Origin of the sequence: Streptomyces melanosporofaciens (assembly GCF_900105695.1) — a bacterium.
Classification (GTDB): domain Bacteria; phylum Actinomycetota; class Actinomycetes; order Streptomycetales; family Streptomycetaceae; genus Streptomyces; species Streptomyces antimycoticus.
The window spans coordinates 9,615,003-9,730,345 of sequence record NZ_FNST01000002.1 but is presented as its reverse complement, the minus strand read 5'-3'; the positions used below and the strand labels follow the sequence as shown (position 1 = coordinate 9,730,345).

The following is a 115,343-nucleotide window of genomic DNA, read 5'->3' as shown; positions in this document are numbered from 1 at the left end:
GTCGTCGTTCCCCGACGCGGTCGGCTTCGATCGGGAGCGGCGGCGTATCGAGGAGGGCTTCGCCGAGGTGGTCCGGCGCGCCAAGGCCGCGGGGCGGTTGCGCGAGGACTTCGACGTGTCCGACCTGAGCCTCGTCTTCATGGCCAACAGAGGTGTCATCGGCGACGCGGCGACCGCACCGGCCGCGTCCCGGCGGCTGGTCGCCCACCTCCTGCGGTCCTTCGAGACGGGGCGGGCCGAACCGGCCCGCCCCCTCCCGCCACCAGCCCCGCTGGGACTGGGCCGGTTGCCCCGGACACCCGAGGGCTGAGCTATCGGGCGGCGCCGAAGTCCTGCGTCCAGTAGTGGCCGGGCTGCGCCACGCCGACGCCGATCTCCTTGAAGTCACAGTTCAGGATGTTGGCCTTGTGGCCGGGGCTGGACATCCAGCCCTCCATGACGCTCTTGGGCGACTCGTAGCCGTAGGCCACGTTCTCGCCGTAGGTGCTCCAGGAGTAGCCCGCACGCTCGATCCGGTCGCCCGGGGAGGATCCGTCGGAGCCGGTGTGCGACATATCGCTGTGGGCCGCCATGTCCTCGCTGTGGTCCTGGGCGGCCTTGGTCAGCTTCTCGTTCACGGTCAGCGGCTCACAACCGGCCTTGCTGCGCTCGCTGTTGACCAGATCCACCACTTCCTGCTGGTCGGTGGCGGCCGCGGAGGTGGCGGAGGGGGAGCCCGCGGTGGCGGACTGTGCCATCGCGGCCGAGGGAATGCCCACGGCGGCCACGGCGAGGGTGGCGATGGCTATCTTGCGGTGCGTCGTGCTGTTGCGGTGCTTGCTCATACGTGACCTCACACTCGGTTGAGGCCCGTCATTCTTGGAGCCGTCGCCACCCAGGGCAACACACGTGTTCGTACGACAAGGGTTCGTAGCGAGGACGGCGCTTGCGATCAGCGGCGAGACATGCTGAGCCGGTTCCGGGGGGTGCTCAGGTGACCCGACGCCCCATCAGAAATCCCGGACAACCAGGCGAGTGGAGGACAGGCCCGGAACACCGAGGAGCAGGAGGGCGCGGAACCCGCTATTTCCGACAGAGAAGATAAAACCACTATGTCGGCTAGTCGCTATGCGCCACTACGCCCCCTTTACGACGGCGCCCGGTGTGAGAGATGTCATGACATGGCGGGGGTGGTCAGCGGCGGTAAATGGTGATCGAGTGGCCGACCTCGTCGATCGGCTCGCTGCCGTCGATCAGCGCCGCCAGCCGGCCGGTGGCCTGGGCGATCGAGGAGTCCGAGACCACCAGCAGCCCGCGCACCTCCTCGGGGCGGGCCCGGCGCGGGTCGGACGCGTGGATGCCGTAGGCGGACGGCACACCGCTGCCCTTGTAGACCAGCCAGATCCGCTCGCCCCGGTATCGCTCCCGGAGGCGATCGGCCAGCCGCCCCAGGTCCTGCCCCCAGTCGACGTTCGAGTCATGCAGCCTCAGATGGGTCCGGGGCGGGCCGCCGAATGCCTCGTTGGAGTACGGCAGATAGTACGGATACGTCCGCAGCGAGCTGACCGCGACAAACAGGACCAGCGCCGGCGTGGCCCCGTACGCCCAGCGCCGCCGCACGGCCATCAGCCCGGCCGCCGCCACGGCCAGGAACATCGGCAGGAAGATGGCGTACCGCACCCCGAGGTTGCGGGCCCCGTCCAGGGCGGCGAGCAGCAGCACGGCCGCGGGGATCAGCACATACGGCGCGGCGGGCCGCAGCCGGGGCACCACCACCATCACGGCGGTCCCGGCCGCCCAGAGCACGAGCATGCCCAGGGGCGTCTTCACCAGCAACGCGACGGGCAGGTAGTACCAGAGCGACCCGAGGTAGCGGCGGCCGAGCAGAAAGCCATGCCAGGTGTCGTACTCGAAGCCGAACTGGAGACGCATGCCGTCGCGGTACGCCTCCGGGAGCGGCAGCAGGTCGACGGCGAGCCCGCGCAGCCCGTGGACGACCGGCACGGGCCCGGTGGGCGTCCAGCGCAGCCGGGGGTCGACCAGGAAGTAGACGGCCCACACCACGGCCACCGCGATCAGCGCCACGGCCACCGCCGCCGCCACCCCGATCCCGAGCGACCGCGCATGGCCGCGCGGTGTGCGGTCGCGCGTACGGCGGGCGTACCGGACCGAGAGCACGGCCAGGAGCAACAGCACCGGAACCGCCGCCAGCATGCTCATCTTCGTGGCCAGGGCCGCACCGAGCGCCACCCCCGCGAGCGGAAGATACCGCCGTGGCCGCCGCCGCGCCCGCCACAGCAGCCAGACCGATGTCAGCAGAAAACCGGCCGCCGGTACGTCGAGCGTGGCGAGGGAACCGTGCGCGATGATGTCCGGCGAGAAGGTGTACAGGGCGAGCGCCATCGCCCCGCCCACAGGTCCGGTCAGCTCACGGGCGAACGCGAACACCACCAGCCCGAACAGCAGCGTCAGCGCGACCATCGGCAGCCGTGCACAGAGCATCAGCCGCCAGGGGTCGTTGCCCGATGCGTAGAGCACCTGCCGTCCGAGCGCCGTCTGGTCACCGGTGAAGGCGGCGTCCAGGTGCGGCCGCGCGAGGGCCACCCCCGCCGCGATGATGAGCTTGCCCAGCGGTGGATGCTCGGGGTTGTACCGCACCCGGTGGTGGTGCAGGGAGTCCACCGCCGTGCCGACGTACACGGGCTCGTCGATGGTCGGCGTCTGCTCCACCGCCGTGGTGACCATCGCGACCGCCATCTGGACCAGGAGTGCCACGACGGCGGCCACCACCAGCCACCGCCGATGCCGGCCCGGCCCCGCCGCCCACCGGCCCTTCGGCCCGCCGACGGTCCTGGTCACGCTGTCGATCACGCCCGCCCACCGCATAGCGACAGACGCTAGTGCCGAGGCGCCACCGCACAGGGCATCCGTCGGGAAACTTGAGCGAACCCCGCAATCCGAACCGTGGCATCCGGGGGGCGTGCTCGCCGTCGGAGTGCATCCGCAGCGTGTGCTCGCGCAGGGCTTCGGGGAATTTTGTCCGGTGTGCTCTTCTGATCGGGGCCCGCCTGAGCACCACCGCGCCGAGCGTGTTGAGAAGGAAGTGATCAGCCATGTCCGTATCCGACGCACCGCCGTCCGGCAGTCCCGCCCCGCCGGAGACCACCCCGAGAAACGTCCGTCTGGCCCTGCTCGGTGTGCTGCTCGCGATGCTGCTGTCGATGCTCGACTCCACGATCGTCGGCACCGCGATGCCGACGGTGGTCGGCGATCTCGGCGGCCTGGAGCACATCTCCTGGGTGGTGACCGCCTACACCCTGGCGACGGCCGCCTCCACACCCGTCTGGGGCAAGTTCGGCGATCTGTACGGCCGCAAGCACATGTATCTGATCGCGGTCGTGGTCTTCGTGCTCGGCTCGGCGCTGACCGGCGCGGCTCACTCGATGACCCAGCTGATCGCCTTCCGGGCGCTGCAGGGCCTGGGCGCGGGCGGGATCGGCGCCGGTGCGTTCGCGCTGATCGCCTCGCTGGCCCCGCCCCGGGAGCGGGGCCGCTACCAGGGCATGACCGCCTCCATCATGGCCATCGGCACCATCGGCGGCCCGCTGCTCGGCGGCTTCGTCACCGGCCATCTCGGCTGGCGCTGGGCCTTCTTCATCAATCTGCCGCTCGGGATCCTCACCCTGGTCTGGTGCCAGCTGATGCTGCGGCTGCCCGCCACCCGCGCCAAGGCCCGTATCGACTGGCCGGGCATCACCATGATGACGACCACCGTCTGCGCCCTCACACTGGCCGCCACCTGGGCCGGTTCCACCTATCCGTGGACCTCATGGCAGATCCTGGGTCTGTTCGCCCTGGCCGCGGCGGGCGTGGCCGCCTTCGTGGGGCGGCAGCGGCGCGCGGCCGAACCGCTCATGCCGCTGCGCATCTTCACCGGACATCGCAACTTCGCCCTGGCGTCCTCGCTGATCCTGGTGGGCGGGGTGGTCATGTTCGGCTGCTCGCTCTATCTGCCGCTGTACCAGCAGACCGTCCAGGGTGTCTCCGCCTCCCGCTCCGGTCTGCTGCTGCTTCCCCTGATGATCCCGGTGGTGATCATGTCGCAGGTCGGTGGCAAGGTCATGTCCGCCACCGGCCGGTACAAGATCTTTCCCATCGTCGGCACCGTCTGTATGGCCGTCGGTCTGTTCCTGCTGGCCACCATGGACACCACGACCTCCCGCACGGCCACCGGGTGCTTCATGGCCCTGGTGGGCACGGGCATGGGCTGCCAGATGCAGATGGTCACCACGATCGCGCAGAACAGTGTGGAGATGCGTGACATGGGGGCTGCCTCCGCGTCGGTGACCCTGTTCCGCACCATCGGCGGCTCGCTGGGCGTCGCGGTCTTCGGTTCGCTCTTCACCAGCGCCGTCCAGGGCCATGCGCCCGCCGGGGCCAAGACGGGTGAGGCCCGGCCCGATCCTGCGGCGCTGGCCCGGCTGCCGCAGTCCGCCCGGGACGGCTATCTCCACGCCGTCGCCACCGGCACCCAGCAGATCTTCCTGACCGCGGCCGTCGTCTGCACCGTGGCCTTCGTCGCCGCCCTGTGTGTCCAGGAGGTCCCGCTGCGGGGCAGGTCCGGGCCGGTGGCGCAGCCGCACAAGGCCGAGGAGGAGGCCGCCAGCCCGGCCGCCCCGTAGCACCGCAGACCCTAGGTCATCTGGCGCCGCACCAGCTCGTGCAGCTTTCCGCCCGGGACGGCCATCAGCTCGGCCGGGGCGCCCTGCTCCACGATCCGGCCGTCCTCCATGACCAGTACGCGATCGGCGTCCATGACGGTCGACAGCCGGTGCGCGATCACCAGCCGGCTGGCGTGGAGACGGCGGGTGCTGTCGATGACGATGCGCTGGGTCTCGTTGTCCAGGGCGCTGGTGGCCTCGTCGAAGAAGAGGATGCGCGGACGGCGGATCAGGGCCTGGGCGATCATCAGCCGCTGCCGCTGGCCGCCGGAGATGGCGCCGCTGCCGGAGATCATGGTCTGGAGCCCCATGGGCATCTGGCGGATGTCCTCGGCCAGACCCGACAGTTCGGCGGCCTCCATGGCCTCCTCGGGGGTGAACGGCTCGGCACCGCGAATGCAGTCGAGCACCGTGCCGCCCAGCGGGTGGGCGTTTTGGAGGACCACCCCGCACTGGCGGCGCACGGCCGCCTGGTCGAGGGCGGCGAGGTCCTGGCCGTCGTAGAGCACACTGCCGGACACCGGCCGTTCGAAGCCGATGAGCAACCGCAGCAGGGTCGACTTGCCGCAGCCGCTCGGGCCGACGACGGCCACGAATTCGCCCGGCCGGATCTCCAGTGAGACATCGTCGAGCACCAGCGGCCCGTCGTCGCCGTAGCGGAAGGTGAGGTTTCTGGCGCGGAGGTCACCGGAGAGCGTCCCCGGCTGTGCGCTGCCGCCGCGGACCTCGGGCGGTTCGTCCAGGATCGGCTTGACCTGCTCGAACATGGGCAGCACCGCGACCACCGAGACCAGGGCGTTGGTGAGCTGCGTCAGGGAGGTGAGCAGCATGGTCACGGAGGTGTTGAAGGTCAGAAAGGCCCCGGCGGACATGCTGCCCCGCGCCGGACCGGCCAGCAGCATGAACACGGCGAGGGAGACCAGCGGAAGGTAGACCGCGTCCAGCACCTGGGTGAGGTTCTTGATGCGCCCGGTTCGCTGGTGCAGATCGCGGGAGTGGGCGAAGCCGCGGGCCCAGGCCGCGTAGGCGAAGTTCTCGGCCGCGGCGACGCGCAGCTTGGGCAGCCCGCGCAGGGTCTGGAACGCCTGGTTGTTGAGCTTGTTCTCGTTCTCCACCAGCCGTCGCTGCCAGCGCACCTGCCACAGCCCCATTCCGAGGAAGACCCCGGAGACCACCAGCAGTACGGCGATCACCGCGAGCCCCAGGGAGGCGCTGTAGTACAGCAGCAGGGCGAGGTTCATCGCGCCCACGGTGCCGGCCTGGAGGACCGTCGGGGCGATCCCGGACAGCACTCGGCGCATGGTGCTGATGCCCATGGCCGCGCTGGCCAGCTCTCCGGTGGAGCGCTGGGCGAAGAAGGTGGTGGGCAGCCGTAGCAGCCGGTCCCACACCGCGGGCTGGAGGGTGGACTCCAGCCGCCCCTCGAGACGCAGCAGGGTCAGGTTCTGCAGCAGCATGAAGGCGGCCGCGACGACGCTGGAGACGATCAGGGCCAGGGAGATCTGGACGATGGGGCTCTTCTCGGCGCGGGGCACGAATCCGCCCAGCACCTGGCCGGTGGCGAGCGGCACCAGCGCGCCGAGCGCCACCGTCACCAGCCCGGCGATCAGGAGGTTGCGGACGTCGCCGGCGGCGCCGCGCACGCTGAAGCGCATCAGCCGCCACATCGTCATCGGCCGGTCGGGCAGCGGACGGTAGAACATCACGGCCCGCGGCTCGAACTCCTCCGCGTTGCCCCCGCCGACACGGATTCGCAGGCCGGAGGCGGGGTTGATCGCCTCGTACCGGCCGCGCCGCCACAGCAGCGCCACCGGGGCCCCGGACTTGGCGCGGTAGCCCACCAGCGGTCCGGCGTCCTCCCGCCACCAGCCGCCCTCCAGCCGGACGGCGCGGGTGCGGATCCGGGCGTGGGCGGCGATGCGCTCCACCGGGTCCGTACGGTCGTCGGTGGCGCGGCCCCGCGGCGGTTCGGGCAGGGTGATCCCGGCGGCCTCGGCCACCCGGCGGCACACCGCGTGCACGGCGTCGTCGGTGCTCTCCTCCGACGGCCGCCGCTCCCGCCGCTGCCCTCCGATGGAGGCGATCAGCGCCTGGTCGGCGCGGGTGCGCACGGCCTCACCGGCCCGGATGCCGGCCGCGGTGCGGTCCGCGTGGGCCCGCTCCATGGTCTCGATCCAGCGGTCCACGGCGGTGCCGAGGCGGTACTGCTGATTGACCATCCGCTGCCACAGCGCGCCGTCGATCAGCAGGTCACCGGCGGCCTGGGCGCTGTACTCGGCGCCGTAGCGGACACTGCCGGGCGGCACCGGCAGCCAGAGCAGGTCCTCGTCGGCCGCCTCCGCCTCGGGCGCGGCCCCGCCGTCCAGCGGGGCCTGGAAGAGGACACCGAGGCTGCGGCTCACCCCGAGCGCCACGGCGTGCTCCAGCGGGGTGGGCGGGGTGTCCTGGAATCCGCCGTCGTAGGTGGCGTACGGGTCGTGGGCCTGACCCGTGCCGTAGGTGTCGTACGCCTCCGGGTGGTAGAGCTCGCGCAGCGGGATGCGGCGCACCAGGCAGTCCTGCGAGGGCCGGCCCAGCAGGGTGTGGCGTGGTCCCTCGACCGGGCCCGGGAGCGCGGCGCCCGTCTCCAGCCGGCCGAGGAAGTGCCACTGCCCCTCCTCGGCGGCGTCGACCGCGAACAGGTCCAGGGCCCCGCCGACGACGAGCCAGAGCACCTGCGGGCCCTCCAGCGGGAGGCTGCGCAGCCCGGCGCAGTCGACGGGCGTGCCGAGGGCGCCCAGCGCCTGGACCACCGCGTCGCCGCCGTCCGCGGCCACCGCCGCGGCCGGGTGAACGGACGCCATGTCAGTGCTCCTTCATCAGCTCGGCGTACGGGCCTCCGGCGGCGGCGAGGTCCTCGTGCCGTCCGCGTTCGACGACCGTGCCGCGGTTCAGGACGAGGATCTCGTCGCTGTCCCGCACGGTGCTGAGCCGGTGGGCGATCACCACACACGCACAGCCGCGGCGGCGCAGATTGTCCATGACGATCTGCTCGGTCCGCGCGTCCAGGGCGCTGGTGACCTCGTCCAGGACCAGCACACTGGGGCGGCGCACCAGGGCGCGGGCGATCTCCAGCCGCTGCCGCTGGCCGCCGGAGAAGTTGCGGCCGTCCTGCTCCACCCGGCAGTGGATCCCCTCGGGGCGCCGGGTGATCACATCGTCGTAGAGCGCGGCGTCCCGCAGGGCCTCGACCACCGCCTCGTCCGGGATCGACGGGTCCCACAGCGCCACGTTGTCCCGCACCGTGCCCTCGAACAGGAAGACGTCCTGGTCGACGAAGGAGACGGAGGCGGCCAGCGCACCGCGGGGGATGTCCTCCAGGCGCTGTCCGTCGATGCGGATGACCCCCTCCCAGGGGGCGTAGAGGCCGGAGACGAGCCGGGAGACGGTGGACTTGCCGCTGCCGGACGCGCCGACCAGCGCCACCTGGCGGCCGGGGCCGACGGAGAGCGAGAAGTCGCGCAGCAGCGGTTCGTCCAGCGGGCTGTAGCCGAAGGTGATGTTCTCCAGTGTCACCTGCCCGGTCAGCCGGCGGGTGTCCTCGCGTGGCTCGTCGCGGGTGTAGAGGGAGTCCACCGGGAAGTTCTCCACGTCCTTGAGCCGGGTCACATCGGCGGAGAAGTCCTGGATGCGTCCGGCCACTCCGTTGAGCCGGGTGATGGGCGCGGTGAAGCGGGTCACCAGTGCCTGGAAGGCCACCAGCAGACCGATGGAGATATGGCCCTCGACGGCCCGCAGTCCGCCGATCCAGAGGATGAGGGCGCTGTTGAGCGTGGCGAGGGTGGGGGCGACCACGGCCAGTACGGCGCTCGGCACGCCGAGGCGCTGCTGCTCCTCCAGGGTGATGGCGTGCTGTCCGGCCCAGCGGCGGAAGTAGCCGGTCTCCCCGCCGGTGGCCTTCACCGTCTCGATGAGCTGGAGACCGGTGTACGAGGTGGTGGTCAGCCGCGCGGTGTCGGCCCGCAGCTTCTGGGTCCTGGTGGCCCGCAGCCGCACCACCACCCGAATCGCCACCACGTTGAGCAGCGCCAACCCGACGCCGACACCGGTGAGTTGGGGGTCGTAGGTCCACAGCAGAAAGGCGTAGAGCACCACGACGATCCCGTCGACTGCCGCGGCGGCCAGATCGCGGGCGAGGGTTTCGGCGACGGTGTCGTTGGAGCGCAGCCGCTGGACCAGGTCGGCCGGGCTGCGCTGGGCGAAGAAGGTGACGGGCAGCCGCAGCAGATGCCGCAGGAACCGGGCGCTGCTGAGGGTGGAGGAGATGATGCGTCCGCGCAGCAGATTCGCCTGCTGGACGCCGGTCAGCACGGCGGTGAGCACCACCGCCACGGCCATGGACGCGAACAGCGGCCCCAGCGTCGAGTCCTGGCCGCCGATCAGGAAGGTGTCGATGAAGGTGCGGCTGAGCGCCGGGACCGCGGCCCCCACCGCCACCAGCAGCAGGCTGGCCAGCAGCGAGGCCAGCAGGGTGCCGGTGGTGCCGCGCATGCGCGGCGGCAGGGCGCCCAGCACCCCGGGGCGGCGCCCGCCCCGGCGGAAGGACTCCTCGGGTTCGAGGACCAGGACCACACCGGTGAAGCTGGTGTCGAACTCCTCGACGGGGACGAAACGGCGCCCCTTGTCGGGGTCGTTGATGTGGACGCCGCGCTTGCCGAACCGCCGTCCCATGCCGTCGTAGACGACGTAGTGGTTGAACTCCCAGAACAGGATCGCCGGGGCCCGGACCTCCGCGAGGGCCTCGGGCTCCATCTGCATGCCCTTGGCGCGCAGACCGTAGCTCCGGGCGGCCTTGAGCAGATTGCTGGCGCGCGATCCGTCCCGGGAGACGCCGCAGGCGATCCGCAGCTCCTCCAGCGGCACATGGCGCCCGTAGTGGGCGAGCACCATGGCGAGCGACGCCGCACCGCACTCCAGGGCCTCCATCTGGAGCACGGTGGGGGTGCGCACGGTCCGGCGCCGGGTCTTTTTCGGCCCGGTTCCACCGCGTGGCGCGCGGCGCCGTCCGCGGGTCGGCTGGGGGCGGCGCGCCCCACTGCTTCCGGCGGGTGCGGGCCGGGGCGGTCCGCCCTGGTTCGTCGCGGTCACGGGAGCAGCCAATCGCTGGGATGTTGGTCGGCCAGGTGGACGGTGCCGCTGGTCAGGGTCATGGAGCCGAGGGCGAACGGCGGGCCCTCGGGGGACGACCAGCGGTAGCCGGAGCGGGTGCCGGAGCTGCGCTCGAGGCGCACCTGGACGGCGACCGGCGGGCCGTGCTTCGAGAACTGCTCGCCGAGTTGCTCACTGCCGAGGTAGGAGCCGATCTGCTGGCTCGACTGGGCGGTCCGGCCGACGGCCCGCACTTCACCGCGGAGCACACCGTAGGTCTGCGTGGGCGCGGACTGCACACTGAGGTCGACCGACGCGCCCGGCCGCACCGAGGCCGCCCGGTCCGCGGGGATGTACAGGGTCGCGACCAGGGGATCGTCGGAGTGGCCGACCCGCTCCACGGAGGCGACGTTGGCGCCGGTGTTCAGCACGGAGCCGATCGAGGCGGTGAGGGTGGTGAGCCGACCGCCCGCGATGGTGCGCACGACCTTGGTGCCACCGGTGGTGCGGACCTTCAGCAGCGGTGCGCCCGCCGGGAGGGTGCTGCCCTCCTGGGCGAGGACGGAGGTCACCTGGCCGGCGATCGGGCTCTGCAGCACGTAGCTGCCCTGGCCGTGGGTGAGGATCCCGGTGGCATCGAGGGTGTTGGACACGGTGCCGGTGACGGCCCATACGGCGGCACCGGCCATGACCGCCATCGTGACCGCCAGTGCCAGCCATCCCTGGGGGCGGGCGTAGCGCACCGGCAGGTCGATGTCCTCTGCCGACTGCAGCTTGGAGAGGGCCTGCTGGCGGAACTGCACGAAAGTCTTTCCTCAGCCGCGAAGGGAGTGATTAAAGGGGGCCGCGGACCGCCGAGTGCCCCGGACCAGGCAGGCCCGGGGCACAGGGGAGCGGTAAATCAGCCTCAGAGGGTGCCGACGACCCCACCGACGATGCCGGTGGTGTTCAGGCCGGTGAGGCCGTCAACCGTGCCGGTCACGGTGCCGAGGGCGCCGGTCACCGGGCCGGTGACGGAGTCGACGGTGCCGAGGACGTCGCCCACGGGGCTGGCGATCCCGCCCGCCACGTTGTCCAGCTCGGCGTCGGAGATCTCCTGGGTCGCGACCTTGGGCGCGTTGTTCATTGTTGCGTCTCCCTTGGGTGAACGTCTCGTTGAGCTTGCAACAGCGCACGGGAACCGAGGGGAATCAGCTCCCGCGGCATGGACACGGGAGGCCCGGAGAACACCGGGCTCCGTGAAATGCCTGAGCGCGGAAGGGATGTAACCACGGGGCCCGCCACGCGGCGAATCACCCACGGTCCGGAACCGGGCATTCCGCCACTTTCAGATCACACCGCGGACACACTCGCGCACCTCATCGACGCCGTTCCCTCACAGAAAGGCCACCGACCTCACGTGGCATCGCATCCTCGGGCGATGTGACGCGCGTCATTTCGGGTCGGACCGCCAGGGCCGGGGCCGAGGTGGCGCATGAGTCGGGTGGTACACATGGCGTCTGTGTAACAGGTGTGCCGATCACTTGAAGACCAGGCGAACAAGGCCGCATGCGAGGGCGGGATGGCGTGGGAAGGCGACATGTGCGACTTCAGACCGCCCGGCCCTCCGCCGGCACCACCTCGCCGTCCGGCACCGGTCCGGGTGCGGTGCCGTCGCCGAACGGGCGCCCGCCCAGCTCCTCACGGTGATGCGGGGTCAGCCAGCCGGAGAGGGCGGGGCCGAGCGGCACGATGCGGGTGGGGTTGATGTTGGTGTGCACCCGGTAGTAGTGGCGCTTGATGTGGTCGAAGTCGACGGTGTCCCCGAAACCCGGTGTCTGGAAGAGGTCACGGACGTAGGCCCACAGCACCGGATCCTCACTGAGCTTGTTGCGGTTGCACTTGAAGTGGCCGTGGTAGACGGCGTCGAAGCGGACCAGCGTGGTGAACAGCCGGATATCGGCCTCGGTGATGGTGTCGCCGACCAGATAGCGGCGCGTGGACAGCCGCTCGGACAGCTCGTCGAGGCGGGCGAAGAGACGTCGGTACGCATCGTCGTAGGTGTCCTGGTGCTCGGCGAAGCCCGCCCGGTACACACCGTTGTTCACATCGCGGTAGATCCCCTCCGCCACGTCGTCGATCTCGGCACGGTGCTCCTCGGGGTACAGATCCGGGGCGCCCTCGCGCTGGAGGGCGGTCCATTCGGTGGCGAGGTCCACGGTGATCCGGTGGAAGTCGTTGGTGACCAGCACGCCACTGGGGACGTCCACGACCGCGGGCACGCTCACCCCGCCCGGATATCCGGTCTCGCGGGCGTCGTACGCCTCACTGAGGAAGGCGATGCCCAGCACCGGGTCCCGGTCCCCCGGGTCCAGGGTGAAGCGCCAGCTGCGCTCGTCCTGGATGGGATCGGTGATGGCCAGCGAGAGGGCCGACTCCAGGCCGAGCAGCCGCCGTGAGATCAGCGCCCGGCTCGCCCACGGGCAGGCCCGGCTGGCCACCAGCCGATAGCGCCCGGCCTCCACCGGCCAGCCGTCCCGGCCGTCGGCGGTGATCCGGTCGGCGAAGTGCGGCCCGGATCGGCGGAATTCCTTGCGTTCGCTGGGTGTCTCCTGGTCAGCGGTGTTCATCGGGACCACCTACCACCTTCCGAAGCGGGAACCGTCGTGAACGGTCCGTGTCACGGTCGTCCTCCGAGGCGTGTGCGCCACAGGTGACACCTACTCGGTTCCACGCCCCGGGAAGGGGTATTCCTCACCGATCGGACAGGGCGGCGCTACGGGGGCGCAGGCGCACCAGCGTTCAAGACCGGAGGCCGGGCCGGGGGCCAGGGTCGGGGCATGCCTGAGAACAAGGGCTGGAAGAGCCCGTATCTCCTGCTCACCATCACCATGCTGCTGTGGGGCAGCGCCTTCTCCAGCTCCAAGTCGGTGGTCGCCCAGATGCCGCACACCGTGGCGGCGCTGCTGCGCTTCGGCGGCGGGGCGGTCGCCCTGCTGGCGGCCGTGGCACTCTTCGGCAGACCGGCCGCCCCGGCTTCCGCGCGCGGCGGCGGGCGGGCCGCGCTCGCGGGCCTGCTGGGGGTGTTCGCCTACAACGGCTTCTTCTTCTGGGGGCTTTCGCTGGCGCCCTCACTCGACGCGGGAATCCTCATCCCCGTTCTGAGCCCGGTACTCACCAGCGCCTTTCTCCTGGTCACCGGCCGTGACCGGCCCTCCGGCGCACGGCTGGCGGGGCTCGCGCTCGGGCTCGCCGGGGCGGTGGTGTTCTTCTTCGGCGCGGGCGGCAGCGCGCACGGCGGCGCCACCCGGCTGTCGGGCGATCTGCTCTATCTGCTCAGCGCGGTGTGCTGGGCCGCGTACACGCTCATCGGGCCCCGGGTGCTGGCCGGTGTCGATCCGCTGCGCGCCACGACCTACGCCACGTGTGCGGGGGCGGTGCTGCTCGGGGTACTCGCCGCACCCGACCTCGGCGAGACGCATTGGAGCGCGCTACCGCCCGGCCTCTGGCTGAACGTGGTGTTCCTCGCCATCGGCCCGGCCGCCGTCGCCAATCTCCTCTACTACCGGGGAGTGGGCGCGGTGGGTCCCGCCTCCGCGTCCTTGATGATGTTCATGGTCCCGGTGATCAATACCGGGTGCGCCATGCTCTTCCTGGGCGAGTCCTTCGGCGGTCTGCAAGCACTGGGCGCGCTGGTGCTGCTCTCGGGCGCGGTGCTCGCCGTCACTCGGGGACGTGGCTCGGCACGCCCCCGAGTCGGCACCGCGCCCACCGCGGAAAAGAAGCCCTCGGAGCTATGAACACCGTACGGCGCCGGTCTGCATCACTCCCCTCGTGGTGATGCAGACCGGCGTCACGCTGGGAGGCGAGGCTTCGTTCCCGCACTGCGCGGCAGGAGTGACGGTAAAGCGGATCACCGGGGCGGGCAACGGTGCACGGTGCGCATCGCGCGCCTGTGATATGTGCACGGTGCGCGATCAGTCCGCCGGGTGGAGCCCGGTGATGTGCAGGGCGTGCACCAGGTCGTGGATCCCGGAACCGGTGGTGAGCAGATCACGGCTGAGCAGGTGTTCGGCGGCCCGCAGATGGGCCCTGACGGTGTTCCGGCTGAGACCGAGATGGCGGGCGGTCCGCTGGGCGTCGGTGTTCGCGTCGATCCAGGCGCACAGGGTGGCGTACAGATCGCGGCCACGGGTGTCCTGGAGCGGGCGGAGGAATTCCCGCGCCCAGGCGTGTGCGGGCTCGGTACGGAACAACTCGTCCAAAGTGGGCTCCGGCCGCCCGCGCACGGCGCCGAAACCGGCGTCCGGCTGCCCTCCGGCCAGGCAGAAGGCCAGGTCGAGGGCGGCCCGGATGCGCACATCGGCCAAGTCCGGGCCGAGGGTCGTCTCCACCCGGCTGAGGTGGTGGGAGACGGTGTTGCGGCTGATGTCCAGCAGCCGGGCCACGGCGGACCGGGGGAAGGTGACGGCGAGCCGGGTGATGTCGAGGGTGGCCCTCGGCGTGGACCCCAGTGAGCGCGATGAGGCTCCCGGCGTGCGAGACCAGCGACGCCGCTTCGCGGCTGGGCGCCGAGGTACCGGCCACCACCAGGACGGGGCGTGGCGCGCGCGGGCCGAGGGCCTCCAGACGCACCTGAAAGGCGCCGCTCTCGGTGACCACCGCGGCCATCTGACCACCGGCCAGCCGGAACAGCGTCGGCTCGAGCGAGGGCAGGATCTGGCGCGGAAAGCGCGCGGTGGCGGTCTCGACCGCGCCCGCGCTCCCGACCAGCGCGACATCGGCGTCGATCTGCCGGCCCAGCCAGTCGAGAACCACCCGCGGATCTCTCTCCCCCCGGTCCCCCGGCTCATCTGCCGCCGCACCTCGTGCAGCAATTCGTCCAGCCGCCCGGTGTGCGCCCGTGTCTCCACAGCAGTGCTCCTCCCCACCCCCCGCGGTGCGCCATACCGCGCGGACCGATCGGCGGTCCGCGCACCCGCCGTACTGTATGACCGGTTCACGGGACCTCGTGAAGTGCCGGGGACATCGGGCCGGTTCCGCGGGGCGGGGCTGCCGGATGAGGAGGTGTCCCCGCAGGCCAGGGCACTGCGTGGGGGGCGCGGCGGGGCTGTTAGGTTGACGTGCCCAATTGAACGGGGAAAAGGAGTTCACGTGCGCAAGGCAGTGCACATGGCGGTCACTTCGGTCATCGTCGGTCTTGTCGTCAGCGGCTGCGGAGACAGTGACGACGGGAAGAAGGAATCGAAGCCGAGCGGCGAAGCCACCCAGACCGCCCAGCGGTCGCCGAGTTCGAGCCCGGCGGCCCAGGGCACGATCATCGAGCGTTCGGCCGGGTCCTGGAAGTCCATCGTGGCGGCGAAGTCCGACGACGCCCTGGCGACCCTCACCATCGCGGACGGCAAGGTCACGGCGAAGGGGCCGAAGCTCGACTGCACCGGCACGCTGAAGTCCGGCCAGAAGGGCGGCGAGGACGAGCCTTCCCTGACCCTGTCGTGCAAGGGCGGCAGCGACGGCGGCCGAGGCGAGGGGGCTGTGGGGATGAAGGGCGACGACGCCCTGGCGATCAACTGGAAGGGACCCGAGGGCGGCTTCGGCGGTCCGGTCGACAGCTTCCGCCGGGCGGGCTGACCTCGGGCTCGCGCAGGCCACCGCGGGCGGGCAACAGCCGCGGTGGCCTCCCCACGGCCGCGGTGGCCGAGCGGAGGACGACGCGCATGACGTGGCCGCGGGCTCAGTCCACCGAGCGGAACAGGCCCTCCAGCGCGCTCGCCACCTGGTCGGCCGAGAGCGGGTCGTCGACACCGCCCATCGCGTAGATGCCCCGGTCCAGTTTGATGCCGCGTGTCATCGCGCCGAGCAGCGTGGCCAGTTCGGTGCCGCGCAGGGCAGGCCGGTGGCCGGCCCGATCGAACAGCCCGTCCAGCATGGTGCCGATGCGGCGGCTGAACCTCTTCTCGTGTTCCACCAGTGCGGCGGCGGCATCGCCGTCCCGGAGCGCCATCAGCCGGAATTCGAGGTGGATGAAGACCCACCGGGTGTCCAGGTGCTCACCGTTGAAGATCTCGGCGAAGGTCCGGGCGAGCTGGGGGGCCAGATCCCGTCCGGTGTCCATCTCGGCGATCCGCTCCTGGATGTAGTCGGCGGTGCGGTCGCTGTGCCGCCGGAAGACATCGAGGAAGAGCTTCAGCTTGCTGTCGTAATTGGAGTAGAAGGCCCCGGTGGTCCTGCCCGCGCACTGGCAGATGTATCCGATCGAGGCCCCGTGGAAGCCGCGTTCGGAGAACGCCCGCTCCGCCCCGACGATCAGCGCTTCCACGGTCTTTGACCGCTGCGGCGGCATCGGTGTGCCCCTCTCCCCCAGTTGTTCGGAAACCTGGCCAGATCCGTACGGTAGCCGATCCGTCCCTCTGTTCAGTAGGGAACCCTATCGGTAGCGTTCCCTACTGAAAGCCGCGGCCGACGGCTCCGGGACGTTCGCCCCCGGAAAGTTCGAGGAATCACGAAGGAGAGCCATCGTGAACGCTCCGATGCCCACGACCCATGACGACCTCCGAGACCTCCACGACCTCCCTTCGTATCCGAACGAGCGGGACGATTACGTCAACCCGGCACGTGCGCTGCTCACCGGGCCCCCGATCAGCCCGCTGAGGTTCGCCGGCGGCAGCGCCGGCTGGCTGGTGACCGGGTATCACGAGGCGCGGGAGGTGCTGCGGGATTCCCGGTTCAGCGCCGAGCGCTGGCGTGGCGACGACACGATGCGGAAGGTCCCCGAGTCGGTCCGCCGGGACCGCAGCAGCGGGGCGGGGTCATTCCTGGCCATGGACGCGCCGGAGCACGGCCGTTACCGGGGGCAGCTCACGCGGTACTTCACGGTGCGGCGGATGCGCGAGCTGGAAGCGCGCGTCGAAGACATCGTTGCCAACCAGCTGGACGCGCTGGAGGCGGCCGGTAAACCGGCCGATCTGGTGCGGCACTTCGCCCTGCCCATCCCCTCACTGGTGATCTGCGAGATGCTCGGTGTGCCGTACGAGGAGCGGGAGTTCTTCCAGACCGTCGCCGCGCGGCTGCTCCGCCAGGACCGCACCGATGAGGAGTTCGTCGCCGGGAAGACCGCACTCGACGACTTCCTGCGCACACTGGTCGAGGCCAAGCGCAAGGAGCCGCAGGACGATCTGATCTCCCTGCTGACCGCCGTCGACGAGCTCAATGACGTGGAGATCGGCGGTATCGCGGGGCTGCTGCTGATCGCCGGCCACGAGACCACCACCAATATGCTCAGCCTCGGCACCTTCGCGCTGCTGCGCCGGCCCGAGCAGTTCGAGCGGCTGCGGGCCGACGAGTCGCTCCTTCCGACGGCCGTCGAGGAGCTGCTGCGCTACCTCAGCATCGTCAACGCCTTCCCCGTCCGCATCGCGCTGGAGGACGTGGTCGTCGGCGGTGTCACCATCAAGGCGGGCCAGTCCGTGGCCGTCTCCGTCCCGGCGGTCAACCGGGACCCGGCACTGGTGGACGACCCGGACACGCTCGACGTCGGGCGTCCCCGCAGCAGCCATCTGGCCTTCGGATACGGCATCCATCAGTGTCTCGGGCAGCATCTGGCCAGGATCGAGCTGGTGTCGGGCTACCGCGGACTGATCCGCCGGTTCCCGGGGCTGCGGCTCGCCGTGCCCCCGGAGGAGGTCCGGATGCGCAGCGACATGATCATCTACGGAGCCCATGAGCTGCCCGTCACCTGGTGACAACGCCGGGCGGGATCCGGTCTCCACACACGGCGCCGGGCACGATCCGGCCTCCACACACGGCACCGGGAGGGCCCGGTCTCCGCACAGCCGAAATCATCACATGACCTCCACGCACACGGAGTTCATGTGATGATTCGGTGACCCCGGTCCGTCCGGGCCGGGGGTGTGGAGGGGAAATACACGTGAAGTCAACGACCTTCAGATCCGCCGTGGGGGCCGTGCTGACGGCGGCCCTGTCCGCCGTGGTCCTGCCCGCCTCCGCCGCGAGCGCGGCGGAGAGCCCGGCGGCGGCCGGCACCGTGGACACCGCGACCGCACAGTCCTTCGGGCGCCTGGCCGACGCGGTGCTGACCCAGCGCACGGCGGCGCTGCTGGACACCGAGCAGTCGGTGCGGCGCGCCGCCCCGCTCGCCGAGCAGAACGTCCGTCTGTCGGCCGGCCAGACCCGGACCGAGGACACCGCGCTGTCCGCGCTGCGCACCCGCAAGGCGCGGCTCGCGTCCCTGGGCGAGGCGTACACATCCGCCGACACCCGGGTGGCGGTGGACCGGGTGCGGGTCGAGGCCGGGCACGCCACCGTCCAGGCCACCGAGACCACGACGCTGGCCTACAAGAAGATACGCGGCGACGAGCCCGCGACGACCGGCTTCCAGGCGCACCACCGGCTGAGCTTCGCCGCCACCGCGGACGGAAAGTGGCAGCTGACCGGCCTCACCTCGACCGACGACGGCCCGCTGGCGGTCAACGAGCCCGCCACGGCGCCGGCGGCGGAGGCCAGGACGACGGCCCTGCCCGATGCGACGCCCGCCGCCATCTCGGTACCGTCCCGGCCGCAGACGAAGCCCGCGGGAAGCTACAACTACGCGGCGATGGCCTCGTACGCCGAGAAGTACTGGCAGAACTACAACCCCGCCTACCGGAAGTTCAACGAGGCCGGTGGCGACTGCACCAACTTCGTCAGCCAGGCCCTGAAGGCGGGCGGCTGGGCCAACAAGTCCGGCGACGCCGACGACTACCGCAGCTGGTGGTACGACACCTCGTACCAGTCGACGTCCTGGGTGGGCGCCAACGAGTGGTCGTGGTTCACGCTGGACTCCAAGCGCGCCACCAACCTGGCGAACGTCTACTACATGGGCGTCGGCGACGTCATGCAGATGGACTTCGACAAGGACGGGTCCAAGGACCACACCATGGTCGTCACCTACCGGAGCTCCAGCGGGGTCCCGTATCTGACCTACCACTCGGTCAACACCTACCGGAAGTCCGTGGCCAGCATCATCGCGTCGTACCCGACCTCGGCCTACTACGCCTACCGCACCTGATCGGACCTCCCCGTGACCGTGGACCCCGCCCCTCCCGGGCGGGGTCCACCGCATTTGCCCCGGCCCGGGACGGTATGTCACAGTGGACCGCCCCTCCCCTTCTCCTCACCCTTCCGAAAGTGATGCAGTCCACGACGTTCCCTCCCCGCACCGCGGATCTGTTCACCCAGGGCCTGGAGGACCGCCCGGGCTCCGCCCTGCTGCGTTTCGGCGCGGCGCGCCGACGCCCGGCCGACCGGCTCAGCTGGTCCGGCCCGGGGCCGTGGCCTGGCTCGACGGCGCCCGGGCCATGTGTGGAGTGTCGGGAAGCCGGTGGCCGCCGCCGGACTGGTGCTGGGCGCGGCACAGCGCCTTCCCAACGATGTGAAGGAGTTCACGGGCCCCCGCGGCACCGACACCCTGGTCGCCCGCCATCTGCCGATCGCCGATGTGGTCGAGTGGGTCTTCCGCTGGACACCGGAGGAGCCGCCCGTCCATCCGGGTGAGGAGCGGGTGGTCGAGCTCGGCGAACGCCACCACGAGGAGCTGCTGGCCTTCCTCCGGGAGCACAGCCCGGGCCATTCGACCGGCCCCGGCTCCTCCGGTATCAGCCTGTGGGCCGGGATCCGGGACGAGGACGGGCGGCTGGTGGCCTGCGGCGCCCTGAGCAGCCTGCGGGACAGCGGCGCCCCGCTGATGGCGTCCGTGGCGACCGACGCCCGGCAGCGCGGCCAGGGCCTCGGCGCCGCGCTGACCTCGTGGCTCACCCGGTACGCCGTACGCCGGCACGGCTTCTGCACACTGTGGCAGCTCGCCGGCAACGCCCCGCCGAACGGCTCTACACCCGCCTCGGCTACCGCAACGAGGACCTCTGCGTGGCCGCGCGGATCGCCGCGCACTGAGCCCGACACCTCGATCCCGAAACCCGGCGCACACCGGCGAGCGGCCGACCCCGTGATGTGATGTCCGCACGGTGTTCACCCGACGGACACCGAAGCAATGTCAGCACGCCTGCGTACACACACGTCTTCGAGCCGCGAGAGATGGAGTGACGCCATGCCGGGCGCCCTGTCACGACGTTCCGCCCTGTCCTTCCTGGGAGGGGCGGTGGCCGTCGCCGCCACCGGTGGAAGCGGCTGGCCGGCGTTCGCGGCCGATCCCGTTTCCGGCCCCCGATCCACGCCCGGTCCCGCACGCGGCCCCGCCTCCCGGGTGGACACACTCATCGGCCGGATGACGCTCGAGGAGAAGGTCTCGCTGCTGCACGGCGCGAAGGATCCCCACAGCCTCGGGCAGGCGGGCTACACCCCGGTGTCCCCCGGCTCGGCATTCCCCCGCTGCGGCTCGCCGACGGACCCGCGGGCGTACGGGTCGCCCGGCGGGCCACCGCGTTGCCCGCGCCGGTGCTGCTCGCCTCCGCGTTCGACCCGGCCCTGGCGCGGGAGTACGGGCGCACCATCGGGCGCGAGGGCCGCGCGCTGGGCCAGGATGTGCTGCTCTCCCCCATGGTCAATCTCATCCGCACCCCGTATGCCGGGCGCAACTTCGAGACCTTCGGCGAGGACCCCTGCTCGCCTCCGAGCTGGTGGCCGAGGAGGTCCGCGGCATCCAGGGCGAGGGCCTGATCGCCACCGTCAAACACTTCGCCCTGAACAACCAGGAGTACGAGCGGGAATCGATCGATGTCGTCGTCGACGAGCGGACGATGCGGGAGACGGAGCTGCCCGGCTTCGAGGCGGCCGTACGGGCGGGCGCGGGGGCGGTCATGGGCGCGTACAACAAGGTCAACGGGGCCTTCGCCGGTGAGAGCGAGCCGCTGCTGACGGGCGTGTTGCGCAAGGACTGGGGCTTCGACGGCTGGGTGATGACCGACTGGCACGCCGCCCACAGCACCGCGGCGGCCCTCGGCGCCGGGCTGGACATGGAGATGCCCGACGGCAAGTACTTCGGCGACGCCCTGCTCAGGGCGGTGGCCGACGGGACCGTACCGGAGGCCGAGGTGGACCGCGCGGTCGGTCGCGTCCTGACCGTCATGGACCGCTTCGGCCTGCTGGACGGCGGCGCCCCGCCGCGGCCAGGCCGGGACCCCGGGGCCGGGGCGCGCACCGCGCTGAAGGTCGCGACGGCGGGCGGCATCCTGCTGCGCAATGAGCACGGAACACTGCCGCTGACCGGGCCCGCCGTCCGGTCGATCGCCGTCGTCGGGCCCGCCGGCTCCATCCCCTTCGTCAGTGGCGGCGGCAGCGCCCATGTGGTCCCCGACCACGCCGCGAGCCCGCTGGAGGCGATGCGCGAGCGCGCCGGGAAGGGGGCCCGGGTGGCGTACGCCCTGGGCGAGGACGTGTTCGGCAAGGAGCTCCCGGCCGCCGCGCTCTCCCCGGCCACCGGGCTGGAGGAGCGGAAGGTGGCGGCGGGGAAGAGCTGGAGCTTCGACGGCACCCTCACCGTCGCCGAGGCCGATGAGTGGACGTTCGTCCTGCACTTCAATGGCCCGCCCGCCGGCCGCCCGAAGGTCCTGCTGGACGGCGCGGAGCTGTTCCCGTTCCGGCCCGGCTTGGGCGAGTACTTCACCGGTGGCTTTCTCAGCGCCGCCCCGGACGGACTCGCCGTGCGCCGGGCGGCCGTCGCGCTGACGGCGGGGAAGCACCGGCTGAAGGTCACCGCCAAGGGCGGTGGAGAGGCGCTGACCTTCCGGCTGCGCCGCACCACCTCCGCCACTCGCGCCGCCGATGTCGCCCAGGCCGTGCGCGCCGCCCGCGCCGCGCACAGCGTGGTGCTCTTCGCCCATGAGGACGCCACCGAGGGCAGGGACCGCACCACCATCGCCCTGCCCGGCCATCAGAACGCGCTGATCACCGCCGTCACCAAGGCCAATCCGCGCACCACCGTGGTCCTCAACACCTCCTCGTGCACCTCGATGCCCTGGCTGGACCACACCGGCGCCGTCCTCCAGATGTACTACCCGGGCCAGGAGGGTGCCACCGCCACCACCGCCCTGCTCTTCGGCGACGCCAACCCCAGCGGGCGGCTCACCCAGACCTTCCCCGTCTCCGACGACCACCATCCGATGGCCGAGGACCCCCGGCGCTATCCCGGGGTGAACGGCCGTGAGGAGTACTCCGAGGGCATCCGGGTCGGCTATCGCTGGTACGACGCCGAGGGCGTGCGGCCGCTCTTCCCCTTCGGCCACGGCCTGTCGTACACCACCTTCGCCTATACCGGGCTGCGGCTGCGAAGACGCGGAAGCGGGCTGGAGGCGGTCTTCACCGTGCGCAACACCGGGCGGCGGGCCGGGGCGGAGGTGGCCCAGGTGTATGTGGGGCCCTCCCCCGAGCTGCCGCTCGACCAGGCCGAGCGCGCCCTGGCCGGATTCCGGCGGGTCCATCTGAGGCCCGGTGAGGCGCGGCAGGTGACCGTGCGGGTGTCCGCCCGGACGCTGTCCTCGTGGGACACCGAACGCCATGGCTGGATGCCGGGCACCGGGCGCCGGACCGTGGAAGTGGGCTCCTCCTCCCGCGATCCGCGGCTGCGGGGACAGATCGAGGTCCGCCACGGGGCCTAGGCCGGTCGTGGCCGGAAGCCCCGTCGGCCGTGGCCGAAGTCTCGTCCACCGTGGCCGAAGTCTCGTCGGCCGTGGCCGCCTTCGCAGAGGATGACTACGCTAGTATGGCGCGTGTGCAACTAATGGCGCACGCAAGCATTAAGGCATCGATGAAGGAGCGCCGTGCAGATCGACCTTTCCGGTAGGACCGCCCTGGTCACCGGCTCCACTCAGGGCATTGGATTCGCCATCGCCGCCGGCCTGGCGCGGGCGGGCGCCCGAGTCGCCGTCAACGGGCGCCGGCAGGAGTCCGTCGAGGCCGCCATCCAGAAGCTGGAGGAGGACACGGAGGGCGGCTCGTTCATCCCCGCCCCCGGCGACATCACGTCCGAGGACGGCGCCCGCGAGGTCACCGGCGCCGTGCCGGACGTCGATGTCCTGGTCAACAACCTCGGCATCTTCGGGGCCACTCCGGCGCTGGAGATCAGCGACGACGAGTGGCGGCGCTATTTCGAGGTGAACGTCCTGGCCTCCGTCCGGATGATCCGGAGCCTGCTGCCCGGGATGAAGGACCGCGCATGGGGCCGGATCCTGAACGTGGCCAGTGACTCCGCCGTCGTCATCCCGGCAGAGATGATCCACTACGGGATGTCGAAGACCGCGCTGCTCGCGGTCACCCGCGGCTTCGCCAAGGAGGCCGCCGGTACGGGCGTCACCGTCAACTCGCTGATCGCCGGGCCGACCCACACCGGCGGCGTCGAGGACTTCGTGTACGAACTGGTGGACCCGGAGCTGCCCTGGGAGGAGGCCCAGCGGGAGTTCATGGCCAAGTACCGGCCGCAGTCGCTGATCCAGCGGCTGATCGAGCCCGAGGAGATCGCCAACATGGCGGTCTACCTCAGCTCGCCGCTCGCCTCGGCCACCACCGGCGGAGCCGTGCGTGCCGACGGCGGCTACGTCGACTCGATCCTCCCCTGACACCCACCCCAGCGCCTTCCTGATGCCTGCTTCGGCGCCCCCGGCCCCCTGCTTCCGCGCGCCCTTCCGGTGGGAACCCTTCCGCGTGGACCGGGGGTCCCTGGGGAGCGAAGAAGCAGACAACCTGGGGGTCTGTTTCGCAATGACGCACTTGCGCATCCCGACCGCATCAGAGCGAGCCACTGGATCACCGTTCTGAGACGGCGATTCCCCGAGCTCCAGGCGGAGTCGACGCCCTCCCCGCACCGTCCCGGCCTCGGCCGACAGCGGGGGAGGCGCCGACCGCCACGGGCCCTCGGAGCCGTTACGCCTGCGGGTCTCCGACACCGCTGCTGGAACGGGTCGAGACCGACCCGTCGCTGATGCGCCATTTGCTGGACGAGGTCAGCGGAATGGCGCGGCGCTGCTCGGGCACCCTCGGGACACCGCGATGTCATCACGTACCGGTTCGTCCTCCGCCGCGGCCAGGTCACCGAGACCGAGGAGCTCCAGCTCACCCGCACCGCCGCGGTCCGGCCCGGGGTCACCTTCACGGCACTGGCCGTGGACAACGACACCCCGCTGGCCACCTGGCTGATGAACGACCCGGCGTTCGCCGGCCCCTGACCCCCACCCCGCCACGTCGATCGCGAAGGAGCCGCCGCCATGGCCGCGTTCGACGTCAACGCCGCCCGCGCCCAGCGCCTGGAAGCGCTGGGCCTGACCTGGGACTTCGAGGTGGACGGGGAGACGTTCTCCCTGCCCACCGAGATCCCCCGCCGCTCAGCGCACACGCTGGCCGAGCTCGAGGACAACGACCTGGACGGGCTGCTCGCCCTCCTCTCGGCGTTCGTACGGACGCGGGAGGGCGAGGCCGCGGAGTGGGGGCTGACGGCCCATCTGCTGGCCGCGGTCGTGGACCACTTGGTGATCGCCAACGGGATGTTCGCGTCGGCCAACCGCGACGAGTACGCGGACCCCCGGAGGCGCCGGTACCGGTGCCTCGTCCGGGGCCGAGGCCGCCGATACCTCCGACGGCCCGCCCGCCGCCGAGCACGCACCGACCGCGGCGGAGCTGGCCCGGTTCTTCGGCTGAGTCATTCCGTTCGAGTCCGCTGGGAGGGACCGTGGGGAACTGTGAAGAGGCGGCGAAGTGCGCCGAGGCCACCGCGTAGAGCTGGCTCGACCGCTTCTGGGCGGGGATCCAGAGACAGTGGCACGGCATCAAGTCGTCCGTCACCGCCGTGAAGCAGCGGGTGGCGGCGACCCGGACCTCACTGGCCCGGACGATCCTCCGCGTCCGCGCGGAGACCACCTCCGTCCGCACGATCGCCGAGAAGGCCGAGCGGGACAGCCGGCAAGCCCTGCGAAGGGGCAAGGACGCGCTGCAGAAGGCGGAGGCCGCCCTCCGGCGGCAGCGCACGGCCGCGAGCTACGCCCGTGGCCCCACACCGGCCGGGCGGGTGTCGAACGTGCGGGACATCAATGAGGCGAGCCAGGCCATCAACGAGCTGGAACGACGCCTGAACGGTCTCGTCCGGGCTCTCGGCTGAGGAGGAGGCCGCCCATGTCACTGGCACAAGCGCTCAACCGATCCGTCTCCGGCTTCCGCGGCCTGCGCAGCACCGTGGGCCAGACCGATACCAGCGTCTCCCGATTCGCCCGTACCGCGACGCAGGCGATCTCCGCCGTCGGCCGCGTCAAGGGCGATGTCGACAAGTCGGCCAACTCGATGCGCACGCCGCGGCCCGACGGCACGGCTACGGGCCCCTCACGTCCGACCCCGACGGGGTGGCCGTCGCGGGCGGCGCTCACCGCGCCGAGCGAGAACGCGCGCCCGAAGGTGCCGGACCGCAGGGCGATGAGCTTCGGGTCCACCATCGGGCCGACCACATAGGTCGCGACCAGCACGATCGGGTTGATGGCCGGGGCCGACAGCAGGAAGGCCAGCGCGGCGGGCGCAGCCCTCCGGCCGCGCGCAGCCTGTGGCCCCCTCGGCCTCCACTTCGCCGTGCATCACCCCTCCCCCGGGCCCCGGAGCGGGACCCGGGGGGCATGTCAGCGGGGGCGCCTCAGCGGGGGCCGGGACGGGCCGGGGCATCGCACCGGGCCACCACCCGATAGGCGTTGGATATCTTTCCCCGCCCCGCCAACGGCTTGAGCAGCACCCGGTCCAGGGTGGTCGCGAGGATCAGCGCGGGGACGGCCGCGAGCAGCAGCGCACAGCGCAACAGCCAGCGCGCCCGGCCGGGCGGTCGCGGCAGCGAAGGGGCGTCATCGGGCGGGATGACCGCGTTCACGGACAGCCATACGGCGCCCAGCAGATCGACCGTGTCGGACGGTTCGCGGTGCTCCTCGGCGATGACGGTGAAGCCGAGCGCGTCAAGTTCCTTCCGGAGGTTCGCCACCGGCAGGAAGTGCAGATGCTGGGGCTGGAGCCAGGGCAGCCAGAAACGGCCGAGCAGCCGGGCGAACCAGCACTCCGGATCGGGCACCTCGATCAGCAGATGGCCACCGGGGCGCAGCGCCCGCCGGGCCGCGCGGAGTTCGTCGCGGGGATCGGTGCTGTGCTCCAGATAGTGGAACATGCTGACCACGTCGTAGCCCCCGGCCAGGCGCTCCTCGGCCAGCTCGGGGAAGCTGCCACGGATGCCCCGGTCTACGCGCCCCGTCCGCTCGGCCAGCTCGACGCCGTCGGTGAAGTCCAGTCCGTCGAAGCGGGTGCCGGGGAAGACGGTACGGGCCACCGCGGGGAAGTGGCCGTGTCCGGTGCCGACATCGAGCCAGGTCTTCGGGGGCTCGGCGGAGGGGTCCTGGAACATCGCGCGCCGCCGGTAGACCTTGTCCCGCCCGGCGAAGAGGTTGCCGAGTTCGATCTCCCCCATCCCGTCGTAGAAGTCGCGGTAGTAGAACTCCAGGCCGTCGCCGTTCAGCCTGGGGTTCTGGAACACGTGGCGGCAGTCCGCACACGCGTCGAGCGCGAAGCGGCCCGGCTTGCTCTGGTAGCGGTCCCTGGTGCGCAGCCGCCGCTTCAGCCGCGTCGAGCCGCACCACGGGCAGTCGGTACGGCGCGGTTCGAAGAACCGCCCGGTGCCCCGCGCCAGATCGGCCTGGTAGCGGGGGCGCAGCGCGGCGACGGTCTCGGCGCGCGACGGCTTCGCGGGCGTACGTGGTGCGTCGGACGTGCGGCTCATCGGTCCCCCTCGGGAGTCGGCGTGGCATGGCCACCGGTCTTCTCGGCCAGCGCTTCGAGGTGTCCGGCCGCCGCGGTGGCGCCGCCCGCCGCTCGGAACGAGGCCCCGACGCGCTCGGCGGCGATGCGGTACCCCGGCTCGTACAGAACGGTGTCCAGCGCCTCGCCGAGCCCGGCCGCCCTCGCCCGGCCGAACCTGACGCGGACGCCCGCGCCCGCGTCGACCACCTGCGCGGCCACCACCGGCTGGTCGTCCCGGATGGGGGCCACGACGAGCGGAACGCCGTGCCACAGGGTTTCGCAGACCGTGTTGTGGCCCGCGTGGCACACCACCGCGCTCATCCGTTCCAGAAGGGGGAGTTGAGGGACGTAGCGGCACACCAGGACGTCCTTGTCGTCCGGGGTGTCGGGGGCGTCCGGGGTATCGGGGGCGTCCGGGGTGCGTACGCCCTCCGGGTCGACGATGACCGTCTGGAAACGACCGGCCCGGGCCCGTACGGCCTCCCGGCACTCGGTGAGGAAGCGCGCCCCGGCATCGGTGTTCGCGGTGCCGAGCGTGACCAGGACGGCCGGGCGCTCGGGGTCCAGCCACTCCCAGGGGAAGTCCGTCGTGGCCGGCCGCTCGGCGATCGACGGGCCCACGTAACGGATGCGATCGCCCGCCCGGGCCGGCCGTCCGGCCAGCTCCTCGGTGGTGAAGGCCAGGACCAGATCCGGTGAGAACCGGGGATCGGCCGTGCTCTCCGGATCGCCGATCCGGCCCCGCACCTCGTCCATCTGCCCGTCCAGCCAGGCATCGATCTTGGGCAGACCGTCCAGCGCGCCCGTGAACTCCGCCGAGGTGGTGGCGGATGTGGCCCAGCGCACCCCGAGCCGTTCGGCCACCAGTCCGCCGGCCACGGTCTGCTGGTCGGCGATCACCACATCGGGGCGGAACTCCTCGATGGCCTTGGCGACGCCCGGGGCCATGGCCTCGGCGAGCGGCACCAGGAACCGCTCCCACAGGAACCTCAGCGCGGCCGGGCCGCGAACGTCCGGTGGCCGGCCCGCCCCGCCCTCGCCCAGCACCGGCCCGGCACAGCGGTAGACCGTCGCGCCCTGCCCGGTCAGCCGCCCGACGACCTCGGGCATCCCGGCCCAGGCCACCTGGTGTCCCCGGGCGGTGAGTTCGGCCGCGACGCCGAGGGTGGGGTTGACGTGGCCGACCAGCGGCGGCACGACGAAGAGAAAGCGGCGGGGTACGTGGGGTGGGGCTGCCTGCGATCTGCTGGGGTCGCTCATGAGGCATCGGCCTCCCGGGCTTCCAGGGCCGCATCCGCCGCCGGGGCGCCGGTGTCCGGCTCGCCCCCGTGGATCCAGGACAGCAGCAGTTCGCGGATGCGCGTGGGCGCCTCGGCGAGGACCGAATGCCCCTGTCCCGGCAGGACGACGGTCCGGGTGCCGGGCAGTACCGACTCCAGCCACCGCCCCTGCCCCGCGAGTTCGGAATCGGCGCCGTAGACGGCCAGCACCGGGCAGCGCACCGCGCCGACCTGCTCCTCGCTCACCACCCGGCTCTCCGGCACGTCCTCGGCGATGGTGGTCGTTCGGACCAGTCGGGCGGCCGACTTGGCCAGCCGTGCGGTGTGGGCGCCCCGGTGGGCGCTGACCCAGGCCAGCGACTCGGCCTCATGGACGACCAGTTCGGCCACGACGCGCCGGAGGATCCCGCTGATCTCGGTCAGCCAGCTCTCGGTGGCGGGCTTCGCCTCGATCACCGCGATCCCCGCCACCCGCTCCGGATGGCGCATGGCGTAGGCGAACGCCACCGTTCCGCCGAAGCAGTTGCCCACCAGGTGGACCGGCCCGGTGATGTCCAGCCGGTCGAGCAGCCGCTCCAGATCGGTGACGAACGTGTCCAACCGGTATCCGGAGCCGGGGCGCTCGCTGCGGCCGTGTCCCCGCTGGTCGTACATCACCACCTCCAGTCCGGCGGCGGCGAGGTCCGGGGCCACCGTGAAGTACCAGCTGGCGAGGGAGTCGGTGAGCAGACCATGGATGAGCACGGCGGTGGCGGCGGGCGGACGGCCATCGGGCGGGGACAGCCGCTGGACATGCAGTCGGACGCCGTCGGGCCCGGTATACGGACCGCCGTGATCCGTGGCGGGGTCCGCGTCGTCGCCCGTACCGCTGCCTGTGCCGCTGCCCGCGCCGTCACAGGTGTCGCGACCGGTGTCGATCATCGCCATGGGTCAGCTCTCCCCGGCCGCCCTGAGGCACCGCACGACATACTCGACGAGCTGCCCCACGGCGAGGTCGATGATTTCGTCGAGCTCCAGGCCCGCCACGAACTCGGCGAAGTTGACCTGTCTGCCGTACCGGGCCTCCAGGCTGCCGGCCAGCGCCACCAGGTCGATGCTCTCCAGCTCCAGATCCTCGGTGAAGCGGGTCTCCATGGTGACCTCGATATCGTCGAGGCCGTATTCGTCGAGCATCGTCCGGAGCATCCCGGATATCTCCGCGAGCACGGCCGGTGCGTCGGCGGGGGGTGCCGGGACGGTCTGATTGACGGTGGTCACTGGTCGCTCTCCTCGTCCTGTTCCTGGTGGTCCGGGCCGGTCGTCCAGGCCACGGCGTAGTCCCTGTCCGGCAGTCCGGGCGGGTTGGCGATGGTGCTGCAGTGGACCTGGTAGCGGCATGGGCGCTGCCCGGGGCGGTGGCCGCCACCTCGACGATGAGCCGGGCCGGTGCCCCGTCGGGCTGATCGGCTCCCGGCAGTACCCCGGCGATGGTGAGGGCGTGTGGCCGGTCGTGCAGGGCGGTGCCCTCCGCCGCTGCGACCGCCTCCTTCGCGGCCCGGTAGGTGGCGGCCCAGCGGGCAAGCGATTCACCGCCCCCGGCCGTCGCGGCCGCGAGGAGTACCCGCTCGGCCCGGCCGAAGGCGGCCGCGAGGGCGTGGTCGTCGCGGTGGGCGACTTCTTCGAGGGCGATACCGGGGCCCGGGGCCCCGTGTGCTCCGCGCGGCACCACGAGGGCGACCCCGGCCTCCGCCCGGTGTGCCAGCGAGAGGGCCAGTTCGGGCAGGGTCCGGCCGTGGACGCCGATGGCGTACGGACGCCCCTGGGCGTCGTCGCGTATCCCGATCTCGGCGGGGAAGACCGGGCCTTCGCCGTGGTCCCAGAGCCATCGCCGTACGGCGTCCTTGGCCGCGATCCTGCCCAGCAGCCACTGTCTGCGGGCGCGTGGCGGCTGGTGCTCATAGGCGGTGCGCTCGTCGCTGCCCAGGTGGTTACGCATGATCAGGTCGCGGGAGGCCAGATCGGGCCATCGCTCATGGAGCAGGAGCCAGCCGCCGGGCTGGGGCCGGGACAGCGTGTTGCGCTGCGGGAAGCGCTCCACGGGGCGGGTGTCGGGGTGGTTGTCGAACCGGCGGTCCTGCCAGCCGGACAGCTCCGCCCACACCTCACCGCCGATCAGCAGCTGGGCATCGGCCTCCAGGGCGGTATCGGTGAGCGAGGTGATCCTGATCAGGCACTCCACCGGTGTGCCGGGGTTCGGATGCGGACCGAAGAAACGCATCAGACGCATGCCGACCGGGAAGACCACGGTCCGTTCGGTGCGGGTCGCCATGATCCAGTAGCCGAGGAGCTGTCCGACGTTGTCCAGCAGCGCTCCGGGCGCGGGGGTGTGGTGAGCGTGCCACGAATATGCGACTCGCCGATCGCGGTGAGCGCGGTGAGCCCCTGGAAGGCCGGGCCGTGGAACATCCAGCGCTCGGCGTAGACGAGCTGTGCGGTGTGGTCGGGCGTGCGCTCGGTGGCGGGGTCGGTGGGCCAGGGGGTGGGACGGGTCGTGGGGTGGTGGGCAGCGACTTCCACGGTGGCGCGGGCGCTGCGGCCGAAGGTGACGGTGTAGTGGCCCGCCGAGGTGGGAATCGCGGTGACGGGGACGGTGCTGGGCGGTGCCGCCGTCACCCACTGGTCGAAGCGGGCGCCGTGGACGGCGACGGCCACGGGGCCTCCGGCCGTGTGCTCCGCCGCTGTGTGTACTGCCACTGTGCGTTCCGCCGCTGTGTGCTCCGCCGCGTCCATGAGGTGCTGGACGATCGTGGTGGCCGGGACCACGGGCCAGCTGTCCGACTCATCGGGCCAGCCGGGGCGTTGGGGGAAGAAGCAGTGGTCATGGAGGTAGGGCATGGTCTCGGTGGAGACCTGCAGACCGTGGGTGCGCGGGGTCGGTGGGCGGCTTGCCGCGATGACCGCTGTCGCGGTGGTGGCGGTCTCGTCGAGCAGGGCGAGTAGTTCGGCCTCCCACAACGGTGGTGGGCAATCGTTCCGCGGGGCGGAACGGGTGGGCACCACTCGACCCGCACCCGGCGACGGCGACCAACCGCCACGGCGCGGCCCCGCTCCCCCGGGCACCACTCGCGATAGCTCATCACGCAATGCGCTCAGCCTCGGTTCGCTGAGCGAGACCAGTGAACCGTTCAGGTCCAGCCGTACCGGAGGAAGCGCTGGTTTCGCCCGCGAGGCTTCAGCCTCGCTTCGCAGTGCCGGATCCACCTCCGCTCCCTCCGTCCACAGGGCCGTGGCCACGCGGCGGAGCTGGGACACGCCGTCGCGGTGGGGGGAGTTGGCTGCCACCACCAGGTGGTCGCGGCCGTGCAGCGTATCGCCGATGAGCGACCCCAGTTGGCCCGTTCCCACCTGGACGAACGCGCGGAAGCCCGCCTCGTACAGGGACTCGGTCAGCAGTCGGAAACGCACCGGCTCCAGCAGGTGGCGGATGAACAGCTCGCGTACCTCCGCCTCGGTCGCCGGATACGGTGCGGCGGTCGTCCCGGACCAGACGGGGATCCTCGGCGGCAGGAGCAGCTCGAAGCGTTCTGTCACGGCCCGGATGGGGTCGAGGTAGGGCGCCAGCATCGGGGTGTGGAAACCGGACTGGAAGGGCAGGAGCTGCGCGATCACCCGCTCCGCGCGCATGGCCCGGACGAACTCCTCGACATCGTCGCGCGGCCCGCACACCATCGACTGACCGGGCGCGTTGTCGTGCGAGAGCACGATCCGGCCGTCCGACCGCGCCGCCAGCTCCGCGAGCACCCGTGGCGCACCGGCGCCGAGGACGGCGAAGGCCAGGCCGGGCACCCGCAGCGCGTCGGGGTCGAACGAATCGAGGAAGGCGTCGACCTCCTCGCCCGCGTAGAGGCCGCCCACGGCCAGCGCGGTCCACTCGCCCACGCTGTGCCCGGCCACCGCGTCCGGTACGACTCCCATCCGCCGCAACGCCGCGTCCAGCAGCCGTCCGACGCCGAAGACACCGACGCCATGGCGGCCGATGTCGCCCACGCGGGCCGCCTCGCCGAAGCGGTCCCCGGCGGGGCGGGAGAGCCCGAAGTACTCGGCGACGCCGTCCACCCGGGGGACGAACTCGGCTTCGAGGCCGGGGAAGACGAAGGCGAGCTTTCCCGTGGCCGCCTTGCCCGTGACAGTCTTCCCCGTGGCCGCCGGGCCCGCGCCGAGCAGTGGCGCGGGGGTGAACCAGATGTCGTTGCGGCCACGCCAGGGGCGGCCCTTGGCCACCATGCGCCGGGCGAGCGCGAGCCGTTTGGCGGTGGGGTCGACGATGCCCAGCCGGGTACGGGCGTCCCGCCCCGTCACCGTCGTCCGTACGGACACGTCGTCCGCCGCCAGCAGCTCGGCCAGCCGCTCCGGGGTGTCCGCGGCCAGCGCCAGCACCCGCTCCGGTTCGACGACGACGGTCGTGGCGCGCGGCGCCACCGGCACCGGCGGCTGCTCCAGCACCACATGGGCGTTGATCCCGCCGAATCCGAAGGCGTTCACGGCGGCGCGCCGTACGGGCGCCTCCCAGGGCTCGGCCGCGCCGAGCACCGAGAAGCGGGTGGCCGCCAGCGCCGGATGGGGGTCGTCGCAGTGCAGCGTGGGCAACAGTCGGCCGTGGTGGACCGCGAGGGCGGCCTTCACCAGACCGGCGACACCGGCGGCGGGCATGGTGTGGCCGATCATCGACTTCACCGAGCCGATGACGGCCGTCTCACCCGGCGCGCCACCGGGGCCGAACACCTCGGCCAGCGTGGACAGTTCGGCCGCGTCCCCGGCGGGCGTCGCGGTGCCGTGCGCCTCCAGCAGTCCGATGGCGCCCGGCTCGCGCGGATCGAGGCCCGCGGCCCGCCACGCCTGTCGTACGGCCCGGGTCTGACCGTCCGGGTCCGGGTTGACCAGACCGGTGGCGCGGCCGTCGGAGGCCACACCGGTGCCGCGGATCACCGCGTAGACGCGGTCGCCGTCGCGGAGTGCGTCGGCGAGCCGCTTGAGGACGACCACACCGGTGCCCTCGCCGATCAGCAGGCCATCGGCCGCGCGGTGGAAGGGCCGGATCCGCTGGCTCGGCGAGAGCGCCCGCAGCTGCGAGAACACGCTCCACAGGGTGATGTCGTGGCAGTGGTGGACCCCGCCCGCGAGCATCACATCGCACCGGCCCGAGGCCAGCTCCCCCACCGCCTGGTCGACGGCGACGAGCGAGGAGGCGCAGGCGGCGTCCACGGTGTACGCGGGGCCGCGCAGATCGAGCCGGTTGGCGATGCGCGAGGCGGCGAGGTTGGGCACCAGGCCGATGGCCGCCTCGGGCCGGTCCGGGCCGAGCCGCTCGGTGAACGCGGCCCGTACGAGGTCGAGTTGGCCGGGTTCGAGGTCGGGCAGCAGCTCGCCGAGGGTCCGTACGAGCTGGTGGGCGGTGCGCACCCGCTGGTCGAGCCGGACCAGCCCGGGGGTGAGATAGCCGCCCCGGCCCAGCACCACGCCCACCCGCTGCCGGTCGGGAAGCCGGTCCTCACCGCCCGCGTCGGCGATGGCCGCCGCCGCGACACCCAGGGCGATCAGCTGGTCGGGTTCGGTGCCGGCCACCGAGTTCGGCATGATCCCGAACCGCGCCGCCTCGATCCGGGCGAACTCGTCCACGAACCCGCCCCGCCGGCAGTACACCCGGTCGGGCGCCGCGGGCGTGTCGCCACCGCCGTCCGGGGCATAGAAACCGGCGTCCCACCGCCCGGCGGGGACGTCGCTGATGGCGTCCACGCCGCCGACCAGGTTGCGCCAGTAGGTGTCCAGGTCCGGGGAGCCGGGCAGCAGCACGGACATGCCGACGATGGCCACCGGCGGCTGCCGGTGCGCCTGCTCGTCCGTCACGCTCACCAGCCCGAGGCGGTGTAGACGACGGACCCCGTGGACTCCTCGCCCCAGGCCAGCTCGCGCAGCAGCGCCAGCGTGCCCTCCTCGGGGTCGATGAGCGAGATGCCGCGCCGGGCGTACTCCCGGCCCAGCTCCGGTGTGACCATCCCGCCATGGGCGCCAGTCGGTGCCCAGGGGCCCCAATGCACGGTCAGCGCCCGGCGGCCGGTGCGGTCCCGCCAGCGCGCGCCGAGAGTCTCCAGCGTGTCGTTGGCCGCCGCGTAATCCACCTGGCCGCGGTTGCCGAGGGCGGCGGCGATGCTGCCGAACGACACGGCGAACGCCGGGGGTTCGGGCAGCTCCGCCAGCGCGTCCAGCAGCGTCCGGGCCCCCTCCACCTTGGTGCCGTACACCCGCTGGAAGGACTCGGCGGACTTCTCCGCGATCAGCCGGTCCTCGATCACACCGGCCCCGTAGACGACACCGTCCAGCCGTCCGTGGTCGGCGTGGATCTGCTTCACCGCCTGGAGCACCGCTTCGGCGTCGCGGAAGTCCACCGAGCGGTAGCGGACCCGGCCGCCCAGGGCGGTCAGCTCCTCGATCGTCGCGGCGACCTCGCGCCGCGCCAGGATCCGGGCGGCCTCCCGCTGGATCTCGACGGGCCCCAGTCCGCCCCGGGCCGCGAGCGCCGCGCGCAGGGCCGTCTCGTCGCGGGCCCCGGCGGTGGCCGGGTCCTCGGGGCCGACGGGCTCCGGCGTACGGCCGAGCAACTCGATCCGGCAGCGGGCGGCGGACGCGAAGGTGGCGGCGCACCGCGCGGTGATGCCCCGCGCCCCGCCGACCAGCACCACCACCGCGTCCCGGTCCAGGCCGAGCGCGGCCGCCTCCGCCGCGCCGTCCCCGGCGGGTCCGGCCCCCGAACCGGCGAGCGCGCCCAGCGGGGTCTCCACGAGGTCCAGCCGATGGCGCCGTCCATCCGCGGTGCGCAGTACGACGGGCGTACGGTCCGGGGCGAGCAGCTCGTCGAGCAGCCCGTCGGCCACGGTGTCGGCGAACCTGGGCGTGTCGATGGATCCGGGCGCGTCGGGGATCCGGGCGCGTCGATGCAACCGGGCGCGTCGGCGGAAATGGGCGCGCCGGTGGATCCGCCTGCGTTGACGAAATCGGCCACCTCGGCGGACCCAGCCACCTCGGCGGACCCGGCCACCTCGGCGGACCCGGCCAAGGCGGCGGACCCGGCCACGTCTGCGGGGAACTCCACCAGCCTGGTGACGATGTCCGGGTACTCCCTCGCCACCGTACGGAAGACCCCGCGCAGCCCGGCCGTGCGCGCGGCGAGCGGGTCGGCGCGGCGGAGTGCCAGCAGCCAGTGCGGGGCGCGCCGCAGGGCCGACTGGAGGGCCGTGAACGCCTCCGGCAGCACCGGTGCGCCCGAGGTGGCCAGCGGGTCGAGCAGCAGCACACCGTCCACCCGGCCGTCCTCCTCGGTGAGCGGATGCCCGGCGGCGAAACAGACCGCCTCGGCACCACGCTCGCCCAGTCGGGCGGCCACCGTCTCGGCCACCCCGTCGCCCTCCCCGCCGAGCAGGGCGAAGCGCCGGCCGGTCAGCTCGGGCGGCGCGGTGGCACCGTCGTCAGGTGGGCCGAGGGGGACGGGCACCAGCCGCAGCCGTTTGGGCGCGACACCGGACACGGCCGCGGGCTCGGGCTCGGGCTCGGGCTCGACCACAGCCACCGCCACGGGCTCGGCCGCCACGTCCTCGGCCACCGCCTCCGGTTCGTCGGGCGGTGTCGCGGAGGCCGCCGGGGCGGGCGGCGCGAGACGGGCGGTGAGCCAGTCGGTGACGGCGGCGGTGGTACGGGCCTTGGCCAGCTCCTCCAGCTCCTCATCGCCCAGGGCACCGGTGCCCGCGCCCGCGACACCGAGGCGCCGTGCCAACTCGCCCGCGATCTCGGCGCGTTTGATGGAGTCAATGCTGAGATCGGCTTCGAGATCGAGGTCGGGTTCGATCATGTCGACCGGATAGCCGGTGCGTTCGCTGATGATCTCGGAGACCGCGCGCAGCACATCGGGTCCGGTGGCGGGTGCGGGCGGGGCTGACGCGGGAGACTCGGCGGCGACCGGAGACGGGGCGCCGGACGCGGCGGCCACCGGCGCGGCGGTCACCGGGCCGAGCTCAACGGGCAACGGCGCGGCCGCGACAACCGGAGCCGGTGGCGACGCGTGCCGTTCGCCCGGCGTCCCGCCGAAGTAGGTGAGGAGCACATCGCGCTGGGCGGCGATCATCTCCCGGCTGGTCCTCAGGAACTCCGAGATCAGGGCGTCCCTGCCCCCGTACTCGCCGCCACCCGTCCGATCGGTCTGGCTCACGGTCGCCTCCATGACACGTCGGGCCGGTGCCAGCGCACCGGGAAGGAGCTCACCGTCCGCGGTGCGGACCAGGTGTCCGTCGACCGTCCAGCCGGGCCGTTTCGGTGGCGGGGCGGAGCCCGCCGCCACCGCGTCCCGGCCGTGGAACAGCCAGGCCGTACGCACCGGAACACCGGCGACGGCCAGCCGGGCGAGGGTGTCGAGAAACCCCCACGGCCCGGCGGGGCCGGTACGCCGTCCCTCGCAGGCGAGGGCGAGGTGCGGACGGCCGTCGAGGATCTCCCCCACCAGCCGGGTGAGCACCGTTCCCGGACCGGCCTCCACGAAAATCCGCGCACCCGCCTCGTACATGGCCTCGATCTGCGCCACGAAGCGGACGGGCGCGCCGATCTGGGCGGCGAGTTCGGCGCGGATGGCGTCCGGCTCCGCACCGTGCGGGGCGGCGGTGCGGTTCGCCCAGACGGGGAACTCGGCCGCCCGCACCGGATGGCGGGCCAGCGCCTCGGCGAACCGCGCACCGGCCCCGGCCACCAGCGGGCTGTGGAAGGCGCAGGCCACCGGGATCCCTTTGGCCGAGTGCCCGGCCGCACGCAGCAGCCGCACCGCCTCCTGGATCTCCCGCTCGGGCCCGGAGATCACGGTCTGCCGTGGCGCGTTGTGGTTGGCGGTCACCACGCGCTCGGCGAGCCCGGCCGCCCGCAGCACCGGCTCGACCTCGAAGGGGGGCGCGGTCACGGCCGCCATGGTGCCGGGCTCCTCCCCGGCGGCCTCGGCGGCGCCGAGGATGGCGGCCGCCCGCTCGGAGCTCAGCCGCGGCAGCGTACGGGGGTCGAGGGCGCCCGCGGCGCACAGTGCGACCAGCTCGCCGTAGCTGTGTCCGGCCGCCATGTCGGGCCGGACCCCGGCGGAGGTGAGCAGGGTGTACGCGGCGAGTCCGACCATGCCCAGTGCGGGCTGGGCCACTCGGGTGTCGGTGATGGCGGTGCGCTGTGCCGCCTGCCCTGCCTCGTCGAAGGCGGCCGGGGGATACAGCGCGTCGGCGTAGGCGCGTCCGTGGCGCAACTGGCGCTGGAGTTCGGGGAAGGTGACGAAGGCGTCGGCGAACATCCCGGGCCGCTGGCTGCCCTGCCCGGGGAAGAGAAAGGCGACCTTGCCGCGCTCCGGCTCGACCCCGGCTTCTTCTGCCGTGTCCGGGGCGATGTGCAGCCCGTCCGTTCCGCGCGGCCCCGGGCCCGGCGGATCGCCCGCGAGCACCTGGCGTAATCGTGCGGCCAGGTCGTCCAGGTCCGCGGCCACCACGGCCACCCGGACCGGTTCGTGGCCGGCGTCGGCGCGCCGGGAGGCGGTCAGCGCGAGGTCGCGCAGCCGCCATGGCCGTCCGGCCGTGTCATTGGCCGTGAGCTGGTCGAGTGTCTCCTGGACCACCCGCAGCGCCGCCGCCCGGTCGGCCCCGCGGAAGAGGAACAGCTCGGCGGGCCAGGCGTCCAGCCCCTGTGCGGGTGGCGCTCCCCGGCCGTGGGCCGCCAGCACCACATGGAAGTTGGTCCCGCCGAAGCCGAACGCGCTCACCCCCGCGACCCGTTCGGCGGGCGCGGTGGCCCATGGCCGGGCCCGGGTGTGGAAGGCGAAGGGGCTGCGGTCCGCGTCCCACGCCGCGTTGGGCCGGGTCAGATGCAGGGTCGGCGGAGTGATGCCGGTGTACAGCGCCATCGCGGCCTTCACCAGCCCGGCCAGCCCCGCGGCGCATTTGGTGTGCCCGATCTGGGACTTCACCGAGCCCAGCGCACACGCCCCCGGTGCGGCCCCGGCGTCGGTGAACACCTCGCCCAGGACGGTGAGTTCGGTGCGGTCGCCGACGACCGTGCCGGTGCCGTGCGCCTCGATCAGGCCGACGTCGGCGGGCGAGAGGTGGGCATTGGCGTACGCGCGCTCCAGGGCGGCCCGCTGTCCCTCGGGACGCGGTGCGGTCAGCCCGAGCGAGCGGCCGTCGCTGGAGGAGCCGACGCCCTTGATGACGCCGTAGACGCGGTCGCCGTCCCGTTCGGCGTCGGCCAGCCGTTTCAGGACGACGCAGGCGACGCCCTCGCCGAGCGCGATTCCGTCGGCCGAGCTGTCGAAGGTGCGGGAGCGGCCCGTCGGGGAGAGGGCGTGCACCGAGGAGAAGAGCACATAGTCGTTGATGCCGTTGTGCAGATCGGCGCCGCCGCACAGTACGAGGTCGCTGGTACCGGCGGTCAGCTCCTTGCAGGCCACGTCCACGGCGGCCAGCGATGACGCGCATGCCGCGTCCACGGTGTAGTTGGCGCCCCCGAGGTCGAGCCGGTTGGCGATCCGCCCGGAGATGACGTTGGCGAGCATGCCGGGGAAGGAGTCCTCGGTGAGCCGGGGTAGCTGGTCCGCCAGGTCCCGCGGCACCTCGCGGACGTAGCGCGGCAGGACGGCGCGCAGCGTCTGGGCGTTGGACAGATCGCTGCCCGCCTCGGCGCCGAACACCACGGAGGTGCGGGAGCGGTCGAAGGTCCGGCCGCCGTCACCGGGGTCGCCGTATCCGGCGTCGTCCAGGGCCCGGCGGGCGGCCTCCAGGGCCAGCAGCTGGACAGGTTCGATGCTGCCCAGCGAGGCCGGGGGGATGCCGTAGCGCAGCGGGTCGAAGGGGATGGGCGGCAGGAAGCCGCCCCATTGGGAGGCGGAGGCGCCGTCCTTGTCGCCCGTGTAGTGGACGGCCGGGTCCCAGCGCTCGGCGGGCACTTCGGTGACGGCGTCCACACCGCCCACGACGTTGGCCCAGAACGAGGCGAGGTCGGGCGCCTGCGGAAACATGCACGCCATGCCGACCACGGCCACATCCAGCGGCGCGGGCGCTTCGGCCGCCGCCGGGCCCGAGGCCACGCCCAGGCGCTCGCACACGGCCTCGGCGCGTGCGGTGAGGAAGTCGGCGGCGCCGGGGCCCACCGCATGGTGCAGGGCGGCGATCGTGGTGGTGGCCGAGCGCAGCACGGCGACCTGCCCGGCCATGAACATCCCGCCGCCGAGCTGGTGTTCCTCGTCCACCGAAGCCAATGCGCCATCGGGCCCGCGGTCCATGCCCTTGCTGGCGATCCTCAGCCGTCCCACGTTCAGCCGCTCCAGCCGCTCCCAGACGTCCCGGTCCGGCAGGCCCTCGTTCCGCAGCCGCTCCTTGACGGTGTCGAAGCTCTCGGTGAAGGGGCTGGGCACGCAGCGTGTGGCATGGCCGGGGGCGGTCTCCAGCAGCACGGTGTGCTCGGCGGCCACCACCTGGCGCTGGAAGAGTGGCTGTACGGCGCCGTGTGCCACGGCTTCCTCGGTGAACAGGTACGCGGTGCCCATCAGCGAGCCGACGGCGACGCCGCGCCGGGTGAGCGGGGCGGCGAGCGCGGCCACCATCGCGGCGGAGCGTTCGTCGTGCACTCCCCCGGCGAAGAAGATCTCGATACCCGCGCCGTCGGTGTCGTCGGCCCCGTCGGTCGCTTCGGTGCCGTCGGTGCCGTGGGAGTTCGCCGTATGGCGCGGGTCGTGCGCGGTGTCGTCGAGGAAGTCCTCGACGACGGCGATCTGGGCCTCCCATAACGGGAAGCTGTTGCGCGGCCCCACGTGACCGCCGCATTCGGAGCCCTCGAAGACGAACCGCCGGGCCCCGGCCTGGAGGAACTGGCGCAGCAGCCCCGGCGAGGGCACATGCAGATAGGTGGCGATGCCGTCCCGCTCCAGCGCCTTCGCCTGGGACGGCCGTCCGCCCGCGATGATGGCGTGGCTGGGGCGGATCTCCCGTACGGCCTCGAGCTGGGCGTTCCTGATCTCCTCGGGTGCGAAGCCGAGGACACCGACACCCCAGGGGCGTCCGTCCAGCGCGACCGCGGCCTCCTCCAGCATGGTGCGCGCCTGGTCACGTCCGGCCAGGGCGAGCGCGATGAACGGCAGCGCTCCTCCGGCGGCCACGGCGGAGGCGAACGCGCCCTGGTCGCTGACCCTGGTCATCGGGCCTTGTGCGAGGGGCAGCCGGGTGCCGAGACGGGTGCTCAGCGAGGCGCCGGGGCGCAGCGCCGAGACGGCGGAGCCGTTCCGTACGGCCTCGTGCGCGGCCTCCCGGATGGCGTCGGTGATGCCCCGGACGGTGCGGCCCACATCCCGCCACCGCTCGGCGAACTGGGCGGCCAGAAAGCTGTCCTGACCCACCGTCAGGTTTGGCTCGATGTGCTGCGTGGCGCGCCCCCGGCGCCGCAGGACGCGGTGCCCGTCGACGACGGTGGTCTCGGAGCCGTCCATGGAGCGGATGGCGGCGGCCCGGTCCTCCCGGAGCCCCGATTCGGCGAGCAGGGCCAGCTGGGTGTCGAGCACGACCCCCGCGGCGCCGCCGAGTACGGACGCCGCGGCGGTGCGCAGGCCGATGCCGCCGCAGGCCCACACCGGTAAGGACACCCGGGGGTCGGCGAGGAGCCGCTGCAGCAGGATGAAGGTGCCCAACGCCCCGATCCGCCCGCCGCTCTCACTGCCCCGGGCGACCAGCCCGTGCGCTCCGGCGCGGACGGCCTCGAGCGCCGCGTCCAGGTCGGTGACCTCGGCCAGCACTCGGCAGCGGTCGGAGACGGCCTCCACCGGCCAGGGCGAGTCCACCCCGAGCACCACCGTGTGGGGACCGGGTGCGCCACCCTCTGGACTGCCGCTGACCGGGGTGTCGGGCAGGTCCGCGGGGGTGAGGCGGCAGCGCGCCGCGACCCGCACGCCGTACCGCCCGTCGGCCACCCACTCGCCGATGTCCTCCCACGCCTGGAGGGCCTCACGACCCGTTGTTCCCAGGTCGAGAACGCCGAGACCGCCCGCGCGGCTGACCGCTGCGGCGAGTCTGGCGTCGGGTTCCCCTAAGGGCGTGATGCCGATGACAAGATCGCCGGCGTCCACGGCGGATGACATGTTTTCTCCGAAAATCGCTAGCGCAGCAGGAAAGGGAGATAATTCGGGCAACGCATGTCGAACGTATGGCACGGGAATCTCGCGAAACGGCGCGGGGCTGAAATTAGCCACTTCATTACTGAAGAGTCAACAAGCAGTCGCAAGCCCGCGCCGCGACGGGCTGATTCTCGCCAGACGCGACGACATCGGTGGCGTTGCCACCTCCTTCCCCTCTGTTGCATGTTCATATATCGCAGGTGAAAGAGATCGCTGCCGAAGGTATGCCGGAGCGCATGAGTGAACCTTGATTGCGCCTTAACCTGCGCGGACACCGGATCCTGATTTCGCTGTCGCGAATTTCGTGTACAGGCCGGAGAGGCGGGGCGGCCCGGGCGCGTGACCACGCTTCCCGGGGTGCCCGGGCGGGCGGCCACACCCCTCGGGTGGCCCGGGCGGGCGGCACGTGGGCCACCCGCCCGGGCCGTCTCAGTCGGTCACCTCCGTCGCGGATGACTCCTCGAGCAGATCCCGGACCTCGTCGGCGCCGGTCTCCCGCAGCTCCTCGCCGACCAGCAGCCACCGGGTGATGCCGATGGATTCCAGGAACGGCAGATCGTGGCTGGAGACCACGAGCGCGCCCTCGTAGGAGTCCAGCGCGCTCGTCAGCTGCCGCGCACTGGCCATGTCGAGGTTGTTGGTCGGCTCGTCGAGCAGCAGCAGCTGCGGGGCCGGTGCGGCGAGCATGGTGGCCGCGAGGGCGGCCCGGAAACGTTCGCCGCCCGAGAGGGTGCCGGCCGGCTGTTCCGCCCGCGCCCCCTTGAACAGGAAGCGCGCGAGCTGCGAGCGGATGTGGTTGTCGGTGATCCCGGGCGCCCGGCGCGCCACGTTCGCCGCCACGCTCAGCTCGTCGTCCAGCACATCCAGCCGCTGGGGGAGGAACCGCAGCGGCACAAACGTCCTGGCCTCCCCGGACAATGGAGCGAGCTGGCCGGTGAGGGTGCGCAGCAGTGTGGTCTTGCCCGCCCCGTTCCGCCCCACCAGCGCGATGCGTTCGGGCCCCTGCACATGGAGGGTGGCGTCGCGCAGCGCGCCGTACCGGAGGCCCAGTTCACTCAGGCTGAGCACGGTGCGGCCCGCGGGCACGGCGGTGTGCGGCAGGCTCACCCGGATCTCGGCGTCGTCGCGGACCGCCTCGGCGGCCTCCTCACGCCGCTCACGCGCCTCGTGGAGGCGGTCTTCCTGCAGGTCGCGGAGCTTTCCGGCCGATTCCTGCGCGGAGCGCTTGCGGGCACCGGCGACGATTCTCGGGGCCCGCCGCTCGACGTCCATCTTCTTGCTGTTCCGCTGACGGCGCGCCAGTTTGATATGGGTCTCCTCCAGTTCGCGTTTTTGCCGACGCACATCCGCTTCGGCGACCCGCAGCATCCGCGCGGCCGCCTCCTGCTGGGTGGCCAGCGCCTCCCGGTAGGCGGACCAGCCGCCGCCGTACCAGGTCACCGACCCGGACCGCAGTTCGGCGATCCGGTCCACCCGCTCCAGCAGCTCACGGTCGTGGCTGACCACGACCAGCACACCGGAGCGCCAGGAGTCGACGGCGTCGTAGAGCCGCCGCCGTGCGAACAGGTCGAGGTTGTTGGTGGGTTCGTCGAGCAGCAGGACGTCGGGACGCTCCAGGAGCAGGGCGGCCAGGCGCAGCAGTACGGTCTCCCCGCCGGACAGATGGCCGACGGTGCGGTCCAGCTCGACATCGCCGAGCCCGAGTGAGCCCAGTGTCGCCAGGGCCCGCTCCTCGACGTCCCAGTCGTCGCCGATGGTCTCGAAGTGGGCCTCGTCGACGTCTCCGGCCTCGATGGCGCTCAGGGCGGCGCGCCGCTCGGCGATGCCCAGGGCCTGGTCGACGCGGAGGGTGGTGTCGAGGGTGATGTTCTGCGGAAGGTAGGCGAGGCTGCCGCCGACGGTCACCGACCCCTGCGCGGGACGCAGCCGGCCCGCGATCAGCCCCAGCAGAGTGGACTTGCCACTGCCGTTGGTGCCGACGAGGCCGGTGCGACCCCGTCCGATGCCGAGCGAGAGCCCGTCGAAGACGGTGGTGCCGTCCGGCCACTGGAAGGACACGGCCGAGCAGGTCACGGAGGCACTGGGGGTGGGGGATGCTGCCATGGTGTTCTCGCATTCGCAAGCGCTGTGAAAAGGGGCTACGTATGCGAGCACCACGCGGCGACCAAGCCGGGAAAACGGGTGCGGCCCTCCGAAGGGTGAGGGACGGCGATGCACCGAGGTCGCATTCACACGGGTCACGGGCGGCGAGAAGGCCGGCTACGACGTGACGGGTTACGGCTTGTGCCATACCGCGCGATGATCGCGAACCTCAGATACGCAACGTCCACCTCTATCGGAGACAACAGGACCCCGGCAGTGTAGCGCAGCCGTGGCGTGTGATGTCGTGTGCGCGGCCGGGCGGGGCCGCGGTGCCACCTTCCTGCCAATCTTTCCGGAGCCCCCGCTTCCGCGGACGACCGCCGTTACGATCACCCGCGTGACCTGGCGGCACACCGGTATCGAGGCGCGCCGCCCCGTTCGGATCGCATCGGATCAAAGGGCGTGAGAAGTGAAGAGCCGGTTGAGCATCGCGGCCGTGTCGGCCGTCTCCCTGGTGGCGTTCCTGGGTGGTACGTCGGTGGCGACGGCCCAGGAGCCCGACCCGGCGCCGAAGTCCTGTGACGGTGTCCGGCTGACCGGCGAGCTTCCCGTTCCGGCGCCCGGCCAGGCCGTCTCGGGGCAGATCACCATAGGCGCCGACTGCAAGCCGGAACCGGTCTCCGTCCAGCACGGCCCGGCATCGGCGCGCTCGGCCCGCACCGCCGCCACCGCCGCCGGGCATCAGCTGCGCGGCTGGAACGAGATGTACGACTGCTGCAACATCCGGATGACGGGCCTGTACACCGCCTCCTCGTGGGACACGGCGAACGGCCGCGTCACCACGGCCGGCACCACGGCCACCCAGGAGTGGAACCGCGAGCCGTGGGACGCCGGTTGGTCGCTCACCTCGCAGACCGCGAAGGACGACTGTGTCACCGACTGCGCCGAGGTCAACTCCGAGGCGCACGCCGACTTCGCGTACCAGGGTGTCTTCGATCCGACCGGCGACTGGTACAACAACACCCACCACTCCTTCGTCCAGTTGAAGGCCGACGGGACGGCGAGCTGCCGCTTCGATGTGGAGCTGCGGCACACCTTCGTGGGGTGGAACTGGCGGTACGGCTGCGAGTGACCGCACCGGCGGCGCGGTCGCACACACACGACGTAGCTTCCCCCGCCGCGCACGATGTGGGTGACCGGGCCCCGGGCGAACACCGCCCGGGGCCCTGTCAGGCGTCGTGCGGCGTCACGATGCCCCAGCGCACCGGAGCAGTATCCGGGCCAGCTCCCGCGGCTGGGAGAACATCGGCCAGTGGCCGGTGTCCATCTCGACCAGCCGCCAGTGCGCGCTCTTCAGCAGCTCGGCCACGTCGTCCGTCGGCTCGGCGCCGTCGAGGAGACACTTGATGTACGTGGCCGGCAGCCCACCGAGCGGGCGCGCCAGGACGGCCGACTCCGACAGCGCGGCGCCCGGATGCGGCGTGGCGCCGCCCACGAGCCGCCCGATCTGCTCGTCGGTGAGCCCCTGGCCGTGGCAGTCGGCCTCGGTCAGGGGCGCCCAGAAGCCGCCGTTCGCGGCCATCGACGCCTCCACCATGGCCCGCCCACCGGGCCATGCCGACAGGAACGACTCACCGTCCGCCGGAACGTTGGAGTCCACGAACACCACATGGGCCAGCCGGTCACCGATGCGCTCGGCGGCCTGACCGACCGGTATGCCCGAATAGCTGTGCCCCACCAGGACCACATCGCGCAGCTCGAGGCGCTCGACCTCGCCGACGATGTCCTGGACATGGGTCTGCTGCCCGGCCTGTACACCCTGCTTCTCGGCGAGTCCGGACAGCGTGAGGGCATGGACGCCGTGTCCGGCGGCGCGCAGCTCCGGCACCACCCCGTCCCATGCCCACGACCCCAGCCACGCACCCGCCACCAGTACGAATTCCGTCATGGCGGCAAGGTAGCGCGGGGGTGTGACAACGGGGAGGGAAGACGGGGTCAGCGCGTCCAGGTCCGGCGCCGGGCCCCGCTGGCGGCTGAGTTCCACGCTCGCCACCGACCGTAATTAATTGTCGTCTCAAGGCAGTTCCTGCCGAATAGCTTTACCGGCACCCACGCGCTCCACCACTATGGGCACTCGTCTCACTGCCGGGGACGCGAGGAGTCGCGAGGGTGACCGACCAGCACGGAACCGAGCCCGATGCCACCGCCGGGCAGCGGCCGTACGCCCAACTGTCCGACGCGGAACTCACCGAGCGCATCCGCTCCGGGGCTCCCACGGCACTCCCCGCCACCCAGCAGCTGCGGGAGCGCCACCTGCCGGCGGTGCTGTCCTACGCCCGGCTCTGCACCAGGACCCGGGCCGACGCCGACCAGCTCGCCGATCTGTCCTTCGGCCTCGCCGCGCAGGAGACCTGTCGCGGGATCGACCCCTGGGGACCGTGGCGGCACCATCTGCTGCTGCTCGTCCAGCGGGTGGCCGCCACCTGGGCGGAGGGCAACCGGGCGGAGAGGCTCGATCCCCCGTTCGCCGAGTGGCTCGGCCGCTCCGGTATCACCGCGGACGGCGAGGCCGGACGCCGGAGGCCGCAAGAGCGTTCGGCCATGCTCGGTGGCTTCCTCAGCCTCTCGGCGCGCACCCGTGACGTCCTGTGGTACAGCGTGGTGGACGAGGATCCCGACACGGCGGTGGCCACCTTCGCGGGCTGGCGCCGCACACCGTCCCCACGCTCCGGGAGACGGCACGGGGCGCCCTTCGCGAGGCGTGGCTGCGAACCCATCTGGAGCGTGGTGGCGAGCAGACTTGTCAGGGGTTCCGGGGCCTCATCGAGGCGGCGGTGCGGCCGGACAACCCCCGGCGCTGCGACGACCTGGACCGCCATCTGTCCGCCTGCCCGTCCTGCGCCGGGGTGTACGGCGACCTGATCCGGATGGACGAGGATCCCCGGACCGTGATCGCCGACGGGCTCCTGGGGTGGGGCGGGGCCGCCTATGTCACGGCGGGACCGGTCAGCGGTCTGCCCTCGGTGGGATCGGCGACGCCATTGCATGCGGGGTCGCGACAGCCGGACCCGCCCCTGGCCCCCGCTCCCCCACCGCCGTATCCCCCAGCCGAGACCGGGGAGGACACGATCGCCGCGGGGTTCGCGGGAACCACGGGAGCCGCTGGGGGCTCTGGCATCGCACCCCCGGACGTGCCGAACGCGCCGAACGCGCCGATGGACGGTGGATCCGCGGGCCGGTGGCGCCGACCGGCCTGGACGGGCTCCCGGCCGCCCGCGACCACCGCGCTCATCGCGGTGGCGGCCGCGGCGGCGGTGGCCGCCACGGTCGCCGTCCTGGTGTCCGGCGGGGACGACATGACCCCGGCCGGTGGCACGAACACACCTCCGCCCGTGTCCGCCACCGCCACCCCTTCGGCTCCTTCGGCTCAGCCCACGACGGATCCGCCGACCCCGACGAAACGGCCACAGCGCCCGCCGAACCCCGGTGGCATGACCGAACCGCCCACGACCGCCCCTGCCACACCTCCTCCGAGCACCGCCCCGCCGTCCGGCGCCCCGATTCCGGGTGGCACCTACACGTCGGTGATCAACGCCGATTCCGGACTCTGTCTGGACATCCGCGACCAGCGACTGGAGAAGCGCACGGACGCCGTCCTGGCCCCGTGCGCCGGGACCGACACCCAGCGATGGCGGCTGGACTCCGAGGGGCTGCTGCACACCGGGGCCGACCCCGACTTCTGCCTGGACTCGCGTGGGGACACCGACCGGGGTGTCGGCATCTGGCCGTGCTCCTCCGCCGACGGCGACAACGGCGAGAACCTGCGGTTCGTGGTCGACCGCCAGGGGTTGATACGCCCTCATATCGCACCGGGCTTCGCCATCACACCGGACGCCGACGACACCGACGGCCAGGTCGAGCTCCGCTCGGCCGACGACCGGAACGACCAGCGGTGGACCGCCGGCTACGCCGACGCCTCGACCGATGTGTCGGTGTCCGGGCCCGCGGCGCGGTGACCGTCATCGCGTTGCCGTCCCGCCAACGAGCCCGACCGGCCCCTCAGACCACGGCGCTCCCGGCCTCCGTGACGCGGCGGAAGAGGGCTGTCCACAGGAACGGCTCCCCGAAGAGCGGGGAGTCGGACGGTTCGTCGTGCATGCGGCGCAGCTCGATCTCGGTCAGCTCGGAGAAGATCCAGCGCAGGGACGCGGGTGTGTAGGCGAGGCCGCCGTGGAGCGCCGACTGGCGGTAGAAGTCCGCGTCGGGAAGTTCGGAGCCCATCGCACCCGCCGCGAAGCAGGTGAGGGCGAGATGGCCGCCGGGGGCCAGGGCGCGCTCGAGGAGAGCGAGGTAGCTGACCCGGCGGTGCGGTGGCAGATGGTGGAAACAGCCGGAATCGCAGATCAGGTCGTACGGCCCCGCAAGCTCACCCGCGGTGAGCGCGAAGGCGTCGCCGCAGTGGAACCGGATCCCGGCTCCTGCCTCGCGGGCGCGTTCCGTGGCCCAGGCGATGGCCGTGGGCGAGAGGTCGACGGCGTCCACCGTGAAGCCCCGGGAGGCGAGGTGGAGGGCGTTGCGGCCGGGGCCGCACCCCAGGTCGAGCGCCCGGCCCGGGGCGACCAGGCCGCGGTCGAGATACGACACCAGATGCTCGTCGGGCTTCGCCACGAAGAACGGCACGGACTTGGAGCGGTCCGCGTAGAAGCCGTCCCACCACGAGGCACCGTCGGCCGTCCAGCGGTCGGCCTCCGGTGCGAAGAGGCCGTCCAGGAGTCTCATGACGTCGTCCATCGTGCGGATGTTCCGGTCCACGCGCTCCCCTTCCCAAGAGGGAAAACATAGGCGCGGACCCTGCATAGCACCAGCTCAGGCTCCAGACCGCGAGGGCGCTGGCGGCCGCCGGAGGGGTGGTGGGCGAAGGGGCGGAGTCTGGCTCCGCGGCCGTGGGCACCGGACGTCCACGCACCCGCCGAAGGCCGCCAAGGGGGCGGTTTCGCCGACCCCTTGGCGCCTTTCTCATCGTCGTGTCGGCCGGTCAGCAGGTCAGCCGGCGTCCAGGCCGAAGAAGGTGATGGCCCGTGCGGCCATACCGGCGGCCGGAAGGGAGTGTCCCGTGCCCTGAACGCTGATCGCCTCGACGGGGGCCTGGTTGCCCGTGGCGCCGTAGCGGGTGCGGGTCCAGGCGGGCTGCGGGCGGTCCGTGAGGACGGGGGTCTGGCTCACCCCGAGGACGTTGGTCCACTGCTTGATCTCCTCGCCGAAGTTCGGATAGCGCAGGGTGCCGTCCTCGGTGCCGTGCCACAGCTGCATCCTCGGCCGGGCGCCCTGGTATCCGGGGTAGGCCCCGCGCGCGAGATCGCCCCACGCCTGCGGTGTCTTGGTGATGGTGCCGTTGGCGCAGGCGCTGTTCCAGCCGGATCCGTCGGTGGTGGCGAAGCACCCGAAGGGCACGCCCGCGAACGCCGCGCCCGCCTTGAACACCTCGGGGTAGTCGCCCAGCAGGACGTTGGTCATCATGGCGCCCGATGAGGCGCCGGTGACATAGACCCGGTTGGGGTCGGCGTTGTGGCGCTGCTGGGCGTAACGCACCATCGACACGATGCCCACCGGATCGCTGCCGCCGTCGTGGCGCAGGGCCTGCGGCGAGGAGACGTCGAAGCAGGCGCCGCTTCTGGTGGCGGAGGGGTAGATGACGATGAAGCCGTAGCGGTCCGCCAGGGAGGCGAACTCGGTGCCGGAGTAGAACGCGGGGCCCGAGCCCGTGCAGTAGTGCACCGCCACGAGAACGGCGGGCCGTGCCGCGACGTTGTTCGGCACGTACTCGTACATGCGGAGGTTGCTCGGGTTGGTGCCGAAGCCGGTGACCTCGGTGAGCGAGGCCGCGGCCGCGGGGGTCGGGGCCAGCAGGAACAGTGAGGCGAGCAGCGGCAGTACGCCGCCGAGTAACGCCGCGGCCATCGACCTCGGTGTCCTTCGGCGCCGTCCGGGTATGCACGTGGTTCCCGCGGACACGGGGGCGTGGTTCATGCGACTGTCCTTCCTGGACTGTGGTGGTGAAGGGGGCGGCTCATGCGGCTCATGCCGCCCGTGCGGCCGACCCGTTGCCGTACGCCGTGGAACCGGTTGCGGTGGACTCGGCGGGGGTGGACGAGGGGGTGCCGATGCTGCCCGGCACCGACAGCAGCGCCCTCCACCAGACGTCGGCCATCTTGTCGTAGCCACCGGCGTTCGGATGCACCCCGTCGGCCAGATCCGCGGGCGTCAATGCCCTGTACATGTCAACCAGATGGACGCGCTTGCCCGCGTTGACCTTGCTCTGCACGATGCCCGGAATCGCCGCGTTGTAGGCCCGCACGGTCGAGTCCAGGAAGCCCAGCGGGGTGATGGTGGCGACGAAGAGTTCCGCGTTCGGCGCCTGGGCGGTGATGTGGTCGATCAGGGTGGAGAGGCGGGCGGGTGCCCCGGCGGGGTCGCTGCCGTAGATGTCGTTGGTGCCGATGTGCAGCAGGATGGTGTGCGGGTTCTGGGCGCGCAGCCAGTTGACGACGTTGTCGTCGATCTGCTGGATCGTCCAGCCCGAGTGCCCCTCATGGTCGTGATCGCCCAGCCCCGCCGGGCCGTTGAAGAGCGAGCCGACGAGGTCGACCGTGTAGCGGCCCGCCGTGAACTTCTGCCACAGTCCGACGCGGTAGCCGCCCGGAACGTTGAACCCGTCCGTGATCGAGTCACCCAGCGGCATGACCTTCACCCCGCCGTTGGACTCGGCGCGGGCCGTGCCGGCGCCGAGTGGGACGAGGACGGCGAAGACGGCGAGGAACACGAGTAAGGGGATCAGGGCGGCGAGCGGACGTCTGGTGGGTGTCATGGGCTTTCCTTTCGGCGGTCCACGAGATTTCGGTCCATGAGGTTCGGTCCACGAGTCATGGGAGCCATCGCAGTCATGGGAGCGCTCCCATATCGGTGTAGGCCACCACTCCCCCACCGTCAACCCCTCTCGTCCGCCCAGCCCTCGCGTCCGCTACGGCTGCACGGCGATCCGCCGGTGGAAGCAGACCCGGTGCTGCCCGGGGCCGTCGTAGTCGCTGTGCACGGGAACGCCGCCGACCTCCTGATCGCCCGGTTCGACGGTGAACCCCATGGCCCGGTGGAAGGCCACGGATCCGGTGTTCGCGGGCGAGGTGATGGCGCGCACCTCCCGGCGGCCCGCCTCGGCGGCGCGCTGGAAGAAGGCCGTGTAGAGCCTGGCGCCCACGCCCTGCCCGCGCTGTCGGGGGTCGACCCCGACGAAGTGGATGTACGCCTGGTCGTCGTTGTCCGCGGCGTGGAAGCCCACGAGAAACGCCTTGATCCCGTCCTCGTCCTCCAGCACCAGGCTGGTGCCGGAGAAGAACTGCAGAAACAGCCTGGGCACCAGCAGCGACAGCTCGCGCGCCTGCTCGGGGGTGCGGGAGTCGCCCCACCAGCTCCGCACGCACTCGACGATGGTCCCGTGGTCGGAGACCTGGGCCCGGCGCAGTGTCATCTCGCTCATATCGCACCAGGCTAGCCGGGCCGGCCCCGAGCGGGCCGAACAAGGTTTCCGCGACGGCTCGTTCACAGACGGATGGTCGGTGCGGGTGGCCGCCCTCCCCTCAGCACCGCGCCGGATCCGTGTGACGCGGTGCTGAGGGCCGGAAGGCGGCGGGCCTCAGAGGGCCGTCATGACGTGCTTGACGCGGGTGTAGTCCTCGAAGCCGTACGCGGAGAGGTCCTTGCCGTAGCCGGACTTCTTGTAGCCGCCGTGCGGCATCTCGGCGGCCAGGATCATATGGGTGTTGATCCATACGCAGCCGAAGTCCAGGGCCTTGGACATCCGCATCGCGCGGGCGTGGTCCTTGGTCCACACCGACGAGGCCAGCGCGTACTCCACGCCGTTGGCGTACGCGACGGCCTGGGCCTCGTCGCGGAAGGGCTGGACGGTGATGACCGGGCCGAAGACCTCGTTCTGGATGATCTCGTCGTCCTGCTTGAGCCCGGAGACCACGGTCGGCGCGTAGAAGAAGCCCTTGTCGCCGACCCGGTGGCCGCCCGTCTCGACCGTGGCGTGGGCGGGGAGCCGCTCGATGAAGCCGGAGACCTGGGCGAGTTGGCCCGCGTTGTTCAACGGCCCGTACAGCACCTCCTCGTCGTCGATGCCCCCGCCCGTCCTGGTCGCGGCGGCGGCCTTGGCGAGCGCGCTCACGAACGCGTCGTGGACCGACTCGTGGACCAGCACCCGGGTGGCCGCGGTGCAGTCCTGCCCCGCGTTGAAGAATCCGGCGAGGGAGATGCCCTCCACGGCCTCCGCGATATCGGCGTCCTCGAAGACCACCGCCGGGGCCTTGCCGCCGAGTTCCAGATGGACCCGCTTGATGTCCTTGGAGGCCGACGCGGCGACCTGCATGCCCGCGCGCACCGAGCCGGTGATGGCAGCCATCGCCGGGGTGGGGTGCTCGACCATCAGCCGGCCGGTCTCGCGGTCGCCGCATACCACGTTGAAGATGCCGGCCGGAAGGCCCATCTCCTTCAGGATGTCGCCGATGATGCCGGCGAGCAGCACGGTCGAGGCGGGGGTGGTGTCCGACGGCTTGAGGACGACGGTGTTGCCCGCGGCGAGGGCCGGGGCGAACTTCCACACGCCCATCATCAGCGGGTAGTTCCACGGCGCGACCTGCGCGCACACCCCGATCGGCTCGCGCCGGATGATCGAGGTCAGGCCCTCCATGTACTCGCCCGCCGACCGGCCCTCCAGCAGCCGTGCGGCACCGGCGAAGAACCGGATCTGGTCGACGATCGGGGCGATCTCCTCGGTGAGGGTGAGGGCGCGCGGCTTTCCGGTGTTGCGGCACTCCGCGTCCGCGATCTCCTCCGCACGGGCCTCGACCGCGTCCGCGATCCTCAGCAGCAGCTTCTGCCGGGTGGACGGGGTGGCGTCGCGCCAGACGGGGAAGGCCGCCGCGGCGGCGGCCTTCGCGGCGTCGACATCGGCGGCGCCCGACAGGGGCGAGGACGCGTACACCTCGCCCGTGACGGGGTCGGTGACCTCCAGGCGGCGGCCGTCGGCCGCGTCGGTGTAGGCGCCGTCGATGTGGTTGCGCAGGACGAGAAGCTCGCTCATCGTTCCGTCTCCATGATCGTGCCGGGTGCTGCGGAGAGATGTTCGTGCACGGCCAGCCAGTGGCCGTGGGTCTGACGGCGGAAGACGATGGTCTCGCGCTCGTGGGTGGTCTCCTCACCGGCCGTGGTACTCACCGTGGTCTCCACCAGGTGGGTGAACACCGCGGTGTCGCCGAGGAGTTGGACCAGCCGGTCGGTGGAGGCGCAGGCCAGGACGCGGAAGCCGTCCTCCGCGACCCAGCGGTCCCACAGCGCCCGGTACTCCGCGGTGGAGTTGAGCCGTTCGGAGGTGGTGTGGAAGACGAACGTGGCGTCGGGCGCGAACGCCGCGAAGTAGTCGTCGAGGCGGCCTTCGCCGAACGCCGCCACCACGGCGTCGGCGGCCTGCAGAACCTCGTCGTTCATCGGGTGGTGCTCCTTGCGTGGGTGGTTCAGCCGACGCGGGCCACGGCCCGCACGGGGGCGCCGTCGGCCGCGGGGAGCCGTAGCGGCAGCAGGGAGACCTCGATGGGTTCTCCCGCCGTCTGCGCGTCGAGCAGGGGTCGAGACCGGTGAGGTTCTCGGCGATGACGGCGTGGGCGCCGCACAGGATCCGGTGGGCGGGAAAGTCGTCGGCCGGGGTGGGGTCGACGCTCAGCGCGTCGATGCCGACGGTGCGGATCCCGGCGGCCACCAGGAGTTCGGCGGCCTCCGGGGTCAGATACGGATGGGCGAGGTAGTCCTCGCCGCCCCAGTGCCGCGACCAGCCGGTGGCCACGAGCACGATGTCTCCGGCCCGCGGCCGGCCCTCGGACCAGGCCCCCTCGAACAGGGACGGTCCGAGCGGGCTACGGGGCGCCGCGCCACGGGCGTCCACCACCAAGGCCCGGCCCCAGAAGCGCTCCAGGGGCAGCTGGTCCAGGGTGGGCAGCGCGTCGTCGATGTGGAACGGGGCGTCGACATGGGTGCCGGACTGCGACCCCATGTCCAGGTGCAGGACATTCACCCCGTCGGTGGCGGCGCTCAGCGCCGGGGCGATGGCCACCCGCGGATCGCCGGGGTAGACCGGCATTCCCGTGGCTACGGGTACGGAGAGGTCGATCAGGCGCACGACTGCCTCACGCCCCTTCCGCCACCGCGGTCACCGGCGCGCCGGCCTCCGTGGTGATCGGCGGCACGGGCGCGTCCGAGGCGCGGACCAGCCGCGGCCCCTCGGGCCCGTACACCTCGCGCGGCTCGGGGAAGATCCACAGCATGGTCAGGTAGAGGAGCGCGGCGGTGGCGAGACCGACCGGCAGCGAGATGTCCGCGCCGTCGGCCAGATCGCCGAGCGGGCCGACGTACTGCCCGGGGACGTTGACGAACATCAGGGCGAGCACCGCCGCGGTCAGCCAGGCGCCCATGCCACGCCAGTTCCAGCCGTGGTGGAACCAGTAACGGCCGCCGCGCTGTCGCCGGTTGAACACCTGGAGCGAATCGGGGTCGTACCAGCCGCGCCGGGTCACGAAGCCGAGCACCATGATGATCATCCACGGGGCGGTACAGGTGATGATCAGCGTGGCGAAGGTGGAGATGGACTGGGAGAGATTGGCGGCGAACCGGCCGAGGAAGATGAACCCGATCGAGAGCACCCCGACGACCAGCGTGGCCTGCACCCGGCTGAACCGGGTGAACACGCTGGAGAAGTCCAGGCCGGTGCCGTAGAGCGAGGTGGTGCCGGTGGACAGGCCGCCGATGAGCGCGAGCAGGCACACCGGAAGGAAGTACCAGCCGGGCGAGATGGCCAGCAGTCCGCCGACGTAGTTCGGCGCGCTCGCGTCCATGTACGGCGCGGCCTTCTTGGCGATGATCGAGGCGGTGGCCAGGCCGAAGAAGAACGGCAGGATGGTGGCGATCTGCGAGGCGAACGCCGCCGTGACGACCTTCCGGCGCGGGGTGTCGGCGGGGATGTAGCGCGCCCAGTCGCCGAGGAAGGCGCCGAAGGACACCGGGTTGGACAGCACGATCAGCGCCGAGCCGATGAACGCGGGCCAGAATCCGGCCGTGGACGCCGAGGGAAACGAGCCCTGGTAGCCGGGGTCGAAGTCCCCCACGAAGGCGAAGAAGCCGAGGATGAACAGCGTCGAGACCGCCACCACCGCGATCTTGTTGACGAAGAGCATGAACCGGAAGCCGTACACGCACACCGTCAGCACCAGCAGCCCGAAGATGCCGTACGCGAGGGCGAACACGCCGTCGTTCTGCTCCACGCCCATCAGCCGGTGGGCGCCGCCGACCAGGGCGTCGCCGGAGGACCACACCGAGATGGAGAAGAACGCGATGGCGGTGAGCAGCGACAGGAAGGAGCCGACGATCCGCCCGTGCACCCCCAGGTGTGCCGAGGAGGAGACCGCGTTGTTGGTGCCGTTGCAAGGGCCGAACACCGCGAGCGGGGCGAGGATCAGGGAGCCGCCCACCACGCCGAACACGGTCGCCGCCAAGCCCTGCCAGAAGGAGAGCCCGAAGAGGATCGGAAAGGCGCCGAGCACACAGGTGGCGAAGGTGTTGGCGCCGCCGAACGCGACGCGGAACAGGTCGAAGGGGGTCGCGCTGCGGTCCGCGTCGGGGATGCGCTCGACCCCGTAGCTCTCGACCTCGGTCAGTGCCGGGGAATCACTCATCCGTTGTCTCCTGCTTCCCCTGCAGCGCCAGCAGGCTGATCAAGTCGTAGGCCACGTGGGAGGCCGCGACCGAGGTGATCTCGGCGTGGTCGTAGGCGGGCGCCACCTCCACCACATCGGCGCCGACCAGTCGGCAGCCGGCCAGTCCGCGCAGGATCTCCAGGAGCTCGCGGGAGGTCAGGCCGCCCGCCTCGGGGTGCCGGTGCCGGGGGCGTGGGCCGGGTCGAGGCAGTCGATGTCGATGGAGATGTACAGCGGCCGGTCGCCGATGCGCTGGCGCAACTGGTCGGCCACCTCGTCGGCGCCGCGCCGGTAGACATCGGCGGAGGTGACGATGCCGAAGCCCAGCTTCTCGTCCTCGGTGAGGTCCTGCTTGCCGTACAGCGGGCCGCGGGTGCCGACGTGCGAGAGGGCGGAGGTGTCGACGACGCCCTCCTCCACGGCCCGGCGGAACGGGGTGCCGTGGGTGTGCTCGGCGCCGAAGTAGGTGTCCCAGGTGTCCAGGTGCGCGTCGAAGTGGAGCACCGCGACCGGGCCGTGCCGCTGCGCGGCGGCGCGCAGCAGCGGGAGGGCGATGGTGTGGTCGCCGCCGATGGTGACCAGGCGGGTGCCGTCGGCCTGCAGGCCGTTCGCGGCGTCCTGGATGGTCTCGATGGCCTCGCCGATGTCGAAGGGGTTGACGGCGATGTCACCGGCGTCGGCCACCTGCTGGGTGGCGAACGGCGACACATCGAGGCCCGGGTGGTAGGGGCGCAGCAGCCGGCTGGCCTCGCGCACCGCGGCGGGCCCGAAGCGGGCGCCGGGGCGGTAGGAGACGCCGCCGTCGAACGGGACACCCACCACGGCCACGTCGGCGCCGGACACCTCGTCGAGGCGGGGCAGCCTGGCGAAGGTGGCCGGGCCGGCGAAGCGCGGGACCCGGGAGGAGTCGACGGGCCCTCGGGGTTCGGTCATGGTTCTCGCAGTCCCTTCTTCACGTGCGCCGGTGGGGTCCGGTCGGGCGAGTCTGCACAGCGGAGGAACCGCGGGACAATCGTTGCTGAGACGAAGAGTTACGCTCAATTTGTGGTGAACAACAAAGAGCAGGGTGTGACGGTCGACGATCTGCTGTCGTATCCGGCCCTCCAGCTACGTCTGATCGCGGGTGGCGCCGGGCTGCACCGCTCGGTGTCCTGGGCCCATGTGAGCGAGCTGGACGACCCCACGCCCTGGCTGCTCGGCTCCGAAATGATCATGACGACGGGGATAGCGATGCCGCGCTCGGCGGCCGGACAGCGCGGCTATCTGGAGCGGCTCGACGACGCCGGGGTGGCCGCCCTGGCCGTCTCCGCCCAGTTGCGGATGCCCCCGCTGCGCCGGGCGTTCTTCGACGCCGCCGAGGAGCGGGGGATGCCGGTCCTGGAGATCCCGCTGGCCGTGCCGTTCATGGCGGTGGCGCAGGAAGTGGCCGCCGCCGTCCAGGAGGACGCCCGCCACCGGCTGGGCGCCCAGCTCCAGGTGTTCGGCGCGCTGCGCTGGCTGACCTCGGAGAACCTGGACACCGCGACGCTCTTCAGCCGGCTGGAGAAGCTGTCCGGTTACGACATCTACCTGTGCACCCCTCAGGGCCGACCGCTGCTGCCCGGTGTGCCCGCGCCCGACACCTCGGTGATCCCCGGCTCGGCGGACGCCCCGCCGACGATCCCCGGCGGCTTCGCCCTCCCGGTCCCCTCCCCCGGTGGCCCGGCGGGTTTCCTCATCGCCTTCGAACGGGAGGGTGCCCGCCCGGCGGGGCTGGCCGTGGTGCAGCACATCGCCACGGTGGCCGCCCTCCAGGTGGCCATGGTCCGCACCGAACGGGAGACACTGCGCCGCGAGGGCGCGGAGATCCTCGCCGAGCTGCTGCAGGGCGCGCTCGAACCCGCGGTGGCGCGGCGCCATCTGCTGCGCCACTCCATCGAGGGCGAGACCGTGCTGGCGGTGGTCCGGGGCGTCACCGAGGACGCCGTACTGCGGGCGCTGGAGGATCAGCCGTGTCTGCTGCTCAAGCGCGGCGAGGACCGCTATCTGCTCGGCTCGCCCGGTCTGGGCGACGCGGTCGAGTCGCTGCCCGGCGTGGCCGCCGGGATGAGCCGCCCGTTCAGCCCGGGCACCCCGCTGCGGATCGCCCAGCGCGAGGCGCTGTGGGCGGCCTCCCACGCCGTCGCGTCCGGCCGGGCCCTCGTACGGTACGGCGACGATGTCACCGGCCGCTGGCTGCCCGACGATCCGGCAGCCCTCACCGACCTGGTCGAGCATGTGCTGGGCGAGGCGCAGCGCTACGACGCGGGGCATGGCTCACGGCTGCTGCCGTCGGTGCGCACCTGGATGGAGCGCGACCGCCGTACGGACGAGGCGGCCGCGGCTCTCCATGTGCACCCCAATACCCTCGCCTACCGGCTGCGCCGCTTCAGCGAGCTGACCGGCCGCGATCTGTCCAGCACCGGTGCGTTCGCCGAGGTCTGGCTGGCGATCCGGGCCGCGGGACAGCTCGGTCTGCTCGACTGAGGGCCCCGGCCCTGCCATCCGCTCAGTGGGGCCGAGCCCCTTGGCCCTGCCGCCCACTCACTGGGCCGCCGGCCCCAGCAGGTGATGAGCGGTGCGGTGGTGACGTCCATCGCCTCGCCGCGCAGATGGTCCAGATGGTGCTCGATCTCCTCCTCGGTGGCCAGATCGCCCGCCACCAGCCGCTCGCGCAACTGACGCACGGTGGCCGCCTCCAGCTCCCGGCATGCCGGGGAGGTCAGTGGGAAGCAGCCCTCGGCGCGTACGTCGTGCAGCCCGGCGCCACGCAGCAGGGCGGGCAGGGTACGGCCGAAGGCGAGGTCCACACCGCGCTCGGCGAGCAGCGCGCGGAACCCGCGGCGGATCCGGTTGGCCAGCTCTTCGGCCGGGCCGCGCTCGTCGGGGCAGGCGAGGGGCTGGAGCGCCGGGTCGGCGTCCTCCACCAGCAGCCATCCGCCCGGCCGCACCGCCTGGGCCATCCGCCGCAGCGCCTCGGCCCGGTCCGGGAGATGCACCAGCACCAGCCGGGCGTGGACGAGGTCGAAGCCGCCGCCCGGTGGCTCGTCGCGGGCCACGTCGTGGCGCCGCACCTCGATCGGGCGGCGGCCGGACCGGACAGCTCCGTCAGCCAGGAGGTGTCGATGTCGGTCACCAGCACCTGTCCGCTGGGCCCGGTCCGCTCCGCGAGGGCGGTGGGTACCGAGGGGCCGCCCGCTCCCACCTCCCAGCAGCGCCAGCCGGCGGCCAGGCCGAGCCGGTCGAGGTGGTCGAGGGTCCACGGGTCGAAGAGCTCGGCCAGCGCGTCGAAGCGCCGCCCGGCCTCGCGTTGCCGGTTGTCCAGCAGATAGCCGGTCTCGGATGTCATGCGTCCCATCCTCCCGCGCCGGCCGCCGTCAGCGTGTCCAGGGCGGTGACGGCGACATGGAGCTGGGTGCGCTGCACACCGGACTCCAGGTCGCGGCCGAGCAGCCGCTCGATGGTGTGCAGCCGCTGGTAGAACGCCTGGCGGGAGAGGCCGATCTGTTTGGCGGCGATGGACTTGTTACCGGCGGCGAGGTAGTGGCGCAGCGTGGTCAGCAGATCGCCCGCATGCCGCTCGTCGTACTCGATCAGCCTGCCCAGCTGGTGCTCGACGTACTTCTGTACGCGGATGTCGTCGCGAAGCGCGTACAGCAGCTCGGGCAGTCCGACGTCGGAGGGCACATGGAACGGCCGGTGCGGGGTACCGGGGCCGATGGCGTCCACGACCTCCTCGGCCTCCCGGAACGCCCGCGCCACCTGGTCGATCTCCGTCACTCCCGGACCGACCGCCACCACCCCCGGCTCGCCCAGTGTCTCCTCGGTGAGCCGGCTGACCCGCTCCACCACCGGCTGCCAGGCGCTGGCCCGGGCCAGTGCGAGCAGCACCCCGGTCCGGTCCGGGGAGAGCCGACCCACCAGGGCCCGGATGCCGGAGTCCCGCAGCGTGTCGGCGAGCCGGTCGTCCAGGCCCGTCTCGTCGGCGGTGGCGCCGTGGTGGCCGATGGCGAGGGCGATGAGGCGGTGGCCGATGACGGGTATGCCCAGGGCCTCGATGCGGATACGCGCCTCGGTGCGGCCGCGGTAGCTCCAGCGCAGCAGTTCCAGCAGCGCGCAGGTGTGGGCCTGGCGGTCCCACTGGGTGTGGCCGGTCAGCCGGGCCAGGGTGAGGGCGGTGGCGGCGCGCCTGAGGATCATGGTGTGTTCCGGGTCGGCCGCGGGGGCGGCCGCGTCCGGCAACGCCACCAGCCGCCCCCAGCGCCTGCCGCTGTGCTCGACGGGGGCCACCAGCCAGTCCTCGGGTCCGCTGGCCCCCGCGGTGTCGGGGGTCGGCGTGGCACGGGAGCGGCGCGGCCACGCCTCCAGGACTTTGCCGGCCGTGCCACCGGCCGTACAGGAGACCACCGCGTGGTGCAGCAGGTTCTCCAGGACCACCGGGCGGCCCATCAGCTCGGCGGCGGCGCGGACCAGCTCCTTCGGCTCCGCGTTGCGCAGCGTCAGCGCGGTGAAGATCTCATGGACCTGCTGGGAGCGGCGCAGCAGCTCGCCCTGCGCGTCCAGGATCAGCGCGTGGACGGTCTGGGTCACCTCGATGAAGCGGATGCCGCGGGACAGGACGATCAGCGGTAGGTCCCGTGCGCGGCAGGCGGCCACCAGGTCCGGTGGCACCTGCTGGTAGCGGCGGCCGAGCTCCACCACGAGCCCCGCGGCGCCGATGTCGGCGAGCTGGTCCACATAGCCGCGCAGCCGGCTGGGGTCGTTGGGCTGGGGCATGCCGGTGGTCAGTACGAGCTCTCCGCCCTCGAGGAACGAGGCGGGGTCGAGCAGCTCGGTGACGTGCACCCAGCGGACCGCACGGGCCAGCTGCCCCTCGCCGGCCATGACACGGGGAAGTCCCGCGACGATGACGGGAAGGCGCAGGACGTCGGTAACCGTGAGCAACGGCATCTGGACGGACTCCCTCCGGATACCGCTCATCATCGCAGAGCCGGGCCACCGCGCCCAGGGCCGTCGAACCGGGCCCGGACGCGGCGGCGGGCGGCCTCACGGACGGCGTGCGATGAGGTCGGCGATGGTGGCGATGGGTGAGGTACGGACACGTCCGCCCGCCTCATGGCGGTCGGCGAGGCGGTAGGCGGCATACAGGCCGCGCACCCCCAGCCAGCGGAACGGCTCGGGCTCCCAGGTGCCCGGGGCGTGGCCGGTCCACGGCAGCCGGGTGAGCCGGGTGTCGCGCTCCAGGACCAGATCGGTGAGGGTGCGGGCGGCCAGATTGGTGGAAGTGACGCCATGGCCGACGTATCCGCCGGCCCAGCCGAGCCCGGTGGCCCGGTCCAGGCCGACCGTGGCGGACCAGTCGCGGGGCACGGCCAGCACGCCGCACCAGGCGTGGTCCACCCGGGCCCCGGCCGTCTGCGGCAGCATCCGCTCCAGGGTCCGGACGAGCTCGCCGATCGTGCGCTCGCCGACCCGCCCCTGGTGGTCGGTGCGCGAGCCGAAGCGGTAGGGCACCCCGCGGCCGCCGATCGCGATCCGGTCGTCCGCGGTGCGCTGGGCGTACATATGGCCGTGGGCGGTGTCCCCGAGCGTTTCCCGGGCCTCCCAGCCGATCTCCCGCCAGATCCGGGCGGGCAGCGGCTCGGTGACGATCATGGAGCTGTTCATGGGCAGCCAGGCCCGCCGCAGCCCCTTGAGGGACGCGGTGAACCCCTCGGTGGCCCGGAGGACGACGGGGGCCCGGACGCTGCCGTGCGCGGTGATCGCACGGCCCGGTTCGATGGCGGTGACCGGGGACTTCTCATGGATGGTGACACCGAGCCGTTCGACGGTGTCGGCGAGGCCGCGGACCAGGGCGGCCGGCTGCAGCCGGGCGCAGTGCGGGGTGAAGGCGGCGGCGGTGACCCCGTCGACGCGGATGCGCCTGGCGGATTCGGCGGGGGTGAGCAGCACCGAGTCGGCCACCCCCCACTCATGGTCCTGTTCGACCTTGTGGCGCAGCCGGGTGGCCTGGGCGGGGGTGCGGGCGACGCGCAGGGTGCCGCCTTTGACGATGCCAGCGTCGATGCCCTCGCGGGCGGCGACGTCGATCACCTCGTCCACCGCCTCGTTCATGGCCCGCTGCCAGTCCAGGACCGCGGGCCTGCCATAGGCCCTGGCCATCCGGTCGCGGGCGCCGGGGATCAGTCCGGAGGCCCAGCCGCCGTTGCGGCCGGAGGCACCGAATCCGGCGAACTCGGCTTCCAGGACGGTGATCCGGAGCCCGGGGTCGGCGTGTTTGAGGTAGTACGCGGTCCACAGCCCGGTCAGTCCGGCGCCGACGACGCACACATCCGCGTCGCGATCGCCGGGCAACGCCGGGCGCGAGGTGGGGAGTTCGGCGAACCAGTGGGCGACGCGGCCGTTGACCGGCGCCGGGCGGCCGGCCGTGGTGGCGGTCATGGATTCCCTTCCCGGGGGTGGGCGGTGGCGGGAGTGGCCGGGGCGGGGGTCAGACCCCGAGCAGTCCGGGCAGCTCGGAGAGGTCCTTGATCTCCTCGTACGGCTGGAAGGCGGGCGAGCCGGGGAAGCCGTAGCGGTTCACCCAGATCCGCCGCATGCCCGCGTAGCGCTTGGTCGGCATGATGTCGTACTCCCAGCCCTGGGCGGTGTGGATGATGTCCCCGGGGCCGCGGCCGGTGGCCTTCATGAGGTACTCGAACGCCTGCGGCAGCGGCTTGTAGGCGCCGGCCTGCTCGGCGGTGAGCACATGGTCGAAGTCCACGCCGAGCGCCTCGACGGCGTAGGCGATCAGGTCGTCCTCGCTGTTGGAGAGGATGGCGATGTCGTACTCGCCCTTGAGGCGGCGCAGCGCGTCGGGGACCTCACGGAAGGGGGTGAACTTCTTGATGGCCTCGATCAGTGCCTCGCCGTCCTCGTCCCGGTACTCCAGGCCGTGCAGCGTCATGACGTTGCGCAGGGTGCGGCGGACGATCTCCCGGTAGGGCAGGTATTCGTCCAGGACGCCCTGGAAGCGCATCACATACGCGTCGTGGTGGAACTGTTCGGGGTCGACGCCGAGCTCGGCGAGCCGGTCCTTGACGATCTCGTGGGTGGCGGTACGGGTGTCGAAGTTGATGAGCGTGCGGTAGCAGTCGAAGGAGACCAGCTTGCGCATGGGCGTGTCCTTTCCGGTGCGATGGCAGTGCTTTTGACGACGCGTCAGGTCGAGGTGTGTTGGTATGTCAGGCGCGGCTGCTGGCTTCGGCCAGGCCGAGGTCCTTGGTCTCGGGGGCGAGGAGGACCGAGACCACCAGGCCGATGAGGGTGATCACCACCCCGATGGCGAGTGTGCCGCGCACCCCGAAGTCGGCGGTGGCCATCGGGAGCAGGAAGGTGCTGGAGGCGGAACCCACCCGACTCATGGCGGTGGCGACCCCGACGCCGGTGGCCCGCAGATCGGTGGGGAACAGCTCGCTGGGATAGACGAACTGCAGTCCGCTGCCCGCGGCCTCGAAGAACTGGAAGGCGGCGAAGAGGGCCACCACCAGGGCCGCGTAGTGCAGTGGCAGCACGGTGAGCGCGATCAGGGAGACGTTGATGCACAGGAAGCTGCCGATGAGCAGCGGACGCCTGCCGATGCGGTTGACCACGAGCAGTCCGAGGCCCGTTCCGGCGACCGCGATCGTGGTGATCAGCGCGCTGGCGCCGAAGGTGCCGGTCACCCCGAAGGACTCCAGCATCTGCGGCTGGAAGGACCGCACCGCGAAGGCCGGCGCCACCTGGCAGATCCAGAACAGCGAGCAGAACAGGGCGGGGATCCCGTAGCCGCGGCGGAACATCTCGGCGAGATTGCCCAGGCCGGAGCCGCCGCGCCGGTCCGGGCGTGACTCGACGAGCAGTTCCTCGGCGCTGACCTCCTGGCCGAGGTGGCGGCGTACGACCTCCCTGGCCTCCTCCACCCGCCCCCGCGAGGCCAGCCAGCGCGGCGACTCGGGAACGCCCGCCCGCAGGAGGAGGAAGAGGACGGCGGGGACCGCACCGGAGGCGAGCATCCAGCGCCATGCGTCGTCGCCGGTGCCCAGCAGCAGCCACCCGGCCCAGTAGCTGACCCCGTAGCCGACCCACCAGGCCAGGACCAGCCCGGACAGGGCGGGGCCACGCATCCGACGCGGCACCAGCTCGGTGGTGAGGGCCGAGGCGATGGGGTAGTCGGCGCCGATCGCGATGCCGATGAACAGCCGCAGCACCAGCAGCTGCCATGCCTCGGTGACGAAGAACTGCAGCGCGGAGCCGATCACGAACGCGGCCAGGTTGAGCACATACATCAGATGGCGGCCGGCCCGATCGGTGATCGGGCCGAACACCGCGCCACCGAGGAAGACGCCCACGAGGACGGACGCCGCCACGAGGCCGGTCCACAGCGTGTCCAGGGCCAGGGCCGGGGTGATCAGGCTGAGCGCCACTCCCATGATGCCGAGCAGATAGCCGTCGCAGAACGGACCGCCCATGGCGACGAGGACCATCCTGCGGTGGAAGGCGGTGACGGGGGCGTTGTCCAGGGTGGGCGAGGAGTTCTGGAGGGGCTCTCGGGAGGTTCCGGGCAGGGACATGCTTGCTTCTCCTGGGGACGAGGAGGGGCGCTGCGGCGCGGGCCGATGCCGGGGGTGCCGGGGCGGTGGCGGGCATCGTGTGTCAAGCATTCGGTGGGCACGCACGGCGGTGTACGCGGTCGGGACGCATGCGGCGGGGGAACCGCGCGGTGGGCGGGTGTGGCCCGGGGACGGGGATGGGCTCCGGAGCGGCCGGTGATGTGTTCCGGCTGGCCATCACCCTGGTTCAGCCGACGGCCACCGTCAACGTCCACCGTGTTCCGTCCCTCGTCATCGGGTGGACACTCTGTCCGTTGTCCACCGGCGTGGCGGCGGTCACGCTTGAGGCGTCCGCCCGTACCCGTCACGCCCGTGGGAGACCCGTCATGACCGATGCCACTGCCGCGGTCGCCGCTGTGGGAGCCGGACGTGGCTGACCGGCTGGTCGTCCTGTACCGGGACCATCTGCCGCCCAACCGGGCGCGGATCGAGTCCCTCGCCGAGACGGTGTACGCCACCGAGGAGGAGCTGCCGCTGTTCCTCCCCGGGGCGGACGCCCTGCTCGCGTGGTGGCCGCTGTCCGCCGCGGTGGCCGCCGCCTGGCCCGGCGATCCGGCGAAGGCGCCGCGCTGGGTGCATGTGGCGGCGGCGGGGGTGGACCCGTTTCTCTTCCCCGCGCTGACCGGCAATCCCGAGGTGGTGCTCACCAACGCGCGGGGCGTCTACGACCGGCCCATCGCCGAGTACGTCCTGGGGCTGATCCTCTCCCTGGCCAAGGACTTCCCCGGCACCTGGGAGCATCAGCGCCGCCGGGAGTGGCGGCCCTCGGACAGCGAGCGCATCGGCGACCGGACGGTCCTGGTCTGGGGCACCGGTTCCATCGGGCGTGCCGTCGCCCGTCTGCTGCGCGCGGTCGGCATGCGGGTCAGCGGCGCCGGCCGCACACCGCGGACCGGCGACCCGGACTTCGGCGTGGTGCACGGCCCGGCGGCCCTGCCCGAGGCGCTGGGCGAGGCGGACTATGTGGTCCTGGCCGCCCCGCTCACCCCCGCCACCCGTGGCATGGTCGACGCGCCCGTACTGGCGGCGATGAAGCGGGGTGCGCGGCTGGTCAACGTCGGGCGTGGCCCGCTGGTCGACGAGCAGGCCCTCGTCGACGCCCTGGCCCAGGGCAGGCTGGCCGGGGCGGCGCTGGACGTCTTCACCCACGAGCCGCTGCCCGTGGAATCGCCGCTGTGGGAGATGCCGGGCGTCATCGTCTCCCCGCACACCGCGGGCGAGGTGACGGACTGGCGCGGTGACCTGGGCGAGCTGTTCCTCGACAATCTGATCCGGCGGAGCGAGGGCCGTCCGTTGCGCAATGTGGTCGACAAGGCCCTCGGCTATGTGGTGGACGATCCGGCCCGGCCACGGTAGGAGGCCCGCCGTGGCGGGGCTCCCGACCGCGGCCGGGTGTCCGCCCGGTGCCGGGCGGAGGTGTGCACCGGCGGCCGGCGCGCCCCCCGCGCGCGCCGGTCGCCGGCTCATCGCTCGGCGCGGACCACCGGGAGGTCCAGCACCGAGGCCCCGTGCACGGTGATGCGCACGGGCGTGAGGGTGGTCGCGTCGAGCGCCGGCTCGCCGCTTCCGGTGTTGCGGGCGGAACGGGGGTGGGCGCCGCCGCTGATCTGCAGGCGGATCCGGTGGCCGGGGAGGAAGCGGTGGGCGGTGGAGCTCATCGGCACGGTGATCTCCACGGGCTGCTCCGGCCCGGTCGGCAGCCGCATCAGCCCGTCGCACACATTGACCGAACGGCCCTTTTCGTCGACGTCGCACAGGCGGGCGAAGACATCGGCGTACCCGGTGTCGGTGGAGATCCGCAGCCGCGCGGCGACGGGCCCGAGGACGTCCATGGGCTCGTCCATCGGCTCGCCGGTGAACGTCAGCACATCGGGGCGCTTCTCAAGGTCGCCGTTGTCACGGTTTCCGGAGGTGGGCGAGAGCAGCGGCCCGCCGATGGACGGGGTGGGGTCGGCCGGGTCGTAGCGGAAGGAGGCCAGTGAGGCGGACGCCTCGGGCGACTGCCGGGTGAGCCGCCCGCCCTCCGCGGGGTACCACGGGGCGGTGTCCGGGGACGGCGGCCAGTCGTCGAGGTCCCGCCAGCGCTCCTGACCGCCGATGTGCACCCGCACCCGGGCCGGGCGCAGCTCCGAGGGGTCGTCACACAGATGCGCGCGCAGCCAGGCGAGACTTTCGGCGAAGACCTCAGACCAGCCCTGCTGGAGCGCGGAGGTGTGTGTCCACGGGCCGATGAGCAGGGAGGTGTCGCAGCCGGACCGGCGCAGCCTGCCGTACTGCTCGAAGGTCTGGTCCACCAGCGCGTCCTGCCAGCCGCTGATCAGGCAGGTGGGGACGTGCAGGCCGTCGGCGGCGCCACCGGTGGACGCGCCGTTCCAGAACGGGTCGTCGGCGTCCGGATGGGACATCGCGGCGTCCAGCCAGGGCAGTTCACCCCCGAGGCCACGCACATACGATCCGCGCAGCGGCAGCGCCCCCGTGATGTGGTTCAGATGGCGCTTGAGGCGCAGCGTGGCCCGCAGGAAGGGGCCGAACCCCCGGTGCTGGGAGGTCATGCCGGAACCGACGAGCAGGGCGTTCTCCAGCTGGAGCGCGCCGCCGCGGTGGAACAGGGCATGGGGGTCGTGCAGCCCGACCTGTACCACCATCGCCCGCAGCTCCGGCGGCGGGTCCAGGGCGAGCGCCCACTGCGCATAGCCGAGGTAGCTGGGGCCGATGGTGCCCAGCGCGCCGTTGAACCACGGCTGGTCCCGCAACCAGGCCACGGTGGCCTGGCCGTCGGCCGCCTCGTTGCGCCACAGGTCGAACGCGCCCCCCGAGCCACCGGTGCCGCGGCAGCTCTGCAGCACGACGTGGAAGCCCTGTTCGGCGAAGAGCATCCCGTACATGGGCGACCAGGGCACTCCCCTGCCGTAGGGCGAGCGCACCAGCAGGGTGGGGAAGTCGCCCTCGGCGCGGGGGAAGTAGTGGTCCGCGCGGAGGGTGCTGCCGTCGGCGGCCGGCATCTCGAGGTCCGGCTCCCATCCGGCCTCGTACCGCCTGGCCGGCAGGCCGCGCCAGGTCGCCCTCATCATCCGCGCCGCCAGCGGCGGCCTGCCCGAAGGTGCGACCCAGGTGGCCGCGGCCACTCCGTCGGTGGCCCCGGACCCGGCATCACGTGTAGGTGGCGTCATCCCGCATTCCCCTCCCTGCATTCCCGTACCACGTACGAGAATAGTAGATGCTTGGATGGATTCCGCAAGTCGCCATGGCGGGAAGGAGCGATCAGGTCGTGGTTCGCGGTGATGGGTCCGGCGCCGGAGGCGTGGACCCCCAGCAGCTGTGGCAGAGCCCCCAGCAGCCCCGCAAGGGGCGTAAACCCGCCTTCAGCCGTGAGGCGATCACCGCCGCCGCTGTCGCCCTGGCGGACGCCGAGGGAATCGAGGCGGTCACCATGCGGCGGGTGGCGTCGCAGGTCGGCGCCGGCGTCATGTCGCTCTACAGCTACGCTCCCGACAAGGAGACACTGCTGCTGCTGATGGTCGACCACGTCAACGGCGAGCTGTCACCGCCCGCCCCGCTGACCGGCGACTGGCGCGCCGATCTGAAGGCCATCGCCCATGCCCAGCGCGCCCTGATGCTGCGCCACCCCTGGCTTCCCGCCGCGCTGTTCAACCGCCGCTGGTCCTTCGGGCCCCACACCCTGGACTTCGTGGAATACGCGCTCGCCGCCCTGCGGCCCACCGCGCTGGACGGCGGTGCGAAGCTGGAGGTGTTCAGCCTGATCACGGGTTTCGTCGCCGGACTCGTCGCCGATGAGATCGCTCAGGCCGCGCTCGCCGACTCACCCGACCGGGCCGCCGCCGATGCCCGGTACCTCGCCGCGGTGGCCGCCGACGGACACCACCCCGAGCTCGCCGAGGCGCTCTCCGCCCCCGCCCGCCCGCTCAGCCCCGACGCCACGTTCACCCGTCTGCTCGACCGCATGGTCGACGGCCTGGACGCCGGGTCGTAGGACGGCGGCCGCGGGCCGCTGGGGTCTGTCGTTTGGATCAGGCCGGATCGGGGAGCTGATCCGGCCTGATCCAAACGACAGACCCTAGGGATTGGTCCATGCCTCGGGGTCCTCGGCGAGGCCCAGGACGTCGCCGGGCAGCCGGGCCGCGGCCACCTCCGCGAGGGTCACCTCGCCGAGGATCTTGCGCACATTGGCCCGCACCGCGATCCACAGCGGCAGCAGCGACTCCGCCGGTCCGCAGTACGACAGCTCGGGCGGGCGCACTCCGCGCACCGACACCAAGGGCCCGTCGACCACCCGGATCACCTCGGCGATGCTGATGGTGTCCGCCGGGCGGGCCAGCCGGTAGCCGCCGTTGCCCCCGCGCTGGCTGGCCACCAGCCCGCCCCGGCGCAGATCGCCCAGAATCCCTTCGAGGAACTTGTGCGGTATGCCCTGCGCACCGGCGATCGCCTCGGCCTTGACGGAGGTGTCCTCCCCCGCCGCGGCCAGTTCCAACGCCGCCCGCACCGCATAGTCCGCCTTCGCCGAGATCCGCATACCGTGATTATCCGCCACCGGCGCGGCGGGCCGTCAGAAGGGCAGGGTGAACGGGGGGTGCTCGCCGTTGAGGAAGTAGTCCCCGACCTCGCGGAGCCGGTGGTCGACGGGGTCGTAGAGCGTATGGGTGCGCGCGTTGCGCCAAAAGCGGTCGAATCCGTAGGCGGAGGAGGCGGAGCGCGCCCCGACGACGTCCAGGGCGCGGGCGGTGGCGTCGTGGGCGGCCCGGGAGGCGGCGGCCTCGGCCGCGGCGGCGAGCACGGTGATCTCGGCGCATTCGTCATCGGTCAGGTCCTCGCCCCGCGCCAGCCCGCCGTCCAGGGCCTCCAGCGCCTGATCGGCGAGGGCGGTGGCGGAGAACGTGGCGACGGTGAGCTCCCCGTAGGTGGTCAGCGCGTACGGATCACGCGGAGAGGTGTGCGGCCAGGGCGCGTGTACGGCCCTGGTGTACTCGCGGGCCTCGGCGAGCACCCCCTGCGCGATCCCGAGACAGATCTGCGCCGAGACCAGACGTCCGGTCGGCGCGGCCAGACCGCTGAAGGGCGACGGGGTGTCCTCGTCCCAGGAGAGCGGGCCGAGCACCGCGTCGTCCTCGACCGGCACCGCGTCGAACTCCACGCTGCCGCCGGCCGCCAGCCGCTGCCCGAAGGTGTCCCCGTCGTCGCTGCCGCACACCACACCGGGATCGGCGGTGTCGACCAGCACTGCCAGTGGCTCGCCGGTATCGGCGTGGGTGGCGCGGACGGCCAGCCGGTCGGCGACCAGGACGCCGGTGGCGTAGCCCTGGCGTCCGTTCACCACCCGGCCGTCCCTCCCGGCGGTGAGCGTCAGCCGTGGCTCGCGGGTGGTCAGCCCGCCGCCCCAGCACCACTGCCCCGCCGCCGACTCCCGCTCCAGGCGGGCGGCCAGCTCGGCCCCGCCGAAGAAGCGGGCGCTGAAGGACAGCAGATAGTGGCAGCCGAGCACCTGGCCGATCGCGCCATCGGCCGCGGCAATCTTCCGCACGACGGCGCAGGCCGTGGACCAGCCCGCTCCCCCGCCCCCGTGCTCGACGGGGATCAGCAGCGCCAGCAGCCCCGCCTCGCGCAACCGGGCGATCTCGTCGTACGGCGTCTTGCCGGCCTGGTCGCGGATGACCGCGTCCGTGGCGAGGTCGTCAGCCGCCTCGCCGGCGATCTGCAGCCACCACGCGCGGTCGGGCGCTTCGGCCACCGCATCCATCACCGTCACGCCCGCTCCCCTCCATCCGGCCGGACTTCATCATTCCCTATTTTTCCAGTAGGGAAAATAGGGAACTTGGCCATGAACGCCCAGTGAGTGATGCCGGGCATACGCCAGTGCTACGTTTGTCCGAGAATGCTCTATTCCATGAGGTGAGGTCCGGGGATGGAGGAGCGGCGCGGAACAGATGTGGTGGGGCGCTCCCGCTCATGGGGCGATGAACGGCTTTCCCTGCTCTCGACGGTGGGCGCCGCGCTCAACGACCGTGAGGCGCTGCAGTACGCCCTGGACCAGGCGGTCTCCGAGCTGGGCGGACTCGCGGGGCTGATGCACTGGTCCTGTGGCCCGACCGGCAGCCGGACGCTGCGCCTGGTCCTGGCCAGCGGGCTGCCGCTGCCCGCCCTCGGGGGCTGGCAGGAGATCCGCCAGGACGAGGCCCCGCTCGCCCCCGCCCGGGCCGTGCGGGACGGCAGCTTCGTCTGGCTGCCCGCGGCCGCCCACGAGACCCTCGGCCCCGGGGAGACCGGCCGCGCCTCCTCCGGGGCCCTGCCGGCGGGGACCACGGTGGCATCCGTTCCGCTGACCGGGCCGGACCGGCCGGTGGGCGCGCTGTCCGTCCTCACCGGCCCGCGGGAGCCGACCCCGGAACAGGCCGCCTTCCTCGAGGCGGTGGGACACTGGGCCGAGCGCCGACTCTCGCGCTCGGCGGGCGGGATCGGCGACTGCGACGAACACCCCTGGTGGCACCAGCGGCCGGGCGGCTCGGTGCTGCAGCAGCCCCTGGAAGTGGTCAACGTCGGCTCCTGGGAATGGGGCATCCGCACCGGTGAGATGTGGTGGGACGGGGCGGGCCAGACGCTCCTCGGCATCCCCCACGGCTACGAGCGGCGGATCGAGAGGTGGATCGACCTGATCCACCCCGAGGACATGCCACGGGTGATGGCCGCCACCGAGAAGTCGCTCCGTGAGCGGAGCGGGTACGAGGCCGAGTACCGGGTCCGCCGCCCCGACGGGACCGGCGGGTGGGTGCAGAGCCGCGCCCATCTCGAGCTGGACGAGGACGGTCAGCCCGTCCGCATGATCGGGAAGATCTGGGACACCACCGAGAGCCGGATGGCCCGGGAGTCGGTGGGGCAGGCGCTGCGGTACATGAGCGACGCGTTCTTCGCGGTGAACCAGGACTGGCGGATCACCTTCCTCAATGTCGAGGCCGAGCGCCTGGTCGGCCCGGCCGCGGAGGTGCTCGGCAGACCGCTCTGGGAGGGCCCCGCGGGCACGGTCCCCGAGCTGGAGGAGCGCTGCCGGCGCGCCGCCGCCGACGGCAGGCCGACCGGGTTCGACATCCGGTGGCCCACCGATGACCGCTGGTACCACATCCGGCTGGTCTCCGTACCCGATGGGCTGACGGCCTATCTCACCGACGCGACCGAGCGCCGTACCCAGGCCGCACGGCGTGCGGAGGCCGAGCGCGCCGGCGCCGAACAGGCAGCCTGGATACGCAAGTTGACCAGTGCGCTCGCCGAGGCGGTGACCACCCAGGACGTCGTCGACGTCGTCGCCGACCATGTGCTGCCGCCGTTCGGCGCCGCGGGTCTGCTGATCGAGATCTTGGAGGGCGGTCGGCTGCACCTGGGCGGAGCGATCGGGTATCCGAGCGTCTTCCTCCGCATGGTCGACGGAATTCCGGCGTTCGAGGGCTTCCGTCCGCTCAATGATGTGCTCAACTCGCGCCTGCCCTACTTCATCTCCTCAGCCGAGGAGTACGAGGAGCTCTTCCCCGACCTGGTCGGCAGGCCCGCCCTCTCCCGGAAGAAGGCATGGGCGGTGCTGCCCATGATCGCCTCGGGAGTCACCATCGGCGTGTGTATCGTCTCCTTCGCCGAGCCCCGCCAGTTCTCCGACGATGAGCGCACCCTGCTCACCGCCCTCACTGGCGTGATCACCCAGGCACTGGCCCGGGCCCGCCTCTACGACGCCGAGCACGCCCGCGCCCAAGCGCTCCAGCGCGGACTGCTGCCCCGGGCCCTGCCCTCTCCGGCCGCCCTCACCCCCGCCGTCCGCTATCTGCCCGCCAGCAGCGGTACGGACATCGGCGGCGACTGGTACGACGTCATTCCCCTGTCCGCGGAGCGGGTGGCCGTCGTCATCGGCGATGTGATGGGCCACGGTCTGGCCGAGGCCGCCACCATGGGGCGGCTGCGCACCGCCGTGCACACGCTCGCCAACCTCGAACTGCCTCCCGAGGAGGTCCTGGCCCATCTGAACGAGGTGGTCAGCGATCTGGGCGACGACTCCTTCGCCACCTGTCTGTACGCGGTGTACGACCCCGTCTCGGGGTCCTCCTCCCTCGCCCGCGCCGGTCATCCCCCGCCCCTGATCGTGCGCCCCGACGGCAGCGTGGAGTGCCTGGACCCGACGCCCGATCCGCCGCTGGGGGCGGCCGAGCCCCCGTTCTCCACCGTGGATCTCCAGGTGCCCGACGGCACTTTGCTGGTGCTGTACACCGACGGTCTGGTGGAGTCCGCGGCGCGCGATATCGACACCGGCATCGCCGAGTGCACCCAGGTGCTCACCAGCGAATACGGCCGGCTCCTCACCTGTCCCCCGCGCCGTCCGCGCACCAACGGCCGGGAGGCGGGCGGCGAGCACGGCGAGGACCACGACCGGCTCGACCGGCTCTGTGACCTCCTGGTCGGGACCATGCTGCCCGCCCAGCGGCTGACCGCCGACGACACCGCCCTGCTGATCGCCCGGCTCCACGGACTGCCCTCCGGGAACGCCGCCGGGTGGCCGCTGCCGGAAGACCCGGCGGCCGCCGGTCTCGCCCGCGCCCATGTCCGCGAACAGCTGGAGGCGTGGGGTCTCGACGATCTCGTCATGACCACCGAACTGCTGGTGAGCGAGCTCGTGGCCAATGTCGTGCGGCACGCCAGGGGGCCGACCCGGCTCCGGTTGATCCTTGGCAGATCGCTGATCTGCGAGGTCTCGGACGCCAGCTCCACCACCCCCCGGATCCGCCGGGCCGCCGAGACGGACGAGGGCGGGCGGGGGCTGCAGCTGGTCTCCGCGCTCTCGCAGCGCTGGGGGACCCGCTACACCGCCGAGGGCAAGTGCATCTGGACGGAACAGCCCATCGCGTACAGCGGCACGATCTAGGAATGCGCGGCCCGCGTCATCCGATGGCGAGTTCGCCGCCCCGGGCCTCGAGGATGGCGCCGGTGATGTAGCTCGCCCGCGAGGAGACCAGGAACAGAACGGCTTCGGCGATCTCCTCGGGCGCCGCGGGTCGGTCCAGGACCGTGGCCCGCGCCACGGTCCGCAGGGCCTCCTCCCCCATCTCGGAGGTGCCCGGCGTACGGACCGGGCCCGAACGGACGGCGTTGACCCGGACTCCCCGGCCGCCGAACTCATCGGCCCACACCCGGGTCAGCAGCTCCAGCGCGGCCTTCGAGGCGCCGTACGCCCCGGCGTTGCGGGCGGGGGCACCGGCCGCGATGGTGCTGAGGTTGACGATGACCCCGTGGCCCCGAGCGGCCATACCCGGTGCGAGCCGCCCGACCAGCAGAAGCGGTGCGCGGGCGTTGATGGCCATATGGACGTCGAACATCTCGGGCGAGGTCCCGGCGGTGTCCGCGAACCGGTAGACGCCGGCGTTGTTGACCAGGACATCCACCTCCCCCGCCTCGTCGGCCAGCCGCCGCACATCATCGGCCTCGGCGAGATCCGCCGCCACGAACCTGGCCGTGGCCCCCGCCGCGGACACCTCCTCGACCACCTCCGCACCCCGCCGCGCGTCCCGGCCGTGGACGACCACCTCGGCCCCCAGCGCCGCCAGCCGCAGCGCCACGGCGCGGCCGATCCCCGCCGTGGCGCCCGTGACCAGGGCCGTGGCTCCGGACAGCTCACCACTCATGCGGACACTCCTCACCGTGTGCCGGACACCGATCCACACCGCACGCACCGGATGATTACCGCACCCGCCCACCCCGGGCCGGACGGCTCGCCGCCCCTGAGGCTGAACGGGCGCGGCGGCCCGGTGACGGGACGCCATATCCGCCGATCCTCGAAGCCGGACGACAACGGCCCCGGCTCCGCGGCTGACACGATCTTCCGCCTGACGCTCGTCTTTGCTGTACTGCGGGGGTGCGGGAAACATCGTCAACCAACCATGTCGCCCTGGTGACGGGGGCGAACCAGGGAATCGGCGCCGCGACGGCACGAGCGCTGGCCGCCGGCGGCGTCGCGGTGCTCTGCACCTATCTGCGCCCGCGCGGCCCCGGCGAGGGGGACGCCGCGGATCCTTACCACGCCGCGCGATCCATCGACGGCGAAGAGGTCGCGGCGCAGATCCGCCGGGCCGGCGGGCGGGCCGAGGCGTTCGAGGCGGACCTCGGCGACCCCGCGGTTCCGGGGCGGCTGTTCGACATGGCCGAGGACCGCCTGGGCCCGGTCGACATCCTGGTCAACAACGCCTCGGGATGGATCCAGGACACCTTCACCCCCGATCCGGCCGACCGGTTCGACCGGCCGCTGCGCCCCGTCACCGCACAGACCTGGTCCCGGCAGTTCGCGGTGGACGCGATGGCGCCCGCGCTGCTGATCGGTGAGCTGGCCCGCCGCCACCGGGCACGCGGTGCCGACTGGGGGCGGATCGTGGGCCTGACGTCGGGAGGGGAGCTCGGTTTCCCCGGGGAGGTGTCCTACGGCGCGGCGAAGGCGGCGCAGACCGACTACACCCTGTCGGCGGCCGCGGAGCTGGCCGCCCTCGGCATCACGGCCAATGTGGTGCAGCCGCCCGTCACCGACACCGGGTGGGTCACGGACGAGGTCCGGCGGTTCGTCGCCTCGAGCCCCACCCATTTCCATGTCGCCGATCCGGACGAGGTCGCGAAGACCATCGTCTTCCTCGCCTCGGACGAGGCCGCGCTCATCACCGGAAACGTCATCACCCTTCGCTGAGAGAGCCCTTCGCCGAGACGGCCGTCGCCAAGACCGCCCTTCGCCCAGACTCCATCACCGTTCACCAGAGGGAGTGCAGAAGTGACTGACACGGGAACACACGGCCGGCGGCGCAGCGCGGCCTGGTTCGGCGCGGAGGGCCGGTCCGGCATGGTCTACCGGTCCTGGATGCGCAACCAGGGCTATTCCGGGGAGGTGTTCGACGGCCGTCCGGTGATCGGCATCGCCACGACCTGGTCGGAGCTGGCGCCCTGCAACAGCCATCTGCAGCGGGTGGCGGAGTCGGTGAAGCGCGGGGTCTGGCAGGCCGGTGGCTTTCCGCTGGAGTTCCCGGCGATGGCGCTGGGCGAGACGCTGATGCGGCCCACCGCGATGCTGTACCGCAATCTGCTGGCGATGGAGGCCGAGGAGCTGATACGCGCCAACCCGCTGGACGGTGTGGTGCTGCTGTCCGGCTGTGACAAGACCACCCCCGGTCTGCTGATGGCCGCCTCCAGCGTCGATCTGCCGGCCATCATGGTCACCGGCGGCCCGATGCTCAACGGCAAGTACCGGGGCGGGGATGTGGGCTCGGGCACGCAGGTGTGGCGGTTCGAGGCCGAGCTTGCGGCGGGGCGGATGACCGAGGAGGAGTGCTTCTTCGCCGAGGGCTGCATGGCCCGGTCCAACGGGCACTGCATGACCATGGGCACCGCGTCCACCATGGCGTCGATGGCCGAGGCACTCGGTATGCAACTGCCCTATTCGGCGAGCTGGCCGGCGGTGGACTCGCGGCGGTACGAGACGGCGCAGCGCGCCGGGCAGCGGATCGTGGCCATGGTGGAGGAGGATCTGCGGCCGTCACAGATCATGACCCGGGCGGCGTTCGAGAACGCGATACGGGTCAACGCGGCCATCGGCGGCTCCACCAACGCGGTGATCCATCTGCTGGCCATCGCGGGGCGGCTGGGGGTGCCGCTGACGCTCGACGATTTCGACGCGCTGGCCCGGGAGGTGCCCACACTGGTCGATCTGCAGCCCTCCGGACGGTTCCTGATGGAGGACTTCTGCTACGCCGGGGGCCTTCCGGTGGTGATGCGCGAGCTGGGCGCGCTGCTGCACACGGAGGCGGCCACGGTGAACGGGCGCACGGTGGCGCAGAACGTCGGCGACGCCGAGTGCTGGAACCGTGAGGTGATCCGGACGCTGGACGACCCGTTCCAGGAGGCGGGCACCGGCACCGCGGTGCTGCGTGGCAATCTCGCGCCCAACGGGGCGGTGATCAAACAGTCGGCCGCGTCCCGCCATCTGCTCCAGCACCGCGGCCGGGCCCTGGTGTTCGACACACCGGAGGACTACATCGCCGTTCACGCCGACGAGGACCTGCCGGTGGACGAGAACACCGTGCTGGTGATCCGGGGCAGCGGCCCTCGTGGCTACCCGGGCATGCCCGAGGTCTCCAATGTGGTGCTGCCGCCCAAGTTGCTGCGCAAGGGCGTGGAGGACATGGTGCGGATCTGCGACGGCCGGATGTCCGGCACCGGATTCGGCACCGTCGTGCTCCATGTGGCCCCCGAATCCGCCGTCGGCGGCCCGCTGGCGCTGGTGCGCGACGGCGACTGGATCACCCTGGACGTCCCGGCGCGTGCGCTGACGCTGGAGGTGGCCGAGGAGGAGCTGGAGCGCCGGCGGGCCGCCTGGGAGCCCCCGCCGCCGGTCGCCGCCCGGGGTTGGAGCAGGCTCTACACCGAGCATGTGCTCCAGGCGGACCAGGGGCTGGACCTGGACTTCCTGGTCGGCTCCAGCGGACACGAGGTGCCCCGCGAGTCCCACTGACCCTTTCGCGCGGCCACCGCCGACGGGGGGTCAGGTGGTTCCCGCGGCGGCCGTGCGCGGGCCATGCGTATGGCCCGCACACGGGCTCCGTCAGTGGGCCAGGAGCCTGCGCAGCCACCGCCGCCGCGCCTCCCGTGCGTCCCGCGAGACGGCGGCCTCCGGTGCCATGCCACTGAAGCCGTGGAAGGCACCGGACCAGACGTGCAGTTCGGCCGTTCCCCCGGCTCGCCAGATGCGGCGGGCGTAGTCCACGTCCTCGTCGCGGAAGGTCTCCGCCGAGCCGACGTCGATGAACGCGGGCGGCAGTCCGGACAGATCCGTGGCACGGGCGGGCGCGGCGTACGGCGAGACGTCGTCGCCCCCGCGTGCGTCGCCGAGCAGCGCGGCCCATCCGGCCTCGTTGGCGGCGCGGTCCCACACCCCGATCCCGGTCATCTGCTGGGCGGACGGTGTGTCGTTGCGGTCGTCGAGCATGGGACACATCAGCAGCTGCCCGAACAGGTCCGGGCCGCCGCGGTCCCGGGCCTGCAGCGCGACGGCCGCGCCGAGGCCGCCACCGGCGCTGCCGCCCACGACCACGATGCGCGCCGGGTCGATGCCCAGCTCTTCGGCGTGTTCGGCGGTCCAGCGCAGCCCGGCGTAGCAGTCCTCGACCGGCCCCGGATGCCGGGTCCCCGGCGCGAGACGGTATTCGACGGACACCACGGCGAGCCGCAGTTCCTGGGCGAGGTCGAGCAACTCCGGTACACCCAGGCGGTTGTGGCCGACCGTCATACCACCGCCGTGGATGTGATACAGCGCCGGTACAGGAGTGGCCGCGTCCGCCAACCGGCAGATCAGCAGCGAGACCTCCGGCGCGTCCGCCGGGCCGGGGACGGACCGCTCCTCGACCAGGAAGGCCCCGTCGCGCTCCAGATCCTCGTTCGTCAGCGTCTCCATGCCGGGCACACCCTGACCGTCCCCCGCCGCCGGATCCGCCCCGGATCCGCCGGGCCGCAGTATCTCGTTGATGGCCGCGAGTGGCGCGATGAGCTCCGGGTCGAACGGTGGCGGTGGCCCGAGCGGCGCCGTGGCCGCCGGGTCGGGGGAGGTGTTCGCCATTGGTTGGCTCCCAGGGTCGTGGTGACGGACATCCCCCGTCGCCGACCGCCCGCTGCCCGAAGGGCGGCCGCCGCGCGGACGATCTTACCGGCCGGGTGGCGGGACGACGGCCGGTTCCTGCGGAGGCACCCGGGCGGTCAGCCGTTCCAGCTCTCGTCGTATGGATCGCGCGGGGCCGGGACCGGCCGGGAGCTGCTGACCTCGAGGTACGGGATGGCGCCACCGCCCACGGGGTCCGTGGTCCGCTTGCGGGTGTAGGTGCCGATGACCTGGAGCCAGGTGTCCGGTTGCAGCACCGGGGGGATCCGTCCGGTCAGCCCGATCTTGACGGGCTGGGCGTCGGCGGCACAGCAGTTGAGGGCCATGCGGACGAGGTAGGGGGCGCCGTGGCCGTCGAGGGCGACGAAACCGGTGACCTCGATCCTGCGGTGCTCCAGGGAGCGCCCGTGGTCGTACACCGCGCGGCCCGCGTAATCGGCCACATTGAGCGGCAGCGGGTCACCGGCGGGGAGCGCGGGGAAGCCCCAGGGGCGTTGCAGCGCCGTGCCGGTGTGCATGGCGGTGTACGAGCCCAGCGCGGGCGGCGCCACCAGGATGAGGGCGAACAGCGGGAGCACGAGGAGCCAGGAGACCCGTGGTTCCCGATGGGCGTGGCCGCCGTCGCCCTCCTCCGCGTGCGGGTCGCCATCGGCCGCGCGCGGCCGCTCGTACCAGATGGTGGCGACGGCGGCCGCGATCAGGACGGCACCGGCCGCGAGGAGCAACGGGCGCAGCCCCGCCTTCACATAGCGCAGATACAGGCCGGTGAGACCGGCCCGCAGCACCGCCCCGCCGATGAGGAACAGCACGATCGCCTGAGCCTTCCGGTTCACAGCAGCACCGCCCCGACCAGGACCGACATCAGTACGGCGAGGACGAAGGTGGCGGGCGCGAACCGCAGCGCGAACCCGCGGCCGAAGGTGCCGGTCTGCATGGCGAACAGCTTCAGGTCGATCATCGGCCCGACGACCAGGAACGCCAGCCTGGCGGTGAGCGAGAACTGCGACAGGGACGCGGCCACGAAGGCGTCGGCCTCGGAGCAGATCGACAGCAGCACCGCGAGGACCGCCAGGGCGAGGATCGCCACGACCGGGTCATCGGCCGCGCCGCGCAGCCAGCTCGCCGGTACCACGGCCTTGAGCGTGGCCGCGGCCATCGCGCCGACGACGAGGAAACCACCGGCGTGCATCACATCGTGGCGTATGGACGCCCAGAACGCGGCGCCCCTGCCGTGGCCGTGGAAGGAGGGGCGGGCCGGTGGGCGCAGCCAGTCGGCCCGCCCCAGCCGCTGCCACAGCCAGCCCATCGCACACGCCACGAGCAGACTCGCCACGAACCGGGCGAGCACCATCTCCGGGTCGCGGGGGAACGCGACGGCGGTGGCGGTCAGCACGATCGGGTTGATCGCCGGGGCGGACAGCAGAAACGCCAGCGCCGCCGCGGGCGTGACGCCCCGGCGCACCAGCGCCCCGGCCACCGGCACCGAGGCGCATTCACAGCCGGGCAGCACCGCCCCGGCCACCCCCGCCACCGGCACCGCGAGGGCGGGCCGCCGCGGCAGCGCGCGGGCGAAGAACGACGGCGGGACGAACGCCGCGATGAGCGCCGACAGCACCACCCCGAGCACCAGGAAGGGCAGGGCCTGCAGGACCACCGCGACGAACACGGTCATCCAGCTCTGCGTCACCGGAGCCGACAGCGCCCGGCGGATCGGCCCCTGCGCCGTGACCACCAGGACCAGCAGCATGATCAGGCCGAGGGACGAATCGAACCGCCCGCCCCGCGGATCGCCCGCGGCGCGGCGGCCGGCCCCGGTCGGGGCCGCTTTGGTCGTGGTGCTCACGGGTGAGGTACCTCCGGCGTCGAGGGTGGGTGCGCGGTTCCCCGCCCCCTCCAGTACGCCGGTTCAGGCCCGCGTGCTCACCTCGGCCTGCGCCGCGTTCACCACGGTTCCATACAGGGCGCCCATGACGCCGTCGCTGAGCGGAATCGCCGTGGACGGGCAGCCGCCCACCAGGGCCAGGTCGTTCCACAGTTCCTGGTCCGGATCCCACAGATGCCTGTCCATCGCGTCGGCCAGGAGACGGGCGCGCTCGGCGAGTTCCGGATCGCCGAGTATCTGCGCGAGTTCGGACATGTTGAACGCCGTGTACGCGTTGAAGCCCGCGGTGCACGACATGAACGCGCTGGATGCGAGCGCGGCGCCGTCCGTGTCGAAGCGCAGATGCTCCACCTGCCGCTTGTTCCACGCGGTGCGGGCCGCCCGGTCGTAGTCGTCGGGTGTGCGGCCCGGGGCCCCAGTCGTCGAAGCGTGGCGCGTGATCGTTGCCGTCCTCCCAGGGATGGACGATGTAGATCAGACCGAGGTCCGTCCGGCGCTTCTCCCACAGCCAGTCGAGGCCGGACCGTGCCCTGAGCAGCACTTCGTCGGACGGCCTGCGGCCGCGGTCGGCCAGAACGCGCGCGGCGTGCCCGAACATCGGCGGCTGGGTGAGGGAGGAGGTGGCCCGGAGCGGCCCGAGCCAGGTGTCGGGCCCGGCCGGACCGTAGCGCATGTGCGGCACCATGCCACCGTCGAGTTGGCCCTCCAGGACGGCGCGCAGCTCCGTCTCGGCTCTCGGGTCGTCGAGCCGGGCCCACGCGATGGCGTGACCGGCCCAGCGCACGGCTGAGCTGGTCCTGCTGTCTCGGCACCGGAATACCCGGCACCGACGACGTGTCCCCCTATGCCGCCCCGGCCCGCGCCACAGACCTGAGCGACCTGCCGCCCGCGTACATCACCGCCATGCGGTTCGATCCGCTGCGCGACGAGGGAATCGCCTACGCGCTCGCACTCCAGGCGGCGGGGGTCAGCGTGGAACTCCACCTCTTTCCCGGCACGTTCCACGGGTCGGTGGGTGTCCCGACCGCCGAGGTGTCCCGGCGCGAACTGGCCGAGGAGGCAGCGGTCCTCCGCCGCGCCCTGCGGCCGCGCCGAGAAACGTGACGCGGGGCTTCTCCGCAGCTCAGCCGGGGCTCACCCAGGTGCCCCGCTCGGCGGAGCGGGCCATGGCGTCCAGCACGGTGGCGCTGTGCACGGCGTCGTCCAAAGTGGCGCCGTAGGCGGTGCCCTCGGCGATGGAGCGCACGAACTGGTAGGCCTCGATCACCTTCAGATCGTCATAGCCCATGCTGTTGGCCGCGCCGGGCTGGAAGGCGGCGTACTCGCCGTGTCCGGGCCGATGTACACGGTGGAGACGGGCTGGTCCTGGTAGGCCGTGCCGTGGCTGACGCCGAGTTCGCCCATGCGCCGGAAGTCCCAGAAGACCGCGCCCTTGGTGCCGTGGATCTCGAAGCCGTAGGTGTTCTGCTCGCCGACCGAGACCCGGCACGCCTCCAGCACCCCGCGGGCGCCGGAGGCGAAGCGCAGCAGACAGGAGACGTAGTCCTCGTTCTCCACCGGACCCAGCTCGCCGCCGGTGGCCCGGGTGTGGCCGGCGGTGGCGCCGGTGGGACGGGCCCGCTCGGGCACGAACACCGCGGTGTCGGCGGTCAGGGTGTCGATCTCACCGAGCAGGAAACGGGCCAGGTCCACTCCGTGCGAGGCGAGGTCGCCCAGCACTCCGCTGCCGCCACGCGCACGTTCGTACCGCCAGGTCAGGGCACCTTCGGGGTGGGCGGCGTAGTCGCTGAAGAGGCGGACGCGGGCATGGGTGACGGTGCCGATCTCCCCGGCGGCGATCATGGCGCGTGCGGTCTGGACGGCGGGTGCGTTGCGGTAGTTGAAGCCGACCGCGCCCTGGACCCCGGCCTCGGCCACGGCGGCGGCGACCGCGCGGGCGTCGTCGGCGGTGAGCCCGACCGGCTTCTCGATCCAGATGTGCTTGCCCGCCCGGGCCATGGCGATGCCGATCTCGCGGTGCAGAAAGTTCGGCGCGGCGATGCTCACGGCCTGGATCCGGGGGTCGGCGGCGACCTCCTGCCAGTCCCGGACGGCGGTGGCGAAACCGTACCGCCCGGCGGCCTCCTCGGCCCGTCCGGGCACCTCGTCGGCGACGGCGACCAGTTCGGGCCGTACGGACAGCTGCGGGAAGTGGTGCGGCAGCCGGACGTACGCCTGGGTGTGCACCCGCCCCATCCAGCCGAATCCCACGACGGCGACCCCGAGCGTACTCACCATGACTACCCTTCTTTGGACCGTTCCAGAAATCTCCCGGCCCACACTGGAAGCCCTGTCGGCAGGGTGTCAACCCCTTTGACAACCACGTCCGCCCTATGGAACGGTCCAGACCATGAGACCACCGACGATCCGCGATGTCGCCGAACGGGCCGGAGTGTCGAAGTCGCTGGTCTCCCTGGCGCTGCGCGGCTCCGAGCAAGTGCGCCCCGAGAAGCGGCAGGCCGTCCTGGCCGCCGTCGAGGAGCTCGGGTACCGGCCCAACGCCGCCGCGCGCAGCCTCAGCGAGCGGCGCACCCGGACCGTCGGGGTACTCCTCAACGATCTGCGCAACCCCTGGTTCGTGGAGCTGCTCGACGGCCTCAACTCCCAGCTGTACGCGAGCGGTCTGCGGACACTGCTGGCCGATGGCCGGCTCAACCGGCGGCTCGGCGAGGACCTCACCCACACCTTCACCGAGCTGCGGGTCGACGGCCTGATCGCGGTCGGCACGCTCCCGGACCCGGCGGCGGTGCGCACGGCGGCCGCGCGGGTGCCCACGGTGGTCGCGGGCACCCGCGAGCCCGTACTGCCCGACGTGGACATCGTCGCGGGCGACGACGAACTGGGCGCCCGCCTCGCCACCGAGCACCTCATCGGCCTCGGCCACCGGCGCATCGCCCATATCGCCGGACAGGGAGTGGTGGGCGAGCTGCGCCGCCGTGGCTTCGAGGCGGTCATGCGCGAGCACGGCCTGTCCGGGTCGGCGGCCGTGGAGCAGGGCGATCTGACCGAGGAGGGCGGCTACCGGGCCACGGTCCGGCTGCTGGGCGCGCCGCACCGGCCCACCGCCGTCTTCGCGTTCAACGACATGGCGGGGGTCGGCGCCCTGTCGGCCGCCGAGGAGCTCGGCCTGCGGGTGCCGCACGACGTCTCCCTCGTCGGCTACGACAACACCTATCTCGCGCGGCTGCGCCATCTGTGGCTCACCACCGTGGACAACGCGAACCACGACATCGGCCGTCGCGCCGCACGCCGCCTGCTCGACCGGATCGCCGACCCCGCCCGTCCCGGCGAGGTCGCCCTCACCGCTCCGGCCCTCGAGATCCGCGGTACGACCGCGCCGCCGCGATCGGCCGACTGACCTTCACCCACCGCCCATTGACGCCCCGTCGGTCCCTTGCCTATCGTCCGTCCGAAGTACTGAGCAGTGTCCGATATTTCGAACATTCTGCGGTACAGGAGTCGCCATGCGATCAATGGGACGCATCAGACCGGGCCTCGGCCTCACCCTGAGCGCTCTGCTCACCACCTCGCTCGCCGCCGCGTCGCTCACCGGTCCCACGGCCGCCGGAGCCTCCTCCGCGGCCGTGACCGACTACTCGATCACCGTCGATCCGGACCGCGCGGGCCCGGAGATCGACGACGCGATGTACGGCATCTTCTACGAGGACATCAACCGCGCCGCGGACGGCGGGCTCTACGCCGAGCTGGTCCAGAACCGGTCCTTCGAGTACGACACCGCCGACCACGCCTCGTACACGCCGCTCACCTCGTGGACCGAGACCACGACCGGCGGCGCCACCGGCACGGCGCGGGTGATGAACGACGCGGCGCGGCTGGGCGAGAAGAACCGCAACTATCTGCGGCTGGACCTGCGCGGGGACGGCGGTGGCGCCGGGGCGGGATACGGCGTCACCAACGCCGGATACAACACCGGCATCGCGGTCCGGGCCGGAAAGACCTACGACTTCTCGGTGTGGGCCCGCACCGAGAACCCCTCGGGCACCCCGCTGACGATCGGTCTGCACACCGCCTCGGGCGGCACCGCGCTCGCCACGCCGCTGCGCGCCACCGTGCGCGGGGACCGCTGGACGAAGTACACCGGTACGCTCACCGCGCGCGCCACGGACACCACCGGACGGCTCGCCGTGACCGCGGGCGGTGGCGGCACCCTCCGGCTGGACATGGTCTCCCTCTTCCCCCGGGACACCTACAAGGGCCGTCCGAACGGGCTGCGCAAGGACCTCGCGGAGAAGATCGCCGCGCTGAAGCCGGGCTTTCTGCGCTTCCCCGGCGGCTGTCTGGTGAACACCGGCAGCCACCGGGCGTACGAGGCACCGGACTGGGAGCGCAAGCGGTCCTACCAGTGGAAGGACACCGTCGGCCCGGTCGAGGAGCGGCCCACCAACGCCAACTTCTGGGGCTACAACCAGTCCTACGGCCTCGGCTACTACGAGTACTTCCAGTTCGCCGAGGACATCGGCGCGACACCGCTGCCCGTGGTGCCCGCCCTCGTCACCGGCTGCGGCCAGAACAAGGCCACCGACGACCCCGAGCTGCTGAAGCGGCATATCCAGGACACCCTCGACCTGATCGAGTTCGCCAATGGTCCGGTGACCTCCACCTGGGGCAAGAAGCGCGCGGCGATGGGGCATCCGAAGCCCTTCGGGCTGAACCGTCTGGAGGTCGGCAACGAGGAGAACCTCCCCGACGCCTTCTTCGCGCGCTTCACCGCATTCCGCAAGGCCATCGAGGCCAAGCACCCGGAGATCACGGTGATCAGCAACTCCGGGCCCGACGACAGCGGTGTCACCTTCGACCGCGCGTGGGAGCTGAACCGCTCGGCCAAGGTGAAGATGGTCGACGAGCACTACTACAACAGCCCCCAGTGGTTCCTGGAGAACAACAAGCGCTACGACTCCTACGACCGCCAGGGACCGAAGGTGTTCCTCGGTGAATACGCCTCGCAGGACAATCGCTTCGGCAACTCCCTCGCCGAGGCCGCGTACATGACCGGCCTGGAGCGCAACGCCGATGTGGTGAAGATGGCCTCCTACGCGCCGCTGCTGGCCAACAAGGACTACCTCCAGTGGCGGCCGGATCTGATCTGGTACGACAACGCCACCGCCTGGGGCTCGACCAGCTATGAGACCCAGAAGCTGTTCATGAACAACGTCGGCGACCAGGTCGTGCCGAGCGAGGCGTCCGCCACCCCGTCCCTCCCCTCCGGCCCGATCACCGGCGCCGTCGGCCTGTCCACCTGGGCCACCAGCGCCGCGTACGACGACGTCCAGGTCACCTCGGCGGACGGGGCCACGCTGCTGAGCGACGACTTCTCGGGCGGCGACGCCAAGTGGACGAAGGCCACCGGGACCGGCTCCTGGCAGGTGCGGGACGGCGCGTATGTGCAGTCCGACACCGGTGCCGAGAACACCATGGTCACCGCGGGCGACCGCGGCTGGCAGAACTACGACCTGAAGCTGAAGGCCACCAAGCGCGCGGGCGGCGAGGGCTTCCTCATCGCCTTCGGGGTCAAGGACACCGGCAACTACTACTGGTGGAACCTCGGTGGCTGGGGCAACACCCGATCCGCCGTGGAGAAGGCCACCGACGGCGCCAAGCAGACGATGGCCGAGGACGGCACCACGATCGAGACGGGCCGGGCGTACGACGTGCGGGTCGAGGTCCGCGGCCGGCAGGTGACCCTGTACCTGGACGGGAAGAAGTGGGGCGCGTTCACCGATGACAAGGTCCCCGAGCCGTTCCGCCAGGTGGTGACGCGCGACAAGGCCACCGGTGAGCTCATCGTCAAGGTCGTCAACGCCCAGGACGCGGCCGCTCGCACCCGTATCGACCTCGGCCAGGGGGTCAAGGTCCGGCGCACCGCCCGACTGACCACACTCCAGGGCGACCCGGACGCGGTGAACAGCGCCACCGATCAGCCCATCACACCGAGCAGTTCCACTCTCGACGGTGTGGACACCACCTTCAGTCACACCTTCCCGGCCCATTCCATCACGTGTCTGCGGATCGCGACGCGGAAGTAACGACGCGTCAACCGCGGCCGGTGACCGGGGTGGTCATCGGCCGCGATCTCATCCGCGGCTTCGATCGCCGAGCGCACCGCCCGCCGCGCCCACCGCCAGGCCGAGGACGACCATCACCACATAGCTGTAGACCTCATAGCCGTCGGGGACGACGAAACGGACGAAACCCATGAAGTGGAGCCAGCCCCACCATTCGTGCAGCAGACCGCTTCCGCCACCGACGACGAGGGCGAAGGAGAGCAGATGCGACACGGCGGCGAGCGGGGAGGTGTCCTTGGTGGATGTCATGGCCCGAACCTAGGCGGGCCGACCCGGGCGGCGGATCGGGCACAAGGCGGCGAGGCGATGACCAAAGAACACCGCCCACCACCGGGGGTCGTACTTAAGTATCCGCTCGCGGCACCCACCCTCGCTCCGCCGCCGGGTCCGCGTAGATTGCCGGGACATGCGCCGCATCCACCGCACCCGCCGGGACTGGGCAGCCGATCTGGGGCTGATGCTCTTCGCCGCCTGCTTCGCCGCCGCCAGCTCGGATTCCATCCCGATCGAGGACCGCCTCGATCCGCTGTGGCGGACCGTCGACCAGGTGATCGGCGGGCTGGGGTGTGCGACGGTCCTGCTGCGACGGCGGTGGCCTGTGGCGCTGGCGGTGGCGCTGCTGCTGGCGGGGAGCGAGGCGTCGCACTATCTGACCGGTCCGGCGATGGTGGCGGTGTTCACGGTGGCCGCGACCCGGCCGTGGCGGGCCACGGCATGGGTGGCGGCGGTGGCCTTCGTACCGCTTCCCGCCTTTCTGTGGCAGCTTCCGGAGGTGTCCGGGGACCGGAAGAGCTCGGCGCTGACGTACTTCGCGCTGATCGCCGGGGCCATCGGCTGGGGGTTGTTCCGGCGGTCCCGGCAACAGCTGATCACCTCACTGCGGGAGCGCGCCGAACTGGCCGAGGCGGACGCGGAGTTGCGGGCCGAGCGGGCCCGCCGGGAGGCGCGGGAGGAGATCGCGCGGGAGATGCATGATGTGCTGGGGCACCGGCTGACGCTGCTGAGCGTGCACGCCGGGGCGCTGGAGTTCCATACGAGCGCGCCCCGGGAGCAGATCGAAAAGGCCGCCGGGGTGATCCGGGAGAGCGCCCATCTGGCGCTGCGGGATCTGCGCGAGGTGATCGGGGTGCTGCGCGCGGGACCTGCGGAGGACGAGCGGCCCCAGCCCGAACTGGCGGACCTGGCCCGGCTGGTGGCGGAGGCACGGGCGGCGGGCGGCCGGATCGAGCTGACCGGGCCGCCCGACGGACCGGCCCCGCCGCCCATGGTGGGGCGGACGGCGTACCGCATCGTCCAGGAGGCGCTGACCAACGCGCGCAAACACGCGCCCGGCGCCGCGGTCACCGTACGGGTGGCCAGGGGCCCGGCCGACCGGCTGACGGTGGAGGTCCGCAACGCGCCGCCACCCGGAGCGGCCGTGGACACCGGCGGTGGCGAAGGCGGCGGGCAGGGGCTGATCGGACTGGCCGAACGGGCCCGGCTGGCCGGTGGCGAGCTGAGCGCGGGTCCGGCCCACGACGGTTTCCGGGTCCGCGCCTGGCTACCCTGGCCCGCGGCGGACCCGGTGTCCGCCGCGGGCCAGGGGTGAGGGAGGACGGCGCGGGTGATCCATGTCCTGCTGGTGGACGACGACGCGATCGTACGGGCCGGGCTGCGCCTGATGCTGGGCGGCGCCCCGGACATCGAGGTCGTCGCGGAGGCCGCCGACGGGGCGGAGGTGCCGGCCCTGGTCGCCGCGCACCGGCCCGATGTGGTGCTGATGGACATCCGGATGCCGGGCGTGGACGGGCTGACCGCCACCACCGAGCTCCGGGCCCGGCCCGGCGCCCCGGAGGTGCTGGTGCTGACCACCTTCCACACCGACGCGCATGTGCTGCGGGCGCTGCGCGGCGGGGCGGCCGGGTTCCTCCTCAAGGACACCCCGCCACAGGACATCGTCACGGCCATCCGGACGGTGGCCGCCGGGGATCCGGTGCTCTCCCCCGCCGTCACCCGCCGCCTCATCGAGCAGGTGGCGGGCGGCGGGCAGGAGGACCGGGCCACCGCCGCCCGGGCCCGGCTGGCGCTGCTGGGCGAGCGGGAGCGGGAGGTGGCCCGGGCGGTCGGGGGCGGCCGCTCCAACGCGGAGATCGCCCGGGAGCTGCATCTGGCGCTGCCGACGGTGAAGGCCCATGTGTCGCGCATCCTGACCCGGCTGGACCTCAACAACCGCGTCCAGATCGCCCTGCTGGTCCACGACGCCGGCCAGTCGTACGGCGGCTGAACGACGCTCCTCACGCCGTGGGGTCTCAGCGGTGGCGCGCGTGGCTCCGATGACACCCTGACTTAAATCAGTCGCTTGACTTAAGGTTACCCATGGGGTTGCCTGATCATGTCGATGACCACCCCGGAACCCGAGGGAGAGCGTCGTGGATCGAGGAAACGGCGAGCGACCGCTCGTGCCGGGGAGGTGCTGATCGTGGCCGCCAGGACCGTACGGCACGAACGGGCCGATGCCACGCGAGAGGCGATCCTGGCCGCCGCGGAGCGGCTGTTCGCCGAGCGCGGAGTGTACGCGGTCTCCAACCGCCAGGTGAGCGAGGCCGCCGGACAGGGCAACAACGCGGCGGTCGGTTACCACTTCGGCGCCAAGGCCGACCTGGTACGGGCGATCGCCCGGCAACACGCCGAGCAGGTCGAGCGGTTGCGCCAACGGCTGCTGGACGAGATCGGCGACTCCACCGACGTACGGGACTGGGTGGCCTGTCTGGTGCGCCCGGTCCTCGAGCACCTGGCGGAGCTGTCCAGCCCGACCTGGTACGCGCGGTTCTGCGCCCAGGTGATGACCGATCCCGCGCTCCACGAGATCATGACCGAGGAGTCCCTGGCCTCCCCGGCGCTGCGGCACACCATCGAAGGGTTCAACCGGTGCCTCCCCGAGTTGCCGATCGAGGTGCACATCGAGCGCGGCGCCATGGCGCGCAATCTGATCCTGCACATGTGCGCCGAGCGGGAGCGCGCGCTCGCCGAGAACACCGCCACGCCCCGGTCCAGCTGGCATGACGCCGCCACCGGCCTGATCGACGGCATCGTCGGGCTGTGGCTGGCGCCCGTCACCCACTGAGCGCGGCTCCGCACATCAGCGGTCCGTGAGGGCCGTCGGGGGACAACGGGGGTTTCACCACACGCCTCAAACGAATTGAGGGAGCGATGACCAGCACAGTGAACCCGGTGGACGAGCGCGCCGCGCGGGCCCCGGAGTTTCCGATGGCCAGGGCGGCGGGCTGCCCGTTCGACCCGCCCCCGGGGCTGCGGGACATGCAGCAGGAGGGCCCGCTGGCGAAGGTCCGCCTGTGGGACGGCAGCACTCCGTGGCTGGTGACCGGGTACGCCGATCAGCGGGCGCTGCTGGGCGACCCGAGGGTCAGCGCCGACATCAACCGGCCCGGCTATCCCCGGCAGGCCCCGATGCCGCCCGGCGGCACCGGGGTCAGCTTCATCCTGAAGGACGACCCCGAGCACGCCCGGCTGCGGCGGATGGTGACGGCGCCGTTCGCCATCAAGCGGGTGGAGGCGATGCGGCCCGGTGTGCAGAAGATCGTGGACGATCTGATCGACGAGCTGCTGGCCGGTCCGAACCCGGTGGACCTGGTGGAGGCGTTCGCCCTGCCGGTGCCCTCGCTGGTGATCTGCCGGCTGCTCGGAGTGCCCTACGCCGACCACGACTTCTTCCAGGAGAACAGCAAGGTCCTCATCAACCGGAACGTCACCCCCGAGCAGCGCTCGGCCGCCCATGGGAACCTGATCGGCTATCTGGACGACCTGATGGGCGAGAAGATCGCCCATCCCGTCGACGATCTGCTGTCCGGGCTGGCCGGGCGGGTCACCGCGGGCGAGCTGGCCCGCGACGAGGCGGCGCAGATGGGTGTGCTGCTGCTGATCGCGGGACACGAGACCACCGCGAACATGATCGCGCTCGGCACCCTCGCGCTCTTCGAGCACCCCGATCAGCTCGCCCTGCTGCGCGAGACCGACGACCCCAAGCTGATCTCCTCGGCGGTGGAGGAGCTGCTCCGCTATCTGCACATCACCCACAGCGGGCGGCGCCGGGTGGCAGTGGCGGACATCGAGATCGGCGGGGAGGTGATCCGCGCGGGCGAGGGGCTGATCCTGGCCAATGACATCGCCAACCGGGACCCCGATGTGTTCGCCGAGCCCGACCGGCTGGACCTGCGGCGCGACGCCCGCCGCCATGTGGCCTTCGGCTTCGGGGTGCACCAGTGCCTGGGCCAGCCGCTGGCCCGGATGGAGCTCCAGGTCGTCTACAACACCCTCTACCGCCGCATCCCCACGCTGCGGCCGGCCACCGAGCTGGAGCGGATCCCGTTCAAGCACGACGGATCCGTCTACGGCGTCTACGAACTGCCCGTGACCTGGTGACAAAGGAGAAGCTCATGAAAGTGACCGTCGACCAGGACAAGTGCGTCGCTTCCGGCCAGTGTGTGGTCGCCGCGATGGAGGTCTTCGACCAGCGCGACGAGGACGGCATCGTCGTGCTGCTCACCCCCGAGCCCCCGGCCGGGCAGGCCGAGGACGTCCGGCACGCCGCGGCGGTGTGCCCTGCCCTGGCCATCGAGATCCAGGACTGACGAACGCGCTCGGGCACCCATGATGTCGCGGCGGAGGCGGGCCCACCGCCTCCGCCGACCCATGCGGAAGAACACCCACGGTCGGCGCGGCACGCATCGCCGCGCGGAAAGGAACACGTGAGCAGCACCGGACTCGAGGGTCATGGCGTCATCGTCACCGGGGCGGGATCGGGAATCGGCCGGGCCACCGCCCTGGCGCTCGCCCGGGAGGGGGCGCGGGTGCTGGTCGCGGATCTCGACCGGGACGGCGCCGAAAAAGTCGTCGCGGCCATAGGGACACAAGGAGGCACGGCCCGGGCCGTCGTCGGCGACCTGGGCGACCAGCGGGTGGTGGACGAGGTCGTCGCCACGGCCGTGGAGGAGTTCGGCGGCCTGGACGTGCTGGTCAACAACGCCGGCATCATGGACCGCTTCTCGGCGGTCGCGGACACCGACGACGCCGAATGGAACCGTGTGCTGCGGGTCAATCTGACGGCCCCGTTCATGCTCACCCGGGCCGCGCTGCCGCACATGCTGGCGGCGGGCCGGGGCGCGATCGTCTTCACCGCCTCGGAGGCGTCGCTGCGCGGCAGTACGGCCGGTGCCGCCTACACCGCCGCCAAGCACGGTGTGGTGGGCCTGGTGAAGTCCCTCGCGGTGATGTACCGGGACCAGGGGATCCGGGCCAACGCGATCGCCCCCGGCGGCACCGCCACCGCCATCCGGGTCGACGCCCGGCCGGGAGCGCATGGTCCGGCCGTCATCGGAGCCCATGCCGCGACCGTCGGCAGGATCGCCACGGCCGAGGAGCAGGCCGCCGCCATCCTCTTCCTCGCCTCCGAGGCCGCGAGCAATGTCAACGGTGTCATCCTGCCCGTCGACAACGGCTGGTCGGCCGTCTGACGCGGTGGCGAACCGGCCATGCGGTCATTCGCCACGCCAGACGTTGTCGAAGGCCGCTTCCTCGATGGCCCGCCGCTGCCGTTCGGCTTCCAGCTCCATCACGGCGTCGTTGACGGCGGCGAGCACGGTTACGGCCGCGTCGCCGGCCGCGCCCGCGGCGTCTCCCGCGGGCTGCTCGCGGACCCCGATGGCCGCCGCGAGAGACGCGAGGACGGGCTCGTCCGAGGCCCAGCGGTCCATCGCGTGGCGGCGGGCGGCCGAGTCCACCGGCACCGCCTCACCGGCGCGCAGCGGCAGCCAGCCGTGGCGTCGCCGGGTGATCTGTCCCGCGGCCTCCAGTGCGTCCAGATAGGCCGGGGACAGACCGCGGCCTCTGCGCCACAGCCAATCGCCCACCGGCTCGTACGGCGGCTGGCCGACGAACGAGGACGCGGCCTCGTCCAGCAGGCGATCCCCGGTCGGCGGGCACAGGCCCGGCACGATGCGGTCGTCCTCGATCCCGAGCGCTTCGGCGTCGAGGAGGTCGATCAGCTCGGCTCCCGCGAGCGCGAGCGACAGATCGCCCCGCTCCAGGGGCCGCATGGGCGCCACGTCCAGGGTGACGATCAACAGATCCCGCGGTGTGGTCATGAAACGCTCCGCTCGCCGTCCCTCAGCCACGATACGTCGCGAGCGCGGGGCTGTCCGCCGACGTGTCCCGCAGTCTCCGGTCACCGGCGGCTCAGGATCCGGTCGCTCCCCACTCATGGGCCCGCGCGGCCGCTTCGCCACGCGAGGTGACCCCCAGCTTCCGGTCCGCCGCAGGACGCCGGGGCCGTCGTCCCGTACGGTGACGCGCAGCTCGCCGTCGCCGACCTTCCAGCCGCCGTGGACGCGGCGCACCGGATGCGGCGCGCCGTCCTGGCCCGGTCCCTGCTCGTCGAGCATCGCGTGCACCACGGCCCGCACCACCGCGCGGGCCGCATTGGCCACATCGGCGGGGAGCAGCCGGTCCGCGCCCTCCTCCGTACCGGGCGGGCCCAGGTCCAGCCGTACGGCCAGGCCGCGCAGTTCCGGGCGGAGTGACTCGGCGAGCCGGGCGAAGGCGTCACCGGCCGGCTCCTCCACCAGCGCCTGATCCCGGTCGGCGCGGTCACGCAGCTCGGCCAGTGCGGTGACGGCGAGATCCACCGCGCGGGCCCGGGCGGTCGCGTCGTCCAGAGCGCGCCGGCGCAACACGCCGAGCAGGGCGGACACTGCGGCTCCGTGGGCGTCCACGAGCTCGGCGATGGCGGTGGCCCGCGCCGCGGCGGCGGCCCGCGACTGGGCCGGCGTCCCGGGGACCGCCTCCGCCGCCATCCGGTCGCGGTGCGCGGTCACCAGGTCCCACAGGATTCGGGGGCCGCCACCGATCCGGCTATGGGCCCACTTCGCGGCCCCGGCCGGTCCTTCGGCCGGGTGGAACCGGCCGAAGGACCGGGCCGGGAAGGGGCATGTCCCGTCCGAGGATGGCGTTGTCGGTACAAACGCCCTCTTGACGGGGCTGACGGGAGTGAGAGCTATGAAGGCGATCGTCTACGAGGAGTACGGCGGCCCCGAGGTGCTGCGGCTGAAGGAGACGGAGGAGCCCCATCCGGGTCCCGGGCAGGTACGGCTGAAGGTCATGGCCGCCGCCGTGAACCCGATCGACTACAAGATCCGCCGTGGCTGGATGCCGCAGATGGGCCCGGCCGCTTTCCCCGCGATCCCCGGTACGGAGGCGGCCGGGGTCGTCGACGAGGTCGGCGAGGGGGTCACCGATTGGTCGGTGGGCGACGAGGTGCTGGGCTGGACGGACACCGGTGCCTACGCCCCGTACGCCCTGGCCACCGATGTCGCGCCCAAACCGGCCGGGCTCGACTGGGAGACGGCCGCCGCGCTGCCCGTGGCCACCGAGACCTCGGCACGCGTCCTCGACCTCCTGCGGCTCGCGGAAGGCGAGACCCTGCTGCTGCACGGGGCCGCCGGTGCGGTCGGCGGGGTCGGCGTCCAGCTCGCGGTGGCCCGGGGCGCCACCGTCATCGGCACCGCCTCCCCCGCCAACCACGACTATCTGCGCTCGCTCGGCGCGATCCCCGTGGCGTACGGCGAGGGTCTGGCCGAGCGGGTGCGCGCCGTGGCTCCGAATGGCGTCGACGCCGTCTACGACGCGGCCGGCCAGGGCGCCCTGCCCGTCTCGATCGAGCTGCGGGGCGGCACGACCGACCGCATCGTCACCATCGCCGACCCCGCGGCCGCCGATCTCGGTGTCACCTTCTCCGGAGGCGGCGGCAACCGCCCCCTGGAGGCCATCGCCGACTACGCTCGGCTCGCCGCGGAGGGCGGGCTGCGGCTGCCCGTCGTGCGCAGCTTCCCGCTCGCGGACGCCGCCGAAGCCCATGAGCAGAGCGAGACCGGCCACAGCCGCGGCAAGCTCGTTCTGCGGCCCTGATGGGCGCCCCGGGTCTAGGGGGCCGCGTTCATCAGGTCGAGTGCGCTGTGCTGTCGCGCCGCGTCGGTCTTGTCCAGCGGTCCTGACCAGCGCAGTCCGTACTGGTCCAGGGCGTTGCGGTCGGCGGCGTAGGCGCGGTCCGCCTGTCGTTTGAGATACGCCGTGAAGGGGTGGTCGGGCAGGGCCGCGTCCAGCTTCGCCAGCCCCCGCACATGGGCGCCCTTGAAGGACGGGCCGTCGGCACCGCAGTCGCCGGTCTCGCAGGGGTCCTTGAGGATGCCGTCGGCCGTGTTGAGCTGGGACGACGTGGTGGCGGCGGTGCCGATGCGGCGGGCCGTGTCCAGCACGGCACCGTCGCCGGTGGCCTTGTACAGCTCGGTGAGACCGCCGAGCAGTACGCCCTGGTTGTAGGACCAGACCGGTTGACCGTTGTTCTTGCAGCTGCCCAGGTCGATGCCGTCGTTGACCAGGTTCGAGCCGTTCACCATGCCGGTGCCCTGGAACCAGCCCCACTCCGCCTTCGCCCGCTGGAGATAGGCGGTGTCGCCGGGGATCCGGTTGTGCAGGGCTGCGTTGAGCTGGAGGTAGAGGGAGTTGGCGATGGCGTTCTTGTAGGTCTTCGCGGTGCTCCACCACACACCGCCGCCACAGGTGGAGTCCCAGTAGGAGGCCATGTAGTCGGCGTCGGCGCGGGCGGTGGCGAGATAGCGGGAGTCCCCGGTGAGGTCGTAGGCCGCCACCCAGGCCAGACCCCACCAGCCGGTGTCGTCGATGTAGTCGTTGCGGAACTGCCCGCCCTGCGCACCGAGGTTGAGGTCATAGGTGCGGGCGATCGCGTATTCATAGCTGTGCATGCCCGAGACGCGGATGTTGTCGATGACGGCCGTCAGGGCGTTGGCCGAGTTCCACCAGCCGGTGGTGGAGAACAGCCCGGTCCCGTACGAGTAGAACGCCATCTGCGCGGTGGCGGCGGCCGTGCGGCGGTCCCACGCGTTCCAGGTCGTACGGGCCCAGGGCGTACAGGCGATGTCGGGGCGGTCACCGGCCTTGCCGCAGGCCCGCAGCGCGCCGACGCCATGGGCGCCCCAGTCGTCCACGTTGTACATGAGGGTGCGCCAGCCCCGCTGTCCGGACGGGATGGCGGTGTTGCCGAGGCGGCTGCCCGAGGACCAGCTCCGGCCGCCGTCGAACGAGCGGTCCAGCCACACCTCGTCACCGGGGCTGCCGTTGTCGATGGACGCCCAGCCCATCGCGTCGGCGTCGTCGAAGTGCAGGGCGATGGAGCGGGAGAAGAGGCTGGTGGTGACGGGGTTGCGGCCCTGCGGGGCGAGCGCCGGGTCACGGGCGTCGCAGTATGTGTTGCAGATGGGGGCGGACGGCGCCGCCTCGGCCGTGGCCGGGAGGAATTGCGGGGCCAGCAGGGCGAGTGCTCCGGTGGCGAGGGCGGCCAGGCGGGTGCGCAGCGGTCTGGTGCGTCTCATGCCGTGCCTCCTGCCGGTCTAGTTGAAGGGGTCCAGGGTGATGGACGCCTGCTGCGGATTGCCGTCGTGGACGAGCGACTCGTGCTGGCCGACGTCGTCGAAGGCGAAGGCGTATGCCTTGCCGTCGGCCATCTGGGCGTGGATCGCCCGCGCGTAGTGGTTGGTCACGGCGTCGGTGTAGAACCCGGCGCCACTGGTGTCGGGCTGGTTGGAGTTGGTGAGCAGGGTCGTGCGGTTGTAGCCGGCGCACAGGGTCCGCGAAATCGGGCCGCGCACCTGGTCGTTGGGTGCGTCGAGGCGCTTGTAGCAGCCGAAGACGGAGTCGGAGTCCGGCTTCTGGAAGCTGGTGACCACGGCTCCGGCGCCGTTGGTGAAGTTCATGACGTCGCCGGAGACCCGCCCGAAGTACTTGGTGTTCGGCCGGTCGGCGAAGGGCGTGACCGTCAGGGTGGAGCTGGTGTACTTCTGCCACACCCGGTTGATGTAGTTGTCCATCGTGTTCGCGGGCAGGCCGCCCGCCTCGATGCCGTGCCCGGGCGCGAGGGCCCGCAGGAGGGTGCCGTCCGGGCGGGTCTGGATGAGGCCCGCCCAGCCGCCGGGCTGGGCGCGAAGTGCGTTGAAGACGCCGTTGTAGCCGCCGGGCTTGAGGTGGCCGGCGCTCTTCACGCCGCCGTCGGCGCCCTGCACGCCCACCGCGTAGGGCGCGGAGAACATGTCGACCTGGGTGCTGTTGATGTACAGGCCGGAGTCGTCGAGGGTGAACTCGCTCCAGTTGAACAGGATGTTCCTGTTGGGATCTGAGGGGTTCTGCACGGCGGGCTGCACCAGGCCGCCGGTGGTGAGCCGGAAGTCCAGCTTCTGGCCGTAGGAGAAGTAGACCCGGCCGGAGAGCTTCGGGATGCGGATTGTCAGGGCCTGGCCGTTGGTCGGACCGGCGATCGACGCGTCGGGGGCCGGGGTCGGCGGGTTGCCGCCGGCCGGCCAGGGGTGGAAGGTCCCGGAGGCGTCGGCCCAGCCCTGCCGGCCGGTCGAGAGCAGGGTGCCGATCGTATAGACGTAGATCTGGTCGCCGCGCCCGGAGTTGTTGGTGAACTTCAGCGGGATCGTGCTCGGCACGGCCGACCGGGCGGACGCCTCGGGGGCCAGCGCGGTCATGCCCAGGGCGAGCAGCAGGGCTGATGCCCAGCAGGGCAGGGTCCGGAGTCGGGTGGAGACGCGTCTGGACATACATCACCTCTCGCGCGGCCAGACGGCCGCGTCAGCGGGGGGAATGGGGGGCTCATGGTGCTGAGGGGTGCGGGGTCATCATGACAGTGAACATGACACTGGTCTAGACATACTCATGTACATACCGACATCACGATCGACATCAGGGCATGGACACCCGCCGACTCGGTCGCACTGCACCAACCTGGACATTCAGGGGTAAAATCGGCATCGTCCGCACTAGGAGCGGAGGCATCACATGACCGAGCCGGCCCCCTCCCACACCGAACGCAAACGGGAAACCGGCCACCCGGACGTGCCGTGGACGACCCCCTCACAGGCCGAGGGCGAGCGCGACGACGAGCAGGACACCGGCCACCCCGATGTACAGAGGACGACTCCTTCACAGGCCGAAGGGGAACGGTGGGATTAGCCACCACCCCTCTCGGCGCCCGGGCCCGCCTGCCGGTCATGTCCCACCGGTCGGCGGGCCCAGCCGTGCGGGCGCGCGGAGCAGTCATGGGCTGCGGCTATCCTGACCGGGGAGGCGAGATGGCACGCGCGACACAGACCGCCGGGACGAGCGGCACCGGCCGACCGGCACCACGCCACCACGGCAATCGGCACGGGCGCAGCGAGCAGGCCCGGCTGGCGGTGCTGAACGCGGCGGACGATCTGCTGGCCGAGAAGGGTTTCGCGGGCGTCACCATGGAGGGGATCGCCACCCGGGCCGGGGTCGCCAAGCAGACGATCTACCGCTGGTGGAGCACCAAGACCGACGTCCTCATGGACGCCTTCCTCCAGGATGTGGCCGAGGATCTGCCCGTGCGCGACCGCGGTGATCTCGCCCTGGATCTGCGCAGCTATCTGGGCGACCTGGCCGGGTTCCTCAGCGCCTCCGACGCCGGCGCGGTCTTCAAGGCACTGGTCGCCCAGGCGCAGCACGATCCGGCGTTCGGCCGGGACTTCCGGTCCCGGTACCTCGACGACCAGCGCCGCCGCGACCGCCTCCCACTCGAACGGGCCATGGCGCGCGGGGAGTTGCCGCCCGGTCTGGACCTGACGGCCGAGACCGACCAGCTCACCGGCCCCCTCTACTACCGGGTACTGGTGACCGACGAGCCGGTGGGCCAGGAGTTCACCGACCGGCTCGTGGACGCCTTCCTCCACCGCCACGGCCTGACTCCACCGGCGAACGACTGACCCCGGCAAACACCGGCCCGGACGGAGTCACCGCATCGGCGGGGCCGTGACCGCCGGTGCCGGGAGACCGTGCGCTGGGAGACCGTCCAGGAACAGGGCTCCCGCGAGCAGTGCGGCGCTTCCGCGTGGTGCGATGCCCAGCTCACGGAGGTCAGCGTCCAGCACGGCCAGGGCGGCGGCTCCCTCGGGCGTTGCGGCGCCACCCGCCTCGAGCACGGTATGCGCCCCCTCCTTGACCCGTCGGAGGCCCGGCGGGCCCGCCCGGTAGAGCGGGCCGGTGTCCTGGAGGGTGCTCATCACGGTGAGCAGCGCGTCCAGGCGCGCCTGGCTCTCGGTGGCCCCGCAGCGCGCGCCCGGGACAGGGCGTCCAGGGCGCGGCGCACATGGGGAAACGCGGCCCGTGCCTCACCGCGCACCCCCGGCGCCCCATAGGTGGCGGAGACCTGCGAGCCCGGTGAGGGCCGGCGCGGTGCGCCGCGGTCGGGGTGGTCAGCGATCCGCTTGGCGGTGGCGGTCACCTCACCTGGCCCGGCACCGGGCCGCAGCGCGGCGGCCGCCACCAGCAGGCCCACCACCCACAGCGCGCCATGGTGAAGGGGGCCGGTGGCCGCGCCGCCACCGGCCCGCGCCATCGTCCACTCGGCGCAGCGGCCGATCGCACCCAGCTCCTCGCGCAGCGCCCGGGACGGCTCCCCGGGACGGCGGGCGGCGGCGGCCATGGCCGCGAACCCGGGCGCCAGCGCCTTGGCCGACCAGCGCAGTGCGAGCAGATCCGCGCCGGTGGCGCGGGCCTGCAGATCGCGGGTGTCGGCGAGGCCCGGTTTGGGCGTCAGCTCCGCCTGGGCGATCAGGGCGAGCACGGCGACCCGTGCCAGTCCCTCGTCCGTAAAGCGCGTCATGGGCATGCCCGGAGGCTAGCGGGCGAACCTTTCGAAGAGATGGGACGTTCCTGTGGCCCCGCTGTGCGGCGCGGTCAGCCCGTGGTGGACACGTACCGTGCGGTGCCGCCCCGCGGGGTGCGCCGCACGGTACGCGAGCCGGTGAGACCGATCATGACGGTGGCGAACAGTGCGGTGGCGGCGAACACGGTGAAGCCCCAGTCCTGCGCCTCGTGGGCGACGAGCCGGCCACCGAGCCAGGGCCCGAAGACCGCGCCGAAGCGGCCCATACCGGAGGTCCAGCCGACAGCGGTGGCGCGGTTCTCGGCGGTGGAGCGTCCCGCGACGGTCGCGTAGACCATGGTCTGGGCGCTGAAGAGCCACAGACCGGTGAGGAAGACCACGAGGTAGGTGAGCGCCAGCGGCATATGGACGCCCAGCAGATAGATGCCGATGGCGGTGCAGCCGAACCAGACGGCCGCGACACGGGCGGCGCCGAAGCGGTCGGCGATACGTCCGGCCACCAGCATGCCGACGATGCCACCGAGGTTGATGACGATGAGGAAGGCCAGGGCGGAGCCGAGTTCATACCCCTGCCCTCGCATCATGGTCGGTAGCCAGGTGCTGACGCCGTAGACGAGAAGCAACCCGCCGAAGGAGGCGCACGGGTGAGCAGCTCGACATGCCCGAGGTGGGCGATGTCCCCGAGCGGCGGGGTCATCGGCGACTCCTTGCGATGGGCGGTTGGGTTGGGGAACGGGGGCGTGACGGGGGAGGGCATGGTGGTGCCGAGGAGGAGAGATGAAGGCGGCCGCGACCGGCCGCCGGATCAGGCGGGTCGGGGAAAGACCGTGCCGTCGAAGATCTTCCGCGCGGTGCGCACGACCGCCGTACCCCGTGCCACGGGACTGGCTCCGTTGTCCACGGCCGTGTCGATGTCCAGGAAGCCGGTGGGGTGTTCGATACGCAGCCGCTCCCCCGTCGCCGGAAGCCGGGCCACGTCCTCGCCGACGTTTCCCTCGACGCACAGCCCGGCGGCGACACTGGCGGCCCCCAGGACGCCGATCGCCGTGTGGCAGCGGACCGGGATGAAGGTGCGGGTCATCACGGTGCCACCGTGCGCGGGCGGGGCCAGCAGGCTGAGCTTGGGCACGGTCGTGGCGCTGACATCGCCCAGGCCCATCAACCGGCCGGCCGCCAACCGGATCTCCTGGAGCCGGGCACCGAGCACCGTGTCCGCCTCCAGCTCGCCGGGGTCCTCGTAGCCGGTGACGTTCAGGGCGGACGCGGCGATCAGTACGGTCGGCATGCCGTTGTCCACGCAGGTCACCGGGGTGCCGTCGATGGCGTCGCGGGCGTGGCCGGTGGGCAGCAGAGGTCCGCTGCCCTGCTGGAAGCCGATCACCAGCGGGGCGGCGGATCCCGGTACGCCCGAGATCTCGCCCGAACCGGTGTAGTCGACGCGCCGGTCCGGGGTGGGAACGGTCACGGTTGCGTGGTCGCCGCTGTTGACCATCCTGATCCGCACCGGTGTCCGCCCGTCCCGGGCTTTGACCAGGCCACGTTCCACGGCGAAGGGGCCGACCCCGGCCAGGAGGTTGCCGCAGTTCTGCCGGTCGGAGACCTCGGCCCGGTCCACACCGATCTGCAGAAACAGATAGTCGACGTCGGTGTCCGGATCCCGGGAGGCGGAGACGACGGCCACCTTGCTGGTGAGGGGATGGGCTCCGCCGAGGCCGTCGATCTGCCGTGGATCGGGGCTGCCCATGATCCGCAGCAGCAGATCGTCACGGGCGCCGGGGTCGGACGGCAGGTCCTCCGCGAGGAAATAGGCGCCCTTGGAGGTGCCGCCGCGCATCAGCATGCAGCGCACCTCCTCCGGCCCGCTCATGAGGCGGCCCCGCCGTGGGCGTGTCCGGCGTGCTCGGCGTACGGCCGGTACCGCACCCCGAGCCGGTCGAGGGTCTCCCGCAACCCGTAGCGGTCCAGGCCCAGTTGACCCTCGGCGAAGGCGGCCCGGGTGGCCTCCTCCTTCGCGGTGCGGGCCTTCGACGCCTCGACGGCCGTGGCGGCCGACTCACGTGGTACGCACATCACCCCGTCGTCGTCGGCGAGGATCACATCGCCGGGACGTATGCACTGCCCGCCCACCACCACGGGCACGTTGACGGATCCGGCCGTGGCCTTGACGGTGCCCTGTGCGCACACGGCGGCCGACCAGACGGGGAAGCCCATCGCGCGCAGTTCGGCGGTGTCGCGCACCCCGGCGTCGATGACCAGGCCGCGGACGCCGCGGTGGTGGAGCGCGGTGGCGAAGAGCTCGCCGAACATGCCGTCCGTGGACGGCGAGGTGGTGGCGACGACGAGGATGTCGCCCTCGGCGCACTGCTCGACCGCGGCGTGGATCATCAGGTTGTCGCCGGGCCGGCACAGCGCCGTGACCGCGGTGCCCGCGATGCGCACGTCCTGCTGGACGGGGCGCAGCCCGGGGCCGAGGCATCCGGTGCGGCCCATGGCCTCGTGCACCGTGGCCACGCCGTACCCCCGCAGGGCGTCCACGTGCTCGGCCCCGGCGCGTGGCGGATCGGTGACGATCACACCGGCCGGCCGTGCGGCAGCGGGCGCGTCGCCCGCGTTACCGTGCGTCATTGCTGATATCTCCTTGCTGGACAGGTCGGTGACCCACCCCGCGGCGCGAGCCCCGCGTCGTGAATGCTCACGGCGTCATGTGCTCACGGCGTCGACGCCGGCGCTTCGCTCAAGGCGTCGATCACACTGGTGAGGTGGGCACGGACGGCCGCTTCGGCCGCCTGTGGGTCCCTGGCCCTGATCGCTTCGATCACGGCCAGGTGTTCACCCAGGGACCGCTGGGCACGCCCCGGCCGCAGCGCGAGCTGGAACCGATGGCGCACCAGCTGTGCGTTGAGCCGCTCCAGCAGCTCCACCGCCACCTGCTGACCGGAGATCTCCCGGATGCGGGCGTGCAGTCGGTGGTTGAGGTCGGAGTAGGTCAGCGGTTCGCCGCCGGCGACCGCCTTGGACATCGCCGTGCCCAGGTCGGCCAGCTCGGTCAGCTGCTCCTCACTGGCCTCGACGGCCGCCTTGGCGGCGCACAGCCCTTCCAGGACCATGCGGCATTCGGTGATGGCCACGGCCTCCTCCACGCTCACCACCCGCACCCGTGAACCACGGTTGCGGATCCGCTCGACCAGCCCCTCGGACGCCAGATCGATCAGCGCCGCGCGGATGCTCGCCCGTGTCACATCGAATTGCTCGGCGAGCTCGTTCTCCACCAGCCGCTGGGCCGGTGCCATCTCCCCGCGCAAAATCGCCTGCCGCAGCTGCTCCATCGCATGCTGCTTGGCCTGCTCTCCGGTGCCTGGACGAGCTTCCTTCGGCATCCTGTGCCCTCCCTGAGTGAGTGCCTGTCGAAGGTAAATCTAGGCCAACAAGATTGTCAACGATTCTGTTGCCTATATTGGCGACATAAACCCGCCCGCAGTCCCCCGATTCCGGTCTCGTGACAGGGGAAGCCGGGGTTGCTTGAATGGTGCGGCGGTTCCCCATCGGACCCCGTCGACCGTTGGAGCGTGCCCGTGCCTCTCTCGCGTCGTGCCCTCGTCTCCACGCTCCCGGCCGCCGCCCTGTCGGCCATGGCCTTGCCGCTGCGCGCACGAGCGGCGGGACGTCCGGCCGCACCCGGCGGAACAGCGGCCGGTGAAGCGTCCGGGGCCGCTCACACCCGGCTGATCGACAACACCGTGGCCGTCTTCGCCGGAACGCGGGAGACAGGCGCCCGTCCCGAGGTGCGCGCCAAACTCGCCGCCATCGCCGCGACCGCCCGCTCCCGGCTCACCGCGATGGACCGCGCCGGGCAGGGCGAGCTCTTCCAGGGCCTGGCCCTGGGCACGAGCGATCCCAACCTGATCACCTCGTTCCAGTACCTCTACGAGATCGCCCTCGCCACCCGCACACCGGAAGGCGGCACACCGTCCGGGCTGCCCGGTGACACCGGTGTCCAGCGGCGCGTCATCGACGGCCTGATATGGCTCCATGAGCACTATTACGGCGACCAGTCGAAGGGCTACTACGGCAACTGGTTCACCTGGGAGATCGGCATCTCCACCCACGTCAGCAAGATCCTGGCGCTGCTCGCGGACGAACTCGCCGCGTACCGGCCCGAGCTGGCCGCCACCTACGTCGCCTCGATGGACGCGTATCTGCGCAATGGCAAGGCCGGTGACGTCGACCTCGACTCACGCTTCCACACCGGCGCCAACCTCGCCGACATCACCACCAACCGCATCCTCCAAGGGGCCGTGCTCGGCGACGACGCCCGGATCACCAAGGCCATCGCCGACCAGCTGACGATCCTGGCCACGATCGACCCGTACGAGCTGCGGCACGGTGTCACCGACGGCTTCTACGCCGACGGCTCCTTCATCCAGCACGCGTCCGTGGCCTACACGGGCTCCTACGGCAAGGGACTGCTCACCCGCGTCGTGCAGACCATCAAGATGCTCGACGGCACCGGCTACACCACCGATGACCGGCTGGTCCGCGTCGCCCAGGGGTGGGTGGTGGACGGCTTCGCACCGCTGATCTTCGAGGGCTGGCTGATGGAGATCGTCAAGGGGCGCGGGGTGTCCCGCCCGGCGACGGGGTACGCCGACGCGGCCGAGGTGGTGGAGGCCGTGGTGGGTCTGTCCGCCCATGCCACCGGCGCCGACGCCACGGCACTGAAGGGCTATGTCTCGTATCTGCGGCAGACCTCGAAGGCCACGCTCGACCCTGCGGCGTTCGTGTCCCCGGTGAGCATCGCCCACTACACCGACATCCTCGCCGACTCCTCGATCCCGGCACGGGACCTCGGCCCCGACGAACGCCATGTCGCGTTCAACGCGATGGACAGAACCGTCCACCGGCGCCCCGGCTATGCCTTCGCCCTGGCCCGCAGCTCCTCCAGGATCAGCCGGTACGAGTACATGAGCGGCGAGAACCTGATGCCCTGGTTCCAGGGGGACGGCGCCCACCATCTGTATCTCTCCGGCCAGGACCAGACCCAGGCGTTCGGCATCGACTACCTCACCACCGTCCCGCCCCACCGCCTCGCCGGTGTCACCGCCCCCGTGGAGACCCGCCGCACCGTCCCCGAGCTCTACGGCACGCTCTGGTACGACAACCCGGAACGTGGCTTCACCTCCTCGTCGGAGGCGCAGAACACCTATGTCTACTTCCCTCGCGGCACCCACCCGTTCTCCGGTGGCGCCGCCCTGGGCGCGTACGGAGTGGTGGGGCTCGTCCAGTCGGACGACGTGGCGTACGCCGCGAAGCAGGCGGGCGACCTCCCCGACGACTTCGTGGTGTACCGCAACGCCGATGGCACCAAGTCGTGGTTCCTGTTCGACGACGAGATCGTGGTGCTGGCCGCGGGGGTCGGCGACGCCGCCGGCCGCGCGGTGACGACCACCCTGGACACCCGGATCGCCGCGCCCTCGGACACCCTCGCCCTCACCGGGCGGCTCCGCGGCGGTGCGCCCTGGTCCGGCACCGGCACGGCCCCGCTCGCCTGGCTGCGGTACGCCAATGCCACCCGGGCCACCTCGGTCGGTTATGTCTTCCTCGACGGGCCACCGCCCGCGGTCACGCTCGACACCGTCACCCGCAGCCGCCGCGCCGTCCGCCTCGCCAACCCCGACCTCCCGGTGACCAAACAGCTCTTCGCCGTCACGGTGGAGCGGCCGACCGGGGCGCCGCACACCTCGATGGCGTACGCCCTCGTCCCGAACGCCACCGAACGCCAACTGGGCGCCTACGCCCATCGGCCACTCGCCGTCCTGGCCAACACCACCCGGCTGCAGGCCGTGGCCCACCGGGGGCTGCGGATCACCGCGCTCAACGCCTTCACCCCCGGCACCCATCGCGCCGGACGGCTGTCGGTGCGCGGACCGGGCTCGGTGCTCCTGCGGGAGGCCCGGGACGGCGCCTTGGCGATCGCGGTGTCCGATCCGACCACCGAGCGCGACACGGTCTCGGTCGTCATCCGGGGCCGCGGGATGCGGGCCGTCGCGGCGGACGACGGGGTCCGGGTGGGCCCGGTGCCCGGCGGCACCCGGATCGTCGTCACCACCTGCCACGCCTACGGCCGGAGCTTCACGGCGACGCTGCGCTGACCTGCGAGGTGCGCAGGTGCCGGGCGCCCGCGCGGACCGCCCACACGAACACGGCGAGGGCGAGGACACCCACCACCACGGTGTCGTACGGCGCCGGGAGACGGGCGGAACCGCCGAAGGTACCGAGCCACGACAGCACGGTCAGCGCGGCCAGATGGAAGACCAGCCAGGCGCCGCGCCGCAGCTCCTCCCCCAGGGACGCGCCGCCGTCCTCACGACGCTGCAACAGGAACAACACCGCGCCGACCAGCACGAAGGGCAGCGCGAGCCGCAGATCGTGCCAGCCCGACCAGTAGACGAACTCGCTGGCCACCACGAAGCTCACCGGTGCGATCCAGCGCACCCCCGGCACCCGGCCCTCGGCCCGCGTCACTCCCCGCTCGCGGTCGTGTGCCCGGAAGGCCGCGACGGCGACCGCCGAGGCCGCGTAGATCAGCAGATACATATCGCCCATCACGCTCACGATGTCCTGCCAGCCGCCGAACGGCAGCATGAAGACGACGATGACCGCCAGGTTGAGCAACAGCGCCCGGCGCGCCACTCCGGACCGGGGGTGGATGCGCATGAAGAAGCGGGGCAGCAGCCCGTTCTTGGCCAGGGCATAGGTGTGGCGGGCGTCGATGGCCACGCCCACATAGGCCGATCCGCCCGGTGAGATCACCGCGTCGGCGTAGAGCAGCGTGGCCAGCCAGTGGAGGTTGAGCACCAGGGCGAGCTGCCCGAAGGGCGACTCGAAGTTGACGCCCTTCCAGCCGTGGCCCAGCAGCGACTCGGGCACCGTGAACAGGAAGGCCAGCTGGAGCCCGAGGTAGACCAGCACGGCGAGGCCGATGCCGGTGAGCACCGCGGCCGGTACGGTACGGCGCGGGTTGCGGGCCTCGCCGGAGAAGTCGAGCGGCGCCTGGAAGCCGTTGACGGAGTACACGATGCCGCCACCGGCCAGCGCGGTGAGGCAGGCCGCGTACCCGTACGGCGCGAAACCGCCGTGATCCGTGAGGCGTCCGGAATGGGTGCCGGACAGGAACAGCGCGACGATGGTGAGGACGGGGACGACGACCTTGAACACCGAGATGAGGTTGTTGAGCCGGGCGAATATCCGCACGGCGAACCAGTTGCACACCGTCAGCACGACACTGAGCGCGACGGCCACGCCGAGTCCCGAGACGGTGAGTGTGCCGCCACTGTAGAGCCCCGGCAGATAGTGCGCGGCGTACTGCATGATCGCGCTGATCTCGGCCGCCGTACCGCCCACCGAGAGCAGCACGGACCAGCCGATCATCGTGCCGACCAGCCGTCCGCTGGCGTACAGCGGCCAGCGCACGGTGCCACCGCCCTCCGGGCGGGTGGCGCCGAGCTCCACCATCACCAGGGCGATCAGGGCGCACAGCACACCCGCCGCGATCCAGGACAGCAGGGCGGCGGGGCCGGCGGTCTGAGCGGCGTACAGGGCCGCGAACAGCCACCCGGACCCCAGGATGTTGGAGAACCCGATCGCGGTCAGGCCCCAGAATCCGAGGTCCTTATGGAGTCGTCGCTCCTCGGCGAGCACCGCCGGGGCGGCGGTGGACTCCGGTGGGTGGTTCTGCGGCACGTGGCTCGTCTCCTCGGTGGTGCACGAACATACAAAGGCCCAGCGTGCCATGCGTGCCGACGGGCACTCCCGACGCGCCCCGGACCTCGGTGCGAGCCCATGGCCCTGCGCGGCCGAGAGCTCATGGCCATGCCCGGCGATCGACGGAAAAACACACCTCACCAGCGAGAAATCGCCACATATAGGCCGGGGGCGTGTTCTCATGCTTCAGGTGTCCCCTCCCTCCCGCCGTGATGTCCTGCGGTCCGCGAGCGGTGCCGTGGCGGCCACGACGTGCGGCGTCGGCTGCAGCCACCACTCCCTGTCCTCATCGTCCAGACCCGCCGGTGCCACCGAGACGCCCTCCTCCGGTGCGGCCACGCCCGCCGGAGCTGCGCCGCGCGGACCGACGCGCTTCCCGGGACTGCCACCACAGATCGCCCACGGGCCGCGCGGCGGAAACACGGTGGCCCTCACCTTCCACGGCCAGGGCGACCCGGAGCTCGCCCGCTCGCTGCTGTCCGAGGCCGAGCGGGCCGGGGCCCGGGTCACCGTGCTCGCCGTCGGCACCTGGCTCGACGAGCATCCGGAGCTGGCCCGGCGGGTCCTGGACGGCGGCCATGAACTGGGCAACCACACCATGCGGCACCGCGCCGTCTGCGCACTGCCCGCCGACGAGGCGTACGCGGAGATCACCGAATGCGCCGACCGGCTGCGCCGCCTCACCGGGGCCATCGGAAGCTGGTTCCGGCCGTCGCAGGCCCGTACCGCCACGGATCTCGTGACCGGTCTGGCGGCCCGCGCCGGGTACCCGCACGTCCTCTCCTACGACGTGGATTCCCAGGACTTCCAGGATCCGGGGCCGGAGGCGGTGCGGGACACGATCCTCGGCCAGATCCACGCCGGTTCCGTGGTCAGTCTGCACTTCGGTCACCCCGGGACCCTGACCGCGCTGCCCGCGGTCCTCGACGGTCTCCGCGGCCGCGGTCTGCGCGCGGTCACCGCGACGGAGCTGATGCACTCCGATGGCGTACCAGCGACAGCGGGCCCCGGGAGGCGTACCGACACTGGGTGAGACGCCGGGCGGCCGCCCGTGGTGTGCCCGTACGGGAGCGGAGGAGTCCCCATGCACCACCGCAAGGATCTCGGACTGCTCGCACTGCGCCTCGGTGTGGGCGGGGTCCTGGCCGCGCACGGCACGCAGAAGCTCTTCGGCTGGTGCGGCGGCGATGGCCTGGACGGTACCGGCCAGGCCATGGAGGCGATGGGTTTCCGTCCGGGGCGGCTCAATGCCTTGGCGGCCGGGCTGGGCGAGGCGGGCGGTGGGCTGCTGCTCGCGCTCGGCCTCGCCACTCCCGTGGCCGGGGCGGCGGCCGCGGGGACGATGGCGGGCGCGGTGTCGGTGAACGCGCCGGCCGGCTTCTTCGCTCAGTCCGGTGGCTATGAGTTCCCCGCCCTGCTGGGATGTTCGGCGGCCGCACTCGGGATCGCAGGGCCCGGCCGCTACTCGCTCGATCACCTCACCCGCCATGCGCTGGACCAGCCGTGGCTGATCGCGACGGCGTTCACCATGAGCGCGCTCACGGCGGCCGCGGTGATCAGACGCCGGATCGCGGTGACCTCGGAGCGGGAGCTCGCCGAGGAGCGGGGGTTCATCGACGAACAGGAGCTCGCCGAGTAGGGCGCGCCCCGCAGCCTCACCCCCTCGTTCGTCACCCCTCCGGCAGGTGACGTACGGCGTGCGTGGGTCGCACCGATGCGCCATGGTGGATGCCAGGGCCCGGGAGCGGTCGCACTGGTGGAGGGTGCGGATGTTCAACAGGCGCAGCTTCGGCAAGATCGTGGGCGCGAGTGCGGTCGGGGCGCCGTTCGCCCTCCGGACCACCGGCTCGACGGAGGCCGTCAGCGGCGCCGACGCGCCGCACACGTCCTTCGCCCCCCTGCGGCAGATCAAGGCCGGGGAGCTGAACGTCGGCTACGCCGAGGCCGGTCCGGCCCATGGCCCCGCGGTCGTCCTGCTGCACGGCTGGCCCTATGACATCCACAGCTATGTCGATGTGGCGCCCTTGCTGGCCGCCGAGGGCTATCGGGTGGTGGTCCCGTATCTGCGCGGCTATGGGACGACGCGCTTTCGGTCACCCCGGACGTTCCGCGACGGACAGCAGTCGGTGTTCGCCCTCGACCTCCTCGCCCTGATGGACGCCCTCGGGATCGAGCGGGCGATCCTCGCCGGATACGACTGGGGCTCGCGGACGGCCGACATCGTCGCGGCGCTATGGCCCAAGCGCTGCAAGGCCCTGGTCTCGGTGACCGGCTATCTGATCACCAACCGGGAGAAGAACAAGCAGCCGCAGCCACCGAAGGTCGAATGGGCCTGGTGGTATCAGTACTACTTCGCCACGCGGCGGGGCGTGCTCGGGCTGGAGAACCCGGAATACCGGCGCCAACTGGCGCGGCTCGTCTGGCGGTTCAACTCGCCGACATGGCGCTTCGACGACGCCACCTTCGCGCGCACCGCCGCCGCCTTCCGGAATCCGGACTATGTCCGCATCGTGATCCACAACTATCGCTGGCGGCTGGGGCTCGCGGCGGGTGATCCCCGGTACGACGATTTGGAGCGGCGCCTCGCCAAGGGTCCCGTCATCGACGTGCCCACGGTCACTCTGGACGGCGGGCGCGACCCCTTCACCCCCGCCGGGGGCGGTGCCTCCTATCGGGACAAGTTCTCGGGTCCGTATGCCCACCGGACGCTGAAGGGCATCGGCCACAATGTGCCCCAGGAGGCTCCCGAAGCCTTCGCCGATGCCGTGGTCGAGGCCGACGGTCTGCGACGGCGCTGAACACCGCCGCCGGGCCTGGTGCCGCCACGTCCGAAGGGGGCAGGGGATGGCGGAGTTCGAGGTGGCCACCGGCGCCTCGGGGATCCCCGGGGGCGACGACCGGGGCCGCCGGGCCGCGGTACAGACCGCGTTCGAGGGGCTGCTGCAGATCCGCCGGCTGATGAACGCCGACGCCGCCGACCCCGAAGGTGTGCCCGCCGAGTGGGAGCGGCGGCAGCCGGTGCGGGCCGTGGCCCTCGCTCTGGAGGCCGCCGGTGTTCCGCCGTCGGCCACCGACGCGGAGGGCCGGCGCACGGCGACCGGATACTGCCTCGGCGCGGCGGAGGGGGCCGGGATGGTGCGGGTCGAGTGGCTGGGGCCGCCGGGAAGTGGCGCCGGGTACGCGGCGGAGGACGCGCTGCGCAACTGTGCGGCCGTGCTGCGGCGGCTGGGCTGGGAGGCGCTGGAGTACCGGGGGCCGCGCCGTCACCGTTACCTCGAGGTCGAGCCGACGCCGGCCGGGCCTTCCCGGCGCTGACCCGACCTGGGCCGAACCGGCCCGGGAGGCGCGGGCCGTGATGCCACGTCGCCTCCCGGGGCGGTGCCGCTCACGCGTTGGGGTCGAAGGGGATCTCGGCGGGCTTGGCCTTCGCGAGGTGCGAGGCGAAGGTGCTGTCCTTGAGGCCCAGGGTGGCGCTGCCGAAGTCGGCCTGGCTCAGCTTGTCGCGCAGCCCGGCGGGGTAGCCGTTCCAGCCGACCAGCGCGGGGTACTGCCAGCTCTGGTGGTGGTTCTCCGGCGGCTCGTCGCCTGAGTTCGCCGGGCGGAAGCAGTGGGTGCTCACACCGTCCTTGTGGTACACGACCTTGGGGTGGGTCCCGTCCCAGCGGATCTGGTCCCGGTTGTAGATGTTGAAGTTGCCGTGGGCCGAGGTGGCGACGTACTTGGCCTCGTTGTCCTGCACCCACACCACGACGTGCTCCCAGTCGTGGCGGTGTCCGCCGAGACCGCTGCCGGCCACGGCCTGGTCCTTCTCGAAATACAGGCCGTAGATGATCGCGCACCAGCCGTTGTTGCACTTGGAGCGGGAGTATCCGTTGGTGTTGTCGAGATCCCAGGAGTCGCGGCACTGGCCGTTGAGGGCACCGCTCGGGTTGAGCCCGCCCGCGATCGTCCCGTCGGGCCCGATGGCGGGGGTGGGGTAGCAACCGTCGGTGTCGTAGTCGAACGCCGGCTGGAACGTCTGCTCCGTGCCGTCCGCGTTGGCGGGCAGAGCCGTGGGCGGGTCCGCGAGCGCACTGCCCGGAAAGGCCACGACGAGCGCGATGGCGCTGCCGAGGATGGCGGATCCCCTACGGATCCGCGAACTCTTCTTCACTGCGTCCTCCTGAACGACCGCGGCGTGGCACCACGAGGGGGGGTGGTTGGCATGCTCAGGTCAGCATGATCGCATTCCTTGAGCCGCGGCGGGAGATGTCGCCGTGATGAAGAGTCAGCCAACAGCTATAGCAGGTGACGTGGGGTGGCGCCCAGGAGGGGGCGGGGGCCGGGCGCGGGACGTGGCGGGTCCGCGGCCGGTTTCCGGTGAAATACTCGGCGCGGACCGCGGGCAGCGTTTCCGCAGGGCGGCGCGCCCGCCACCGTCTCGCAGGCCCGGGAGAGATTCGCATGGACCGCATCCAGGCACGCCCCACCAGCTGTTGTACGCCCTCGCGCGGCGGCGGTGCGGTCGTCCCCGCCCCTACGGCCACGGCGCGCACCGGCGGCCACGAGGCGGACATGGCACTGCTGCCGGGCGGGACGTTCCTGATGGGCACCGAGGACGCGGACGGTTTCCCCGCCGATGGCGAGGGGCCGGTCCGTGAGGTGGCCGTGGCCGCGTTCCGGATCGATGTGCACGCGGTGACCAATGAGCGATTCGCCCGCTTCGTACGCGAGACCGGACATGTCACCGAGGCCGAACGGTTCGGCTGGTCGTATGTGTTCGCCGGGTTCCTGCCCGCGGCCCTGCGCCGGGGCGCGCCGCGCCCCGAGGGGACGCCGTGGTGGTGCGGGGTCGAGGGGGCCTCGTGGCGGGCGCCGGAAGGGCCGGGCAGTGAGGTCGGTGAGCGGGGCCGCCACCCGGTGGTCCACGTCTCCTGGAACGACGCGGTGGCGTACTGCCGCTGGGCCGGGGCCCGGCTGCCCACCGAGGCCGAGTGGGAGTACGCCGCCCGTGGCGGGCTGGTGAGGCGCCGGTATCCCTGGGGGACGAGCTGACGCCCGGCGGTGTGCACCGCTGCAACATCTGGCAGGGGCGCTTCCCCGTCAAGAACACGGCCGAGGACGGCTATCGGGGGACGGCCCCGGTGGACGCCTTCGAGCCCAATGGGTTCGGTCTGTACAACGTGGCGGGGAATGTGTGGGAGTGGTGCGCCGACTGGTGGTCCACCGACCACGCCGACCGGCCGCGCACCGATCCCGGCGGCCCGGCCACCGGTATCGCCAAGGTGATGCGCGGCGGCTCCTATCTGTGCCACCAGTCGTACTGCAACCGCTACCGCGTGGCCGCCCGCACCTCCAACACCCCCGACAGCTCCACCGGCAACCTCGGCTTCCGTACCGTCCGCGACACCTGAGCCCTCTTTTATTCCGGGGTGTTGACGAAATAGCCTGGCGTGCCCATGCTGTTCGGCATGCACCCCCATCAGGACGGCCCGCTGGCCCGGCTGCGGCGGGGCCACGAAGACTTGGTACTGGAGCTGTTGCGCAAACACGGCCCGCTCAGCCGGGCCGAACTCGGACAGCACAGCGGCCTCTCCCGGACCACCCTCAGCGATATCGTCACCGAGCTGATCGAGAGCGGCGCCGTGGTCGCCACGGCGCCGGAGACGGCCCCGCGCCGGCGGGGGCGGCCGGTGGAGGCGCTGACGCTCAACCCCAGTGCGGGCCAGGCCATCGGTATCGACTTCGCCCGCCGGGCGGTGCATGTCTCCGCGGTCAACGTCGCACACGAGGTGATCGGGTCGGCCAGTGAACCGCACGACCCGGGACTGCCCTGGGAGGAGCGGATCACCCTGGCCGAGCGGCTGGTCGGCACGCTCGCCGACGGCGCCCTGCGGCTGGGCGCGCTGAACGCCATCGGGGTGGGTGTGGTCGGCCCGGTCGGAGATCCCGACTCCGGGCCGCCGGACCCGTACCCCTCCGCCGATCTGCCCGCCCTGCTGCGCAAGCGTTTCGAGGCCCCGGTGCTGGTGGACAACAACACCCGGCTCGCCGCGCTCGCCGAGGCGACCTGGGGCGCGGCGGCGGGCGGTCAGGACGTGCTGTATCTGCGGCTGTCGCACGGTGTGGGCGGCGGGCTGGTCGTGGGCGGCTCCCTGCACCGGGGGGCGTACGGCCTGTCCGGCGAGTTCGGCCATATCGCGGTCGAGTCGGGCGACGGGCGATGTTCGTGCGGCGCCACCGGCTGCCTGGAGACGGTGGCCTCGGTGGGCGCCGTGCTCGCCGCCTACCGCCGCGCGGGCGGACACGCGGACGGCCTGGCATCGCTCCTCGGGGCGCTGGAGGCCGGCGATCCGGTCGCGCTGCGCACGCTGGAGGCGGCCGCCGCCCCCATCGGCACCGTGCTGGCGGCGGTGTGCAACGCGGTCGGCCCCGGGGTGATCGTGCTCGGGGGCGAACTCGCCGCGGCCGGCCCACCGCTCTTCGAGCCGGTCGAACGGGCGCTGCGCGCACACATCATGCCGATCTCACGGGACCGTGTGGACCTGAGGCCGGCGACGCTCGGCGAGGCCGGTGGCGCCCTGGGCGCCATCGCCCTTGTCCTGCATGAATCCCCCCTGCTCAGCCATTACCCGGCCCGTCCGGGCTGAACGGCCCGTCCGGGCTGAAGAGGAGGACCCATGAACCCCGCGAGGCGTCCATGACGGTGGTCACCGCGCCCGAGAAGACCCCCACGACACCGGAAGCGCCACGCGGCGCACGACGCACCGTCCCCTCCCTCGTATTCAATCTGATCGCCCTTGTCCTGGGCGTCACCATCTGGGCCCTGACCGCCGCCGCGGGGCTCGCGGACATCCCCGGACCGCTCTCCGTGAGCTCCCGGGCACGTGAACTGCTCGCCGACGGAACCCTCACCCAGGACGCGCTGGCCAGTCTGCAGCGCGTGCTCCTCGGGTTCGCGCTCGGCACCCTGGTCGCCGTGCCCGTCGGCTTTCTGATGGGCTGGTACCCGGTCGCCCGGGGCCTGTTGGAGCCGTACGTCCAGTTCTTCCGTACGATCCCGCCGCTGGCGCTGATCCCCCTGGTGATCGTCCTGATGGGCATCGGCGAGACCCCGAAGATCTTCGTCATCTTCCTGGCCGCGTTCATGTCCTGTGTGGTGGCCGCCTTCCAGGGGGTGACCGGCGTGGACCGGACGCTGATCGACGCGGCGCGGGTACTCGGCGCCTCGGACCGGACCGTCTTTCTCAAGGTGGTCATCCCGGCGTCCACGCCGTTCATCCTGGTCGGCATGCGCATCGGGCTCGGCGCGGCCTGGGCGACCGTGGTGGCGGCCGAGATGATCGGCGCCCAGAAGGGGCTGGGCTTCGAGATGGTCCACGCCCAGACCTACTACGACGTTCCCACGATCTTCGTGGGCCTGATCAGCATCGGCGTCATCGGCCTGGTCATGGACCGGTTGCTGCTGGTGGCCGAACGCCGTCTCACCGCATGGCAGGAGCGCCGATGAGCCCCAAGATCTCGTTCCGGGACGTGGTCAAGACCTACCCGATGAAGAACACCACCTTCACCGCGCTCGGCCAGGTCTCACTGGACATCGGGGACCGGGAGTTCGTCGCGGTGGTCGGACCGTCCGGGTGCGGCAAGTCCACCTTGCTGAGCATGGTGGCCGGACTGGTGGAACCCACCTCCGGCACGGTCACGGTGGACGGCACTCCCGTCGCCGGACCGGGGCCGGACCGCGGGGTGATCTTCCAGCAGTACGCGCTGTTCCCGTGGCTGACGGTGCGCGGCAATGTCGAGTTCGGGCTGAAGCTGGCCCACGTCCCCGCAGCGGAGCGCAGGCGGCGCGCCGAGCACGCCATCGAGCTGGTCGGGCTCGCCGACTTCGCGGACGCCCTGCCCAAGACCCTTTCCGGAGGGATGAAACAGCGTTGCGCCATCGCCCGGGCCTACGCCGTGGATCCCGAAGTCCTGCTGATGGACGAGCCGTTCGGGGCACTGGACGCGCTGACCCGGGTGCAGTTGCAGGACCAGCTGCTGGACACCTGGACCAAGGAGCGGCGCACCGTCCTGTTCATCACGCATGACGTCGACGAGGCGGTGTATCTGGCCGGGCGGGTGGTCGTGATGGCCGCCCGGCCGGGCCGCGTCCACCAGGTCATCGACGTGGACCTGCCCTATCCGCGGACCGAGGAGATACGGCTGTCCGCGGAGTTCGCCAGGATCCGCAACGACGTCTGGACCCAGGTCTACCACCAGTCACCGGCCGACTCCGCCGCCTGACCTCTCTCCTCCCTCCACACCCCTCCCCTCCCCACCCCACTTCCGAAGGGACTCACCCGAGATGAGGATGAGCCGACGCGACTTCATACGAACACTCTCCGCGACCGGTGCGGCACTGTCGGTGGCCGCGTGTTCGTCCTCCGGCAACGGCGGCGGCTCCGCGGTCAGGTTCGGCTATATCGCCGACTACAACGGCGCGAGCCTGCTGGCCATCGCCGAGGACCGCGGCCTGTGGAAGAAACATGGCCTGACCGCCGAGCCCAAGGTGTTCGTCAACGGCCCGGTCCAGATCCAGGCCCTGCGCACCGGCAATCTGGACTACGGCTATATCGGACCGGGCGCCCTGTGGCTGCCCGCCTCCGGCAAGGCCACCATCGTGGCCGTCAATACGCTCACCTACGCCGACCGGGTCATCGCCCGGCCCGGTATCGCCTCGATCCGGGATCTGAGGGGAAAGAAGGTCGGCGTTCCCGAGGGCACATCCGGTGAGATGGCGCTCAATCTGGCGCTCCAGCAGGCCGGGATGACCATGAAGGACATCTCGAAGGTGGTGATGGACGCGCCCACCGTCGTCTCCGCGTTCGCCTCCGGGCAGATCGACGGCGCCGGGATCTGGTACCCCCTCATCGACACCATCAAGGAGAAGGTACCGGGGATGAAGGAAGTGGCGAGCACGGAGGACATCCCCGGCTCCACCTTCCCCACCGCCTTCGTCTCCGGCGCCAAGGCGAAGCCGGAGCGCGACCGGAAGGTCGTCCAGGTGCTGCAGGAGGCCAACGACTGGCGGGCCGCGCACCTCAAGGAGTCCATCGCGCTGGCGGCGAAGCTGCTCAAGGCCGATGAGGCGAAGGTCGCGGCGGATGCGGAACATGTGAAGTTGATGACGACCGCCGAGCTCGTCGCCAGAACGAAGGACGGCACCGTCGACAAGTGGCTGGACGGCATGAGCCGGTTCTTCGTCCGGACCGGGCAGTTGCAGAAGTCGCCCGCGCCGTCCTCGTTCTACGCCGGTGACCTCTACACGAAGGCGGCCGCCCGATGAACCTGCTGTTCCTGATGACCGATCAGCATCGCGTCGACACCCTCGGCTGTTACGGCAATCCGCATGTGGCCACGCCGAACCTGGACCGGCTGGCGGCGACCGGCACCCGATTCGACCGCTTCTACACCCCCACCGCCATCTGCACCCCGGCCCGCGCCAGTCTGCTCACCGGCCAGGCGCCGTTCCGCCACCGGCTGCTGGCCAACTACGAGCGCAACGTCGGCTATCTGGAGGATCTGCGCGAAGACGCGTTCACCTTCCCCACCGCCCTGGCCGAGCGT

Annotated in this window: 83 protein-coding genes and 15 pseudogenes (2 of these 98 cut by a window edge); 45 read left to right on the top strand and 53 right to left on the bottom strand. The window is 72.0% G+C overall.

What is annotated here, in order from left to right; translation table 11 throughout:
- Positions 1 to 310 carry the end of a TetR/AcrR family transcriptional regulator gene (locus BLV72_RS44045; protein ID WP_093469515.1) on the top strand. Its footprint begins 374 nt before the window's first position, so the window shows 310 of its 684 coding nt (coding positions 375-684); the start codon falls outside the window, past its left edge; its stop codon occupies positions 308 to 310.
- A 1-nt stretch (position 311) separates the two neighbouring features.
- On the opposite strand, the gene BLV72_RS44040 is transcribed toward BLV72_RS44045, so the two are convergent.
- Both BLV72_RS44040 and BLV72_RS44035 read right to left on the bottom strand, forming a co-directional pair.
- Positions 312 to 824, bottom strand: coding sequence for a CAP domain-containing protein (locus tag BLV72_RS44040; RefSeq protein WP_093469513.1), 513 nt, complete (start codon positions 822 to 824; stop codon positions 312 to 314).
- A gap of 349 nt (positions 825 to 1,173) precedes the next feature.
- Complete coding sequence (locus tag BLV72_RS44035; RefSeq protein WP_093469512.1) at positions 1,174 to 2,865, bottom strand: phospholipid carrier-dependent glycosyltransferase; 1,692 nt, start codon at positions 2,863 to 2,865, stop codon at positions 1,174 to 1,176.
- Positions 2,866 to 3,092: 227 nt separating this feature from the next.
- On the opposite strand from BLV72_RS44035, the gene BLV72_RS44030 reads away from it, so the two are divergent.
- Positions 3,093 to 4,661, top strand: coding sequence for an MDR family MFS transporter (locus BLV72_RS44030; RefSeq protein WP_093469510.1), 1,569 nt, complete (start codon positions 3,093 to 3,095; stop codon positions 4,659 to 4,661).
- A gap of 11 nt (positions 4,662 to 4,672) precedes the next feature.
- Here the strand turns inward: BLV72_RS44030 and BLV72_RS44025 are convergent, their stop codons facing one another.
- The 5 genes from BLV72_RS44025 to BLV72_RS44005 all read right to left on the bottom strand — a co-directional run bounded on the left by BLV72_RS44025 (position 4,673) and on the right by BLV72_RS44005 (position 12,436).
- Positions 4,673 to 7,543: an NHLP bacteriocin export ABC transporter permease/ATPase subunit gene (locus BLV72_RS44025; RefSeq protein WP_093469509.1), complete on the bottom strand. Its 2,871-nt coding sequence runs from the start codon at positions 7,541 to 7,543 to the stop codon at positions 4,673 to 4,675.
- Between the two features lies 1 nt (position 7,544).
- On the bottom strand, positions 7,545 to 9,827 hold the full coding sequence (locus tag BLV72_RS44020; protein ID WP_425288491.1) for an NHLP family bacteriocin export ABC transporter peptidase/permease/ATPase subunit: 2,283 nt from the start codon (positions 9,825 to 9,827) through the stop codon (positions 7,545 to 7,547).
- Positions 9,824 to 10,630: an HlyD family efflux transporter periplasmic adaptor subunit gene (locus tag BLV72_RS44015; RefSeq protein WP_093469507.1), complete on the bottom strand. Its 807-nt coding sequence runs from the start codon at positions 10,628 to 10,630 to the stop codon at positions 9,824 to 9,826. The genes BLV72_RS44020 and BLV72_RS44015 overlap by 4 nt, the downstream gene beginning before the upstream one ends.
- Before the next feature lie 104 nt (positions 10,631 to 10,734).
- A complete protein-coding gene (locus BLV72_RS44010) occupies positions 10,735 to 10,953 on the bottom strand; it encodes a hypothetical protein (RefSeq protein WP_059148372.1) in 219 nt (72 codons plus the stop codon).
- 463 nt (positions 10,954 to 11,416) lie between these two features.
- On the bottom strand, positions 11,417 to 12,436 hold the full coding sequence (locus BLV72_RS44005) for a glutathione S-transferase family protein (protein ID WP_093469506.1): 1,020 nt from the start codon (positions 12,434 to 12,436) through the stop codon (positions 11,417 to 11,419).
- Between the two features lie 210 nt (positions 12,437 to 12,646).
- On the opposite strand from BLV72_RS44005, the gene BLV72_RS44000 reads away from it, so the two are divergent.
- Positions 12,647 to 13,606, top strand: coding sequence for a DMT family transporter (locus BLV72_RS44000; protein ID WP_093469504.1), 960 nt, complete (start codon positions 12,647 to 12,649; stop codon positions 13,604 to 13,606).
- Positions 13,607 to 13,783: 177 nt separating this feature from the next.
- Here BLV72_RS44000 and BLV72_RS50795 read toward each other — a convergent pair whose 3' ends face one another.
- A complete protein-coding gene (locus BLV72_RS50795; protein WP_244321305.1) occupies positions 13,784 to 14,254 on the bottom strand; it encodes a helix-turn-helix domain-containing protein in 471 nt (156 codons plus the stop codon).
- 706 nt (positions 14,255 to 14,960) lie between these two features.
- Here BLV72_RS50795 and BLV72_RS43990 point away from each other — a divergent pair.
- Complete coding sequence (locus tag BLV72_RS43990; protein ID WP_143059872.1) at positions 14,961 to 15,437, top strand: hypothetical protein; 477 nt, start codon at positions 14,961 to 14,963, stop codon at positions 15,435 to 15,437.
- A 103-nt stretch (positions 15,438 to 15,540) separates the two neighbouring features.
- On the opposite strand, the gene BLV72_RS43985 is transcribed toward BLV72_RS43990, so the two are convergent.
- On the bottom strand, positions 15,541 to 16,149 hold the full coding sequence (locus BLV72_RS43985) for a TetR/AcrR family transcriptional regulator (protein ID WP_093469501.1): 609 nt from the start codon (positions 16,147 to 16,149) through the stop codon (positions 15,541 to 15,543).
- Between the two features lie 175 nt (positions 16,150 to 16,324).
- On the opposite strand from BLV72_RS43985, the gene BLV72_RS43980 reads away from it, so the two are divergent.
- The 9 genes and pseudogenes from BLV72_RS43980 to BLV72_RS43945 all read left to right on the top strand — a co-directional run bounded on the left by BLV72_RS43980 (position 16,325) and on the right by BLV72_RS43945 (position 24,903).
- A complete protein-coding gene (locus BLV72_RS43980) occupies positions 16,325 to 17,548 on the top strand; it encodes a cytochrome P450 (protein WP_093469499.1) in 1,224 nt (407 codons plus the stop codon).
- A 185-nt stretch (positions 17,549 to 17,733) separates the two neighbouring features.
- On the top strand, positions 17,734 to 18,873 hold the full coding sequence (locus tag BLV72_RS43975; protein ID WP_093469497.1) for an amidase domain-containing protein: 1,140 nt from the start codon (positions 17,734 to 17,736) through the stop codon (positions 18,871 to 18,873).
- Positions 18,874 to 18,995: 122 nt separating this feature from the next.
- Positions 18,996 to 19,754, top strand: a pseudogene (locus BLV72_RS43970) (GNAT family N-acetyltransferase).
- 234 nt (positions 19,755 to 19,988) lie between these two features.
- Positions 19,989 to 20,824: pseudogene (locus BLV72_RS52375) on the top strand (glycoside hydrolase family 3 protein); the annotation flags it as partial.
- Between the two features lie 60 nt (positions 20,825 to 20,884).
- Positions 20,885 to 22,414 (top strand): glycoside hydrolase family 3 C-terminal domain-containing protein, encoded by a 1,530-nt coding sequence (locus BLV72_RS43965; RefSeq protein WP_425288568.1) that lies wholly within the window; start codon positions 20,885 to 20,887, stop codon positions 22,412 to 22,414.
- A 162-nt stretch (positions 22,415 to 22,576) separates the two neighbouring features.
- The gene (locus BLV72_RS43960; protein ID WP_093469495.1) at positions 22,577 to 23,371 is read left to right on the top strand and encodes an SDR family NAD(P)-dependent oxidoreductase; all 795 of its coding nucleotides are present in this window, start codon (positions 22,577 to 22,579) and stop codon (positions 23,369 to 23,371) included.
- 369 nt (positions 23,372 to 23,740) lie between these two features.
- On the top strand, positions 23,741 to 23,977 hold the full coding sequence (locus BLV72_RS52370) for a phage tail tube protein (RefSeq protein ID WP_483153949.1): 237 nt from the start codon (positions 23,741 to 23,743) through the stop codon (positions 23,975 to 23,977).
- A 39-nt stretch (positions 23,978 to 24,016) separates the two neighbouring features.
- Positions 24,017 to 24,598, top strand: coding sequence for a hypothetical protein (locus tag BLV72_RS52365; RefSeq protein ID WP_425288574.1), 582 nt, complete (start codon positions 24,017 to 24,019; stop codon positions 24,596 to 24,598).
- A complete protein-coding gene (locus BLV72_RS43945; RefSeq protein ID WP_143059871.1) occupies positions 24,595 to 24,903 on the top strand; it encodes a hypothetical protein in 309 nt (102 codons plus the stop codon). Before BLV72_RS52365 ends, BLV72_RS43945 begins: the two co-directional genes overlap by 4 nt.
- On the opposite strand, the pseudogene BLV72_RS52360 reads toward BLV72_RS43945, so the two are convergent.
- From BLV72_RS52360 to BLV72_RS52350, 9 genes and pseudogenes are all read right to left on the bottom strand, one after another.
- Positions 24,854 to 25,252 (bottom strand): annotated as a pseudogene (locus tag BLV72_RS52360) (hypothetical protein); the annotation flags it as partial. The gene BLV72_RS43945 and the pseudogene BLV72_RS52360 sit on opposite strands and share 50 nt — an antisense overlap.
- A 170-nt stretch (positions 25,253 to 25,422) precedes the next feature.
- The gene (locus BLV72_RS43935) at positions 25,423 to 26,544 is read right to left on the bottom strand and encodes a class I SAM-dependent methyltransferase (protein ID WP_093469490.1); all 1,122 of its coding nucleotides are present in this window, start codon (positions 26,542 to 26,544) and stop codon (positions 25,423 to 25,425) included.
- A complete protein-coding gene (locus BLV72_RS43930) occupies positions 26,541 to 27,824 on the bottom strand; it encodes a glycosyltransferase (protein ID WP_093469489.1) in 1,284 nt (427 codons plus the stop codon). Before BLV72_RS43930 ends, BLV72_RS43935 begins: the two co-directional genes overlap by 4 nt.
- Positions 27,821 to 28,771, bottom strand: a complete 951-nt coding sequence (locus tag BLV72_RS43925; RefSeq protein ID WP_093469487.1) for an alpha/beta fold hydrolase — start codon at positions 28,769 to 28,771, stop codon at positions 27,821 to 27,823. Before BLV72_RS43925 ends, BLV72_RS43930 begins: the two co-directional genes overlap by 4 nt.
- A 3-nt stretch (positions 28,772 to 28,774) precedes the next feature.
- The gene (locus tag BLV72_RS43920) at positions 28,775 to 29,101 is read right to left on the bottom strand and encodes an acyl carrier protein (RefSeq protein WP_208905937.1); all 327 of its coding nucleotides are present in this window, start codon (positions 29,099 to 29,101) and stop codon (positions 28,775 to 28,777) included.
- A pseudogene (locus BLV72_RS43915) lies at positions 29,098 to 33,679 on the bottom strand (beta-ketoacyl synthase N-terminal-like domain-containing protein). The gene BLV72_RS43920 and the pseudogene BLV72_RS43915 overlap by 4 nt, the downstream one beginning before the upstream one ends.
- A gap of 50 nt (positions 33,680 to 33,729) precedes the next feature.
- Positions 33,730 to 41,009, bottom strand: a pseudogene (locus tag BLV72_RS43905) (SDR family NAD(P)-dependent oxidoreductase).
- Positions 41,010 to 41,474: 465 nt separating this feature from the next.
- Positions 41,475 to 42,317, bottom strand: a complete 843-nt coding sequence (locus BLV72_RS52355; protein WP_483153948.1) for an ATP-binding cassette domain-containing protein — start codon at positions 42,315 to 42,317, stop codon at positions 41,475 to 41,477.
- Positions 42,318 to 42,536: 219 nt separating this feature from the next.
- Positions 42,537 to 43,148 (bottom strand): annotated as a pseudogene (locus BLV72_RS52350) (ATP-binding cassette domain-containing protein); the annotation flags it as partial.
- A gap of 460 nt (positions 43,149 to 43,608) precedes the next feature.
- Here BLV72_RS52350 and BLV72_RS43895 point away from each other — a divergent pair.
- Positions 43,609 to 44,259, top strand: a complete 651-nt coding sequence (locus tag BLV72_RS43895; RefSeq protein ID WP_244321303.1) for a hypothetical protein — start codon at positions 43,609 to 43,611, stop codon at positions 44,257 to 44,259.
- 114 nt (positions 44,260 to 44,373) lie between these two features.
- On the opposite strand, the gene BLV72_RS43890 is transcribed toward BLV72_RS43895, so the two are convergent.
- Positions 44,374 to 45,075 carry an alpha/beta fold hydrolase gene (locus BLV72_RS43890; RefSeq protein ID WP_093470885.1) on the bottom strand — a complete coding sequence of 234 codons (702 nt, stop codon included), beginning with the start codon at positions 45,073 to 45,075 and terminating at the stop codon, positions 44,374 to 44,376.
- Positions 45,076 to 45,296: 221 nt separating this feature from the next.
- Between BLV72_RS43890 and BLV72_RS43885 the strand changes: the two genes are divergently transcribed.
- Both BLV72_RS43885 and BLV72_RS43880 read left to right on the top strand, forming a co-directional pair.
- The gene (locus BLV72_RS43885; protein WP_093469478.1) at positions 45,297 to 46,049 is read left to right on the top strand and encodes an RNA polymerase sigma factor; all 753 of its coding nucleotides are present in this window, start codon (positions 45,297 to 45,299) and stop codon (positions 46,047 to 46,049) included.
- On the top strand, positions 45,962 to 47,143 hold the full coding sequence (locus BLV72_RS43880; protein ID WP_093469476.1) for an RICIN domain-containing protein: 1,182 nt from the start codon (positions 45,962 to 45,964) through the stop codon (positions 47,141 to 47,143). Before BLV72_RS43885 ends, BLV72_RS43880 begins: the two co-directional genes overlap by 88 nt.
- A gap of 43 nt (positions 47,144 to 47,186) precedes the next feature.
- On the opposite strand, the gene BLV72_RS43875 is transcribed toward BLV72_RS43880, so the two are convergent.
- From BLV72_RS43875 to speB, 9 genes and pseudogenes are all read right to left on the bottom strand, one after another.
- A complete protein-coding gene (locus BLV72_RS43875) occupies positions 47,187 to 47,939 on the bottom strand; it encodes a class I SAM-dependent methyltransferase (RefSeq protein ID WP_093469474.1) in 753 nt (250 codons plus the stop codon).
- 234 nt (positions 47,940 to 48,173) lie between these two features.
- Positions 48,174 to 49,085 (bottom strand): annotated as a pseudogene (locus BLV72_RS43870) (extracellular catalytic domain type 1 short-chain-length polyhydroxyalkanoate depolymerase); the annotation flags it as partial.
- A gap of 118 nt (positions 49,086 to 49,203) precedes the next feature.
- Positions 49,204 to 49,992 (bottom strand): SGNH/GDSL hydrolase family protein, encoded by a 789-nt coding sequence (locus tag BLV72_RS43865; protein WP_093469471.1) that lies wholly within the window; start codon positions 49,990 to 49,992, stop codon positions 49,204 to 49,206.
- Between the two features lie 153 nt (positions 49,993 to 50,145).
- Positions 50,146 to 50,658 carry a GNAT family N-acetyltransferase gene (locus tag BLV72_RS43860; RefSeq protein ID WP_093469470.1) on the bottom strand — a complete coding sequence of 171 codons (513 nt, stop codon included), beginning with the start codon at positions 50,656 to 50,658 and terminating at the stop codon, positions 50,146 to 50,148.
- Between the two features lie 156 nt (positions 50,659 to 50,814).
- The gene (locus BLV72_RS43855) at positions 50,815 to 52,263 is read right to left on the bottom strand and encodes a gamma-aminobutyraldehyde dehydrogenase (protein WP_093469468.1); all 1,449 of its coding nucleotides are present in this window, start codon (positions 52,261 to 52,263) and stop codon (positions 50,815 to 50,817) included.
- Positions 52,260 to 52,667: a YybH family protein gene (locus tag BLV72_RS43850; RefSeq protein ID WP_093469467.1), complete on the bottom strand. Its 408-nt coding sequence runs from the start codon at positions 52,665 to 52,667 to the stop codon at positions 52,260 to 52,262. Before BLV72_RS43850 ends, BLV72_RS43855 begins: the two co-directional genes overlap by 4 nt.
- 277 nt (positions 52,668 to 52,944) lie before the next feature.
- Positions 52,945 to 53,313 (bottom strand): annotated as a pseudogene (locus tag BLV72_RS50785) (cyclase family protein); the annotation flags it as partial.
- Between the two features lie 46 nt (positions 53,314 to 53,359).
- Complete coding sequence (locus tag BLV72_RS43840) at positions 53,360 to 54,901, bottom strand: purine-cytosine permease family protein (RefSeq protein WP_093469465.1); 1,542 nt, start codon at positions 54,899 to 54,901, stop codon at positions 53,360 to 53,362.
- Positions 54,894 to 55,855: pseudogene (speB, locus tag BLV72_RS43835) on the bottom strand (agmatinase). The gene BLV72_RS43840 and the pseudogene speB overlap by 8 nt, the downstream one beginning before the upstream one ends.
- Before the next feature lie 111 nt (positions 55,856 to 55,966).
- Between speB and BLV72_RS43830 the strand changes: the two are divergent.
- Positions 55,967 to 57,427 (top strand): PucR family transcriptional regulator, encoded by a 1,461-nt coding sequence (locus tag BLV72_RS43830; protein WP_086709762.1) that lies wholly within the window; start codon positions 55,967 to 55,969, stop codon positions 57,425 to 57,427.
- 62 nt (positions 57,428 to 57,489) lie between these two features.
- Here BLV72_RS43830 and BLV72_RS43825 read toward each other — a convergent pair.
- The 5 genes and pseudogenes from BLV72_RS43825 to BLV72_RS43805 form a co-directional block, all read right to left on the bottom strand.
- Positions 57,490 to 58,289: pseudogene (locus BLV72_RS43825) on the bottom strand (class I SAM-dependent methyltransferase); the annotation flags it as partial.
- Positions 58,286 to 59,890, bottom strand: a complete 1,605-nt coding sequence (locus tag BLV72_RS43820; RefSeq protein ID WP_093469464.1) for a PucR family transcriptional regulator — start codon at positions 59,888 to 59,890, stop codon at positions 58,286 to 58,288. The gene BLV72_RS43820 and the pseudogene BLV72_RS43825, both read right to left, overlap by 4 nt.
- Before the next feature lie 96 nt (positions 59,891 to 59,986).
- A complete protein-coding gene (locus tag BLV72_RS43815) occupies positions 59,987 to 61,381 on the bottom strand; it encodes an NAD(P)/FAD-dependent oxidoreductase (RefSeq protein ID WP_093469462.1) in 1,395 nt (464 codons plus the stop codon).
- A 49-nt stretch (positions 61,382 to 61,430) separates the two neighbouring features.
- Complete coding sequence (locus BLV72_RS43810) at positions 61,431 to 62,096, bottom strand: HAD-IA family hydrolase (RefSeq protein ID WP_093469461.1); 666 nt, start codon at positions 62,094 to 62,096, stop codon at positions 61,431 to 61,433.
- Between the two features lie 67 nt (positions 62,097 to 62,163).
- On the bottom strand, positions 62,164 to 63,531 hold the full coding sequence (locus BLV72_RS43805) for an MFS transporter (RefSeq protein ID WP_093469459.1): 1,368 nt from the start codon (positions 63,529 to 63,531) through the stop codon (positions 62,164 to 62,166).
- 408 nt (positions 63,532 to 63,939) lie between these two features.
- Here BLV72_RS43805 and BLV72_RS43795 point away from each other — a divergent pair, with 408 nt between their 5' ends.
- Positions 63,940 to 64,926, top strand: a complete 987-nt coding sequence (locus BLV72_RS43795; protein WP_093469456.1) for a D-2-hydroxyacid dehydrogenase — start codon at positions 63,940 to 63,942, stop codon at positions 64,924 to 64,926.
- Between the two features lie 107 nt (positions 64,927 to 65,033).
- Here the strand turns inward: BLV72_RS43795 and BLV72_RS43790 are convergent, their stop codons facing one another.
- On the bottom strand, positions 65,034 to 66,740 hold the full coding sequence (locus BLV72_RS43790) for a CocE/NonD family hydrolase (protein WP_425288490.1): 1,707 nt from the start codon (positions 66,738 to 66,740) through the stop codon (positions 65,034 to 65,036).
- A gap of 98 nt (positions 66,741 to 66,838) precedes the next feature.
- Here BLV72_RS43790 and BLV72_RS43785 point away from each other — a divergent pair, with 98 nt between their 5' ends.
- Positions 66,839 to 67,561: a TetR/AcrR family transcriptional regulator C-terminal domain-containing protein gene (locus BLV72_RS43785; protein ID WP_093469453.1), complete on the top strand. Its 723-nt coding sequence runs from the start codon at positions 66,839 to 66,841 to the stop codon at positions 67,559 to 67,561.
- Positions 67,562 to 67,645: 84 nt separating this feature from the next.
- Here BLV72_RS43785 and BLV72_RS43780 read toward each other — a convergent pair whose 3' ends face one another.
- Entirely contained in the window at positions 67,646 to 68,104 is a 459-nt protein-coding gene (locus BLV72_RS43780; RefSeq protein WP_093469451.1) for an RrF2 family transcriptional regulator, read from the bottom strand.
- 33 nt (positions 68,105 to 68,137) lie between these two features.
- On the bottom strand, positions 68,138 to 69,325 hold the full coding sequence (locus tag BLV72_RS43775; RefSeq protein WP_093470884.1) for an acyl-CoA dehydrogenase family protein: 1,188 nt from the start codon (positions 69,323 to 69,325) through the stop codon (positions 68,138 to 68,140).
- 165 nt (positions 69,326 to 69,490) lie between these two features.
- On the opposite strand from BLV72_RS43775, the gene BLV72_RS43770 reads away from it, so the two are divergent.
- Positions 69,491 to 72,481: a SpoIIE family protein phosphatase gene (locus tag BLV72_RS43770; RefSeq protein ID WP_093469450.1), complete on the top strand. Its 2,991-nt coding sequence runs from the start codon at positions 69,491 to 69,493 to the stop codon at positions 72,479 to 72,481.
- A gap of 16 nt (positions 72,482 to 72,497) precedes the next feature.
- Here the strand turns inward: BLV72_RS43770 and BLV72_RS43765 are convergent, their stop codons facing one another.
- Positions 72,498 to 73,238: an SDR family NAD(P)-dependent oxidoreductase gene (locus BLV72_RS43765; RefSeq protein WP_093469448.1), complete on the bottom strand. Its 741-nt coding sequence runs from the start codon at positions 73,236 to 73,238 to the stop codon at positions 72,498 to 72,500.
- Positions 73,239 to 73,468: 230 nt separating this feature from the next.
- On the opposite strand from BLV72_RS43765, the gene BLV72_RS43760 reads away from it, so the two are divergent.
- Together BLV72_RS43760 and BLV72_RS43755 are read left to right on the top strand one after the other, a co-directional pair.
- Entirely contained in the window at positions 73,469 to 74,284 is an 816-nt protein-coding gene (locus BLV72_RS43760) for an SDR family oxidoreductase (RefSeq protein WP_167746529.1), read from the top strand.
- A 150-nt stretch (positions 74,285 to 74,434) separates the two neighbouring features.
- Positions 74,435 to 76,099: an IlvD/Edd family dehydratase gene (locus tag BLV72_RS43755; RefSeq protein ID WP_244321514.1), complete on the top strand. Its 1,665-nt coding sequence runs from the start codon at positions 74,435 to 74,437 to the stop codon at positions 76,097 to 76,099.
- A 90-nt stretch (positions 76,100 to 76,189) separates the two neighbouring features.
- Here the strand turns inward: BLV72_RS43755 and BLV72_RS43750 are convergent, their stop codons facing one another.
- From BLV72_RS43750 to BLV72_RS52345, 4 genes and pseudogenes are all read right to left on the bottom strand, one after another.
- Entirely contained in the window at positions 76,190 to 77,200 is a 1,011-nt protein-coding gene (locus BLV72_RS43750) for an alpha/beta hydrolase fold domain-containing protein (protein ID WP_093469445.1), read from the bottom strand.
- Between the two features lie 137 nt (positions 77,201 to 77,337).
- Positions 77,338 to 78,072 carry a TIGR03943 family putative permease subunit gene (locus tag BLV72_RS43745; RefSeq protein WP_093469444.1) on the bottom strand — a complete coding sequence of 245 codons (735 nt, stop codon included), beginning with the start codon at positions 78,070 to 78,072 and terminating at the stop codon, positions 77,338 to 77,340.
- Positions 78,069 to 79,082, bottom strand: a complete 1,014-nt coding sequence (locus BLV72_RS43740; RefSeq protein ID WP_093469442.1) for a permease — start codon at positions 79,080 to 79,082, stop codon at positions 78,069 to 78,071. The genes BLV72_RS43745 and BLV72_RS43740 overlap by 4 nt, the downstream gene beginning before the upstream one ends.
- Before the next feature lie 63 nt (positions 79,083 to 79,145).
- Positions 79,146 to 79,905, bottom strand: a pseudogene (locus BLV72_RS52345) (MGH1-like glycoside hydrolase domain-containing protein).
- A 2-nt stretch (positions 79,906 to 79,907) separates the two neighbouring features.
- Here BLV72_RS52345 and BLV72_RS43730 point away from each other — a divergent pair.
- Positions 79,908 to 80,225, top strand: coding sequence for an alpha/beta hydrolase (locus BLV72_RS43730; protein WP_093469439.1), 318 nt, complete (start codon positions 79,908 to 79,910; stop codon positions 80,223 to 80,225).
- 19 nt (positions 80,226 to 80,244) lie between these two features.
- Here BLV72_RS43730 and BLV72_RS43725 read toward each other — a convergent pair.
- A pseudogene (locus BLV72_RS43725) lies at positions 80,245 to 81,398 on the bottom strand (Gfo/Idh/MocA family protein).
- Between the two features lie 112 nt (positions 81,399 to 81,510).
- Between BLV72_RS43725 and BLV72_RS43720 the strand changes: the two are divergent.
- A complete protein-coding gene (locus BLV72_RS43720; protein WP_093469437.1) occupies positions 81,511 to 82,518 on the top strand; it encodes a LacI family DNA-binding transcriptional regulator in 1,008 nt (335 codons plus the stop codon).
- Positions 82,519 to 82,633: 115 nt separating this feature from the next.
- Positions 82,634 to 85,204, top strand: a complete 2,571-nt coding sequence (locus tag BLV72_RS43715; protein WP_208905935.1) for an alpha-L-arabinofuranosidase C-terminal domain-containing protein — start codon at positions 82,634 to 82,636, stop codon at positions 85,202 to 85,204.
- Between the two features lie 48 nt (positions 85,205 to 85,252).
- Here BLV72_RS43715 and BLV72_RS43710 read toward each other — a convergent pair whose 3' ends face one another.
- A complete protein-coding gene (locus tag BLV72_RS43710) occupies positions 85,253 to 85,492 on the bottom strand; it encodes a hypothetical protein (protein WP_093469434.1) in 240 nt (79 codons plus the stop codon).
- A 157-nt stretch (positions 85,493 to 85,649) separates the two neighbouring features.
- Between BLV72_RS43710 and BLV72_RS43705 the strand changes: the two genes are divergently transcribed.
- From BLV72_RS43705 to BLV72_RS43680, 6 genes are all read left to right on the top strand, one after another.
- Entirely contained in the window at positions 85,650 to 86,831 is a 1,182-nt protein-coding gene (locus BLV72_RS43705) for a sensor histidine kinase (protein ID WP_093469432.1), read from the top strand.
- A 15-nt stretch (positions 86,832 to 86,846) separates the two neighbouring features.
- Positions 86,847 to 87,506 (top strand): response regulator transcription factor, encoded by a 660-nt coding sequence (locus tag BLV72_RS43700; RefSeq protein ID WP_093469431.1) that lies wholly within the window; start codon positions 86,847 to 86,849, stop codon positions 87,504 to 87,506.
- Positions 87,507 to 87,701: 195 nt separating this feature from the next.
- Positions 87,702 to 88,346, top strand: coding sequence for a TetR/AcrR family transcriptional regulator (locus BLV72_RS43695; protein WP_093470883.1), 645 nt, complete (start codon positions 87,702 to 87,704; stop codon positions 88,344 to 88,346).
- A gap of 86 nt (positions 88,347 to 88,432) precedes the next feature.
- Positions 88,433 to 89,662, top strand: a complete 1,230-nt coding sequence (locus BLV72_RS43690) for a cytochrome P450 (RefSeq protein ID WP_093469429.1) — start codon at positions 88,433 to 88,435, stop codon at positions 89,660 to 89,662.
- A gap of 14 nt (positions 89,663 to 89,676) precedes the next feature.
- On the top strand, positions 89,677 to 89,871 hold the full coding sequence (locus BLV72_RS43685) for a ferredoxin (protein WP_093469428.1): 195 nt from the start codon (positions 89,677 to 89,679) through the stop codon (positions 89,869 to 89,871).
- Positions 89,872 to 89,988: 117 nt separating this feature from the next.
- The gene (locus BLV72_RS43680; protein WP_093469426.1) at positions 89,989 to 90,753 is read left to right on the top strand and encodes an SDR family NAD(P)-dependent oxidoreductase; all 765 of its coding nucleotides are present in this window, start codon (positions 89,989 to 89,991) and stop codon (positions 90,751 to 90,753) included.
- A 24-nt stretch (positions 90,754 to 90,777) separates the two neighbouring features.
- Here BLV72_RS43680 and BLV72_RS43675 read toward each other — a convergent pair whose 3' ends face one another.
- A complete protein-coding gene (locus BLV72_RS43675; RefSeq protein ID WP_093470882.1) occupies positions 90,778 to 91,383 on the bottom strand; it encodes a GOLPH3/VPS74 family protein in 606 nt (201 codons plus the stop codon).
- Between the two features lie 910 nt (positions 91,384 to 92,293).
- Between BLV72_RS43675 and BLV72_RS43665 the strand changes: the two genes are divergently transcribed.
- Positions 92,294 to 93,202 (top strand): NADP-dependent oxidoreductase, encoded by a 909-nt coding sequence (locus BLV72_RS43665; RefSeq protein WP_093469425.1) that lies wholly within the window; start codon positions 92,294 to 92,296, stop codon positions 93,200 to 93,202.
- A gap of 14 nt (positions 93,203 to 93,216) precedes the next feature.
- On the opposite strand, the gene BLV72_RS43660 is transcribed toward BLV72_RS43665, so the two are convergent.
- Positions 93,217 to 94,683: a glycoside hydrolase family 76 protein gene (locus BLV72_RS43660; protein WP_093469423.1), complete on the bottom strand. Its 1,467-nt coding sequence runs from the start codon at positions 94,681 to 94,683 to the stop codon at positions 93,217 to 93,219.
- Positions 94,684 to 94,701: 18 nt separating this feature from the next.
- Entirely contained in the window at positions 94,702 to 95,910 is a 1,209-nt protein-coding gene (locus tag BLV72_RS43655) for a glycoside hydrolase family 64 protein (protein WP_093469422.1), read from the bottom strand.
- Between the two features lie 238 nt (positions 95,911 to 96,148).
- Here BLV72_RS43655 and BLV72_RS48540 point away from each other — a divergent pair, with 238 nt between their 5' ends.
- Together BLV72_RS48540 and BLV72_RS43650 are read left to right on the top strand one after the other, a co-directional pair.
- Entirely contained in the window at positions 96,149 to 96,322 is a 174-nt protein-coding gene (locus BLV72_RS48540) for a hypothetical protein (RefSeq protein ID WP_167746280.1), read from the top strand.
- Between the two features lie 119 nt (positions 96,323 to 96,441).
- Positions 96,442 to 97,092 (top strand): TetR/AcrR family transcriptional regulator, encoded by a 651-nt coding sequence (locus BLV72_RS43650; protein ID WP_093470881.1) that lies wholly within the window; start codon positions 96,442 to 96,444, stop codon positions 97,090 to 97,092.
- A 27-nt stretch (positions 97,093 to 97,119) separates the two neighbouring features.
- Here the strand turns inward: BLV72_RS43650 and BLV72_RS43645 are convergent.
- The 5 genes and pseudogenes from BLV72_RS43645 to BLV72_RS43625 form a co-directional block, all read right to left on the bottom strand.
- Positions 97,120 to 97,991 (bottom strand): annotated as a pseudogene (locus tag BLV72_RS43645) (triphosphoribosyl-dephospho-CoA synthase).
- Between the two features lie 74 nt (positions 97,992 to 98,065).
- A pseudogene (locus tag BLV72_RS43640) lies at positions 98,066 to 98,632 on the bottom strand (MFS transporter); the annotation flags it as partial.
- Positions 98,633 to 98,799: 167 nt separating this feature from the next.
- Positions 98,800 to 99,861 carry a 4-oxalomesaconate tautomerase gene (locus BLV72_RS43635; protein WP_093469420.1) on the bottom strand — a complete coding sequence of 354 codons (1,062 nt, stop codon included), beginning with the start codon at positions 99,859 to 99,861 and terminating at the stop codon, positions 98,800 to 98,802.
- Positions 99,858 to 100,619 (bottom strand): 4-carboxy-4-hydroxy-2-oxoadipate aldolase/oxaloacetate decarboxylase, encoded by a 762-nt coding sequence (locus tag BLV72_RS43630; protein ID WP_093469419.1) that lies wholly within the window; start codon positions 100,617 to 100,619, stop codon positions 99,858 to 99,860. The genes BLV72_RS43635 and BLV72_RS43630 overlap by 4 nt, the downstream gene beginning before the upstream one ends.
- A gap of 83 nt (positions 100,620 to 100,702) precedes the next feature.
- Complete coding sequence (locus tag BLV72_RS43625; protein ID WP_093469417.1) at positions 100,703 to 101,371, bottom strand: GntR family transcriptional regulator; 669 nt, start codon at positions 101,369 to 101,371, stop codon at positions 100,703 to 100,705.
- A 195-nt stretch (positions 101,372 to 101,566) separates the two neighbouring features.
- Here BLV72_RS43625 and BLV72_RS43620 point away from each other — a divergent pair, with 195 nt between their 5' ends.
- On the top strand, positions 101,567 to 104,143 hold the full coding sequence (locus BLV72_RS43620) for a polysaccharide lyase family 8 super-sandwich domain-containing protein (protein WP_093469416.1): 2,577 nt from the start codon (positions 101,567 to 101,569) through the stop codon (positions 104,141 to 104,143).
- Here the strand turns inward: BLV72_RS43620 and BLV72_RS43615 are convergent.
- The gene (locus BLV72_RS43615) at positions 104,124 to 105,734 is read right to left on the bottom strand and encodes an APC family permease (protein WP_093469414.1); all 1,611 of its coding nucleotides are present in this window, start codon (positions 105,732 to 105,734) and stop codon (positions 104,124 to 104,126) included. The two genes, BLV72_RS43620 and BLV72_RS43615, sit on opposite strands and share 20 nt — an antisense overlap.
- A gap of 202 nt (positions 105,735 to 105,936) precedes the next feature.
- On the opposite strand from BLV72_RS43615, the gene BLV72_RS43610 reads away from it, so the two are divergent.
- The 4 genes from BLV72_RS43610 (at position 105,937) to BLV72_RS43595 (ending at position 109,070) form a co-directional block, all read left to right on the top strand.
- Positions 105,937 to 106,788: a polysaccharide deacetylase family protein gene (locus BLV72_RS43610; protein ID WP_244321301.1), complete on the top strand. Its 852-nt coding sequence runs from the start codon at positions 105,937 to 105,939 to the stop codon at positions 106,786 to 106,788.
- 51 nt (positions 106,789 to 106,839) lie between these two features.
- On the top strand, positions 106,840 to 107,394 hold the full coding sequence (locus BLV72_RS43605) for a DoxX family protein (RefSeq protein ID WP_093469413.1): 555 nt from the start codon (positions 106,840 to 106,842) through the stop codon (positions 107,392 to 107,394).
- A 130-nt stretch (positions 107,395 to 107,524) separates the two neighbouring features.
- On the top strand, positions 107,525 to 108,553 hold the full coding sequence (locus tag BLV72_RS43600) for an alpha/beta fold hydrolase (RefSeq protein WP_093469411.1): 1,029 nt from the start codon (positions 107,525 to 107,527) through the stop codon (positions 108,551 to 108,553).
- Between the two features lie 46 nt (positions 108,554 to 108,599).
- Entirely contained in the window at positions 108,600 to 109,070 is a 471-nt protein-coding gene (locus tag BLV72_RS43595) for a hypothetical protein (protein WP_093469410.1), read from the top strand.
- Between the two features lie 70 nt (positions 109,071 to 109,140).
- On the opposite strand, the gene BLV72_RS43590 is transcribed toward BLV72_RS43595, so the two are convergent.
- Entirely contained in the window at positions 109,141 to 109,908 is a 768-nt protein-coding gene (locus tag BLV72_RS43590) for an NPP1 family protein (RefSeq protein WP_093469408.1), read from the bottom strand.
- Positions 109,909 to 110,198: 290 nt separating this feature from the next.
- Between BLV72_RS43590 and BLV72_RS43585 the strand changes: the two are divergent.
- From BLV72_RS43585 to BLV72_RS43560, 6 genes and pseudogenes are all read left to right on the top strand, one after another.
- Positions 110,199 to 111,148: pseudogene (locus BLV72_RS43585) on the top strand (formylglycine-generating enzyme family protein).
- Between the two features lie 45 nt (positions 111,149 to 111,193).
- Positions 111,194 to 112,384, top strand: a complete 1,191-nt coding sequence (locus BLV72_RS43580; RefSeq protein WP_093469407.1) for an ROK family transcriptional regulator — start codon at positions 111,194 to 111,196, stop codon at positions 112,382 to 112,384.
- Between the two features lie 50 nt (positions 112,385 to 112,434).
- Entirely contained in the window at positions 112,435 to 113,244 is an 810-nt protein-coding gene (locus tag BLV72_RS43575; protein ID WP_093469405.1) for an ABC transporter permease, read from the top strand.
- Positions 113,241 to 114,020 (top strand): ABC transporter ATP-binding protein, encoded by a 780-nt coding sequence (locus BLV72_RS43570; protein WP_093469404.1) that lies wholly within the window; start codon positions 113,241 to 113,243, stop codon positions 114,018 to 114,020. The genes BLV72_RS43575 and BLV72_RS43570 overlap by 4 nt, the downstream gene beginning before the upstream one ends.
- A gap of 61 nt (positions 114,021 to 114,081) precedes the next feature.
- Positions 114,082 to 115,062 carry an aliphatic sulfonate ABC transporter substrate-binding protein gene (locus tag BLV72_RS43565; RefSeq protein WP_093469402.1) on the top strand — a complete coding sequence of 327 codons (981 nt, stop codon included), beginning with the start codon at positions 114,082 to 114,084 and terminating at the stop codon, positions 115,060 to 115,062.
- Positions 115,059 to 115,343: the start of a sulfatase family protein gene (locus BLV72_RS43560; RefSeq protein WP_093469401.1), read on the top strand. Its footprint extends 1,182 nt past the window's final position; the window shows 285 of its 1,467 coding nt (coding positions 1-285); it begins with the start codon at positions 115,059 to 115,061; the stop codon falls past the right edge of the window. The genes BLV72_RS43565 and BLV72_RS43560 overlap by 4 nt, the downstream gene beginning before the upstream one ends.

What these genes read in the sequence shown, in the direction of transcription:
- BLV72_RS48540 (WP_167746280.1), top strand. Translation starts at nt 96,149, where the DNA reads ATGACCGAGCCGGCCCCCTCCCACACCGAACGCAAACGGGAAACCGGC.
- BLV72_RS43890 (WP_093470885.1), bottom strand. Translation starts at nt 45,075, where the DNA reads ATGACGGAATTCGTACTGGTGGCGGGTGCGTGGCTGGGGTCGTGGGCA.
- BLV72_RS43610 (WP_244321301.1), top strand. Translation starts at nt 105,937, where the DNA reads ATGCTTCAGGTGTCCCCTCCCTCCCGCCGTGATGTCCTGCGGTCCGCG.
- BLV72_RS43840 (WP_093469465.1), bottom strand. Translation starts at nt 54,901, where the DNA reads ATGAGTGATTCCCCGGCACTGACCGAGGTCGAGAGCTACGGGGTCGAG.
- BLV72_RS43790 (WP_425288490.1), bottom strand. Translation starts at nt 66,740, where the DNA reads ATGACGCCACCTACACGTGATGCCGGGTCCGGGGCCACCGACGGAGTG.
- BLV72_RS43655 (WP_093469422.1), bottom strand. Translation starts at nt 95,910, where the DNA reads ATGTCCAGACGCGTCTCCACCCGACTCCGGACCCTGCCCTGCTGGGCA.
- BLV72_RS43755 (WP_244321514.1), top strand. Translation starts at nt 74,435, where the DNA reads ATGGTCTACCGGTCCTGGATGCGCAACCAGGGCTATTCCGGGGAGGTG.
- BLV72_RS43770 (WP_093469450.1), top strand. Translation starts at nt 69,491, where the DNA reads ATGGAGGAGCGGCGCGGAACAGATGTGGTGGGGCGCTCCCGCTCATGG.
- BLV72_RS43565 (WP_093469402.1), top strand. Translation starts at nt 114,082, where the DNA reads ATGAGGATGAGCCGACGCGACTTCATACGAACACTCTCCGCGACCGGT.
- BLV72_RS43630 (WP_093469419.1), bottom strand. Translation starts at nt 100,619, where the DNA reads ATGACGCACGGTAACGCGGGCGACGCGCCCGCTGCCGCACGGCCGGCC.
- BLV72_RS44025 (WP_093469509.1), bottom strand. Translation starts at nt 7,543, where the DNA reads ATGGCGTCCGTTCACCCGGCCGCGGCGGTGGCCGCGGACGGCGGCGAC.
- BLV72_RS43685 (WP_093469428.1), top strand. Translation starts at nt 89,677, where the DNA reads ATGAAAGTGACCGTCGACCAGGACAAGTGCGTCGCTTCCGGCCAGTGT.
- BLV72_RS44040 (WP_093469513.1), bottom strand. Translation starts at nt 824, where the DNA reads ATGAGCAAGCACCGCAACAGCACGACGCACCGCAAGATAGCCATCGCC.
- BLV72_RS43810 (WP_093469461.1), bottom strand. Translation starts at nt 62,096, where the DNA reads ATGCGCAAGCTGGTCTCCTTCGACTGCTACCGCACGCTCATCAACTTC.
- BLV72_RS43925 (WP_093469487.1), bottom strand. Translation starts at nt 28,771, where the DNA reads ATGGCGATGATCGACACCGGTCGCGACACCTGTGACGGCGCGGGCAGC.
- BLV72_RS43855 (WP_093469468.1), bottom strand. Translation starts at nt 52,263, where the DNA reads ATGAGCGAGCTTCTCGTCCTGCGCAACCACATCGACGGCGCCTACACC.
- BLV72_RS44005 (WP_093469506.1), bottom strand. Translation starts at nt 12,436, where the DNA reads ATGAACACCGCTGACCAGGAGACACCCAGCGAACGCAAGGAATTCCGC.
- BLV72_RS43600 (WP_093469411.1), top strand. Translation starts at nt 107,525, where the DNA reads ATGTTCAACAGGCGCAGCTTCGGCAAGATCGTGGGCGCGAGTGCGGTC.
- BLV72_RS52355 (WP_483153948.1), bottom strand. Translation starts at nt 42,317, where the DNA reads ATGGACGTCGAGCGGCGGGCCCCGAGAATCGTCGCCGGTGCCCGCAAG.
- BLV72_RS43815 (WP_093469462.1), bottom strand. Translation starts at nt 61,381, where the DNA reads ATGACCGCCACCACGGCCGGCCGCCCGGCGCCGGTCAACGGCCGCGTC.
- BLV72_RS43860 (WP_093469470.1), bottom strand. Translation starts at nt 50,658, where the DNA reads ATGAGCGAGATGACACTGCGCCGGGCCCAGGTCTCCGACCACGGGACC.
- BLV72_RS43690 (WP_093469429.1), top strand. Translation starts at nt 88,433, where the DNA reads ATGACCAGCACAGTGAACCCGGTGGACGAGCGCGCCGCGCGGGCCCCG.
- BLV72_RS44030 (WP_093469510.1), top strand. Translation starts at nt 3,093, where the DNA reads ATGTCCGTATCCGACGCACCGCCGTCCGGCAGTCCCGCCCCGCCGGAG.
- BLV72_RS43750 (WP_093469445.1), bottom strand. Translation starts at nt 77,200, where the DNA reads ATGGCGAACACCTCCCCCGACCCGGCGGCCACGGCGCCGCTCGGGCCA.
- BLV72_RS43580 (WP_093469407.1), top strand. Translation starts at nt 111,194, where the DNA reads ATGCTGTTCGGCATGCACCCCCATCAGGACGGCCCGCTGGCCCGGCTG.
- BLV72_RS44035 (WP_093469512.1), bottom strand. Translation starts at nt 2,865, where the DNA reads ATGCGGTGGGCGGGCGTGATCGACAGCGTGACCAGGACCGTCGGCGGG.
- BLV72_RS43765 (WP_093469448.1), bottom strand. Translation starts at nt 73,238, where the DNA reads ATGAGTGGTGAGCTGTCCGGAGCCACGGCCCTGGTCACGGGCGCCACG.
- BLV72_RS43965 (WP_425288568.1), top strand. Translation starts at nt 20,885, where the DNA reads ATGGACCGCTTCGGCCTGCTGGACGGCGGCGCCCCGCCGCGGCCAGGC.
- BLV72_RS43595 (WP_093469410.1), top strand. Translation starts at nt 108,600, where the DNA reads ATGGCGGAGTTCGAGGTGGCCACCGGCGCCTCGGGGATCCCCGGGGGC.
- BLV72_RS43720 (WP_093469437.1), top strand. Translation starts at nt 81,511, where the DNA reads ATGAGACCACCGACGATCCGCGATGTCGCCGAACGGGCCGGAGTGTCG.
- BLV72_RS43780 (WP_093469451.1), bottom strand. Translation starts at nt 68,104, where the DNA reads ATGCGGATCTCGGCGAAGGCGGACTATGCGGTGCGGGCGGCGTTGGAA.
- BLV72_RS43985 (WP_093469501.1), bottom strand. Translation starts at nt 16,149, where the DNA reads ATGCCGCCGCAGCGGTCAAAGACCGTGGAAGCGCTGATCGTCGGGGCG.
- BLV72_RS43675 (WP_093470882.1), bottom strand. Translation starts at nt 91,383, where the DNA reads ATGACCACACCGCGGGATCTGTTGATCGTCACCCTGGACGTGGCGCCC.
- BLV72_RS43665 (WP_093469425.1), top strand. Translation starts at nt 92,294, where the DNA reads ATGAAGGCGATCGTCTACGAGGAGTACGGCGGCCCCGAGGTGCTGCGG.
- BLV72_RS44010 (WP_059148372.1), bottom strand. Translation starts at nt 10,953, where the DNA reads ATGAACAACGCGCCCAAGGTCGCGACCCAGGAGATCTCCGACGCCGAG.
- BLV72_RS52365 (WP_425288574.1), top strand. Translation starts at nt 24,017, where the DNA reads ATGGCCGCGTTCGACGTCAACGCCGCCCGCGCCCAGCGCCTGGAAGCG.
- BLV72_RS43805 (WP_093469459.1), bottom strand. Translation starts at nt 63,531, where the DNA reads ATGTCCCTGCCCGGAACCTCCCGAGAGCCCCTCCAGAACTCCTCGCCC.
- BLV72_RS43935 (WP_093469490.1), bottom strand. Translation starts at nt 26,544, where the DNA reads ATGAGCCGCACGTCCGACGCACCACGTACGCCCGCGAAGCCGTCGCGC.
- BLV72_RS43930 (WP_093469489.1), bottom strand. Translation starts at nt 27,824, where the DNA reads ATGAGCGACCCCAGCAGATCGCAGGCAGCCCCACCCCACGTACCCCGC.
- BLV72_RS43660 (WP_093469423.1), bottom strand. Translation starts at nt 94,683, where the DNA reads ATGAGACGCACCAGACCGCTGCGCACCCGCCTGGCCGCCCTCGCCACC.
- BLV72_RS43865 (WP_093469471.1), bottom strand. Translation starts at nt 49,992, where the DNA reads ATGACACCCACCAGACGTCCGCTCGCCGCCCTGATCCCCTTACTCGTG.
- BLV72_RS43710 (WP_093469434.1), bottom strand. Translation starts at nt 85,492, where the DNA reads ATGACATCCACCAAGGACACCTCCCCGCTCGCCGCCGTGTCGCATCTG.
- BLV72_RS43650 (WP_093470881.1), top strand. Translation starts at nt 96,442, where the DNA reads ATGGCACGCGCGACACAGACCGCCGGGACGAGCGGCACCGGCCGACCG.
- BLV72_RS43570 (WP_093469404.1), top strand. Translation starts at nt 113,241, where the DNA reads ATGAGCCCCAAGATCTCGTTCCGGGACGTGGTCAAGACCTACCCGATG.
- BLV72_RS43705 (WP_093469432.1), top strand. Translation starts at nt 85,650, where the DNA reads ATGCGCCGCATCCACCGCACCCGCCGGGACTGGGCAGCCGATCTGGGG.
- BLV72_RS43820 (WP_093469464.1), bottom strand. Translation starts at nt 59,890, where the DNA reads ATGCCGTTGCTCACGGTTACCGACGTCCTGCGCCTTCCCGTCATCGTC.
- BLV72_RS43850 (WP_093469467.1), bottom strand. Translation starts at nt 52,667, where the DNA reads ATGAACGACGAGGTTCTGCAGGCCGCCGACGCCGTGGTGGCGGCGTTC.
- BLV72_RS43635 (WP_093469420.1), bottom strand. Translation starts at nt 99,861, where the DNA reads ATGAGCGGGCCGGAGGAGGTGCGCTGCATGCTGATGCGCGGCGGCACC.
- BLV72_RS43775 (WP_093470884.1), bottom strand. Translation starts at nt 69,325, where the DNA reads ATGGATGCGGTGGCCGAAGCGCCCGACCGCGCGTGGTGGCTGCAGATC.
- BLV72_RS43715 (WP_208905935.1), top strand. Translation starts at nt 82,634, where the DNA reads ATGGGACGCATCAGACCGGGCCTCGGCCTCACCCTGAGCGCTCTGCTC.
- BLV72_RS43625 (WP_093469417.1), bottom strand. Translation starts at nt 101,371, where the DNA reads ATGCCGAAGGAAGCTCGTCCAGGCACCGGAGAGCAGGCCAAGCAGCAT.
- BLV72_RS43605 (WP_093469413.1), top strand. Translation starts at nt 106,840, where the DNA reads ATGCACCACCGCAAGGATCTCGGACTGCTCGCACTGCGCCTCGGTGTG.
- BLV72_RS43575 (WP_093469405.1), top strand. Translation starts at nt 112,435, where the DNA reads ATGACGGTGGTCACCGCGCCCGAGAAGACCCCCACGACACCGGAAGCG.
- BLV72_RS44000 (WP_093469504.1), top strand. Translation starts at nt 12,647, where the DNA reads ATGCCTGAGAACAAGGGCTGGAAGAGCCCGTATCTCCTGCTCACCATC.